We start from the raw sequence: 115343 nt of genomic DNA, 5'->3' as shown, positions 1-115343 counted from the left end.
CGAAGGACCTTGTGCAAACTGTTTTTATTAATTTATGGAATTGCCGGTATAGCTTACAGCCGGATAGGTACAATGCTTCATATCTTTTCAGGAGTTTAAAAAACAGCATCATTAATTTCCACAAAAAGGATTCGGTCAGGAAAAGAGGCATGGATAACCTCTTATATGCAGAAGATACCGATCAATATACCCAGGAAGATAGTTTAATGGCAAAAGAACTGTCGGTTGYAATTGAAGGAGAGATCCGGGAGCTGCCAAAAAAAATGCAGGAGGTTTTTATTTTATCAAGACAACAAAACTTATCTGTTAACGAAATTTCTGAAACCCTGAATATTACTCCCCGCACAGTTAAGAACCAGCTCTCAAACGCACTGAAAATATTACGAACAAAACTGGGGATCTTTTGAAGATAGGTTGGAAATAAAAAAGTGCCATCAGGATTTTGAGCCTGATGGCACTTTTTTATTTATATAGATATCACTTGATCTTTAAAATGATACACCTAACTGCAGCCCTGTACTGATGGAAGCGGGCAAGTCATTACCGAATCTTACAGGAATGGGAACCGAAACAAAAAAACTGGCATCCTTACCTTTTTTTATGACCTGATTAAACACTGGTGTTACACCAAAGCGGCCATTTGTTTCAAATGCCATACGCCCGATGAAAGTAAAACCATGCTTAAAGCGGAACATCGCACCGGGATGGAATAATACGGTATTAACCTTTGAAATATTTTTTTCTGTACGGATGGCAGGGGCAACCTCAAAGCTGATACCGAACTGATCACTTTTAAGAATATTCATCCCGAAGGGAAAGCCAACTGTATAGACGTCGCCAAAATTACTCTTAAAACCATCCTTGGTCCAACTTCCAATTGGATTAATGATACTGAAGTAGCCGGATACCCTTGGATAGGCCGGAGGCTGCTGGGCGAAGCCATTCTTGAAAATAAACAATAATAGAATTGTGATAAAGCGTTTAAACATATTAAAGAGTTTTGATTAGGACGCAACCATAGTAATATGATTCGTATTGTATTAACAATACAATATTACCCGCTTCAAACTCCTTAAACTTGTATGGAATTAACTATTTGTATCCTTTTTACTTTTCAGGATACTTTTTTTATAAACCGATGGGGTTTGCCCGGTTTGCTTTTTGAAAATCCGGTTAAAATGGCTTTGGTCTGAAAAACCGGTAAGGTAAGCGATCTCGGTTAATGAATAGGAGGTGTCTGTCATTAAACCAATGGCTTTCTCTATCCTGAGCTTACGGATGTAATCGCCAAATGAAAGGTTATCAAAGTACTTGGAGAACTCGCGGGATAAGTAAGCCGGATTGATCTCCAGCTCATTGGATACATGCTGCAAACTAAGGCTCATGTTGGTGTCAAGCTGATCCTGTATCATTTCCCTGAGCTCTTTTGCCCAATCAGGCGCTTTTTTTGAAGTACTTTGTTTAATGTATTTATGAAATATCTCCAGCAGCATCCGTTCAACCGGCCCGGCCTGGGTATGTTTTAACTGGTGCAGATGTTTTGCCCAGCTGTATAATCCATCGTAAATGGTCATCCCTAATTCCAGCAGTTCCTGGTCGTCTTTGATATTGTAGGCCAGCCCTGAAAAGATAGCCTCGAGCCCTGCAGACTGTGGTGCAAAATCATGCCGGTCGGTATCCGCTCCACGTACAATTGCGGCAATCCTGTTTAGTGCCTCATCTTTCAACTGATGTTTTTTGATAAAATAATCAAAGGTGCATTGATCATTATAATGCGTGTATTCTACATCAGGCAGGTCAAATGGAATTGCTTTCAACTCGTCGGCCTTTGCCAATACCTGTTGAAAGGGAACAAAGATGATCTCAGCTTCGGCATCAATAAATCGCCTGATGAGCCAGGGGCAAGCAATGCGGTCAATCTTCGGGCGTTCGCGGGTGATCCATTTCATCTGTTTGATTCAAGTTACAAATGTAATCAAGAACCCGGGAGTCTCATTAATGGAGAAAAATCACATTTAATAAAAAAATACAAAATTAATCTGGTACCAATGCAGGTTAGCCCTGTATATAGTATCAAAGCCAAAAAACTGCCTTAAGCGGTTGAGATAAACTTAAAATACTATTCATAATGATACAACTGCGCAAGCCCGGCCCTGGCCATAATCCCGGAGACGACCATCTCCAGGACGAAAAAGCTATGCAGGCCATAGAGAAGGAAATGCTTCATAACATCCATAAAGAAATTTATGGCAGATGGCATTTCATAAAAACATCAGCTGCTAAATATGCCATTGCCGCTTCATTGGTATTGATGTGCAGCGCGGTGCTTTTTTACTTCAAACTATCGGTTAAAGATAAAGCCGCTATGATTGCCGTAACTGCCAAAAAAGGTAATCTCAAAACGATAACACTTCCCGATGGATCAACTGTGTGGTTAAATTCTGGTTCAACCATTAAATTTCCTGAACGCTTCGGAAAAACAAGGGAGATCCAGCTGGTTAATGGCGAAGCCTACTTCGATGTAAAGCATGATAATACTTCTCCTTTTATAGTTCATTATGGCCATTTACACGCGCAGGTATTAGGTACCGCATTTAACGTAAAGTTTTACAAAAATATCAGTGACGTAAGGTTAACAGTTACCAGGGGCTGTGTTGCTGTCGGTAATAAAACTGAAAACTTTGGTTTGCTTACGCATGATAAAGAAATAGTTTACGATCAGGAAAAGGCTACCCATCACATAAGGACAATTGACGCAGAGAAGGTAGCTGCCTGGAAATCAAGCGAAATTAATTTATACAGTGTTTCATTTAGTGAGTTGGTGATGAGGCTGGAAAACACATATGGTGTTCATGTAAACTATAACCATAAAAAGAATGATCACTTAACAACAACTATTCATTTTTCAAATAATAACACGCTATCCTATGTGCTTGACATCATTAAAACCATCCATCATTTAGATTATGTTTTGAAAGGAAAGGAGGTTTACCTGGCGAAAAACGAAAACAGTTAAACCCAAAAAGCCAGTACCCCCGAAGCCGGGCTGCAGGGGTATAGGCAGAGAGTGCAGATATAAATTATTGGCAGGTTCCAAGCTAATCCAATAATTCATATAGTTTTTTAGGATAAAAACCTCGTAAAGATGAAAAAAAAATCGACTAAAATTTTTAATTTTTTCATGAAGGTATCGATGGTTGTTATGGTTAGTTCACTGGTTTTTTGCCAGGTATTGCTTGCCAAACATGCAGAGAGCCAGATTTCAGATTTCCCTGTAAAGATTGCGTTTGGTAACGAATCATTACAAAGCTCAATTGATAAACTTGAGAAACAAACCAACATTAAATTTTCTTATAACCCAGTTGAATTAAACGGCTATAAAGTAAACCCGCATAAATTCAAAGATGAGCCGCTGGGCAAAATCCTTAATTATTTATTTGCTAAAACCCGTTTGTCATTTAAAGAGATCAATACCGGAATTGTAATTTATGATAAATCAGCTTCTGCTAAACCCAATGTACTAACCAATAAAACCAATGAGCAAAATATTGAAGCTGCTGATATTACAGTTACGGGTAAAGTAACCGATGCAAATGGCGCCTTGCCGGGTGTTTCAGTAAGTATAGAAGGCGGAGGAAGAGGGGTGATCACTGATCCCAAAGGTGAATATACCCTTAAAGTACCTGCCAACGCTACGCTGATATTTTCTTCAGTTGGCTATAAAACGCAAAAAGTAGCGGTAAATAATCAAACAACCATCAACGTAACCATGACAGGCGACCTGAAATCATTAAGTGATGTGATCGTGGTTGGTTACGGTGTTCAGAAAAAGTCAGATGTAACAGGTTCAATAGTTTCAGTTAGCGAACAGTCGCTACGTGATGTTCCGGCCGCTAACCTTGGCCAGGCTTTGCAGGGGCAAGCCGCGGGTGTGGATATCCAGAAAAGCGCGGGTAACAGCCATCCTGGTGCATCTCCATCTATTTTAATCCGTGGAAACAGGTCTATCAATGCATCCAACTCACCCCTTATCGTAGTTGATGGAATCCCGTTTAATGGCAGTTTGAATGATATCAACCCTGATGATATAACTTCCTTAGAGGTATTAAAAGATGCGTCATCTACAGCTATTTATGGTTCAAGAGGCGCAAACGGTGTTTTGCTGGTTTCTACGCGCAGGGGTAAAAAGGGAGGAACGGCAGTAACCTATAGCGCTTATGCCGGTTTCAATAAACCGCTGGGCCAGTATAATATCATGAACGGCGCCCAGTTTGAAGACCTGAAAAAATGGGGTTTGTTCAACGGTAACCCCGGTAAATATACAGGAATTGATGACCCTGCTTTTTTAACCGATGGCTCTTTTGCTCCGCAAGAAGTGGCTTCCATAAAAAGTGGGCGCAGTACCGACTGGCAAAAACTGATTTATAAAAACGGATTTGTGACCGATCATCAGTTGGGGGTTGCCGGAGGTAATGAGCTTACACAGTATGCCATATCCGGCGGATACTACAACGAAACAGGGATCTATTTCGGTCAGTCATTCGTTCGTTACTCTGTTAAACTTAGTGTTGACCAGCAATTGGGCAAATTTGTAAGGGTTGGTTTAAGCAGCTTAAATACGCTGAGCTACACCAATGGCGAAAACGCGAACCCGCTTGGCCAGGCATTAAGGGCCAGCCCGCTTTCAACACCTTATGATGACGTTACCGGCAAACTGGTTGGTTTTACCGCCGGAAGCGCTAACCAGGTATGGAACCCGCTTGCAAATTTTGTTCCGGGCGCTGCGGTTGAAACCCGCAAAAGATTCGGAACTTTTACAACAGCTTACCTCGAAGCTACACTTGCTCCGGGATTAAAATACAGGTTTAACGGCGGCGCTGAAATTAGGCCCGATATTTACGGCAACTACTACGGCAGCGCTACTACTAACAACCTGGGCGGTGCATCAACAGCAAATAACCAAAGTACTTACAGCTACAATTATACGCTTGAAAACATATTGACTTACGATAAAGTGTTTGCGCAAAAGCACCATGTAAATTTTACTGGTCTTTACAGTTTGCAGGAAAGTCAGTCGCAGTCAAATTCATTTAGCTACAATAATATTCTGTCGGATGGTATCCAGTATTTCAACCCGCAGTACGGAGCAAACTTAAGTGGTTCGGGATCATACTCCAAATGGGACATTATCTCCTACATGGCCAGGGTGAATTATGGTTACGCCAATAAATACCTGCTTACCTTAACCATGCGTTCAGACGGCTCATCGCGCCTGGCACCGGGAAATAAATATCATGTATTCCCTTCGGCGGCAGTTGCATGGAATGTGACTAAGGAGCCGTTCTTAATGAACTCAAACATACTGTCAAACCTTAAATTAAGGGCAAGTTACGGTACCGTTGGTAACACGGCTATCAACCCTTACCAAACTTTGGGTGCTTTATCATCAGTTAACTATAATTTCGGGTCGACTAACCTAACAGGCGCTTATCCAACAAATGTTCCTAATCCAAATCTAACATGGGAGTATACTTCTACATTAAATGCAGGCGTTGATTTCGGTCTTTTCCAGGGACGGGTTACAGGTACAGTTGAAGCCTACCGCCAGTATACAAGGTCTTTACTATTACCATTATCATTACCGCCAACATCGGGTATTCCAAACAGCATTTTAACCAATGTTGGGCAAACCCAAAATAAAGGTATCGAGGTAAGCATAAGTACTATCAACCTACCCGGCAACGGCAGGAACTCTGTTAGCTGGACAACCAATTTCAACATCGCCTTTAACAGGGGCAAAGTGACCAAATTAGCAAGTGGGGTTACCCAGGATATAACAAACGGTTTGTTTGTGGGGCAGCCTATTAATGCCATATTTGATTATAAAAAGATCGGCATCTGGCAAAACACAGCAGCCGATACAGCCCAGGCTAAAAGTTTAGGACTTACAACTACTGGTACAGGTTCTGTAATTGGTACCATCAGGGTAGAGGATGTAAACAAGGATGGAAAGATCAGTGCTGCCGACAGGGTTGTACTTGGATCCGATCAGCCTACTTATACCGGCGGTTTTACCAACCGCATAGGATACAAGGGATTTGATTTTACGGTAGTGGCCGCCTACAGGGTTGGGGGATTAATCACTTCCAAAATGTTCCAGAGCGGAAGCTTTATTAATACCTACCAGGGTAATTATAATAATATCAACGAGGACTATTGGACACCAACCAATCATCAAAATTATTATCCTAAGCCAAATTCCGCTTCAACCAATACACCTTATTCATCTACACTGAGTTATTTTGACGGCACCTTTCTTAAGATCAGGAGCCTCACTTTAGGCTATAATATGCCCGAAGCAATAACCAAGCGTATCAGTGTACGGTCGTTAAGGATATATGCTACGGCGCAAAACCCATTTATTCTTTTTTCTCCGTATCGTAATATATATCACGGTTTGGATCCGGAAACAGCCGGCGCCTTAAACGTAGATACGCCTCCTACAAAGTCATTTACATTTGGTATTAACATGACACTTTAAATTTAAATAAGATGAAAAGGATATCTATATATTTATACACCTGTTTGTTTTTAGGTCTTGCTACCACAGCTTGTAAAAAAACACTGTTAGAAGACCCGAAATCAACACTTACCCCAGCTTTTTTTACCACAAGCCAGGGTTTTCAGGCCGGCCTCACCGCAGCCTATGCCGGTTTCAGAACTATTTGGGGGCCGGATACCTATTTTGAAATGACTGTTCCCGGTACCGATGAATTTATTGCCGGTAACGATGGCAACAACGGCCTGGTAAAATACAACAGTAACTTTAATACTGCTGACGGTACCGTTGCCACGATCTGGAAAAATTGTTACACCTATATCAACACCTGTAACGGTTTGATCGGTAGCGTTCCGGCCGGTATTGACGCTACGTCGGCAGCAAGCATGGTTGGTGAAGCCAAGTTTTTGCGGGCAAATTATTACTTCATATTAGTTCAGTTTTGGGGCGATGTAACTTTAAACAAAACATTCCAGTCGGTACCTACAACATCTGCCACCAGGGCCCCAATGGCAGACGTATATAATTTTATCGTTCAGGACCTGAAGGATGCTATAGCGGTTCTTCCTGCAAGCCCTTTAGCCAATGGTGTGCAGCCCGGCAGGGCAACAAAAGCGGCTGCAATGCACATGCTTGCAAAAGTATACTTAACAAGAGCGGGGTCATCGGCCAAACAGGCAGATGATTATAAAAACGCCTACACTACTGCAATTGACCTTATTACCAATGTTTCACCTGCCGGTGGCATAAAATTGCAGCAGGATTTTGGAAAGGTATTTGCCGAAGGTAATGAAGCAAACAGCGAAATACTGTGGACTGTACAGCACACATCTACATTGGCCTACAATGGTTCTGCCACACAGAATAACAGCGGCCCTGATAACCTGTTGTGCCACTTATTTGTGCCTAAGTATGAGGTACAACCCGGCATGCAGCGCAGTACCCTTTACGGGCGTCCCTATATCCGTGTGGTGCCTACGCATTGGCTTACTGATACCGTATTTAGCGAAAGGGTTAATGATCAGCGCTATAATAAAACGTTTCAAACAGCCTGGTTATGCAATAATGCAGCTTCAGTACCTACCTGGTCTAATCCGTTGCCGGCCGGTGCTCCTGCTGGCGCTCAGCCCGGGGCTCCTAAATTTACAGTTGGCGATACGGCTATTTGGATGCCCGGCTATGCTATGACCTCGGCTCAAATTGCAAAGTATCGTTACCAGGTAATTCCGCCGGCCAAGTATAGCATCGCTTTATCGCCAGCCATGATCAAGTATTTTGATACAAAACGCCCCGATCAAAATTCGCCCTCAAGCCGGCCTATCATTATTTACCGCTTAGGCGAAACCTATTTAATTGCTGCCGAAGCATTATTTATGGATGGCCGAGCCGGAGACGCTGTGCCTTATATCAATGCCATCCGCGAAAGGGCTGCTTATCCTTCAGGTAACGCAGCAGCAATGGATATCACTGTCGATAAGCTTTCGCTGGATTTTATTTTAGATGAACGCTCAAGAGAGTTGTGCGGCGAGCTTGTGCGCTGGCTTGACCTTGCACGAACAGGTAAGCTATTGGAGCGGGTAAAATTGCATAACACTGATGGTAAAAGTAATATTAAGCCATTCCATGTGCTGCGCCCGATCCCGCAAACACAAATAGATGCAACAATTACAGGCTCCCCGTATCCACAAAACCCTGGTTGGTAAGCAAGGGTTAAAATAAAGATGTAGATAAATGCAAGCGATAAAAAATACCATGAAAAAACACAACACTATACTTCGTATTCTTTTAGTTTTTCTTTTGCCCTTTTGCTTTATTGAAGCACAGGCAAATGGTAATGCATCGCCCGAAACGTCCCCATATAACGTAAAGTTATATGGGGCAAAGGGTGACGGAAAAGCCATTGATACCCAAAATATCAATAAAGCAATTGAGGCTGCGGCAGCGGCCGGTGGTGGAACAGTTTATTTTCCTGCCGGGAATTATTTAAGTGGATCCATTCATCTTAAAAGTGGTATAAGCCTGTATATCGATCAGGGGGCAACCTTAATAGCGGCGCCTATTGAAGCCGCCTCTGGTTATGATGAGCCTGAAGCCAAAACCGATAACAACTACCAGGATTTTGGGCACAGGCACTGGCATAACAGCCTGATCTGGGGCGAAAACCTGCACGATATTTCCATATTAGGCCCTGGTACTATTTGGGGTAAGGATTTGGTGCGGAGCAATAAAGGAGAAGATGATAAACGCCCTAACAAAACGATCAGTCTTTATTTATGCCGTAATGTAATTATCAGGGATATATCCATACTGCACGGCGGCTGGTTCGGGATCCTGGCTACAGGGATAGACAATTTCACTATTGATAATGTAAAAATGGATACCAACCGCGACGGTATGGATGTTGATTGCTGCCGCAACGTACGGATCTCAAACTGCAGTATAAACTCACCATATGATGACGGTATCTGCCTTAAAAGCACTTATGGACTTGGATTTGCCCGGGCTACCGAAAATGTAACCATTACCAACTGCCAGGTAAGCGGCTATGATGAAGGCTCATTTTTGGCCGGCACTTTTACCCGCAATGAAAAAAAATATTCGGACGGTAACCCTACCGGCCGCATAAAAATGGGTACCGAATCAAACGGAGGTTTTAAGAATGTCACTGTTTCAAACTGCGTGTTTGATTATTGCCGCGGCCTGGCCCTTGAAACTGTCGACGGTGCTCTTTTAGAGGATGTTACCATCACCAATATCACCATGAGGGATATTGTTAACGCGCCAATTTTTGTAAGGCTTGGTGCACGCATGCGCGGGCCTGAAAGTGCACCTGTTGGGGCGCTTAGGCGTGTGATCATCAGCAATGTTGTATGTTATAATGCTGATAGCAAACATGGAGCTATTATAAGTGGCATTCCGGGGCACGATATTGAAGATCTGCGGTTAAGTAATATCCGGATTTATTATAAAGGCGGAGGAACAAAAGAGCAATCTACACGTGAAGTGCCTGCGCTTGAAAAAGAATACCCGGAACCATATCGTTTCGGTACGATGCCTTCTTATGGCTTCTTTATTCGTAATGTTAAGGATTTGAAAGTGAGTGATGTGGAAGTTAGTTATATCTCGGATGATTTTCGTCCGCCGTTTATTCTTGATCATATAACCGGTGCCGATTTTCAACATATTAAAGCGCAGAAAGCGGCAGGCACACCAACGTTTGTTTTAAACGAAGTAAAAGATTTTAACATCTATAACAGTCGCCCGGTAGCAGATACTAAACTGGCCGATGTGAATAAAAAGGAATTATAATTAATAAACAGCATGAAAAGTATACTATTTAAATGGGTGATGATACTTACGATCCTGCCGGTGAGCATAGCGCTTTATGCCCTGAAACCGGGATCAGAAGTAGTGCCCGATACTGATAACGCGCGCTTAAAATTACCTGCCGGTTTCGGGGCACTGAAAGTTGCCGAAACCGGTGCAAAGGCCCGGCATTTAGTAGTTACGCCGCAGGGTGATATTTATGTAAAGCTGGCTAAACCCAACAAAGAAGGGAAGGGGATCTTAGTATTCCATGAAGCGACCAATGGCAAGGCAGAACTTAAATCAGGCTTCGGTACTTACGGTGGTACCGAGGTTTATTTAAAGAATGGGTACTTATACGCATCGTCAAATACCGAGGTGTTCAGGTATAAGGTGAATGATAAAAATGAAGTGATCAATCCCGATCAGCCCGAAAAAATCATCACCGGGTTAAAGGCTGGCCGCCAGCATGAAACCAAATCATTTGCATTGGATAATGATGGCAATATTTATGTAAACATAGGTGCCTGGTTCAACTCGTGCCAGGAAAAGGACCGCGGCCTGCATTCGCCGGGAGTCCCGGGATGCCCAATACTGGACTCCATGGGTGGCGTATGGCAGTTTAAAACAGATAAATTAAACCAAACCTATGGCGATGGTGTACGGTACGCAACCGGCTTAAGGAATATGGTTGGTATGGACTGGAACCAGCAGAATAACCAGCTATTCGTAATGCAGCACGGCAGGGATAACCTGAATAGTTCATGGCCCGAGCTGTATACTACCAAGCAATCTGCCGAGTTACCTGCCGAGTGTTTATATGCCCTTAAAAAAGGGGATAATGCTGGCTGGCCATATATGTATTATGACCAGATCCAGCATAAAAAGATCCAGGCCCCTGAATATGGCGGCGATGGCAAAAAAGAAGCTGAAGCAAAGTTTCTTGATCCGGCTGCCGCCTATCCAGGACACATGGCCCCCAATGGTTTGTTGTTTTATACTGGGAACCAATTCCCTGCAAAATATAAAAACGGGGCATTCATAGCCTTTCATGGCTCATGGAACAGGGCTCCTGAACCACAGGCAGGATATTTTGTGGTCTTTCAGCCATTTAAAAATGGGAAGCCTGATGGCGACTGGGAAGTATTTGCCGATGGATTTTCAGGCTCACCCGAAAAAACAGCTGCCGGGCGCGCCGATCATCGTCCCTGCGGACTTGCACAGGGTGCCGATGGTTCATTATATGTTACGGATGATTCAAAAGGTACAATTTACCGTATTATCTACCTTAAAAAGTAATAAACAAATGACTAAATACTCATTGATCCTCTTTTTTGCTTTTAGCTGTTTCCAGCTAACGGCTCAGGTTAAAACCAGGACGAAGACAAAAGCGAAGCCGGCTATGGGGCTGGCCGCGTCAATAGCAGGCGGCAAAATTATCTATGTAAATCATTGTTTAACCTGCCACCAGGCCGATGGCGGAGGTGTGCCGAATATGAATCCGCCATTAATCAAAACATCCTATGTAACAGGCGATCATGTGCAGTTAATTAAAGTGGTGCTCAACGGATTTGCAGAAAACGTTGATATTGATGGTGAATCCTACTCAAATGTAATGCCCGCACACGATTTTTTAAAAGACCGTGAAATTGCAGATGTATTAACCTACGTAAGGAAAAGCTTCGGTAACAAGGGCGGAGCGATTACTGCATCACAGGTAAAGGCGGTCCGCGCAAAGAACAAAAAGAAGACGGCTATTAAAAATATATAACTCTAACTAAAAACAGCTAAAATGAAATCACTTTTATACATATTACTTATTGCCTGCACATCGGCAGCGTTTGGGCAGGACGTTAATACCGGCGATGTTGTGCGCCGCGTTGCCGATAACGTCATTAAAGAAACTTCCTTCCAGTTTGTCAATGCCAAAACAAATGAAAAGTATAATTCGACAAAAGGTTTGGCTTCATCCACAGATCTTAAGGTCGACAGTAAATACAATAAGTGGGCATACGTAAATGGTGTTTTAACCATTGGCATGATGCAAACCGCGGATGTGCTTGGCGATAAAAAGTATTCAGACTATTCCCTGCATAACTTTTCATTTATTTTTGACAACCTCAGTTATTTCGAAACCCTTTATAAAGCTAAGACAGGCAAGGTTGAGTATGGCTCAGTGTTCAATATAACCAATTTGGATGCCTGTGGTGCCATGTCGGCCGGGTTGTTTGATGTAGATGCTCTCGCTCACCGGAAAGACTACCAGGCTTATCTGGAAAGGTCTGCCGCCTATATCTTAACTAAACAAATGCGCCTGCCAGATGGTACACTTGCCCGTCCGCAGCCCCGCTTTGGTACCCTTTGGGCCGATGATATGTTCATGAGTATTCCGTTTTTGGCACGTATGGGCAAATTAACCGGCGATAGCAAATATTTTGATGATGCTATTAAGCAGGTTGAGAATTTTAACAAATACCTTTATGACCCGGCAACAGGCCTATTCTTCCATAATTATTATGCAGATGATCAAACCAATGGTGTAGGTCACTGGGGCCGCAGCAATGGCTGGATAGCCATGGCACAGGTCGAACTGTTAAACAATTTACCTGCAAACCATCCAAAACGCCCCGAGCTGATTAAACTGCTGTTGAGGCAAATAGTGGGCTATGCCCGTTACCAGGATCAAACCGGTTTGTGGCACCAGTTATTGGACAAGCCCGATTCATACCTCGAAACATCAGTTACCGCCATGTACACTTATGCAGTAGCAAGGGCAGTAAACCAGGGTTGGATAAACGAAAAATATATAGCCATTGCCCGCGAAGGATGGAAGGGATTAGCCTCAAAAGTAACTGCCGACGGACAGCTTCAGGATGTGTGTATCGGCACCAATATGGATACCGATATCAAATTTTATTACACCCGCCCAACCGAACTGAACGATACCCATGGCTTAGGTGCTTTGTTATTGGCCGGAACAGAAATGCTTAAAGCCGAAAAGAAGAAATAACCATGCAGAGGCTAACGAAGTTTTTGTTATGTATTGTCGTAATAGTGCTGGCATCTAATTTTAGTTTGTTTGCCGCCGATGTGGATATTACAGCTTATGGTGCTACCGGCAATGGAACAACATTAAATACTGCGGCTATTCAAAATGCCATCGACGCTTGTTATAAAAGCGGTGGCGGCAAAGTGGTGGTTCCTTCAGGGGTGTTTTTAACCGGTACAATTGCATTGAATGATAATATTACCCTGCATCTGAATAAGGGCGCTGTATTATTGGGGAGCACCGATGTTAATGATTATAAGAACCTTGATCCTTTTGTTGAGGGCCTTGGCATTAGCGTGGGCTGGGCGCTGGTTGTAGCGGTTGATAAAAAGAACATCAGCATTGAAGGCGAAGGCATTATCGATGGCCAGGGATCAAAACTAAAAGCTCAGCAAATACTAACCGATACCCGTGCCGAATCACAGCGCTGGGGCCGGCGTCCTTTTTTATTGCGGGTTGTGCGTTGCCAAAACGTTTCTGTACGGGGTGTTACTTTAAATTATTCAGCCGCCTGGACCTCTCATTACTTTCAATGTAAGCAGGTAAACATTCAAAATGTGAAAATTGAAAGCAGGGGAGTTGCCCATAACGACGGCATGGATATAGACGGCTGCCAGGATGTAACTATCAAAAATTGCGACGTGATAAGCGGCGATGACGCTCTGTGTTTTAAAACAACATCAAGCAAAATGGCCTGTAGGAATATTGTGATCTCGGGCTTGCGATTAAAAAGCGGTCAGGGGGCCATAAAGATCGGCACCGAATCTATGGCGCCATTTGAAAATATCAGCATTTCAAATTGCTATATCTATGATACCGCCAATGGCGGTATTAAGCTGCTTTCTGTTGATGGTGCTAACATCAGGAATGTTGAAATTGATGATATTACTATGGTTGAAGTAAAAACGCCTATCCTGATCCGTTTAGGTGCAAGATTAAGTGTGTTTCGCAAAGACCAGGATGCGCAACAGCCGATAGGAACGCTTGAAAACGTAACCATTAAAAATGTAAAGGCAAAAGCGGCAGATAACGCACAACTGATGCCACCGTCAGGGATCCTGATAACCGGTATCCCCGGACATAATATTAAAGGGCTTACTTTAAAAAATATTGAGGTAAACCTGGCAGGCGGTGGAACCGAAGAAAATGCCCGGCAGGTTGTACCGGAGGCTATTGATAAGTACCCCGAAGTAAAAACATTTGGTCCGCTTGTACCTGCCTATGGCGTATGGGCAAGGCATGTAGAGGGATTAAAACTCGATAATGTAAAATTCACCTTAGGTCATAATGATCTCAGGCCGGCTTTCATCTGCGAGGATGGGAAAAACATTGAACTTAAATCCTGCGTAATTCCTGAAACTACAGGGGCCCGGGCAGTGATCAGGTTAGAGAACGTTGCCGGAGCTTACATCAATAATACCAGCGTTACCGGCTCTGCGGACGCATTTGTGCGTGTTGAAGGCAATGCAAGCAGCGATATCAAGATCCTGAAAAATAAAATCCAAGGCATACAAAAAAAGGTTGAACTGTCTGACGGCTTGAATGCCGGCACTGCCATTTTAAATTAATATTAATGAGCAATCGAATACAGCAAATGAAGATAAACTCACATAAGATATTTTTAGCCGCCCTGGCATTTCTGTTCCCCTTTATGGCTTATGCCCAACAGGTTACTTTGCCCGCGCAAACAGACCGCTGGGTTATCCAACCGGATGGAAGCATCAAGTGGACTATTAACGGCCGGCTACCCCATACCGATCATATTGAAATGTCGGGCGAAAAAGTATCTGTATGGGTGCAGTATGGATTGGATAGCGCAGGCAGTGCTTCAGTTTCACGTACCGTTGTTTTCCCAACCTTCAGAATGCTGCCCGATGGCACCCGCACGCATATCGATTATACCTTTCAGGATAACGAATTGCCTCGTTTCTTTGTTAATAATCGGAAACTCAAGACAGACCTGGCAAACGGAAAAAAATCAGGTGACCTTTCGTACAATATCACCAGTATCAGCCATAAAGGGATTATGAGGATAGCCACCACGGCAGGTAATCCCGCTTTGGTAAAAATAGACCGGAGTATTTTTCCATCTGTAGACAAGCCGCTGGTAATTGAAAAGTTTGTATTTACCAATGTAACTGATAAGCCTGTTACCATTACAATGGAATATTTGCGCCGTGAGGAGCGGACAGATAGTGCTAAAAGTAAGGTAAGACCCCATTCGGTGATCATGGGTTCTGTTGATCATGGCAGCAGGGTAATACAGCCCGGAGCAAATACAACCTTTTCGGTTTATTATATGGCTACAGATTTTCCTGCCCAAGCGGTTAAAATTGATGCCAATGCTGAAGAAAAGGCTCGTGAAAACCGTATAAATGCCATTTTATCACCACTGCAATTAAAAACTCCTGATACTTTATTGAATACAGCGTTTGCTTTTGCCAAGATCAGAGGGACAGAAAGTATTTACAAAACCAAAGTCGGTTACCTGCACGGCCCCGGCGGACTTGCTTATTATGCCGCCATCTGGGCAAATGATCAGGCTGAATACATAAGTCCGTTTTTCGCTTTTTCGGGAGATAGTATCGGCAACCTTTCGGCCATGAACTGTTACCGGCTATTTGCAAAATACATGAACCCCGAATATAAACCAATCCCCAGTTCAATAGTAGCAGAGGGCGATGCCGTATGGAAAGGGGCCGGTGATAGGGGCGACCAGGCCATGATTGCCTATGGTGCATCAAGGTATGCATTAACTTATGGTAAACCGGATTCTGCCAAAAAGCTCTGGCCGCTCATAACCTGGTGCCTTGAATTTAGTCACCGGAAGTTGAATGAGCAGGGAGTTGTCCTTTCAGACCATGATGAACTGGAAGGGCGTTTCCCGTCAGGCAAAGCCAACCTTTCAACCAATAGCCTTTATTATGATGCGTTAATATCTGCGGCATACCTTGGTAAGCAATTACATCTGCCAAAAGCACAAACAGATGAATATTTAAAACAGGCGGCGACGCTTAAAGGTAATATCGAAAAGTACTTCGGGGCAACGATAGATGGCTTTGAAACCTATAAATACTACGAAACTAATGATGTATTGCGTGCCTGGATCTGCCTGCCGCTTACCATGGGCATTTTAGAACGGAGCGAAGGAACCATCAATGCCTTGTTTTCGCCCCGCCTGTGGACGGCCGATGGCTTAGCCACCCAAGCCGGTAAAGAAACCTTTTGGGATCGCTCAACATTATATGCTCTTCGTGGCGTATTGCAGGCAGGCAAAACCGAAAAGGCTATAGATTATTTGCGTTATTATTCGCGCAGGCGCTTGTTAGGTGCGCATGTCCCTTACCCGGTAGAAGCTTATCCCGAAGGTAATCAAAGGCATTTATCGGCCGAGAGCGGGCTTTACTGCAGGATCTTTACCGAAGGCTTATTCGGTATCAGGCCAACAGGTTTCGGCAATTTTGATTGTACGCCCCGTTTACCAAAAGGATGGAGTGAGATGACTTTGAATAATATTCATGCATTCGGCCATGTTTTTAATCTGCAGGTTTCACGGCTAAATAAAGGGAAACTGCTTATCTCCATTACTAAGGGTAGTAAAGTAATTAAATACAGAATAACTGATGGTGGTACACAGGCTGTTGTGTTATAAACTGTATCTTGATATATAAAACAAACTGCTATGAAAAAGATATTAAAACGCACATTGCCTGCTTTAATGGCATTTATGGTACAGGGCGTTTTTGCGCAAACCCATCAACTGGAAAAACTTTGGGAAACTGATACCGTAGTACGGATCCCGGAATCGGTTTTACCTGATTTTAAAAAGAAGATCCTGTATGTATCGGAAATTGAAGGAAACCCCAGCGCTGTTGATGGTAGAGGCGGGGTTGCAAAGATCGGATTGGATGGAAAGATCATCGATCTTGATTTTACCACCGGCTTAAACTCGCCAAAAGGCCTGGGACGGGTTGGCGATCAATTGTATGCAGCCGATCTGTCGGAAGTTGTAGTTATTGATATTAAAACAGGTAAAGTAATTAATAAGATTCCTGTTGACAGCGCAAAAATGTTAAATGACATCACCGTAGATGAAAAAGGAATTGTTTATGTATCTGACAGTAAAACCAAAAAGATCCACCGGATTGAAAAGGGTAAGGTAACAACCTTTTTAACGAATGTGAATGGTGTAAACGGCCTTAAAGCTATTGGTAATGATCTTTATATCCTCGGCGGGCCGAAGTTCCTGAAAGCGGATAGTAAAGGTAATTTAACACAAATTACTACGCTGAGCTGCGGCGGTGACGGGCTTGAACCTGTTGGCAATGGCGACTTTTTGATCACCTGCTGGTCGGGTCATATATTTTACGTAACGGCCGATGGCAAAATAGAAACCCTGCTTGATTCGGAGGCACAAAAGATGAATACTGCCGATTTGGGTTACGATACGGTTAATCACATTCTGTATGTGCCAACGTTTTTCGGAAAAAAAGTAGTGGCTTATAAACTAATAACCCGTTAATATGCAGTTGAAAAATCTGAGACTGTATTTAATAATAATGATATGTGTTTTAAGTACTAAACCATTATTCGCGCAGCAAAGTACCCGTTTAAATACCGGCTGGGAGTTTTTACAGCGGGATTTAGGCGGCATCTGGGAAGCGATCCGCCCCGAAGATAAAGGGATCCCTCACGATGTCCCTCATTGGCAGCAGGTAACGCTTCCGCATTGTTTTAATACACGTGACGCGGTTGATCCTGATGTGAACTACTACCAGGGGCCGGGATGGTACCGTACACAGGTAAGCATCAATAATCCATATAAGGGAGGGCGTACACTATTGCATTTTGAAGGCGCAGGCCAAAAGACAGATGTTTATGTATATGATACGAAGGTAGGTTCGCACCTTGGCGGGTATGACGAATGGACGGTAGATATAACAAAGGCTGTTGATGATTTCAAGAAAATGGAGATCTGCCAAACTCAATTTAAAGGAAAGGTTCCCATCGAGATCAGATGTGATAACTCGCGCGATTTGGAAAGTATCCCTTCCCGTTTATCGGATTTTACTGTGTATGGGGGCCTTTACCGTTATTTAAATTTAGTATACACGCCGGCTGTATCTTTCGATAAAGTTTTTGCCAAAACAGCCGTTGACAAAGATGGTAAGCAGGGTAGCTTAAATGTAGGCGCCCGGATCTACGACCCTGAAAATATCAACGCTACCGAAGGGGATATCAAAATCATTGATCCGCAGGGTAAGGTTATTCAGCAATCAAAGTACAATTTATCATCTACCGCGGGGGATTTACCCATTGGTTCATTTATAGTAAAAAAGCCGCAGTTATGGTCGCCGGATCATCCTGTGTTGTATACTATTGAGGTTACCATCCGTGCAAATGGCGGCACTTTTATTCAAAGAGAAAAAGTAGGGTTCAGAAATTTTGACTTTGTGGATCATGGCCCCTTTATGCTGAATGGTAAACGCTTGTTGTTAAGAGGCACCCACCGGCATGAAGACCAGGCCGGTGTTGCAGCGGCAATGACCGAAAACATGATAAGGCAGGAAATGCAGCTGATGAAGGATATGGGCGTGAACTTTATTCGCCTGGCGCATTATCAGCAATCGCGTATTGTACTTGATCTGTGCGATAGTCTTGGGATTTTAGCCTGGGAAGAAGAACCCTGGTGCCGTGGCGGTTTGGGGGGCGAGGTTTATAAAAATCAGGCCAGGCAAATGCTCACCAATATGATTGAGCAGCATTACAATCATCCGTCTATAATTTTATGGGGACTGGGGAACGAGAACGATTGGGAGGGCGATTTTCCGGAGTTTGATAAGACAAAGATCAGGGTCTTCATGAGCGAACAAAATGACCGCGCCCATAAGCTTGATCCATCGCGTAAAACCACCATTCGTCGTTGTGATTTTTGTAAGGATATTGTTGATGTATACTCTCCCTCAATATGGGCTGGCTGGTACCGTGGCGTTTATAACGAGTACAAGCAAACCACCCTTGATGAATTTAACAAAGTAAACCACTTTTTTCATGCAGAGTGGGGCGGGGATAGCCATGCGCTACGGCATTCGGAAGATCCTGATAAGGCTTTTGTAAATATTAAAACAGGCGGCGGTGCCGATGAACGTGCGGGAGATGCATCACTTTCCGGCGGAGACTCACGGGTTTCAAAAGATGGTGACTGGAGCGAAAGTTATATCTGTAACCTGTTTGACTGGCATTTAAAAGAGCAGGAAACGATGCCCTGGCTCACAGGTTCAGCCTTTTGGGTATTCAAAGATTTTTCTACACCCTTACGGCCCGATAACCCAATACCGTATATGAACCAAAAGGGTGTTCTGGAACGGGATATGACCAAAAAGGAATCATATTACGTTTTCCAGTCATACTGGACTACCAAACCCATGGCACATATTTACGGGCATACCTGGCCTGTGCGGTGGGGAAATGATGGAGAGCAGAAGATAATTAAAGTTTATTCGAACTGTGAAACGGCCGAACTGTTTCTGAACGGCAAAAGTTACGGCGTGAAAAAGCGCAACAGCCAGGACTTTCCGGCAGCGGGCCTGCGCTGGATTGTGACCTTTAAAAAAGGCAGCAATAATATCCGCGTAGTGGCCAAAAAAGGAAATACTACAGTAACCGACGAGATCAACCAGGTTTATCAAACCGATAAATGGGACAAGCCTGCTAAGCTGATATTGGAAAAAATAGCCGACGAGAACGGCTTTGCTACAGTACAAGTAAAAGTTTTAGATAAAAATGGCATCCAGTGCCTTGATGCGGTAAACTGGATCAGCTTTTCCTTAAGCGGAGATGGCATTTTGCAGGATGATCTGGGTACATCCGGCGGATCGAGAAAAGTACAGGCTTATAACGGGCGTGCTACTATAAAAGTGCAAACCCAAAATGGCAAAAGCGTTGTTGGCGTACAATCGCCGGGATTACAAACCGTATTTATAAATCTTTAATATGCATCAGCTTAAAAGATATCTGGTTTTAGCAGTTTTGGTAAGTGCTAAACTTGCTGTTGCGCAAACGCAAAGCAACAGCACTGCATTAAAGCTTTGGTATAGTAAGCCTGCGGCCGCCTGGGAAGAAGCCCTGCCTCTGGGTAATGCTACTACCGGAGCAATGGTGTTCGGCGGTGTCAATCATGAACGTTTTCAACTGAATGATCATAATCTTTGGTCGGGCTACCCCGAACCGGGAAACAATCCCCATGGGCCTATTCATTTACCAGAGGTTCGCGCCGCAGTATTTAATGGCGATTTTGATCAGGCGGCAGCGATATGGAAAAAGTATTTGCAGGGGCCATACACTGCCCGGTATCTTCCCTTAGGCGATTTGTTGCTCAGTTTTAACCTCACCGATAGTACCTGTAGCAATTATTATCGCGACCTGGATTTGAATAATGCAGTATCTACAGTAAAATACAAGCTAAATGGGGTTAATTTTTCGCGTGAAACATTTATAAGCTACCCCGATAAGGTAATGATGGTTCGTATTACTGCCGATAAAAAGGGCGCTGTAAACTTTACGGCTAACCTACAAAGTAAATTACACTTTACCGTTACAGCTGAAGGCAGCAACAAGTTGGTTTTGACCGGGAAAGCGCCGACCTATGTGGCCAATCGTGATTATGAACCTCGTCAGGTGATTTATGATGAGCCTAAAGGCGAGGGCATGAGTTTTCGGATCGACCTCAAAATAAAGAACTATGGAGGTAAAGTAACTGCTGCTAATAATACATTAAAAGTTAGCGGGGCCAATCAAGTGATTTTATACCTGACTGAGGCTACCAGCTTTAACGGCTTTAACAAATCTCCGGGATTACAAGGTAAAGACCCCGCTGTTGAGGCTGATAGAAATCTGCTGACTGCCAAGCAAAAAACATATGAGCAGCTTAAGCAAAGGCATATTGCCGATTATCAGCATCTGTTCAAACGCGTGAGTTTTAATTTGGGTGCAGATGACGCCATAGTAAAGTTACCTACTGATGAGCGGCTTAAGAATTTTAACATAGCCAATCCAGATAAGCAGCTGCAATCTCTATATTATCAATTTGGGCGCTATCTGCTCATAGCAAGCTCAAGACCGGGAAGCGCCCCGGCCAATTTACAGGGGATCTGGAACGACCAGGTGATACCGCCATGGGGTAGTAATTATACCACCAATATCAATACCGAAATGAATTACTGGCTGGCTGAAAATACCAACCTTTCGGAATGCCATCAGCCTTTGTTTGATTTTCTGAAAGAACTTGCTGTAAACGGTAAAATCACTGCTAAAGTGAATTATAATATTGATGAAGGCTGGGTTGAGCACCATAATACTGATATCTGGGCTAAAACATCAACCGTCGGTAATTTCGATCAGGACCCTAAAAGTTCGGTAAGATGGTCGGCCTGGCCAATGGGCGGGGCCTGGATGAGCCTTCATTTGTATGATCATTATCTTTTTACCGGCGATAAGGATTTTTTGAGCAAAACCGCTTATCCTGTTATGAAAGGTGCTGCGCAATTTATGCTGCACTGGCTGGTTGCTGATCCAAACACGGGTTACCTGGTAACAAATCCTTCAACATCACCCGAAAATACGGTAAAGATCAACGGTAAAGAATACCTGGTAAGTATGGCCTCTACGATGGATATGTCAATCATCCGTGAGTTGTTCCAGGATTGCATCAGCAGTTCACAGATCCTGGGTACCGACAAGGCCTTTACCGCCCGGATAACTGAAGCATATAGTAAACTATATCCGTTTCACATAGGCCAGCATGGCCAATTGCAGGAATGGTTTAAAGACTGGGATGACCCAGCAGATACACACAGGCATATTTCACAACTGTTCAGCCTGTTTCCCGGCAGACAGATCTCCGTATTTAACACACCAGAGTTAGCTGCTGCAGCAAAGCAATCAATGATTTAYCGGAGGGATGTAAGCACGGGCTGGTCAATGGCCTGGAAGGTGAACTGGTGGGCGCGGATGCATGACGGTAACCATGCTTATAAAATATTGGCCGCCGCATTTAATTATATGGATCCGGTGCAAAAAAAGGAGCAAATGAGCGGTGGAGGTACCTATCCCAACTTGTTTGATGCACACCCGCCTTTCCAGATAGACGGAAATTTTGGGGGAACCGCCGGCATGACCGAAATGCTGCTGCAAAGCCAGGATGGCGAAATTGAGTTATTACCAGCCCTGCCCGATGCATGGCCAGAAGGTAGTATCAAAGGCATCAAAGCGCGAGGAAATTTTGAGATAGCTATCGACTGGAAAAAAGGAAAACTGAGCAAAGCGCTCATCAAATCAAAAATGGGAGGAAATTGCAGGTTGCGTACACCTGTCCCTGTAAGGATTGTAGAAGTAAGCAATAATACTGCTGCCGGTACCAATAGTAATGCATTAAACACAGCACCTGCAATACCCGTCTATCAAAAAGCGGACAATGCCAGGCCTCCTGATATCTCATTTAATAAAGGTTATTTAATTGATTTTGCCACCCAAAAAGGCAAAACCTACACTGTTATCCTCAGGTAATACCATGAAAAATTTAAAGTACTATTTGCTGTTTTGTTTGTTTTTAAGTTTAGCAGCTACATCCAATGCACAATCCATCACATGGACGAAGGTAGAACCCGGGATCTGGAAAGGTGTAATCGGTAAGCCAGAGGAGTTTGACCTGTTGAAAGCTTCAGGTGCACAGCCTTATCATACCGGTTTACAGCAAATGCCTGCTGCCGGTTTCCCGCTTGAACAGCAGGAAATTACCGGCAGGGTACAGGATGGTAAAACGTATCTCAGGTTTCCTCTCGAAAAAAAAGAGCAGTTGTTCGGCTTTGGCCTAAATTTTCAGACTGTATTTCAACGGGGCAAGGTGCTTACCCTTCATGTTGATAATTATGCAGGTAAGGATAATGGCCGTACCCATGCGCCAACACCGTTTTACGTATCATCAAAAGGCTATGGCGTATTTATAAATTCGGCAAGGTATATCAACGTATACGCCGGTACAGCAGTGAATCGCGATAGCAAAATCCCACCTGATGTGAAAGACCGCAACCTGGATAAAACATGGAGCTCGCACCCGTATTCGGATGGCGTGGAAATGCTTGTGCCGGCTGCCGGTACGGAGATCTATGTATTTGCCGGGCCTACCATGCTGGACGCTGTAAAGCGGTATAATTTATTAAATGGAGGCGGTTGTTTGCCGCCGCGCTGGGGATTGGGCTTTACGCAACGGATGCAGCGCTTAACCAATGCGCAGGGCGTTGAAGATGAAGCAAAGGCATTTGAAGAAAAAGGCTATCCGCTTGATTTTATCGGTCTTGAACCCGGTTGGCAAAGTAAATCGTACCCCTGCACTTTTGAATGGGATGCGAGCCGGTTTCCTGATCCCAAAACTTTTGTAAAGGACATGCTGAAAAAGAACATCAGGCTCAATTTATGGACTAATCCTTATGTATCACCACAAGCACCGGTTTATAAAAGTATTTTACCATACAGCGGCTCGCATACGGTTTGGAACGGCATCGTACCGGACATCAGCATGCCCGAAGCCCGGAAGGTGTTTTTCGGCGAGTTAGAAAAAGGAAAGATAGATATCGGCATCAGTGGCTATAAAATGGATGAGGTTGACGGAGGCGACAATTATTTATGGCCCGATGTAGCTATTTTTCCATCCGGTCATGCTGCTGAGCAGATGCGTCAAACCTATGGATTGATGATGCAGCGTTATACCAGCGAAATCTACCATCAGCGTAACCAGCGTACATTCGGCCTGGTACGTGCATCAAACGGAGGCGGATCATCATTTCCTTATGTGATTTATAACGATTACTACGATCACCACGACTTTATCACCGCATTGGTAAACAGTGGTTTCGCCGGGGTATTATGGACGCCCGAAGTACGGTCGTCTAAAACAGGAGAGGAGTGGCTGCGCAGATTCCAGTCAAATGTATTTTCTCCTATGGCCATGATCAATGCCTGGGCAAGCGGTACCAAGCCATGGTCGTTTCCCGAAGTTGCTGAACAGGTTAAAGCGATGGCTAACCTGCGGATGCAAATGATGCCGTACTGGTACAGTGAATTTGCAAAGTATCATTTTGAAGGCACCCCGCCTTTCAGGGCCATGTACATGGAAGAAGGTTTTGGAAATTCGGAAGCGAAAACCGAGAAGAAACAACTCAACCTGGAAGAAAACCCCTATGAGGAAGCCACAACCAAAGAAGTTAAAGACCAGTATATGGCCGGCGAATATTTACTGGTGGCTCCCGTATTTGCAGGTGAAACGAGCAGAAAGGTGATCTTACCCAAAGGTAAATGGTACGACTTTTACACCGGGAAGTATGCAGGTGATGGCGAGGTGATCAGCGTTACGCCAGGCCTGGATAAGATCCCTGTTTATGTAAAAGACGGGGGAATTATACCCATGATGCCTGTAATGTTGCACGCGCCGAAAGCAGGGAAGAAGGTTGACCTGGAGATCAGGTATTATGGCAATAAGCCCGGCGCTTATCCATTGTACGACGATGACGGTGAAACATATGATTATGAAAAAGGCAATTATTCATTCCGTAAAATTACCATACTTAAAAAGAATGGGAAATTAATTGGCGCTATCATACCGGCATTAAAAGGTAAACCTGATAATATTGGAAAAGTAACTTTCAAAGCTATGACGGATCAATAAGTTATTAAAATCGATTCCCTGCTGTTTTAACTCGAATGCTGAAGTTTTAAACTCAGCGGATTAGGGTAATTGTCGCTCTGGTCTTCGGCTACATTGTCAAGGCATTTAAAATCCTTTTCAATAAGCAGGTACATTTGGCTGTTATTGCTTTCATAACCAACGCGGTCGGTGCTTGTCCATTCAATGGCCATTGTAACCGGCATATACATAATTATGGTATTATTGCTAAAGCCCGCAGTTAAAAATTCAGTTGCAGAACTTTGTAGTGCATATTTAAATACTTGTGTACCAAAGTTGGTGGTTTCTTCCAGGTATCCGTCCCGGTCAAAATTTTCCACGTCGGTTTTAGTTAAGCGATAGCGTAATGAGTTTCCTTTTATCCTTATTTTCATTTCTTTTAGTTTTTAACATTAACAACATCGCCTATAATAATAATAGCAGGGTAGGTGAGCTGATTATCGGCAGCAATGGATACAAGATCACTCACTTTTCCCTTTGCCGATTTTTGATTGGGTAATGATGCATGCTGAATAATGGCCGTCGGTATATCTCCTTTCCCTGCGTTTATATAGGCCGAAGCAATTTCGGTCAGTTTTTTCATCCCCATATATATAACAACCGTTGCGTTGCTATGCATGGCGCAGGTCAAGTCAGCAGATAGGCTGCCATCTTTCTTAGTTCCGGTAACCATCCAAACACTTTCGCTCACCTGCCTGTGGGTTAAAGGAATGTCTTCCAGCCCGGATGCCTGCATGCTTGTTACGCCGGGAATGTAATGTGTGGTGATACCATGCTGACGGGCGTAAATGATTTCCTCAAACCCGCGACCAAATATAAATGGGTCGCCGCCTTTTAACCTTACCACGTTGCCTTTGGTAAATGCGTAGTGCTTTATTAATTCATGAATTGTTTCTTGCGGGGTATAATCGCCATAAGGTTGCTTGCCAACGTATACCTTTTCACAATCATCCCGGCTTATCGCCAATAATTCCTTGTTAGCCAGGTTGTCATATAATATCACATTTGCCTCCTGTAATACCCTATATCCCTTCATAGTCATCAATTCTGGGTCCCCTGGGCCTGCTCCTAGTACAAAAAGCTCAGGATTTTGTATTTGTTTTTGCATTTTATTAAATTTATGATCAAAAATTAGACTAACAAGCCTTTTTATTTAATTGATTTTGTAAAAATCACAAAATTAGTTGAAAAAATATGCTTAAATAATGATATAAATTATATCAACAGCACTAATTTATGAAAATAACCACTAATAATCATGATTTATTTAATAAAAAAATGAAATTAAATTTCTATTTGATGTTTTTTTGAGTTATAATTGTGATATAAATGAAATCAGGGTCGCAGTTGATTCATTTTTAGTTTGAAAATTGCTTTAACATTTAAAAAATTTCGATATGTCAAAACCAACCATCATTGTTGTTGGCAACGGTATGGTAGGTTATAAGTTTTGTGAGAAACTTTTAGCCAGATCAACACAGTTCCAGATAATTGTTTTTGGCGAAGAGCCGCGTCACGCTTACGACAGGGTACACTTAAGTGAGTACTTCAATGGCAAAACTGCCGATGACCTGTCACTTTCCACCCTGTCATGGTATACAGATAATGGAATTGCTCTACACCTGGATGATCCTATCCAGGAAATCAACCGCACTGAAAAAACGATCCATTCATTAAAAGGCGTTACCCTTAAATATGACTACCTGGTTTTAGCAACCGGTTCTTCGGCATTTGTGCCCGACATTCCGGGTATTGAAAAGGAGGGCGTATTTGTATATCGTACCATTGAAGATCTGGAGTTGATCAAAGCCTGTGCAGTTAATGCAAAATCAGGAGCCGTTATGGGTGGTGGGTTGCTGGGACTGGAGGCTGCTAAGGCTTTAATAGACCTTGGCATTACTGAGACTCACGTTATTGAATTTGCACCACGCCTGATGCCTCGTCAGATAGATTCGGCGGGCAGCAATATGCTGCAAATGAAATTAAGTCAGCTGGGCTTGCATATTCACTTAAATAAAAGCACTGCAGCCATTGCCGGCGATAAAAAAATCCATTCGTTAAAATTCAATGACGATAGTCAGCTTGCGGTAGATATGCTGGTTATATCTGCAGGTATCCGCCCGCGCGATGAACTGGCTAAGCTGGCCGGCTTACATGTTGGAACCCGCGGCGGCATTATCGTGAACGAAAAAATGCAAACCAGCGATGAATGCATTTACGCCATTGGCGAATGTGCTTTATACGAAGGAATGATATATGGCCTGGTTGCTCCGGGCTATGAAATGGCTGATATTGTGGCCGCCCATATAACCGAAGCCGACAAAAGCTTTTACGGCTATGACATGAGCACCAAGCTAAAGCTGATCGGTGTTGATGTAGCCAGCTTTGGGGATGCTTTTATTACAGAGCCTGATTGTCGCACTATTTTATTTGAGGATACTCATAAGGGGATTTACAAGCGCATTAATATTACAAACGATGGCAAGAATCTTTTAGGTGGTATTTTAATTGGCGATGCGGATGCTTATAATATGCTACTGCAAACCGTTAATAATAAAATAGTACTACCACCGGATCCTGAAGATCTGATATTAGGCTCCAGGGGAGGCGAGACAAATGCGGGCGCCGGTGTAATGAGCTTGCCCGATGACGCATTGATCTGTTCATGTGAGGCTGTCACCAAAGGAGCAATCTGTTCAGCCATAAATGAGGGCGGCGTTACCGGCATTGACGGTATGAAAAAATGCACCAAGGCCGGTACTGGCTGCGGTGGTTGCGTGCCATTGGTTAAGGATTTAATTGCCGGCACCATGAAGGCAAATGGTCAGTATATTAAAAATGTCATCTGCGAACATTTCGATTACTCGCGCCAGGAACTGTTTGACCTCGTTAAAATTAACGAACTAAAAAACTACGACCTCGTACTTGACCACTACGGCAAGGGCGATGGCTGCGAGGTTTGCAAACCAGTTGTGGCCAGTATCTTATCCAGCTTATGGAATGATGTCATTGTAAAACAGGAAGCAATACAGGATAGCAACGACCGGTTTTTAGCCAATATTCAAAAAGGCGGGACATATTCTGTCGTGCCCCGCATCCCGGGCGGTGAAATCACACCTGATAAACTGATCGTGATTGGTCAGGTTGCTAAAAAATACGGATTATACACCAAAATAACAGGCGGACAACGTATTGATATGTTTGGCGCACACCTGAGCGACTTGCCTTTAATTTGGGAAGAGCTTATTGACGCCGGATTCGAAAGCGGACACGCATATGGCAAAGCACTTCGTACCGTAAAAAGCTGCGTGGGCAGCACTTGGTGCAGGTTCGGCTTACATGATAGTGTAACTTTTGCCATCGAGGTAGAAGATAGATATAAAGGTATCCGCGCGCCGCACAAAATTAAAGGCGGCGTAAGCGGTTGTGTGCGGGAATGTGCCGAAGCACAATCGAAGGATTTTGGAATTATAGCTACAGAAAAAGGCTGGAATTTATATGTATGCGGCAATGGCGGCTCCAAACCACAGCACGCCCAACTATTAGCTACGGATATTGACAAAGAAACAGTAGTTAAATACCTGGACAGGTTCCTGATGTTCTATATAAAAACCGCAGACCAATTAACACGTACCGCAACCTGGCTTAATAAGCTGGATGGCGGCATGAGTTACCTTAAAAATGTAATAATAAATGACAGTCTCGGACTGGGCGAACAACTGGAAGAGGAAATGCAGGCATTAGTAAATACCTACCACTGCGAGTGGAAAGAAGCCGTTAATAGCCCCGCCTTACGCAAACGTTTTGCTCACTTTATTAATGCCCCCGACGAAAAAGACCCCAATGCTCAATTTGAGCCGATGCGCGAGCAGGTGCGCGCCAAAGAGTGGTAGATTTTAGGCTGAAAAATTCAAAACTCTTAGCCTAAGAAGAATTAACTATTGATCAAAAGAAAACACAATGGAAGCAGCAATAGCAACACAATGGATTATGGCTTGTCATGTTGATGATGTGCCGGAAAATGGCGGGTCATGTATTAAACATGGCGATGAGCAGATAGCGATATTTAACTTTTCCCGCCGCAATGAGTGGTATGCTACTCAAAATCTTTGTCCGCATAAACAACAAATGGCTATATCGCGCGGGATGATAGGTAGTGCAGGTGAAACCTGCGAACCCAAAGTAGCCTGCCCGTTTCATAAAAAAACATTTTCATTACTTACAGGCGAATGCCTGGGCGAAGAAGAACTGGCTATAAAAACTTATCCTGTAAAAATAGCAGATGGGAAAGTTTTCATAGGAGTATATTAAGTGGATTTGCTTGCACGAAAGATAAGGCCGGAAGGCACTTCTATAAAAAAGACCAAGCACCATTGCCAAAAAGAGCAGTGGTGCTTTTTTTATGCGTGAGATTTTGTCTTATAAAGAAAAAGAAAAAAGATTATCAGATTTTAAAATACATCTTTTGGAAACGAATATAACCGGGTTACTGTGTAGTTTCTACACCATCTATTAAGATAATTTCAACGCATGTGATTTTTCCGATATTTTAAATTGGAATTTTAGGATATTTTGCAATTTAAAACTGGTTTTATTTCGTCATGACCGAAATTATTTCCCATAAATAACTGCTTTTGTTATTTGAAAATAATTTTCAATGAATATATTGGTTTCAAATGCAATATTTTGATATTAAAAAATTGTTAAAAATGCATTTATGCTGTTTTTGACTGTTTACAATTTGAATTTTTATTAAAAAAATTAGTTTTTAATGATTTTAATCATAAAAATTCATTTTAAAATTCGATTATTTGCATACAATCATTAAATAAGTTATATTTATAGTAATTAAACAGGGAAATAAATCAAAAAAACTGAGCCTATGGTGAAAAACCAAAAATGAATAAAAAAACCCTGCCGGGAGGTCGCATTCCCAGACAGGGTCAAATAGTTTTTAATCGCTTTAACAAATAAAAAACCATTTCAAATGTACAAAAATGTATCTAATCAATACACTATTGGAAAAATTCTATTAATTATATCATGTTTTGTTTCTTATAATGCCTCTGCGCAGCTCACTTTAACTGGCCAGATCAAAACAAGGGGCGAATTACGTGATGGTTATGGAACTTTAGAACCGATAGGTAACAAAAATGCAGCCTTTGTGTCACAACGAACGCGGCTCACCTTCAATTACAAAAGCAGCAAGCTTATTTTTCAAACATCTGTACAAGATGTTAGGCTTTGGGGCCAGGATGCCTCAACCATTACTGTTAATGACGGAAGTCGCCTAAGCCTGCACGAAGCCTGGGCCGAACTAATCCTCTCCAACAAAAAAGACACTTCCTTTAAAAAATCCCCTTTTGATTATTTTGCAGTAAAAATTGGCCGGCAGGAGATCAGCTATGATGATGAGCGTTTGCTTGGTGCTACCGATTGGATCCAGCAAGCCCGCCGTCACGACGCTATCGTATTTAAACTGCTGCAAAGTGGCTGGCAGGTTGATCTCGGCGCAGCCTTTAATCAAAGTTCTGATGCTATTAACTATAATGGCACCTATTATACTCCTGCTAATGTGCCAGCTACAGTAAAGGATAGCAAAGGCAATTTGGCCAATACCCCCGCCGGACTTATTCCACTGGTGAATGCTTCAGGCATCAGTACTAAAACCGGTAACCCTTCATTTTTAAATCCGCCCGGCACTAACGGGCAAAACCAAAACTATAAAGCTCTTGAATATCTCTACTTTGCTAAAAAAATTAATAAAACTAAAATAACCGGTCTTTTCCTGGCCGATCAGTTTGCTAAATACAAGCTCGATTCGGTAAAAAACACATCGGGCGAAGACGTTGGTTACATATATGGCCGCCGGTATAACCAGCCGGGTGTTAATACCCGCTATACCACCGGGTTGCTCCTTAACCCTGTTTTCGGCAGTAAAGATGAATGGGCCGCTACTGGTGGTTTTTACTACCAGGGTGGGCATGACCGCGATGGCGCTGAGTTGAGTGCTTATACTTATACCGCATCTTTATCATACAAAAGCAGCAACCTGACTTATATAGCTGGCTGGGATTATCTGTCAGGAAACGATGCGTTATCTGCCTCAAAAACCAACCACCGGTTTGATCCATTGTATGGCACACCGCACAAGTTCTGGGGGTATATGGATTATTTCTACGCCGGTAGCGGATCTCCAACCGGAGGTTTGAGTAATCCTTATATTAAAATCAAATATCTATCAGATAATAAGCGACTTAGCACAGAATTATCCAACCATTACTTCTTACTGGCTAAAGACCAGAAAGGGACTGATGGACAAGCTATCGATAAATACCTGGGTACCGAGTTTGATTTAATCAATAACTATAAACTCAACAAATTCACCGCCGTTGAACTGGGGCTATCATATATGGCTGCAACCCACAGTATGGAATATGCTAAAGCTTTAACGCCGGATACCAACAAGCTACACCCGTTTTGGGCATACCTGCAGCTTAATATCAAACCCGAGTTTTTGAACAAGTAATACGTAAGCTGAAAGCTTAAGGCAAAAAGCCTAAAGCTAAAAACGCTAAGAGAATCATAATATAAACAAAAGCTTTCAGCCTTAGGCTTTGAGCTCTAAGCTTAAAAAAATGGAAAAACAACTTACCAAACTCAATATATTTTCACTTAAGGGCGTTCAAATGCGCACCTTCCATATTACCTGGCTCATGTTTTTTGTGTGCTTTTTCGGTTGGTTTGGTCTGGCGCCATTAATGCCAACCATCCGCGCCGAACTGCATTTAAGTAAAGGCCAGGTAGGAAATACCATCATTGCATCGGTAGCAGCAACAATTATAGCCCGCCTCATTATAGGTAAACTTTGTGATACCTGGGGCCCGCGCAAAACAGCGGTCAGATTATTAATTATTGGGTCGTTACCTGTATTTTTAGTAGGACTGGCTCATGATTATACCTCATTTTTATTGTTTCGCCTGGCTATTGGTGTAATAGGTTCATCGTTTGTAATTACCCAGTTTCATACATCAATGATGTTTGCGCCTAATATCAAGGGTACAGCCAACGCAGTAACCGGCGGCTGGGGCAACCTTGGTGGTGGTGTAACCAATATGGTAATGCCTTTAATATTTGCCGCTATAGTAGGTGCCGGATTTACCAAGGCCGAAGCATGGAGATACGCCATGATAGTTCCCGGTGTGCTGATGCTGGTAATTGCCTTTGTATACTGGAAATTTACCAAAGACACGCCTAATGGCAACTATGATGAAGTAGGCTACGCCAAAACCAATCCATCCAAAACAGATTGGTCAATATTAGCCGACTGGCGCGTTTGGGCCCTTACCATGGCTTACGCTATGTGCTTTGGTATGGAGATCACTTTTGATAACGTAGCTTCATTACATTTTGTAGATACTTTTCACCTGTCGCAAAGTTCGGCTGGTTTCTGGGCAGGCATATTCGGTTTCATGAACATCTTTGCCCGTGCCTTAGGCGGTATTGTGTCTGATAAGGTTGGCGGCAAATTCGGTATGCGTGGCAAAGGCTTGCTTTTGGCTGGCGTGCTGCTGCTGGAGGGTATTGGTCTTATCCTGTTCGCTCAATCGGGTAGCCTGGCAATAGCTATTATTTCCATGCTTTCATTCGCACTGTTCCTCAAAATGTCAAACGGCGCTACTTACGGTATAGTACCTTTCATCAACAGTAAAAATGTAGGAATGGTAAGCGGTATTGTAGGTGCCGGTGGCAACCTTGGCGGGATGCTGTTCGGGTTTCTTTTCAAATCGGAGCATATTACTTATGTACAAGCATTTACCTACATCGGTATAACCGTTATGGTAGTATCCGCAATTGTGCTGATCACCCGTTTTCAAAAACAGGCCGAACCGCAAACAGTAGACGAACCAGCTTTAGCCTTAGGAGCTTAAAGCCAAAGGCTGAAAGCAAAAAGCAATAGAAAATAACAACATAAATATAAAAAGAGCTTTCGGCTTTCAGCCTTAAGCTTTTAGCTTGAACAATGTCTAACAAACGCCCTCAAAATACATTTAAAAGCACCTGCTGCTACTGCGGGGTAGGTTGCGGCGTGGTAATAAATAAAGAAAAAAACGGTAGTATCACGCTTGAGGGCGATAAGGACTATCCCGTAAATAAGGGAATGCTGTGTAGTAAAGGTCTTAACCTGCACTATACGGCCAATGATAAAACAGACAGGCTGCTGTACCCTCAAATGCGTTATAACAAAAGCATGCCCATGCAAAGGGTAAGCTGGGATGATGCATTGGAGCGCACAGCAGCCATTTTTAAAACCTTCATCAATAAATACGGGCCGGATTCGGTGGCGTTTTATGCATCAGGCCAGTGCCTAACCGAGGAGTATTATGTTGTAAATAAGCTAATTAAGGGTTTTATCGGTAGTAATAATATCGATACTAATTCGCGGTTGTGCATGAGCAGTGCGGTTGCTGCCTATAAAATTGCTTTGGGTGAGGATACCGTACCTGTTTGCTATGATGATATTGAGCTGGCCGATTGTTTTTATGTTACCGGGGCTAACCCGGCCTGGTGCCATCCTATTTTATGGCGAAGGGTTGAGGCTCATAAAACGGCCAACCCTAATGTAAAGATCATTGTGGTTGATCCGCGGGTTACAGATACCTGCAGCACTGCCGATCTGCACCTGCAATTAAATCCGGGCACCGATATTACACTGAACCATGCTATTGGCAGGGTATTAATCGAGAACGGAGACATTGACGTTGATTTCGTAACCAAGCATGCCGATGGCTTTGAGCAGTATAGCAAACTGGTATTTGAACGCACCCTGGCCGAATCAGCTGCTATTTGTGGGGTAAGCGAAAGCAATATCCGTCTTGCTGCCAAGTATATCGGTGAGGCAAAAGGCTTTATTTCGATGTGGACAATGGGCTTAAACCAAAGTTCGGTTGGCGTAAATAAAAATTTAAGCCTCCTGAACCTTAGTTTAATAACCGGACATATTGGTAAACCGGGCTCAGGGCCGCTGTCATTAACCGGGCAGCCAAATGCTATGGGCGGGCGCGAAGTGGGAGGGCTTGCTAACCTTTTACCGGCCCATCGTGTATTAACTAACCCGGCAGACAGGGCAGAGGTGCAAAAGTTTTGGGGTGGGACTGAAATAGCCGCCCAACCCGGGCTTACTGCCACCGAAATGTTTGAAGCGCTGAATGATGGCCGCCTCAAAGCCATCTGGATCATGTGTACCAATCCGCTAACCAGTTTGCCAAATGTACGCCTGGCTGAAGAAGCCCTGAAAAAAGCAAAGTTTGTTGTAGTTCAGGAGATCAGCAATAAGCCTGAAACTTTAGCTTATGCCGATGTGATCCTCCCGGCGGCCGCATGGGCCGAAAAAGAGGGGACGATGACCAATTCTGAAAGGCGCATCAGTTATTTGAGTAAAGTACTTGATCCACCAGGCGAAGCTATGCCGGATAGTGAGATTATTTGCCGTTTTGCGCAAAAAATGGGGTATAAAGGCTTCGATTTTAAAAATGCAGCCGAAATTTATGCCGAGCATGCTAAACTAACCTGCAAAACCAATATTGATATCAGCGGGCTCACTCATGAAACCATTATACAACAGCGGTCGGTGCAATGGCCTTACAAAAAGCGCAATGCAGTAATAGGGACGCCCCGTTTATTTACCGACAAGCAGTTTTATACCACAACTGGCAACGCGCAGATCAGTGCGGTACCAGATAACCATACCAGCGAAGTTACTGACGGTGATTATCCTTTTATCCTCACCACCGGCCGGATCCGTGATCAATGGCACACCATGAGCAAAACCGGTAAGGTGAACAAGCTTAACCAGCATATCAAGGAATCATTTGTTGAGATCAATCCGATTGATGCTGCTGCTTTAGAGATCAGGGAGGGCGATGTTACCGTTATCACCTCACGCAGGGGAGAAGCAAGGGTAAAGGCCAAAATTACGGAGCAAATAAAACAGGGCGTTATTTTTGTGCCGATGCATTGGGGCAAAATCCTGAACAATGATCTGCACCGCATTAACAACGTTACCAATGATGCCGTAGACCCAATATCCAAAGAACCGGATTTTAAATATTGCGCGGTAAAGGTTGAGAAATATAAAAAACCTTTTCAAAAAATTGTGGTTGTTGGCGCCGGAGCCGGTGCGCATGGCTTCGTTCGGTCTTACAGGGAGCTGAACGAGGATGATGAGATCACCATTTTCAGTAAAGAGGATCATCCTTTTTATAACCGCGTTATGCTGCCCGACTATATCAGCGGAGAGCAGCGCTGGGAGCAACTGGTAAAAATGACCGATGAAGAAGAACCCGAACTTAAAATAAGATTATTACGTGGCGTAAGCATCGAAAAGATAGACCGCGCCAATAAATATGTGCTGGACAGCAGAGGCATAAAAACATATTACGATGTGTTGCTACTGGCCACCGGCAGCAGGGCAGCCATTCCTAAAAACGTACCATCGCTGCCAGGTATCTTCAGTATGCGCAGCCGTAATGATGCCGATAATTTTAAAAAGCATGTGCCCAAAAACGGCCACGTGGTTATTGTTGGTGGGGGCTTGTTAGGGTTGGAGATGGCAGCTTCATTACGCGAAATAGGGATTACCATCACTATTATCCAGCGCACGTCAAGGTTTTTAAACCGCCAATTGGATGAGTTAGGCAGCAGGCTATTACACGAAGAAATGGTTGACCAGGGCTGCGACATCTTTTATGATGACGAAGTTCAGCTATTTTACGGTCGCAGTAAGCTTACCGGTATCGGCTTAAAAAGCGGCCGGAAAATTGACTGTGACGCTATGATCCTGGCTATCGGCACCACGCCAAACCTCGAAATTGCGAAGGATTGCGGCCTTGAAATTAAGCGTGGTGTAATTGTAAACGAACGCATGCTTACCAGCGACCCAAACATTTACGCCATTGGCGAAATAGCTGAATTTAACGGCACGCTATATGGCATAACCGCTGCAGCAGAGCAGCAAGCCGCTGTTGTTGCCGGATATATGAATGGCGACATAGCCAGTTACTACAAGGGGAGTTTGTTCATGAACATCATAAAAATTCATGGCTTTGATCTGTGCAGTATTGGCTTTTCTGATTGCCCTAATGATAAAGACTACGAAGAAATTATATTTATAGACAAGGCCAAGCGCTATTATAAAAAATGCATTATTCACCAGGATAGGTTAGTAGGCACCATTTTAATTGGCGATAAAGGCGAGTTTCAGGAGTTTAGAGAGTTAATAGCCAACAGAACCGAACTAAGCGATAAGCGCCTTAAATTACTTCGCAGCGGCAAAACAGCTGAGCCTGTTTTGGGCAAACTGGTTTGCAGCTGCAATAACGTAGGGGCCGATAATATCCGCAATAAAGTGGCAAGCGGGTGTACGCAACTGGCTGATGTTTGCAGCCAGACCGGCGCCGGAACCGGCTGTGGATCATGCAGACCCGAAGTAAAACGACTGCTTGAAGAGGTACTTGAACAACAATTGTTAAAAGCTTGAACCAATGGACAATAAGCAACTGATCAAGATAAACCTGCCGGGTGGTGTAACCTCTGCCGGTGATTTTTATGAGATGCTCATCATTGCGCAAAACGCAGGCGCAAAACAGGTGCGCTTTGGAAACCGGCAACAGCTTTATTTTGAAGTTGAAGAAACTCAACTGGAGGACCTGGAATTTGACATGTTAGGTGCAGGCATCGACCATGAAATTAACCAGGATGCTTATCCTAACATCACCAGCTCGTACATTGCCGATGGTATTTTTAACCAGGAGAACTGGCTCAAAGAGGGGGTTTACAAAGACATTTTCGATCTGTTTGATTATCAGCCAGAAATTAAAATAAACCTGATTGACAGTAACCAAACTTTTGCCCCGTTTTTTACCGGCAACCTTAACTTCATTTCTTCGCCGGTAAGTAATTACTGGTACCTGTATATCCGGTTCCCTAAAACCAATATCCTGTATTGCTGGCCGGTGCTGGTTTACTCGGATGATATTCCCGCCATTGGCAAAGCGATACAGCAAGTAATATTTGCTAACAAAAAGTTATTTTACGACCAGGTTGAAATTAATCCTGAAGAACTTTACGCGTTGGTTACTGCCGGTCACCAGTTTGTGATCCAGGAAATTGATCAGCCGCTTGCCATTCCTGAATTTCAACTACCATACTATGAGGGCTTTAACAAACAGGGTAATAAATACTGGCTGGGTATTTACAGGCGCCATGAGCTTTTTGACATTGAATTTTTGAAAGATATTTGCAACCTGTGCATGCAAACAAGGGTAGGGCAGTTATACATCAGCCCATGGAAATCTCTGCTTATCAAAAATATTGAGACCAGGAACCGGCCGCTGTGGGGCAATCTGCTTAATAAGTACCGGGTAAATATCAGGCATGCTTCAAATGAGCTTAACTGGCAGGTTGAAGACCTTTGCAGCCCCTGCCTTGAGCTTAAACAACAACTGGTACGCGAGTTTGAAGAGGCCGACCTGCGTACTTATGGCCTTAGTTTTGCCATAAAGCGATCTCCTAAATCAGGTATTTACGGTTCTGTTATGATCCGCGCGCGGATGCCCGACGAATTTGAAATTGTACATACCCGTGATTTCAACCATAATACCCGCGAATTTGTAATATATAAACAAGGTGTTGCAAAAGCAGATCTAAGCAGGCATCTGACTGCACTTTGTGATATTTTTTACGAACAGCAAAGCAATAACCAATCGCCTTTGCAGGTAAATAAAAGCAATATTGAGGTTAAATCATCCAACCCAAAAACTGTTCATCAATGCAAAAGCTGCTTCACCATTTATGATGAGCTGTATGGAGATATTTTTAACCAAATAGCCCCGGGAGTACCTTTTGTAACCCTGGGTGATTATGAATGCCCAACCTGTGGCGCTGAAAAGGAAAATTTTGCCGAACTGATATATCAGACTGATTAATTAGCCTTACCCAAAGAGGCTGTATCATAAATTAAATTGACCGCCGTGGGTGTTGTGTTATCTATGAATTGAAATTTAGCTGATAATATACAAAAGAGGGGTTAACACATTTTGAGCCTAAATAACATTTAATTATATGATTATAAGTCATATATGTAATGTTAACCCTGAATTGTGTTAACCCTGTTAACCCCCTTGACCCGTCCTAAATAGCTATACAGATTTGTGAGTAAATCCTATTCCAACTATACAAGATTCTCTTTTGTTAGTAGAGCCAACCCAAAACTATATATCGCTTAAGTATCTGAATAAGTCAAAAAAGAGGCTGATCGTATTTACGATACAGCCTGCTTAAAAACGCTGCTTTCAAGTCTCCCGTTTCTGGGGAGACTTAGAGGGGGGCTAATTCCTTAGAATCCCCCTATGACGTAATTTTATTTAATTTACTTTGCCGGAGTTATAATGATATTCCTGTAATCAATAGGTCCATGATCACCCTGAATCAGCAGCGGGCCGGGTTCGCCTTCTTTGCTGTCGATCGCACCGCCGGTAATACCGGGGATCTCCTGCCGACATATTACCATAGTACCATTGGCTACAATGGTAACTAAGCGCCCAACCAGTGTAATATCATAGGATTGCCACTCGCCTGCGTTTTTTGCCATCATTTTGTTAGGAGGCAGGAAACCATAAATAGCACTGAACTGATTGTTGATCGGTTCCGGCTCGCCGGTTTTGGTATCAATTACCTGTACCTCGTAACGGCCTCTCAGGTAAACGCCACTATTGCTGCCTTTTTGATAACGAAATTCGATATGTAATTTAAAATCGCCGAATTTTTGATCGGTAATAAGATTTGCGCCGGAATGCTTGCTTCTCAAAATACCCGATTCAACCACCCATTGGTTTTTGCCGTCGGTATGCCAGCCTTTGGTATCTTTACCGTTGAACAGTTTAACAGGCTTGCCCCAAACTGGTGCCTTTGCCCTTACCATTAAAGGTGCCCTTACACCGGTGAAGTGGTAGGTAACCCCATCTGTATAAACCATTGTACCTGATAGCTCTTCACCTTTAAGCTCAAATTCAAAATCCATGTTCCGGTTTCCTTCTTCCCATTGTGGTGGGATAGAAAAGCTGTACTTTCCATCATGTGGTTTAACCTCCGATATAGGGCGTGCACTGCCAAAAGCATAGGTAAAACGGCCGATCAGGGTATGGGTGCCTGATTTTTGAACTTCCAGCCATGAAGGCAGGCTTTTACCGCCTTTGTCGATAATTATATCCCATCTTCCGATAACAGCAGGGTCTTTTACTTGCTGGGCCCTGGCTCCTGAAATTATTAAAAGCAGCAATCCGGCTATAAGCTGTATGCGGATAAGTCTGCGGGTTAGGCTTTGGTTGGTGATAGTTTGGTTTCTCATAATAATTTAAATCTACAAACTATCATCCAATATTTGATTAAACCGTTGTTTTTTGTAAAAGCCATGCAGGTCTGTTTGTCAATAGATTAGTGATCATTTGTTGCGCGTTGGCGAAGGATATACAAGGTTTATTTTTTGCCGATGTCAACGACGGCTCAAATCAGCTGAAGTTTTATTGAAAACAGCGGAGAGTTAAGGAACCATTGTGCTAAATAGTTTCTCGATTAATACCTGGCTTTACCTCAGCAAAAGATCACCAAAAACACCAGACCAACTATTCCGAAAGGCAATTGGTCTGGTGTCCCTAACCGGTAATTAGATTACTTTTTATCCATTTTTTCAAGCAACGCCAAAATTTTGTCAAGCTTATCAACTTCAATAGCGTTCAAGCGTAATTGTAACTCTTCAATTTCCCTTTTAGCCTCAACATTGGTTCGGAAATCCTCATTGGCCTGCGCCCGGTCGCGTTCATTCTGCCGGTTTTGGGCCATCATAATAATTGGGGCAGCATACGCAGCCTGGGTCGAAAACAATAAATTCAATAAAATGTAAGGGTAGGGGTCCCAATGGCCAACAAAGGCCACAACATTTAGCGCCATCCACAATACAACAATTAAAGTTTGAATGATGATGAACCGCCATGAGCCCATGCCGGCTGCTACAGAGTCGGCCAAGCGCTGACCAAAGTTCATCGATTCGATATGCCTTTGATACCAGTTTTTTTTATTGTTTGACATTTTTAAGAATTAAGATTTAATATAATAAATATATAAAATTAATTATGAGGGCCGCTTTTATCACACTGAGCACTCTTTGCTGAGGGTGAAAAGTTTCATTTCAGTTTAAATACTCAACTGGTAACCAAATATTACTATCCACATCTCCAAATCTCTGTAACTTTAAAATACATACTACTATGTTAGATAGCCAAGAACATACACCTCAGTACTGGCTCACACGCTTTGTGCTCCTGCGCCTGTTGGGCGCAGTTTATGCGGTGGCATTTCTGGTGGCTATCAACCAGGTACTGCCACTGATCGGTTCACATGGATTGTTACCGGTAGATAATTACCTGCATCAAGTAAGCACGGCACTGGGTTCAAAGGGAGCGGCTTTCTTTCGGTTGCCTTCGCTGTTTTGGTTCTGGCACTCAGATACAGCATTGCTGTTGGTTTCATGGGGCGGTTTAATCTTATCATTAATTGTTGTAGCCGGTTATGCCAATGCGCTTTCAATGGGTGTGTTGTGGGTATTATATCTCTCCCTTGTACACGTTGGGCAGGACTGGTACGGTTACGGCTGGGAGATCCAGCTTACTGAGACTGGTTTTCTTGCTATCTTTTTGTGCCCGCTGCTGGATATGAGGCCTTTTCCCAAACGTCCGCCGCCTTTGCTCATCATTATTCTATTTCGATGGCTCATCTTCCGGGTGATGTTCGGTGCGGGAATGATCAAGTACCGTGGTGATGCCGTGTGGCGCAATGGAAAGGCATTGTATTATTATTTTGAAACCCAGCCAATACCGGGGCCGCTTAGCCGCTTGTTCCACTTTTTGCCACATACCCTGTTACGGTTAGGTGTCTGGTTCAACTGGCTGGCAGAACTGTTAGCACCCTGGTTTGTGTTTGGTCCGCGCTGGGGCAGGCATATTGCCGGCACCCTCATCATTCTGTTCCAACTGGCAATCATCCTGAGTGGGAATCTTTCTTTTTTGAATTGGCTTACCATTGTACCTGCGCTGGCTTGTATGGATGATAGTTTCTGGGCCAAAATTTTACCGGGCGTGCTTGTACGCAAGGCTGCGAAGGCTGCACAGGAAGCAGAGTTTTCTACACCCATGCTATACACCGCGATAATAGTGACTTGCATTGTGGGGATGCTTAGTTTTCAGCCGGCGCTCAATCTCTTATCATCTAAACAAATTATGAATACCTCGTTCGATCCGTTAGATCTCGTCAATACTTACGGGGCATTTGGCAGCGTAGGGCAGGAACGTTATAACGTAGTTTTTGAAGGGACAAGAGACCTCAATCCTGATAGCGCCAACTGGAAAGCTTATCCTTATAAAGGCTTACCTGTGGCGCCGGGCCAGCCGCCGCACCAGGTAGCACCTTACCAATTGCGATTGGACTGGCAAATGTGGTTTGCGGCAATGTCTACAGCCGATCAGTATCCATGGACATATCACCTGGCCTGGAAGCTGCTGCATAATGATCCTGGTGTACTTGGTTTATTTGCAGGCAATCCATTTCCGGGAGAACCGCCGCGTTACATCCGTGCTGTTATTTACCGTTACCGCTTTGCCCGTCCCGGACACAATGGCGACCCTTATTGGGAACGGGAAAAATTAGGGTTATGGCTGCCCGTGCTTTCCACTCAAAACCCGCGATTTGTTGCATACCTCAAAGGTCAGGGTTGGTTGTAGACTACTGCATTTTGATAAGACAGCCTAAAAACAATGGATTGTCACTAACAAAGTACATTCTCGCAAACGATATTAAGATAGCTTTGTATAGTACACGTAGTATATTTAAAGAGCTATTTAGCAATGACAATCAATCGGTTGATAAAAAAGGTCTGGGTCTGCTTTAATGTTATTGCTTTATTTGCCGTAGCATATTTTATGTTTCCGCAATGTGTGCTGGCGCAAACCGGAACCGCATTTGTTTTTAAACTTGATGGCAGAGCAAAAACCAGTGCAGGTGTATATTCAAAAGACGGAACCCTGATACGTACACTTTGGAGCGGTGTAACCTATAATGCCGGTACTCATCAATTTACCTGGGATGGTATTGATGACGATGGCCGCCTTGCTGCAAACAACAACTACGAGGTTAAAGTATTGTCGAACAATGTGAAATATAAGTGGGAAGGAGTGATCGGCAATACATCTGATTCTCTTAGCGGGGCATCAGTTCACCATGCTATTGAGCGGATGTACGGCATGGCCATTAGTGGGAACAATGCCTATTTTGCGGTAGGGTATAATGAACAGAGCGGCAGCACTTATAAATTTAATATCCGCAATCCTCAAAAAAAGACAACAATATTGGGTAAAGGGTTAACCGTTAGATACGTGGCTACAGATGGCGTAAATGTTTACTGGGCAGGTAACGATGCTAGTGTGGTTAATAACTGGATGGTGTTTGGCACCAAAGTAGTCGATGATGCGGAGGTCAGTTTTTCCAGCGGCCAACCCGCAAACACCAAATATGGGCGTAAATATAAAAGCGCCATAGATATTGTAAATAACGGCAGGTCCGAGATCTCGGGACTTGCCGTCCAAAAGCATGGCAGGTATCTTTTTGTAGCCCATAAAAATTTGAATGAATTGCATGTACTTGATAAAACAACCGGAGCTCTGGTACAAAAACTATCATTTGATACACCGTTAAATATAGCAGCAGCCGACGAGGGACATATTTGGCTCATCTATGCTAAAAATGGTAAGCGAATTATAGAGAAATTCGCTGTCGATGCCGGCGGAAAATTAAATTCATCAAACGTTACACCAACCGGATTGCTCTATCCGCTTGCACTGGCAGTAAGCCCAAACGGTAAAACCCTCCTGGTTGCCGATGGAGATGATAGTCAGCAGCTAAAAGCATTCGATGCCAGTAATGGTAAATCATTGTGGACGTATGGTGTTGCCGGTGGTTATGCAACCGATCCCAATGTGCGTAACGATAAGTTCTATTTCAATGAAGCTAAAGGCCCCGGCACTTTTATTGCCTTTCAGCCCGATGGTAGTTTTTGGGTGGAAGATGCCGGTAACTCAAGGGCACAGCATTTTGCAGCCGACCAAAAATTTATTGATCGGATCATGTTCCTGCAAACATCGTATAGCTCTTTTGTTGATGGAAATGATCCGTCGCGCGTGTTTTCCGATTATCTTGAATTTAAGGTGGATTATAGTAAGCCACTTGCGGCTAATAATGGTTCATGGCAACTGGTGCGTAACTGGGGGTACAACATACCGGCGGAGTACGATGATAAATACAACAGGCTTAGAGGAGTTGCAACTTTAAGCAATGGTAAAACATATGCCTTGCTGATGCATAGGATCAAGTCGTTCTTGAGCTGGAAATTGGTCGAGCTGCCAAAAACAGGGCCTTTGCGAATAACCGGCGTTGATATCCCAACGGATAATACACAGCTATATCCGGATGGCTCGCTTTATAAGGTTTCAACGTTCAGGGTTGGTATGCCAACTGTTTTTACAAAAAAAACGCTTTGGAAATTCACGCCGGATAACGATCCTATCTGGAACCCAGAAACTACTATTGCCCAAACCCAACCGGCAGAATCAACAGATCCCGGCTATCATGGCAATAATACGTTGTTGAAATCGGGCGAAGTTACCTCTTCCGGGGTTATTTCATTATTTGATGGTACCATTGCCAACTGCTGGCATCTTGCTGGAATAAAAATCGGCGGCAAAAAGTTGCTGTGGCGAACAGCTATGAGCACAACAACACAATATTGGGGGCCATTCCCATCGGATGGAACTTTTGATATCGGTAACCATACCAATTATCCCGGCTGTATCGCTATGGTAAGCGGGCGCAGTATTTTTTGGGGATATCATGGTGAGTTTTGGAAAAACAGTGAGGTAAACAAATGGACACAGGTTTATGACGATGGTTTATTTATTGGCCAGTTTGGCGTAGCCGGCCCCGAAGCGGGAAACGTTGAAGCAACCCCCGAGATGGCAGGTAACTGTTTTGCTGCGTCTGTGGTGAAGTTACCTAATGGTGATACCTATCTGTACCATAATGATGAGAGTTTGCATGGCGGGGTGCATAGATGGAAGATCAGCGGGTTAACAACCATAAAAGAGCAGGTTATCCCTATCAATTTAGCTGTTAATACCCATGGCTTTTCTACTAAAAATATAACGACCGCCACTGGTTCATCGCTTAGTTATAACGGTTTTATAAGCCCCTTATACTCTGAGCAATACGAGTTCTTTTTAAAAGGCGACCTTATTGCCGATTGCAGATTATGGGTGGACGGGAAATTATTAGCTCCCCAAAATGGCAATCCCCGGATTGTTTTAGAAAAGGGGATACGTTACGCAGTACGTCTGGAATGCCCGGCAGGAGTGGTTTTAAACAAGTCTGCCCAGCTTTATTGGAAAAGTGCCGGCCAGCTTGAACAGGTAATTCCTCAGGAACAGCTTTATAATTTGAAACCATCAATTGTATCATCAACCATCCAACTTATGGACGACCTGCCATATAACAGCACACTCGAAAATAACCGCTACGGATGGAAGCGGCAACCGGCGCTGGACGATAGCACAAATAAGTACACCCAATGGTGGAATGTGCATACCAATATTAAAACGTACCGCAAAACCATCCCCGACATCTACGTCGACTACAGGCAGCAAAATAAACAGGCCGTTTTAAGCCGGGAACTCGGTAACCAGGCTAACCTTGCTTCCTGGACATTATCGGGAATTGTTAATTATACCCAAAACTGTGTCAACGTTGGTGCAGGCAACAGCTTTGATGAAAAGAATGGGGTTTACATGGAGGTATTGGATAAGTCGCAAAAAGTAATAGCGCGAATGCTTTTACATGCTGCCTATTACCGCGGCGATGTAAGTTTGTTAGTAAATGAAACCCCTGTTTATAAGCTAAAATACGATAGTATAATAAAGTTGGGGGATAGCTGGCCACGCTTTATCATAAAAATGACTAACAACCGCTTGCAGGCTGCTTACGGCAATAACAAACTGCTGGAAATTCCAATCCTGGATAAAAAAGCTGATCTTAAAAGCCCGGCATCTGTACGTTTAGTTTGCTCATCATTAAATAAAAAGGGAGGATATACTTTAGGATTGGATGCATGGAAATTTGAGAAGAAATAGGGATAGCACTGTTCAACCTCAATTTTTGATTCAATTTAAAATTTGAGCTTATAATAAAAAGGCGGCACCCGCATCGGATACCGCCTTGATCTGGCTCACTTTAATTTAAAATCAATAGCCTGGGTTTTGCTTAAATTGAGGATTAACATTCATGATATCCCGCCCTATAGGAAATATCTCTGTGTGTTTATCTCCGTCAGGTTTTTTATCCCACCAGGTTCCGGTATTAAATACGCCCCAGCGAATCAGGTCTGTACGCCTGCGGTTTTCTCCGATAAATTCCCTGCACCATTCATCCAGCATTTCCTGGTCCGTGAGCTGACTACCATCCAGTGTATACAAACTCGTTGATCCTGAAGGATAATTACGTTGCCTTACCTTATTTAGATAATTGGCCGCGCCGGCTTTATCACCGGCCCTGTAACGGCACTCGGCCAGGTTATAATAGATCTCCGAAAGACGGATCTCGGCATAGGCAGAAGTGATCCGGTTTGGATCTGGCGTAGGGTAAAACGGATATTTTACCAGGAACACGCCCGAATTGTGATCAGCATGGTTCATATCCGATTCCTTATCGGATATCTTTGTTCCGGGTTTTGCGCCAAGGAACATGCCAACCTGATCGCGGATGAACAGCGGATAAGGGCCTTTGTTTCCTTTTACTGTGTCGGTGCGCGTTACGCCATTTACAATATGGGAGTAGGGCAGGTAACCATACAAAAACATACCTTCGCGTTTACTGTTGCCCAGGTTGCGATATTTTTTCAACCGCAGATCGTCAGGGTATTTCTGGAACTTTACAAAGGGTTTGCCTAATTGGGATGTATATTCCACGCTATCTACATCGCGCCCTGGTTGTAACGCGTAACGTGGGTTTGACTGACCTAAATCAGTAAAGCCACAATATAACGGTGCTGCATCATACGTCATCCCCCAAAAAAACATACCGCCGTCATACTGCCAGTGTGTTCGGGCGAGGGTTCCGGGAAATCCGTAGATAACCTCTGAATTGAGTGTAGTATTGGTATAATCAAAAGGAGCATCCCAGCGGGTATCAAGTTGATAAGCACCATATTTGCCGCTGATAATGTCCCGGCAAACGGCCTCGCATTCGATATATTTCTCTGTACCGATATAAACTTTGGCGTTGAGGTACAACCGAGCCAGCAAAGCGGCGGCACTCGCTTTTGTCCAACGTCCAATGCCGCTGGCGCCAAGCTGTTCACGCGTAGGCAGCCCATCGATAGCCCCCTTCAGTTCCGATTCTATAAAATTAAAGGTTTCCTGCGGAGTAGATTGTGCCTTGCCTTGAGTAGAATTTTTCACATCGGTAACAATCTCAATATTGCGATAAAAGTCAAACGCCCGCAGGTAAAACCATGCCCTTAATGTATGCAGCTCTGATTTAAAATCGGTCAATTCGGCGTCGGTTACGCTTAGCTTTGATGGGTCTTTGATGCTTTCCATATCCTGCAGCGAGTTGGTAGCCAATACAATCCCCTGGTAAAAGTTATTCCACGCACCACTTGTAAAATTATCTGTGATTGTCCATGTGTGGTAATGCATACGTTGATAGTAACCACCATCCTGCCAATCGCCTTGCCGGTTGTATGTACCAATTTCGTCGGTGCAGTCTTCACCGGCAGCATACACATCGTTACCCTGTATACTCCAGTATCCGTGTTCAAAAGGGCGCAGAAAATCCCTGATCACATCGTCTCGCCGGGTCAGAAAACCGGATGCGTCTACCTTGTCATACACCTTTTCATCCAGTTTAGTACAGCTACCGGTAAGTAAAGCCGACAGTAAAATACCGCTGATATATAGTTTATAATTTTTCATATTTTCTCAAAATTTAAAAGGTTGCCTGCAAACCAAGGATCAGTTGCAGTGTTGCCGGATAATAATTAAGTGAAGTATTAACACCCGGCGTAAGGCCGTTTAAATCTACAAGATCCGGATCTCCCCCGGTAAAGCTTGTAAACGTGTGCAGGTTTCTGCCTGTAGCGTAAACACGTATTGATTTGAGGTATTTGGTTTTAAATGGCTGCGTGTAACCTAAGGCCACATTATCAATTTTCACAAACGATCCGTTCTCCAGAAAATAATCAGAAGCGATAGCGGTTGTCGCTGGATTGGTTAAAAGCGAGTATTTGCTCTTACTATCATAGGCCGACTTAAGCACGTTGGCGTCGCTCTGGCTTGATGGAGTGCCAATATAGAATGCCGATGTATTAAATATTTTATAGCCAAATGTGCCACGCAGGAAGATCCCAAGATCAAATCGTTTGTATCTGAAGGTGTTTCCTATTGAGCCAATAAACTTTGGCAGGCCGTTGCCTACAAATTGTTTATCATCCGAAGATGCCAGGTTTGCCTGAACTATGGTACCGTCTTTTTTATAAACCTCTAAAGCGCCGTCTTTGTTAACCCCTGCCGATCGCAGCGTATAAAACTCGCCAATGCTGCGGCCTTCCTGGATCCGTTGTATGTTGCCCGGAGAGCCTGGAGCAGGCAAGCCCGCCAATTCAACAAAAGGAGCGCCTTTATAAATATCGTTAGAAAAAGAGATGAACTTATTGCGGTTGTAAGCCAGCGCTAGGCTAACATTATAACTAAAATCCGGATTTTTCACGACTGCATCGTTAAGTGCCAGCTCTAATCCGTAATTTTTCATAGTACCTACGTTGGCAAAGGTTTGCGTTTGAGAGTTTGGCGGTAACGGAACATTGTAATAACCCAATAGGTCCTTATTTTTGCGGTTGTAATAATCAAGTGATCCGGAAAGGCGGTCATCGAGGATGGAAAAATCAAGGCCGACGTTGAAATTGATTGACCTTTCCCATTTCAGATTAGGATTAACATTGGAAGTTGGCCCATAAACCTGGTAAACCTGGCCATTGTACGGGAAATAGCCTGCTCCGCCGTATAGAAGAAGGGAGAGATAGTTGTCGAAATCCTGGTTGCCGGTAACACCGTAGTCTGCACGTAATTTAAGGTCATTTACCCAGGGAAGCGCGCCTTTCATGAAATCTTCTTCAGAAACGCGCCACGCTGCGGATGCCGCCGGGAAATTCCCCCATTTATTGTTAGCTCCAAATTTTGACGAACCCTCACGGCGTATACTTGCTGTTAAGATATAACGATTATTAAAATCATAATTCGCACGGCCGAAGAATGAAATAAGCGTGGATCCATTTTGAGTTGAGCTTACAGCCGATTGCCCCTGGCCGGCAGCACCACCATTGTACAAGCCGGAACCGAGGTTATTCCATAGGTAAGAATCGAAAGGAAAATCATAATTCTGGGCAGAAAACCTATTGTAATTGTACAATGTGTAAGAATAACCACCTAAAACTTTGATATGATTACGGCCCAGATCAAGTGAATAATTGCCCGTCCACTCCACGTTTTTCTGATCATTTTCTTCCTGTTGCTGCGAAGCGAAATTGGTTTGTGTTATTTTATTTGCGTGCACAATTGACGACAGGGTTGAAGGCGTAAAATTCAAACTCCTTGCCGACCGGCTAATCTCCGACAATGTAACAGTTGTGCTCAGATTTTTGAGGATATTCACCCTTAGTGATCCATTGATATCCAACTCTTTAATTTGAGCTTCTGATTTGATAACGTTGGCATTCTCAACCGGATTATTAGCAAAAAAACCGGTATTGATGTAATTGTACTTATGCGCCGTATCGTAAATAGGATAAGTAGGGTTGAGTGTGAGCGCATTATTGAAATTGCCCTGGTCGGAATTTTGGGTGTTCATATATCTTGGGGCAATACTCAGCGTAGCTACAAAAACACCGTTGTCGGTAGCATGGTTTACGTTTATTCGCGCGCCGTACTCCTTTTTATGGGCACGCAGGTCGATACCATCGGCGTTACGATAATCGGCCGATGCGAAGTAATTCGTTTTACCAGAACCACCCGACAGTTGAACCGTATGTTTTTGAGCAAAAGCAGGCGAGTTGGTAACCGCGTCCATCCAGTTTGTTTTAGCACCATAGTCCTGCCCCTGGTTATTTTTTACTCTATCGGAAATAAACTCATCAGGGGTGAGGTTTTGCAGCCTGTTGGTCAGGTAATCGAAACTGGCATAGCCCTCATAGAACGTGCGTGACTGTGATGAACCTTTTTTGGTTGTAATGATAATAACGCCATTGCTGCCGCGTGTTCCATAAATGGCAGATGCGGCACCGCCTTTAAGCACATCAATGCTTTCTATGTCATTTTGGTTAATGTTATCAATATTGCCGCCCGGTACGCCGTTTATCACATACAATGGGCCTAAACCCGCATTACGCGATGAAACACCCCGCAGTTGCACCTTCGGAGATGAGTTTGGATCGGCACCTGCCGTATTGGTAATACTGAGCCCGGCAACCTTTCCCTGTAGCGACATTAAAGGACTATTTGACGCCACTGGGAGCAAATCTTTGGATGAAACGTGTGTAATAGCACTTGAAACCTCGCGCTTATCGAGTGTGCCGTAGCCAACACTCACAACAACTACTTCCTGAAGTGAATTACTGGAGGCAGCAAGGGCGACATTTAGTGTGGCTTCATTGGTTACCGGTACTTGCCGGGTTGTATAACCGATATAAGAAAAAGAAATGGTTTTTACAGATGCTGGTACGCTGAGGGTGTATGCACCTTTGGCGTTGGAGGTAGTACCTACCGACATCCCTGTTACAACAATACTAACGCCTGGCAAGGGCGAACCGTCGACGGCATCCGTCACCGTGCCCGAAATTGTTCTGTTTTGAGCCAGGGTGGTACCGGTAAATAAAAAACAGAGCGCGCAGACGCTCAACCGGAGTAAAAGTTTTTTGTACATAAAAGGAAATTATAAATTGGTTTTACAAGTTAAAAGGGAGCCGGGAGTAACGCCGCCGGCCAAGGCGAAATGCAAAACCGTTAAGGCGGTACATAAGTCCTGGTGATGTTTTTCATTACGTTAGATTTTAAGCGAAAACCGGGTGGGGTTCGCTGATTGGTTTCGTGTGTGCAAGTAAGCCGGATAGGTGCTAAGACACAAGCTTTGGCAGGGACGCCAAAGAAAAATCTAACTTTAATAAAATTTAAACACCTGTTTTTTAGATACTTAAATATTGTTTACACGGCGAAAATCCAGGTTATTTGCGCTGTAATCACGCTTTTGAAGATGACAATTGAATGCCGTTAATCGCTGTAGTTGCAAAAATATAGTGCAAATTGTATGCGCTTCTACTATCAGAAGCCATACTGAATCTAAGATTATGAAGAATTGTAATCCGAATCTTAAGGGGTATAAGGGCCGCGAACTAACAGCTTATCACCGGAGTCATCCACTTCAAATAAATGCGGGATCCTGCGGTAGTGGCCGTTAATATCCTGATGGCTGTGTACCGCCATTAATAATTTACCCTGTAGTGTTTTAAAAATCATACCGTGCCCGAAGTTGGGCGGTGTGATTGGCTCCAGTTCCTGTATCCATGGGCCATCCAATGTACCACTTGACGAATAGGCTACGCCCTGCGTATAAACAGCATATATCCAGCTGGTCCAGATCATACCCAGGCGCCCGGTTTGCGTACGGAACAGATATGGCCCGTCTGTTACCTTATTGGGACGATCATTCCCGTTTTCATCCTTTTCCCTGCTCCACGGCGAATCACTTGCACGGAATAGTACTTTCCCCACGCCAATCGATCCGCTGAGATCTGGTTTCAGCTCTATTTTTTCAATCGTTCCGTTCCAGTTTTGCAGCCATTCATAACAATATACCATGTAGGGCTTTCTGTTTTTGTCAATCCAAAAAGTCCCGTCCAGTGTTGGTTTATTTGCAGGCAGATAGGTAGGGTCTTTCATCGGCACGTAAGGCCCGTCTGGTTTATCGCTCACAAGTATATGAGATGCCCTCCGCTCAATAACATTACCCTTAACCGTGTCAATCTTTACGTCGCGGTTGGTAAACGTAGCAAAATAATAGTATTTACCCTTGTATTCATGCAGTTCGGCCGCCCAGATCATTGGGTGTGGTCCCATCCATGATTGAGGATCGGTTTTGGCAACCTGGAAGGGACCGTCCCACAATTTAAGGTCCTTACTTTTCCAAAGCATGCCACCAGTACCAGTCATATAATACATCGCAGTTCTATGGTCAGCCAGAATAAAGGGATCGCTTAACCGGATGGAATCAAGCGGAACATTTCTTTTGATGCCAATAGGCTTTTCCTGGGCAGCTGAAATAAAATGGATGGTAAATAAAAAATATAAAAGGGTGAAAGTGTTTTTCATTTAAGCGGATGTTTACGCGGATCTGGTAGATTTATTGTTTTATTAAAGGCTAAACGAATTACGAAACTTTTTGATTCACATACAGGGGGCAAACTAATATTTTGAAGGGGCCATAATCACTATCCTCAAATTATCGGTTATCATATTATTAAATTGATTTGCTTGCGGGGATAACCGTTTTAAAATTTATTTTCGCAAAAAAATATCTTGATGAAAGAACAATTATCTGCCTTACTCACTACCTTAAAAGAAGGCACTGTAACATTTAATGAAGTTATTGAATTTATAACGGCAAATTACGAGCATCAGCCAACTGCTTTTAAAAATGGCAATATCTACAACGAGGTTACGCAGAACCAGGGGAGCGCCAGGGTTTTCGCATTTGCTCAAATTAACAGCCTGAGTGAGGCAGATACGCTTTATTTATTTGCGGAACACTACAAGGCGGTCCTGGCAACTCCTGAGGGTTCCGACCATCAGAATATCCGGCAATTTATGGCTCACGGCTGGCCGGAGATTGTGTTTGAAGGGGAAGCCCTGGTGCCGAAGTCAGTATAAACCTGAACGGATCTTTATAAACCGCCCCTGTTGTAAATGGGGGCGGTTTTTGATTTAGAATTTCATCGGCCCTCTTCCGTTTAACACACTTTTTATATAAAAAGGCAAAACGACCAAAAACAAGCCTAATGTTGTAATTTTACGTTGATGGATCCCATGAAAACCTTTTCGCTTTCAAGACACAGCCGGCTGTTCTCTGTGCCTGATAGTAACAAGGAATATCTTTTTGTTAGTTCGGGCAATAGTCCATATCACGAAGAGCCGTACCGGGCAGAAAGCTACGCTATTGTTTACATAAAGGAAGGTGGGGTAAAACTAAACACGGGCCTTACCGTTTGGGATGTTAAAGCACCGTCAATTATAACCTTAGCTCCTTCAGTTATCCGGTACTTCACCAAGAACAGCGATCTGCTGAAAATGGATGTTATCTTTTTTAAAGATTCATTTTTACTGGAACGCCACGCTGATCTTTTTCTTCTTACCAGGTACGATTTTTTTGAAAACAGCGACCTTCATGTTTTACCATTGGACGAACGTAGTGCTGACAAGTTCAAGAGGATCTATGAGCTTATTCAACTAACACAATCTGGATCGGGCTATAACCAGGCCGATATTATTCGAAGCTTTATTTTTGCCCTTATTTATGAAGTTGATGCTTATCATTGGCAGCAACTCTCTAAAACCTCATCTTCTGTTAAATCTCACCCTTTACTTGCAAAATTCAGGTACCTCCTAAGCAAAAATTATAAGGAGGAACGTAAGCTTGATTTTTATGCAGATCACCTTCATTTAACGCCTAAATCCCTTTCGGCAGCCATTAAAAAGCAATCCGGCAGATCTGCCGGAAAATGGATTGATGACGCAATCATTCTGGAGGCTAAAGTTTTGCTGCAGAATAAAACATTCACCGTATCGCAGATCAGCGGAATGCTCAATTTTTCAGATCAGTCTGTTTTTGGAAAATTCTTCCGGGCAGGAACCGGAATGTCGCCAGTTGAATACCGGAAAAAATTCGATTGAAATTCATCTCCCTTTTGAGCCTGATATAAGCTATTTCGACGAACAATGAGGTTGTTTTGTCTATTTTTTCTTGTTGTTTAGCGGGAAATTTGTCTTATCAAAACTTTAAGAGGGGTTTGAAACATGACAAATTTAAGAAATCATATCCTATTGGGTTTCATTTTGACGATGACTATTTTCATCTTAAATCCAATAACGGCCCGTGCCCAGGAGCACCAGGGCAATAGCTATAAGCTTACGCTTACAGAAGCAGTACAATTTGCTAAAAATCAAAATAAATGGGTACAGGCCGCAAACATTGAAGAAAGCGCCGCCGTCGAAGATCGTAAGGACGCTTTCAAAGCGGCATTACCAACCGTTAATGTTGGAGGCTCATACCAGCGGTTCTCAAACCTGACGCTCTTTTCACAGGGGCTAAGCCATGCCACCACAATATCCACACCGCCAACGGCTAATGCTGCCAATTTAGGGGTTGATGCATCTTTTAATATTTACAGCGGCGGAAGGCTTAGGGCATTGCAAAAGGAACAGTCTTCGCACTTAAATGCGGCAAAGCTGAATGCACGTGACCAGTCGGGAAATATTGCTTTACAAACAGCCGATCAATATCTTGACCTGGTTAAACTCAACGATCTGCAAAAATTTATTCTTGATCAGCTTAAAAGGGCACAGACCCGGTTGAATAACATTAATACGCTTTACAAAAATCAAAAAGTTACCAAAAGTGATGTTCTGCGGGCCGAAGTGACATTGTCAAACGTTCAGCTTGCCTTGGAGCAAAATGAAAACGATATCACCATCGCAAACCAGAAATTGGATGTTTTAATTAATGTTCCTGATTCTGTTCGGATCTCGCCGGTTGATTCGGCCGGAATGCCTAAGCCGGAAGCGCTTTCGCTGCTGCCGTTTATCGAAGCTGCCGGGGTTTCGTCATACAGCGTGCAAAAAGCAGCAGAAAGTGTGGAAACGCAACGGGCAAGACTTAAAGTTGTGCAAAGCGCTAATATGCCAAGTTTAAGTTTTTACAGTGCCTATGGCATTAACTACCCTAATTTCCTGGTCTTTCCGCCGGTTAACCAGGCTTATGCCATCGGTTTTGTTGGGCTGAAAGCACAGTATAGCATCTCATCGCTTTACCATAACAAAAGTAAGGTGGCAGCGGGCAAACTCCGTGTAAAAGAACTGGAGGTACGGCAGGAGGCTTATACCGATGAGGTAAAAACGGCGATCAAGTCGTACTATGTAAAGTATGCAGAAGCGCTTACCCGCATTTCGGTTAATGAGCACTCTGTAGCGCAGGCGCAGGTCAATTACCGAATAGTGAATACCAAGTATTTAAATCAGCTTTCCCTGTTAACGGATCTGCTGGATGCAGATAACCTGTATCAGGAATCGAGGTTTAACCTGGTTAAAGCGCAAACTGATGCACTTGCTATTTACTATCACATCCTTTATACCAGCGGGAATTTATAATCAACAATTAAAAAAATGAAACGAGAAAATCATAAAACGCATCCGGGTAATATCATTATCACGGTTATTGCGGCAGTTTTGTTAGTGGCAGGGGCTGTGTATTTTTTTCAGTATTTGAAATACAGCGAACACTACGAAGAAACTAACGATGCCCAGGTAGAATCATATATTAACCCGGTTTCGGCAAGGGCCGGCGGCTATATCCAGCATGTTTATTTTAACGAACATCAACTGGTTAAACAAGGCGATACACTGGTTACGCTTGACGACAGGGAGTACCGCGCCCAACTGGAGGCGGCAGAGGCCGCTATGGATGATGCCCATGCCCAGCTAACCGTGCTTGAAGCCGGGGTCCGCTCGGCCGAAACAGGTACACATATCAACCAGGACCAGATCAAAGGTGCACAGGCTAAATACGTACAGCAGCAACAGGATATCAGGCGATACACCAACCTGGTGAAAGAAGACGCTGCTACGGGTGCCGACCTGGAACTGGTTAAAGCACATTATGACGTGGCCGAAAGCGATTACAGCGCTGCAATAAATGGCTTAAAGACTAATGAGGCGCGAATAGCAGAGCTAAAAACGCATTTCGTTGTATTGCAGGCCGATGTAAAACGTAAACAAGCTGCACTGGAGCTGGCAAGGCTTAATTTATCTTATACCATTATCCGCGCGCCATACACCGGCAGGCTGGGGCGTAAAAATATTTTAGAGGGGCAACAGATCCAGCCGGGGCAACCATTAGTGAGCATCATTAACGAAAAAGAAAAATGGATCACCGCAAACTATAAGGAAACACAGGTGGCCGGTATGTATGTAGGGCAGCCTGTAGAGATCAGGGTTGATGCAATTAATGATAAAGTATTTAAAGGAAAGATCCTGGCTATAGCAGGATCTACCGGTTCTCGTTTCTCGCTTTTGCCTCCGGATAACTCTACCGGAAACTTTGTTAAGATCATTCAGCGGGTACCTGTAAAAATTGAGTTTGCAGATGAACAGTCGGCTAACGTAGTACCCGGTATGAATGTGACCGTAGCTGTTAAAAAGAAATCATAATCATGAAATCGGTATATTTTAAAGATTGGATAACAGGCTGGCATTGGGGGGTACGCATTGCGTTGTTCATGATTTTACTGTCGGGCCTGGTACAGCTGGGGATGTTTGTGCTTACCCAGAATTATATGGTTGCTTATCTCGGTGCGCAGCCGGAGGATATTCAATTTGGAGTGATGTCAACTTACGCCGGTATTATTACTGTTTTACCGGTACAGTTTCGTTTTTTCAAATACTTTCAAACAAGGAGTTATTTATTGGCAAGCATGATGCTGGCCATAGTGCTAAACTTTGTGTGTTTGCACTGCCAGGATATTACTTTGTTTCTTGTGATAAGGTTCTTTCAGGGAATTGTGACAGGAAATGTGATTGTGTTCGGGCTATTGCTCATCTTTTCGCGTTTGCCATCAGAACGTGTACAAACAATAGCACCTGCCGTATTTTATGGAACCTTGCTGAGTAATACCGTTTTAATTGGTTTCCTTGGTGGTGTGGTTGTGGAATCGGCAGATTGGAAGGTTACATACTATTACCTCATAGGGTTTCAGATGGTAACGCTGCTCATCACCTTGCTGATGCTGAAGCGGTCATCGGTACATAAGCCCTATCCACTGTATCAAATAGATTGGGGCGGAATGGTCATATTCGCATTTAGCGCACTTGCACTGGCTTATACAATTATTTATGGTTCAAAATATTATTGGTTTGATGACCCACGGATCTGTTACAGTGCTTTTGCTACGGTGGTTGGATCGTCGTTGTTTTTGTACAGGCAACATATCGTAAAAAGGCCGGTGGTTCATCCAGGGGTGATCAAATCAAGGAATTTTGTAATCGCAGTTTGTTTACTTGCCATTTACTATGGTTGTAAAGACAGTATCAACCTTATTTATGGTTACGCTGGTGGTGTGCTTAAATGGAGTGCGCTACAGGTGATGGTACTTGCATTATGCAATATAGCAGGGATGGTTGGCATGCTGGTGTTTGCAATCCGCCTGCTGCTTGCAAAAAAGATAACAATCAAGGTGCTGCTGATAGTGGGATTTGTGTTGATGGGGGCATTCAATATATGGATGAGCTTTTTATTAACGCCCGACTTATCATTTACCGATCTGCTATTTCCAGTATTTATGCAGGGCGTTGCTTCAGGGCTTTTGTTTGTTCCCATTATGATATTTGTACTTACATCGGCACCGGCCTACACAGGTACAACCGGTTTGGTAATAGCGGCATGTACACGTTTTACCTCCACTTTAAATTCATTCGCGGGGTTTTATAACCTGCAATTGTACTTTAATCAATATTTTAAGGGAGGATTTCTTGGATACCTTACCTCTGATAATCAAAATACAATTGTACGTTTAAATACCTACCGGGCGCTATATGCTTCAAAGGGGTTTTCAGCCGATCAAGCTTCGGGTTTAGCCAATGCAGCTATATGGCAAAATCTGACACAGCAAAGCCAATTGCTAACAAACCGGGCAATGTTTATGGTCTTCGCGATCATAACACTCGTGCTTGCTGTAGTGATCCTGGTGATCCCCGCTATTGGTAAAACATATGTACACTGGAATAAACGCCTCATCGTGCCTTTTAGAAATCTGTAAAGTGGCTACCGCATTGGCTGGAATGATAAAAACTTTGGCTATGTCTGAAAAAAGATACTGGAACGGGCGGTCTAAATTTGCAATTGAGGTTATATGAATCTTGCTTGAAATCATACAGCGCACAGATTCGGGAATTAAACGACAGCACATATTCAAAAAACGAAAACTAAACGAAATGAAAACTGCACAACAGGAAGCAACAGCAATATCAACGAGTGAAACGAAACAGGCCTCTGGATCGGTAGCTTTGTTGGAAGCATTGGTTGCCGAAGGCGTTGATACTTTTTTTGGCGTACCGGGAGGTGCCAACATTGCAATATATGATTCGCTGTACTACTACGGCGAAAAGCTCGAACATATTTTGGTCCGGCATGAGCAGGCCGCTATTCATGCAGCACAGGGATATGCCCGCACATCGGGAAAGGTAGGAGTTGCCCTTGCAACAAGTGGGCCCGGTGCAACAAATATGATAACAGGTATCGCCGATGCCATGATAGATAGTACTCCGGTGGTTTGTATTACAGGCCAGGTTTATGCACATCTTTTAGGGACTGATGCCTTTCAGGAAACGGATATCATCAATATCACCAGTGCGATAACCAAATGGAACTATCAAATAACGGATGCTGAAGAAATTCCGGGTGTTTTAGCCAAGGCCTTTTATATCGCCCGTAGCGGTCGCCCGGGCCCGGTGCTGATTGATATAACCAAGAATGCACAATTGCAGTTGTTTGATTATAAGGGTTATACTAAATGCGATCATATCCGGAGCTACAGGCCAAAGCCAATTGTACGCCCTGAATACATCGAAAAGGCGGCCGAATTGATTAATCAGGCTAAAAAGCCATTGGTATTATGGGGGCAGGGAGTGATTTTGGGCAGTGCCGAGGCCGAGTTTAAAGCGTTCATTGAAAAATCAGGTATCCCAAGCGCATGGACAATTTTGGGTGTTGGTGCAATTCCGGGTGATCATCCGCTTAATGTTGGGATGCTGGGCATGCATGGCAATTATGCGCCCAATGTATTAACCAATGAGTGCGATGTGCTGATTGCGATAGGAATGCGCTTTGATGACAGGGTTACAGGCCGGCTGGATAAATATGCCAGGCAGGCAAAAGTTGTTCATTTGGATATTGATCCCGCCGAAATTGATAAAAATATAAAGTCGGCAGTGCCTGTTTGGGGCGATTGTAAAGAGACCTTGCCAATGCTCACTGCTTTAATTGAACAAAAGGAGCATACTGATTGGCTGACAGAGTTTAAAACACGCTACAAGGAAGAATATGATATCGTTATTGAGCCCGAATTAAACCCAACATCGGGCGAAATAACTATGGGAGAAGTGGTACGTCATCTCAATGTGCTCACCAAGGGTGAGGCCGTTATTGTATCGGATGTTGGCCAGAACCAAATGGTGACATGCCGCTATGCAAAAATGGATAAACCCCGGAGTAACGTAACCAGCGGCGGTTTAGGTACAATGGGTTTTGCCCTGCCTGCAGCAATCGGCGCGAAATATGGCGCTCCCCACAGACCTGTAATTACCATTGCCGGTGACGGGGGCTTTCAGATGACTTTACAGGAGTTAGGCACCATCATGCAAAACAAGGTGGATATTAAGATCATCGTATTGAATAACCGCTATTTAGGAATGATCCGCCAGTGGCAGGAGTTGTTTAGCGATAGCAGGTATTCATTTTCGGACCTTGAAAGCCCTGATTTTGTTACGCTGGCTGCCTCTTACCGGATTAAAGGAAAATGTGTATCTGACCGGGAAGAATTACCGGAGGCCTTGAATGAAATGATGAACAGTAAGGGGCCTTTTTTACTTGAGGTAATGGTAACGAGAGAAAATAATGTTTTCCCGATGGTGGCCCAGGGATGCAGTTTAAGTGAAATCAGGCTTAAGTAATAAAAAAGCTAAATGGTAATATAAGAGTGCCAAAATTATTAAAAGAGATACCCCGGAAGATAATTGTTGTTTTAATTGTTGTTTTGATTTGAATGTATCTACCCCTGTCATGTGGGGTAGATCATTCTTTTTTAGAAATACCCCGGAAGATAATTGTTGTTTTAAATTGTTGTTTTGATTTGAACGTATCTACCCCTGTCATATGGGGTAGATCGTTCTTTTTTTATTGATCGAAAACCCGGGGCTAAATAGCCATCTGAATTAATTTTTGAGATTCAGAATTAGATGAAATAAATAAAATGAGTTTGATAGCTTCTCTTGAAGAAATCGAATTATTTGAAGATTCGATATTTGTGATGCATGAAAAGTGCGAAAAGTTTATCCCGTTCCATAAACATTCAAAAAGCCAGTTAACATACGTTGAAGGAGGTTTGGGATATATCAGGTTTCGGGAAAAGCTTCACGTGATACCAGCACGGCATTATTTTTGGATTCCGGCAGGGGTGGAGCATACTTTCACTATAGGCAATCCGGCAACTAAATGCCGCACATTGTTTTTTCATACCCACGGCGATTCGCAAAATGAATTTTATAACAAAGTTGGCTTCTATCCTATAAACGACCTGCTTTTTCAAATGATCAGGTTTACGGAGCAATGGAACGCACACGCATTACCCGGAGATGAACGTTTTGTGTTTTTGCAAAGTATTAAAAACATACTGCCCCAGGTAAGTAAAAAAACGCTTTCGGCTGCTTTACCATTTACAGAAAACGAAAGGATGCTTAAAATACTGGCCTATCTGGAAGATAATCTTCCTGAAAGCCATACTTTGCAAAGCATTAGCTCGCGATTTGGCGTTAGCGAAAGAACCTTGTCGAGATTTTTTCAATCAACCTTAAATGTTTCTTTTCTGCAATACCTGAAACTATTAAGAATGGCGAAAGCTTTCCGGCTAATTGCTGGAAATGAACATTCCTTAGCTGATATAGCCTTTTTATGCGGTTATCAGAGCTTATCCTCCTTCAGCAATACATTTTACCAGGTTACCAAAACGCGGCCTTCAGAGCATTTGATGACATTAAGTGGTTTGGCTTAGTTTAAAGGTTTTTTGATGCCCGGACAACCAATTATTGATGGGTGATATTAATTGAGTCGACTGTAATAGCATGGTATAATTCCCGATAATGAGTTACAAGGTCATTAAGCATAAATCCCCGGTTTAAACCGCTTGGGTTAGGCAGCACCCAAACTTTTGCCCCGCAGAAATCTTCTGGTTGGGGACCCCATAAAACCTGCTTTTTTCCGGAAAAGGCCACGTAGGCCGGTTTGCCCAGGAACGCAATGTATTTAGGCTGAAAATGAGTCATTTTAGCTTTAAAGGCTTCTATTGAACTGCTGAACTCATCTTTCGAAAGCTCGTCGGCGCGCACAGTAGCCCTTGATACAGCGGTGGTCAGCCCATAGCCAAAATCAAGAATAGTCGCATCATTTACCGGCTCAATTTCATGGGGTGTAAAACCAGCCTGATGCAAAACTTTCCAAAAGCGATTGCTTCGCCCGGAGAAGTGATGGCCGTCCCAAGCAGATTTTAAGCCAGGATTTATACCACAAAAAACAACAGTCAGGTTGTTGGCAATAAGATCAGTTAACGTTGGCTGCATTGTTGTAAATATTTCGATTCGCAATCAAATGTAAAAATACTGTAGTCTTTACATAAACTGATTATGAATCCGGCCAAGTTTTAGTTAAAAGCAGACAAATCAGGCAGGTATAAATGAATGGATTTGTGCAAATTTATAAATCTACTTGATACGATACCCAGTCTTGTTGTTATTTCATAATGTGATTTCGGACTTCGCAAGCATCGCCTGATAACTAATATTCGTATGTTTACTTCCCCGCTTTGGGCAAAAAATTACACATTTAGAATTTCGGTTTACCCAATTTTCATAACTACGGGCTTTATTCCCTGATCATACTAATTACTCGTTTATTATACATTTTCGTGAACATTCATACATTCTCATGAACACACAATATTTGAAATGTATCTGTAAAAACAACATTTAATAAACTGCACGATAAATTAAGTACCCTTTACGCCTGATTAAATTATTAAGAAATTTCTATTTCTCGCTTTTTCCTTTAATGAAATTTTACACCACACACACAATAAATAACAACCTGGCCATTAGCACCATCTTTGCGAATCTTAGGAAAAAACCCTAAGCTTGAAACAATCTTTATTTAAATATTTATTCGTTTTTGCTGTATTAATTAACAGTGTTGTTAAAACACAAGCGGCTATAATAGCCACAGCAAACACCAACGGCTTAACTTCTCCAACTAATATATACGGCGGGCAACGTATCGCGGTATTGGGTGTCACGCTGACCGACCCTACGGGTTCATCATTGACCTCATTGACATTCAATTGTAATCAGAATATTTTAAACTATTTTACTAAAACCAGTAGCAGTATGTCCCTGGTCCGGATAAATGGCATAAATGCAACTTATGCTGCCGGTTCAGGTACTGTTATTACGGGCTCCTCAACCAGCTTTGTTGTTAGTGGTTCAGGTTCAAATATATTGACAATAAGTAATTTTAGTCAGCCTGTAAATGCCACCCCGGCAAGTTTCTTCCTGGTAGTCACTTTTGATGTGGGGGGAAACGTGCCAACGCCATCACCAATCAGCTTTAATTTTAATTTATCACAAATTAACAGCACGCCGATAACAGCCATCACCGGGCCTACTTACACCTGGACGAACCCCGCTATTGTAACCGTTACCGGAAATAACGTTCCCAAAGACAACGGTATTGAGGTAAATGATATTTACTATACGCAGCAAGGCATTTGTGTTTTTGGTTTTTCTATAACGGTTGCCAATAACAAGGCTTTGGTAACCCAGGTGGCGTTGTCCGCAGCGCTATCCGGAACTTCTGCTCCTTTTTTTAGTACTTCGGATGTTTATGTTGTTGAGAACACTGGGACAGATTTTAATTCGGGTACAAACACCCCGGTGCCTACTACAAATGCTGTTGGTAGCAGTCCTTCAACTATAAACCTCAATTTTAATACGCCGCTTGATTTTACACCGCCATCGGCAACAGGCAGCATTACGAGGAATTTTTTTGTTTACATTAACTTTAACAGCAATTTTAAAAACTATCCTAATGCAGTTAGCTTCTCCCTTAACCCACATTCGGTAGCTTATACCGAGGTTTCGGGAGGCTCGGCAATTACTTCCCAAACAGTAAATCCGCCCCAGTCTGTTATTAATGGTTACCCTATCGCATTTGCCACACCTGCAATTATGTTCACGGGGCAAAATATAGTAGGCTCCAGTGGTAATGGTATTTCACGTACCACTTTAACTTTAAACCAAACAAATATAGTTTTATACGGCTTTTCATTGACCAATACGGGTAGTCAGACAGCGATCAGCAATATTCAACTGAATATGACAGCTATCAGCCCGGCTGCTTTTAGTAATTTCCGGGTTTACAGATCAACGTCCAGTACTTTTACAAGCGCTACAGCCGTCCCGGCAAACCTGGTTGGCGGCACGACAACTTTAACCACCAATGTGTTTAAGTTAGATCTGACCACGCCATCTACCACTCCGGCCGAAACGCTTCCATTTAACCAAACCACCTATTATTTCATCATGGCTGATTGGCTTACTCCTGTCAGTAGCCCAACAACGTTTCAATTTACTTACAAATCGCTCGCTCTTAATTCCGGAGCTACAATAGGCACATCAAATACCGACGGTCAGCAGTTCTCGCTCGGTGTTCCGATATATGATTGGACGGGGGCCACTAACAGTAACTGGACCGTTGTTACAAATTGGTTAAAAAATGGTGTATCGACCACGACCGCACCCGGCATTACCAGTAGTAAAGACAATGTACGAATAGGTTATATAAGTTACACCAACAATAACATTCCCATAAATAACAATTCAGTGCCCAATCTCACAATTGGTAACCTCGAGATAGGTAGGTTAGGTTCAACTGGTTCAGCCGCAAGTGCCGTATTGTTAAATCTCAACGGTAAAACTATTACAGTGAACAACGGGTTAAATGTTGACTCCGCAGCGGTATTCACCTTGAACAATAGCGTTCCTGCAGTTGGCATCCTTAAAGTAAACGGGGGCCTATCAACCCTGGCCAGTACAGCATCAATCCAATTCGGGTCGTCAAACCCTGTTACTGTTAACAACGCAGCCGGAACATTTACCTTACTTTCTGACGCTAACGGAACTGGCTCAATTGGAGCTATCCCAGGCAATACTAATTTAACAGGTACTTTTGTAGTGCAACGCTATTTTACAGGCGGTAGCATTGCAAACCGTGGCTGGCGCCTGATGAGTTCGCCGGTCAATAATAGTAGTACCCTTCCGGTATCCACGGCCGCGACATATAATTTTTCGAGCTTAAAAACCAATTTATTTATTACAGGAGCAGGTGGCAATGCTAATGGCTTTGATCAGCCTGCAAGCTATGGGGCAAATGGGCCAACCATATTATTTTACACTACCTCCACAGCTTTGTTTGTTCCGTTAACAACATTGACACCGCCTCCATCTATGAATGTTGGCTCAGGCTTTTACTTTTATTTCAGGGGTGATAACATCCATAACATTACCCAAAAACTGATCAGGTCACCGGCTACTAACACTTTTGCTATCCCCGAAAAAAATGTGGTTGGTTTGCAATCAGGCACGCTTAACCAGCAGGCTTTAACTTATACATTGAGTAATGCAGGTACTGGTTATAATTTAGTTGGCAATCCTTATCCGTCTAACATTACAATACCTGCTTCAGCCTTAACGGGCACTACTCCCTTTGTTTACACTTTTGCGCCGGGTGGTAACAGTATATCAGCGCAAGATTTATCTGCCGGGGTAACGATACAAACCGGTCAAGGGTTTTACCTTAAATCGAATAGTGCCAACAGTTCCATTGCATTTACAGAGGGCATAAAAACAACTACTCCGGGAACTATCGCATTCAAAGCGGAAGTGCCGAAGCCTGAAATAACGTTAAAAATGGTACAGGATTCCGCCAATTATGACATGGCAAAGCTCCGGTTTTCTGACACATATAACAAGAGCTATAAAGAGACCGAGGATGCCGATGACCTGAATGGGAACGGGCAAGCTGTATTATTTGGCGCTATGACCGCTGACGGCCACGAAGTATCTATTGCGTCGCAGCCGCTTAACAAACAAAGAACATCGGTTTTTTTAAGCGTTAATGACATTAAAAGCGGTGATTATAAGATAAAGGCAATGGATATATCGGCTATACCCGATTATTATGACGTATGGCTTCTTGACCATTTTCAAAACGATTCATTGAACATTCGCAATAACGACAGCTACGAGTTTAAACTCGACAAAAAAGCCCCGGCCACTTATGGCAACAGTCGTTTTGAAATTGTTATTAATAAAAAACCCTTGCCACCGTATGCATTGACCGGCTTTACAGGCCAGCGCAATATCAATTCAAATATTATAAAATGGAACACGGTAAATGAATTTACATATATCACTTTTGAAGTACAATATAGTGTGGATAATAAAGATTTTAAGACGATAGATGCCGTGCAGTCGGTAGGTTCCGGTTCTTACAGTTTTGCTGACGCTACCGCTAAAACCGGCTATTACCGCCTGAAACAAACAGATCTGGACGGGATTGTAAAATATTCAAATGTTGTGGTCATTTCGACGGATAGTAATGGGTTGGATGTTTTTACGGTTTATCCTAATCCTACATCAAACTATTTACACTTCACCACAAACGAACCGGTAAAAACAACCTTTGGCGTTGATATTTACAATAGCATGGGGGCCCTTTTAAAAAGGGCAGCCTTTAATTCCAACACAGGCCAGCTGGACGTTTCATCACTACAGACCGGTTTTTACAGTATTCTGCTTATCGATAATAGCAATAAAAAAACCATCGCTTCGGCCAAATTCATCAAGCAATAAAAAGTATGAGATACAAAGCGTATAAGGCTATTACGGTAACAGTTATTTTTCTTTTTAGTATTGCTACCGCTTTTGCGCAACAAGTACCCTGCTCTGGTGATCCTGATGATGATGATTATGACCCGAACGGGTGCCCGCTTGATACCTGGGTAATATTATTGGTAGCAATCGCCCTTATACTAACCGTTATACATTTAAACCGACGGCGAAAAACCCGTTTAGGATTATAGATGCTATAAGGCTTACTTCTACGAGACTTTTGAATTTAAAATCACAGCCAGGCGGCTTGTCCACGATTTAGATTTCAAATAGTCGAATAAAATCTTTAGATAATTAGTGAACTAAAAAACAGCCTCTCTTATATATTCAAGGCTGTTTTTTAGTTTTTGAGTGCCCCCAATTGTACAAATCTCGAACTATTTTCTGCCGGATTTGCGCTTATTTGCGGATTTGGACTCGTGACATTGTGGACAAAGAGAAGCTATATATGGACTGATAATATCCAGGGGCCTTCGTCTGTTAGTAAGCATGACTTTTGCAACTTGTTAACAGAAAGCGACAATATAAAAGTTATTCATTTCGCAAGCTATTCACTGGGTTCGCCATACCAGCCTTAATAGTTCTAAAACTCAATGTAAATAATCCCGTCACCAGCATCCCTGCACCGCTGATAACAAATACCCACCAACTGATAGCTACGTGATCGGCAAAGCTTTCCATCCATTTATTTACGGCGTACCATGCAATCGGCGTTACGATGACAAATGCCAGTAAGATAAGCGATATTAGTTCGGTTGATAGCAGGACAACTATTTGTGCGACACTGGCACCAAATACTTTGCGTATGCCAATTTCCTTTGTCCGTTGGTTGGTAGTGTAAATGGCCAGTCCTAACAACCCGAGGCAACTGATCAATATCGATAAACCTGTTGCCCAGGTGAGCAGGGTTGATGCGTGTTGTTCTTCGTCGTAAAATCTTGCTATCGTCTCGTCATAAAAATGGCAATCAAAATCATCGTCGGGATAAGCCTTCTTCCAGGCCTTTCCCATATTTGTAATTGCGGTTTTCCACTCATTACCACCTGCGGTTTCTGGTTTCAAACTAACATGTAACGTCATCATTGGCCGGTGGATTGGACTGCCCGATGTTATGATTGATGGATAAATGGTGGAATGCAACGAGCGCTGATTAAAATCGGCAACTACGCCAATAATACTAATATTTCGGCCACCAAACCAATTCAACTGCTTCCCGATAGCTTCATGGGGGTTAGTAAACCCTAATAATTTAGCGTAAGTATTGTTAATGATGATGGCTTTCCCGGTGTCGGCTTCGGTTATGTTTCTGCCGGCAAGCAATTTTAGCTGGTATATTTTGATGTAGTTTTCATCACCAGACTTAACTATTATTTCTTCTGTTGTAATTTGTTTTTTCCCATCGTTATAAGTCATGCGCGTCCTGTTAAATGCATCAGCCGAAGGTGGGTCATTACCTAAACCCACAAGGGCAACCTGCGGCATCAACCTAAAATCGTTCAGCAGTACCTGGTTGGTGCTGGCCTTACTGGTTTGCCAGGGTGTATTAATAAGCAGGATGGCATCCTTTTTAAACCCGAGGTTTTTGTGCAAGGCGTAATAAATCTGCTGGCTTACCAAAATGGTAGCCATTATAAAAAACTGGGCAATAACAAACTGCGAAACCGTAAGCGACTTACGAAGCCATGCGTTCCGCGTTTTACTACTATTGCCCTGCACCTGGTTTTTTAGCACCGATGCCGGCTTGTAGCCCGATAACACAATTGCGGGATAAAAACCCGAGAAAATACTTATCACAATAGTTAACATCAGCAGGAAAAGTATGACATCCGGCTGTAGCATATTGGCATGAATATCGGGAGATATAACGTCGGCAAACATTTTTAAAATAATTGGCGCAAGCAACACCGATATGCAAACCGCAAAGAATGTTATAAAAAATGTTTCACCTAAAAACTGAACTACTAATTGCATCCGGCTGCTACCCAAAGTTTTGCGGATCCCAATTTCTTTTGCCCTTTGGGCCGCCTGGGCGGTAGTTAAATTCACATAATTGATACATGCCAGCAACAACAAAAATATAGCGCTGGCCAATAATCCATAAAGTGTTGTTTTGCTGGCTGGCCATGAGAAATTAAAAATATTGTAGTCGGGATTGAAGTGAATATCATCCAATGGCTGCAAGGCCAGATCCACGATGGGTGCGGGCATTTTTTGTTCGGCACGCGGTGGATTACTTTTCCTGAAAATGGTATTAATCTGTTTTACAATCCCGGCTGACTGGGCGCCAGGCGCCAACTTTACAAAAACTTCTGATGCCGAAGAGATTCTGTCCCAATTGTTTATATTCAGCTCAGCAGCTAAATGTTTATTAGTTGTGGCGGTACTAAAGGAAATAATGTCGTGAAAGGTAAAGTCGCTATTTTTGGTAAACGTTTCAACTATGCCGCTAACGGTTGTCTTAAGGGTATCATAGGTAACTACTTTACCAATCATTTCATGATATGATAATGAGGGGAAGTAAAGCCTGGCTTGCTGGGATGTTAATACCACCTGGCCGGGCGCATCAAGCGCGTGTTGCGATGAGCCGGCAAGCCAAACATAATTAAAAATTTTAAAATATTGCTGATCGGCAAGTGTTATCCTGTCCGGGTCTTTGAACCGTTTTTGTGCGTTTTTATCTTTGTCGATATAGACAAAATGAGGCGACAGTGAATATACCGGCGTAATTTCCTCTATTCCTGTGGCCTGGCTTTTAATCGCCTCAGCCAGTGGGCCGGGTCCGCTACTCAAATAGTTTTTATGTCCCTGAAATGACATGTTCATAACAACGCGATAAATCCTATCGCTGTCCTTGTGAAATTTATCAAACGTAAAATCGTAGTGTACAATAAAGTAAATGGACAGGAAAGCGCTTATGCCGATGGACAAACCAATAATATTTATCAGTGTAAATAGCTTATGCCTCCAAAATCCGCGGAATGCCATTTTAAAATAAGTTTTAAACATATGGTTGCCGGTTAATTTTTCATGTGTCCACCCCGCAGGGTTTACATGGTTCAATATTAGCGGCATAGGTTGGGTAAAACCTCTCAACTTATAAGATGGGAGAACTTTTTGCAGGTGATTTTTATATTCCAGAGGGGTTTTACCAGTAAACTGCTTAAAAATGCGATGAAAGCTACTTTCTGAATTAAAGCCCGATTCATACGCCAGACCAAGGAGCGTGATATGATCATAAGAGGAATCCTGCATTTTGAGCGCAACCTCACGCACACGGTATTCATTAATAAAATCGTTGAAGCTTTTTTTGAAAACTGAATTAATAATCCGGGATACTTCATGAGTATGCAATCCGAGTTTTTCGGCAAGCGAATTCAGGCTTAATTCTGCATCCCGGTAATATCCTTTCTCCTTGACTTCCATTTTTAATAAGGAACCTTTTTGCTTCAGATCTGCCGGTAATAATGGCTTTATGGTAAAGCCAGTCTTCTCAAGGTTTTCTGCTTTTAAATGGCTCTTTGCAGCGATCCAAATGATTACGGATATGAAAAGAAGGTACAAAGGGAAATAATACTGTGCTCCTGATTTGTCATGGTAATAAAAATAATCAACAGCTTTAAATGGTATCCATAGTAACCATAGCATACCGAATGCGGTAAGCAAGCGATCCAACCATAGCAACTCGTTCCGGTGGCGGTCGCCTCCCTGGAATTGTTTTTCCCGGTAAAAACAGTCAATTTGTGCATGGCACAGATACAAATAGAAGGCAACCGACAGAAATGCGGATAACTGCAATACAGAGTTGAATTTGTCATAAATAGTATTGCCTGTATTTATGTTTTGTATTGCGGTAAATGTCTGAATGCTTAATTCGGGTAGTAAGGGGATGATGTGCAGCAGATCCTTACGACGGAAGAAATGCTTTGGCTGACTTATCTGACGCACGTAAAAGTAGACCAAAGGGCCAAAAGCCATTGAGAAACGCAGTGGCAAATGGTTCCAGATTGGGCTATACTTTGCAAAACCAATATCAATAGCCAACACCCTGATTGCCCACAAAGCAATAACAGTCATCAAAATAGCCAACCAACGGTTGGCAGTTTGGTTCGGCTTAGGAGCGATCCATAAAAATAGCGATAGCGTTAAGCTGATAAATACAGAGCCCAAAAACGCAATGTCATAAAAGGTAATATGGAGTGTAATGGGAATCAAATTAGTTTAGGTATTTTGTCGCATTCCCAAACCTAAGAAAATGCTGCTATAAATTCAAGATAACCTTCTTATTGCGCCCGGACGTGGTTAAATTAGAAACCTTCTTTGATTCTAAACACCACCATTTATCGGAAAAAAAGCACAAAAAAAGTTGTCAACAAAATTGACAACTTACCTAAAAAAGTGACCTTCCGACCGTAATTCTCGAACTCTTTTATTGAGGATTTGAAGAAAATCGCCTCCATAAATATTCAACTATTATTTAGATTAATACAGAACAGAAAAACACCGCCGAAATATTTCGACGGTGTTTATGCATAAAACTGTTTAAATTGTAATTATTTACTTTTCGCGACGATTATCGCAGCCAGTTTATCAGGCGTTGAAATGAAAGATGAAAGACTGCTTTGCGGGGTGAATTATTGCATTCATTAATTTGTTCAAAGCGCTTATTGAATAAGCGTTGCGTTTACTGTAGTGTCGAGCTTTATAATTTTGGAAATTGTACAGCCAAGTCTGGCTTTTTCTGCAAAATCATTTAATTGCTCTTGATTAATACCGGGGATATTTGATTCGACAACAAAGTGCAGGCTTTTTATTTCGGGGTTTCCGTTGCTTTCATCAAAACCCAATTCAATAGTTGCCGTAGTATGGATACTTTGTGTTACCCGCTTGTTTTTACCTGCGATATTTGCCAGCGCCTGGTTAAAACAGGCTGCATGAGCAGCTGCAAGCAATTCTTCGGGGCTTGCTCCCAGTGCTCCTTCAAAACGGCTTTCATAGCTTACGGGGGCATCTTTAAGTATTCCGCTTTGGATTGAAATAGTGTCGGTCCCATGTTTCCAGTTACCCTTCCATGTGGATATTCCTTGAGATTTCATGATTTACTTATTATTGATGATTGTTGAATAGATGTTTTAGTTTGACTCTGATTTGGCAAGGGTACCCAGATAATGGCCTAATCTTAATTCCGTATCACTTGCCTCCTGGAACCCCATAGTCATGAGCCTTGCCAATAATGACTGTGCTTCGGGTCTTTGGTATAATTCAAAGAATTGATCGGTTGACTCCTGTATTTCGTAAGGGTTGGGACCACCACCGGCACGTTTAAGCATAGTTGCCTTGGTTACCCGTAAAGCAGGCAGCTCAAAGCCACTGATGCGGTCAGCCAGGTTATTTACAAAATGATCTAATTCTGTATCGGCAAAAGCCCGGTTGATCCAACCATAAAGCTCCGCGGTATCGGCCGAATAATCATCGGCACTAACAGCAATTTCCAATGCCCGGGCATAACCTGACAATAAGGGCAGGTATTCTGCGGCGCCACCACCGGGCAGTAGGCCCATGCCAACTTCCAGGTGGCCAAAGATTGCTTTTTCCCGGCTTGCAAAGCGCATATCGCAGGCCAGGATAAACTCAGACCCGATGCCACGAACGCGCCCCCGGATAGATGCAATACTGATTACCCCGATATTGTGCAGCCGATTGGAAACATCCACCCACTGCTGGACGCCTAACTTTCCTGAAACCACCGGTACTTCCGCGCCACGCAGAACGTCAAAATGCGATACGAAAAAGTCTTTGTCGGCACTGTCGAATACGATAACCTTAAGATACTGATCAGTCTCTATGATATCCATTAAGCGCTGCAGTCCGGATATCATATCCGGGCCCATTAAATTGATCGGGGGATTATCCAGGGTAACCCTCCAGAATGTTTTACTGTGTTTGGTAATGATCAGCGGCGCGCCGGCCATTCCTTCTACAGATAAAGGCTTGTTTGTAGCATTCATGTTTTTGTCTTTTGTTCTTGATTAAGGGAACAAAACTCTGGAATCAAACATGCCCAAACATTCACCTATGTTAAAATCGGTGATAGATAGGAATTTAATAAAAGTTTATGAGGAACAAGCTTATAGTTTGCCTTTGATGCGGCTTAGCGATTGCGGGGCAATATTCAGATAGGATGCGAGGTAAAAGTTAGAGAACATTTGCATTAAATGGGGCTCATCACGCAGCATTTTGGCGTAACGGTCAGGTGCTGACATGGTCAGTAAGGTAAAGACACGATCGTATATAACAATAAAAAACTTTTCATTCATCTTACGCATCCACTCCTCAAATACAGGAAGATGTTTATATAAATAATCAAAGGTGTAGCGGTTCCACAGGATAGCCTTTACTTCTGTTAATGTTTCGATGGTCAGGGTACCGGGTGTATTGGTCAGGAAACTTCTATAATCATTGATGAAAAGGTTTTTAGCATTACTGAAGGGTTCATTGAAGTGAAATAGCCAGGTGGTTGTTTTACCGGAAGAATCAATATAATATGATCTGGCCTGACCTGATACAATGAAATAACAATATTTTGAAACATTCCCCCCCTGTAAAAGTAAATGCCCTTTTGGAAGAAGCACTTCTTTTGACTGACTGATTATAGCATTTGTAGCCTGCAGGTCAAGTTCAACATTTCCTCTCATATAAGTTAACAGCGGTTCACAAAAACTATCATTATTCATCTTACTAAGGTAGGGTATAAGAATTGTATTTATTGGGATATGAATACCGGATTTTGGTGCGGCAACTGCTCGTTAGCTTTCTTTACAACGGCTACGCTTTCCGGGATAGGGGTTTGCTAAATATGCTCGAATTCGTTCAAAATTGGATATTCCGAAGCCGTTAACCACCGCATTCCGAAAAGGAGTTCAGAGCATTCCGTTACACTTTGATCAAGCTATCTTCCTGAATCACTTTTTTGAACTCAAATGTTCATCGACACAACTCGTTGGTCTAACGGGCACGGAAAAGCATAGTCAAGCATGCCAAAATATCCAATAAGCACAGAAAACCAAAAAATCATATGGGAATTTCGCAATAATATCAACTATTATTGCGGGATTTTAAAACTGATAAATATACCGGCGCCAGTCTTTAATTAGTATAACATTATCCCCGGTTCTCTAATGAAAAAAATAGCAATCATAGTTTTAACCCTTATTCCGATTTTAATTTCAGGTCATATCAGAATCAAATTTGGCTGGACGGCAAGCTTTATTATCGACGTAGCTGTATATTTTTTATTAGGCTTATTTTACGCCAGGAGCAAGGCTTACAATTCATATTACCTGATATTTTTGATTGCAGCATCGCTTGCATTGCCCGTGCACACTTTTATAACCGGCAGGGAATATTGGTATCCATACGTAATGCCTTTATACCTTTTGACAGGACTGGTTAGCTTTTTCTCCGGGTATCTTTTTACATTGGGAAAAAAGCCACTGGCTCTGATTTTACTTATCTCCGTTTTTATTGGCGCTTGCACATCCGGAAAGTACATTTTGAACATCATTTCACTAAATACCTTTAACGCTCCTGAATACCATGATCTCATCAAAACTAAACCGGACTTGAAATTTTTTGACATGAACGGTAAAATTATTGACGATAATACCTTTAAGGGAAAAGTCGTCGTAATAGATTTCTGGTTTATTCAATGTTCAGCTTGCATAGACAAAATGGGGTCATTTGAATATTTATCCGGTTTATACAATAAAAACCCCAATATCGTCTTTATATCCGTGTTTAATAACAAGATTAATTCGCTTAAAAGTGTCAAAGATTTTCTGAAAGCCAAAAATCTCAATTTGCATTATTTAGCTTACGATAAAGACGCTGAATTCGAAAGGAAGTACAACATCGGAAGGTCCGGCTTCCCGGTTGAATTAAGGATTGATAAACAAGGCGTCCTGACCCAGGTGGTTACGGCCTTCGTGGGCCATGACCTTTATATCAAAATATCCAAAGAAAATATCGACAACTTATTAAGGAAATGAAAAATTAGATAAAACTGTTCTTTGGTAACTGCATTTTATTTTCGACAGAATGTAACAAAAGGCAACCTTAAATTTAATTAAGGACCAACGAAATTAACTTCATAATTAAGATCATAATTGACATATTCCTTTAAAATGCAGGTACTGACCGCTTAAAAATCATCAATACAGTATCTCCGGATTAACCGTTGTCCATCGGAAAGCCTGAAAATCAGCATATACAAAGATCATCGGATTTAATAACTCAAAATTATTTATGCCGGATTATGGCTGATGCTTTGCCCGCTGTCCGGTCTGTCTGACTTACAACAGAGTATTTCGTTATATTGCTCCAGCAGGCTAATGTATTTTTCCATCCAGTAATACATAGCTTGGTTCTTGTTGTCAGTAGATAAAGGTTTAAGTTCCTGGGTTTTTATAGTTGAAAGCCCCTTCTCAAATATTAAAGCAGGGAATTCGTTCGAAAAATCGTAATCTATAATAACGCCGATTTTAATGATGTCGCTTATACTGAGATTTTCGTTTTTAAACCAATTGTAGATGGTTCGCCGGCTAATACCAATTTTTCGTGAAATTTCGCTTAATCCTACATGGTTCCGGCGTACAATGGATTCCACAATTTCCCCACGGTGCAAATGCATTTCCTGCCCTGCATTTACTCGTTTTACTAATTTGCAGGTTGTATTCCCGCTTAAAATGAAGACATTATCCATATCGATTTGATCTTTTTGATAAAAAAATGGCTTGAAATACCGGCTTATAATTTTTACAATTAAAAATATCTGAATAACAATCTGTTGTAAATCGAATGGAGCTTCCTTAAATATTGGGCTAATAGAGATTATGTTCGAATTTAGACATTCTTAACAACGAGCATTACTATAAGTTAAGAATGTATAATGAAATGTAAATAAGTTGAGAAATAAGTGATTTAGTGAACAAATTGAATTAAGCAACAATCCGGGCCGCGACCGAAATAGCCTTTACAAACCAACGATCTTAATTCGTGAAATTGCCGTTTGCTTTGCACCGGAAACCGGGGCGAAGCAGTTGTAAAGCGGTTCTCCCTTAATGTTCGCTGTTTTTTAAAAAAAAGTTAACTTTGCGCCTTGAAACGAAGACATGATTTACTTTTTCTTTAATAAAGCAAATACGGTTTTTGCCGTACAAAATAGTCAAACGCTCCAACCGACAGATATTTCAAAACTAAGCTGGCTTTTTGCAGGCGCAGAATTAAACCGGGAGACAATTGTGACCGGTTTTTTTGTTGGCCCCCGTGCGGCGATGGTTACCCCCTGGAGCACCAACGCGGTTGAAATTACACAGAACATGGGCATTGAAGGCATTGTCCGCATCGAAGAATTTAAAGTGGTTGATCCTGACTTTTCGGCTTTTGACCCGATGCTGTTTCAAAAATACGCAGCGCTCAACCAGGAGATCTTCACTGTTAACATTAAACCGGAAGCGATCCTGGAAATTGCAGATATCGCCCAATATAATAGGCAGGAGGGACTCTCTTTAAGTGACGAAGAGGTTCAATACTTAAACGGCCTTTCTGAAAAATTAGGTCGTAAGCTGACCGACTCAGAAGTGTTTGGCTTTTCTCAGGTAAATTCGGAGCACTGCCGCCACAAAATTTTTAACGGCACTTTTGTGATTGATGGACAGGAGCAACCTGTTTCGCTGTTCAAGCTTATCCGCAAAACATCCGAGGCTCACCCGAATGGGATTGTTTCGGCTTATAAAGATAACGTGGCCTTTGTAAAAGGTCCCATCGTCCAGCAATTCGCGCCAAAACGCCCCGATGTACCTGAATTCTACGAGATCAAAGATTTTGAATCGGTAATTTCCCTGAAAGCCGAAACCCATAACTTCCCGACTACGGTTGAGCCTTTTAACGGTGCAGCTACTGGTTCAGGTGGTGAGATCAGGGACAGGATGGCTGGTGGCCAGGGCTCTATTCCATTGGCCGGTACAGCGGTATACATGACAGCGTTTTCGCGTTTAGCAGCAGACCGCCCCTGGGAAAATGGCGTTACCGAGCGTAAATGGCTTTATCAATCACCAGTTGATATTTTGATTAAGGCATCAAACGGCGCATCTGATTTTGGTAACAAGTTCGGTCAGCCGCTGATCACTGGTTCGCTGCTCACTTTCGAGCATGAGGAAGAGTCCCGCACGCTGGGTTATGACAAGGTAATTATGCAGGCAGGTGGTATAGGTTACGGCAAGCTGTCGCAAGCCAAAAAACACAGCCCGCAGGTAAGTGACAAGGTGGTGATTTTGGGTGGCGATAACTACCGGATCGGGATGGGCGGTGCAGCCGTTTCGTCTGCAGACACCGGCGCTTTAGGTTCGGGTATAGAGCTGAATGCAATCCAGCGCTCAAACCCGGAAATGCAGAAGCGCGTATCAAATGCGGTCCGTGGGATGGTGGAAAGTGATATCAACCCGATTGTTTCTATCCACGATCATGGTGCAGGTGGTCATTTAAACTGCCTTTCGGAACTGGTAGAAGAAACCGGAGGTAAGATCGACCTGGATAAACTGCCTGTTGGCGACCCAACTCTTTCAGCTAAAGAAATTATCGGTAACGAATCCCAGGAACGTATGGGGCTGGTGATCGGGCATGAAAATATTGAGATCCTACAAAAAATTGCCGACCGCGAACGCTCTCCGATGTATACGGTAGGCGAAGTAACCGGCGACCATCGTTTCACTTTTGAATCAGCCACCACGGGTGCCAGGCCAATGGACCTTGACATGGGCGATATGTTTGGTAGTTCGCCAAAAGTGGTGATGCAGGATAAAACAATCCAACGGAATTATAGCCCGGTAACTTATGACGCATCTCAATTGCAGGTTTACCTCACGCAGGTACTGCAACTGGAAGCAGTAGCGTCTAAAGACTGGTTGGTGAACAAAGTGGACCGTTGCGTAGGTGGCCGCGTGGCGAAGCAGCAATGTGCAGGCCCACTGCAATTGCCGCTGAACAATTGCGGCGTTATGGCGCTGGATTATCAGGGCAAGGATGGTATTGCTACTTCAATCGGTCATGCGCCGCTTTCGGCGTTGATTGACCCGGCAGCGGGAAGTCGTAATGCCATTGCGGAATCGCTTTCTAATATTGTTTGGGCGCCGTTGAAGGATGGCTTGCAGAGCGTATCGCTTTCGGCCAACTGGATGTGGGCCTGTAAAAATGCGGGCGAGGATGCCCGTTTATATGCCGCTGTAAAGGCCTGCTCTGAATTTGCAATTGAACTTGGTATCAATATCCCGACAGGGAAGGACTCGCTTTCCATGAAGCAAAAGTATAAGGATGGCGAGGTTATTGCACCTGGTACCGTCATTATTTCGGCAGCCGGGCATTGCGATGATATTACCGGGGTGATAGAGCCCGTGCTGCAAAAAGATGGGGGTGCGATCTATTATATCAATCTATCAGGCGATACTTATAAACTGGGCGGTTCATCGTTTGCTCAAATCCTGAATAAAATAGGCTCTGAAACACCGGACGTGTTAGATGCCGAGGCTTTCAAAAATACGTTTAACACCCTGCAGCAACTGATCAAAGCAGGCCAAATCCAGGCCGGGCATGATATAGGCAGCGGTGGCTTGATCACTACTCTGTTAGAACTCTGCTTCGCTGACCGCGATTTAGGTGCAACAATCGACCTTTCCGTATTAGGGGGCCAGGGTATCATCGAAACGCTGTTTGCTGAAAACATCGGAATTGTTTTCCAGGCTGACGCAGCAGCAGAAGCGGTGCTGGAAAGCAATGGTATTGCTTTCTGCAAGATTGGTACTGTTGAGAGAGCAGCTACGCTGACCGTAAAAAACACTGACGGCAGCTGGTCCTTTGATATTGATCACCTGAGGGATGTGTGGACCAAAACCTCCTACTTGCTGGATCAGAAACAAAGTGGTCCGGTGAAAGCCAGGGAGCGTTTTGATAATTACAAGAACCACGTTTTAAAATATAACTTCCCGGCTGGCTTTGCCGGCAAGAAACCAGTTTTAAATGCAGCCATGCCGCGACCGAAAGCAGCCGTAATTCGCGAGAAAGGCAGTAACTCCGAGCGCGAATTAGCTAATGCTATGTACCTCGCCGGTTTCGACGTGAAGGATGTTCACATGACTGACCTGATCTCGGGCCGGGAAACGCTGGAAGATATTCGGTTTATCGGAGCTGTAGGCGGCTTCTCTAACTCGGACGTATTGGGATCAGCCAAAGGCTGGGCTGGTGCCTTCCTATATAACGAAAAGGCCCGCGTAGCCCTCCAAAACTTCTTTGAACGCGAGGATACGCTCTCAGTAGGTATCTGTAACGGTTGCCAGCTGTTTATTGAGTTAGGCATGATCAACCCTGACCATGCCGAAAAGCCGAAGATGCTGCACAACCAAAGTAACAAACACGAAAGCGGTTTTACTTCGCTGACCATACAACCAAACAACTCGGTGATGCTGTCCTCGCTGGCCGGCTCAACGCTTGGTGTGTGGATCTCGCACGGCGAAGGACAATTCCAGTTACCATATGCCGAGGACCAATACGGTATCGTAGCGAAATACGGCTATGAAAGCTACCCAGCTAACCCCAATGGCTCAGACTACAACACCGCCATGATGTGCGACAAGACTGGCCGTCACCTGGTGATGATGCCCCACATTGAGCGCTCTCTCTTCCAATGGCACTGGGCCAACTATCCAGCCGGCCGTAAAGACGAAGTATCGCCATGGATGGAAGCGTTTGTGAATGCAAGGGTTTGGTTAGAGAAATAGGAAAAACAACTTATTTTTAGAGAGCCTCAACTTTGGTTGGGGCTTTTTTTGTGGGAGGGAAGTGAGGGCTTATATGATATGCTCCCAATGGTCATTTAAAGCAAAAAATCCCCTTAGAGTTAACTAAGAGGTCTTCTATTTCTGTGGTACCAACAGGGATCGAACCAGTGACACAAGGATTTTCAGTCGTATGTTCTACCTCTCTCTAAATGCTTTAAACAGTGTTTTTGACTATTTTGACAAATAATTGTGGATATTCCGGCATGCTTGGCCCGTTAGACCAACGAGTTGCGTCGATGAACATTTGAGTTAAAAAAAGTGATTCAGGAATATAGCATGGCAATGCGTAACGGAATGCTTTGACCTAGAACGCTATCATGACCTTGTGATGTTTGTATTTTAATTTAATAATTAAACTAAAAAGTAAAACAAGTTAAGGGTTTTAAAGCTTTTCATATGTAGATCGTTCATATAAAATACCCAATACTAATACTAATCCTTATCCACGTCCATAAACCTGAATAAATTGAAAAACAAAAAACACATTGCTATACTGGGCGGGGGCCCGAGCGGCTTGTTCATGTTCAAACGGTTGGTAAATACCGGGAATACGGATATCAGTATCACCATCTTCGAGCGGAAAAACAAATTAGGAGCCGGTATGCCATATAGTTCTGAAGGGGCCAATGATGAGCATATTACCAATGTATCGGGTAACGAGATCCCTGTTTTAGTTACTTCTTTGGATGACTGGGTTAAAACCGTCTCCAAAGACACGCTCAATAAATACCATATGGACGCCTCGCGTTTTAACGAGTACAAGGTGTTGCCGCGCTTATTGTTCGGCCAATACCTTACTGCACAATTTGACCTGCTGCAAAAACAAGCCCGGGAAATGGGTATTGCTTATACAGTTTGTTATAACACAACCGTAACCGACATTATTGATCAGCCTGAAAAGGGCCTGGTGATTGTGGAAACCGGCGACGGTGAACAAACCGAATTTGATCACGTGATCATTTGTACCGGACATAACTGGCCAAGAAAGCACGAGGGCAAGGTAGCTAACTATTTTGATTCTCCTTATCCTCCTGTCAAGTTGGCTCTTGAGCTAAACCACCCGATTGCTATTAAAGGCTCATCCCTCACCGCGGTTGACGCTATCCGGACGCTGGCCCGCCATAACGGAACCTTTGATAAGGATGAGGCCGGTAGGTTGTTTTATACACCTTACTCCGAGAGTTTTCACTTTAAAATGGTGATGCATACCCGGAACGGGATGTTGCCTGCGGTCCGTTTCCACCTGGAAGATTCTCATTTGTCTAATGATAGCCTGTTGAATAAAGAGGAGATCGAAGCCCACATCAAAGCCAATAATGGCTTTCTGTCGCTGGATTATATTTTTGAACGGGACTTTAAATTACCGATACAGGCGAAAGAACCGGAATTTTACGACAAGATAAAAGATATGCAACTGGAGGAATTTGTGGATGCGATGATGGCTTTGCGCGAAGAGCTTGATCCTTTTAAATTGTTAAAGGCAGAATATGCCGAAGCCGAGCAATCGATCAAACGGAAAAAATCTGTTTACTGGAAGGAAATGCTGGGGGTACTGAGTTTTGCGTTAAACTACCCTGCCAAACATTTATCTGCTGAAGACATGCAGCGCTTGCAGCAATCTCTTACACCGCTGATCTCTATCGTGATCGCTTACATTCCGCAGAGTTCCAGCGAAGAATTATTGGCCTTGCACCAGGCGGGTGTACTGGAACTGATCCCTGTTGGCGACGAAAGCATGGTGGAACCACATGAACATGGCGGCGCTACCTACTATTATACAGATGAAACCGAAAACGAGCAAAGCGTACATTATCAAACTTTTGTTGATTGCGTGGGACAACCTCATTTAGCCTTTGAAGAGTTTCCTTTCAAAAGCCTGATCGATGGACAGATTGTTACACCTGCTAAACTCAAATTCAGGTCGGTGGAGGAGGGGCTTAAGGCTTTGAATGCCGGTAAACCGGTTTCAAAAGACGATCGGGGTGATTACTACCTGAAAGTTTCCGGCATCACCATTAATGACCATTTCCAGGTGGTAGACGCCTATGGTGCTTATAATGAACGTATCTATGTGATGGCGGTTCCGTATATCGGCGGTTATAACCCCGATTATTCAGGCCTCGATTTTAGTGAGGAGGCATCTGGTATCATTATTGAAAGATTAATGGCATGAAGTTATACCTGTTATTATTAGGTGCCGAAGCCCCCGGCAGGGTGGTTGAACAACATGATATTTTTTTGGTATTGCCGAAAACCTGCCCGATTTGGTGCCTGATGTTCGGGCATTCTGGCCGGAGGCAGGCGGTAGCCCGCACATTGATGGCTGGCGGGAAGTGACTAAGGTAGACGATTTTGCAGTACGGGTTGTTCCCCTGCATGATGATAGCCGCCCTGCTTCCGTTAACAAACTGTTCTTTTTAAATCTGGGCGGTTACACCGGCGGGAAACTGGAAGAACAGCATTACATAGTGCTCACTGTACAAAACAGTCGTTTGGATGCTATCCAGTCCGCAAAGAAAAGCCTGTTTTTTAAAACCAACTCGTTAAAGGGTATTGCAACTGCGCACATCGATGAGAAATACGGCGTTGACATAGATAGTTTGCATCACATTGAAGACCTGCTTTCCCCGGCCCTGAAAGCGCAATACCGTATCGTGTTCAGCAGCGGAGCCGGGATGCCGGAAGACGAGATCCATTTAGGTTATTTTAAACTGGATAAGCTTAAATGAACCGCGCTAATAAACTACTTAACTGGATAAAGCAACAGCACAAAGGTCAGCTGATTAGGCGTACGGCCGAGCCTTATATCAACCACCTTGTTGCGGTTGCCGAATTAGCGTCGGTCAGTCCTTTGGGCTACGAGGCCGGCCTTTGCCATGATCTTTTTGAGGAAACCGAAACAACGAAAAACGAACTAAGTTTGGCACTGACAGGTTTGGGTTATGCAGAGCAGGAAGCGGATCTGATCGTTAATTGCAGTATAGAGCTGACCGATGTATTTACTAAGAAAAACTATCCCGATCTAAAGAAAAAAATCCGAAAAAAGATGGAGGCTGAGCGATTGGCAACGATCAGCCCCGTTTCGCAAACTGTGAAATACGGCGATCTGATCTATAATGTCGGATGGGTAATGAAATACGACCCAAAGCACGCTGAAAAATACCTGCGAAAAAAACAATTTCTTTTGGCTTCCATGACGAAGGGTGACCGAAATCTGCATCAGCAGGCTTTAAATATTGTTGACGGTGCCATCAGATCTTTAACCTAATTTAAAAGGCTAAATATTGTGCCTTTACACGCAACTATTTTCTTAAATCATTGTTAAGCGAATCATGCAATCAGAAAATACTAAAACGAAATACAACGACCAGGAATTAAACGAATTCAAAATATTGATTAAAGACAAGATCAATATAGCACGCGAAGAGTTGCAGGACCTGGTTGGTACGCTCAGTTCCTCCAATTCCAATGGTGATGATGCCGCAATTGCCGGCAAAACGCTGGAAGATGGTTCTGCTACTTTTGAGAAAGAACAAACCAACCAATTGGCAGGACGTCAGAAAAAGTTTATCGAGCAGCTTGAGGCGGCCCTGATGCGTATTGAAAACAAGACCTATGGGATCTGCCGTTCTACCGGTAAATTAATCCCCAAAGAGCGTTTAATGGCTGTTCCTCATACTACCCAAAGTATGGAAGCAAAACTTAAACAGCTATGAGCTCAGCATTTGTAAAAGAAGGGGAAGCGCAGCATCTCAAAGATGTCGCGCCGAATTTGGCGCATTGCTATTATTTTATATTAACAAGTTAAGGTCCATCCTAAGCATACAGGAGTACTGACACCTTTGGAAAACCATGCTTAAAACTTATTTACTGTAAAAGTTTGGTATTAGCAATGATGTGCGCCTTAGGTTACCTGGTAGGATAAAGGTAGTCCTGGTTTAGCAAACCAAATGTCACCTTCATTGTACACAAATATATATCCGTTCAAAACAAATCTAACTTGTTAGGGTTTCTGCTTAACATTGCTGCTTATACATATTCCATGGCAGGACCACAGCCCGATTTTATTCCTGATTATCCTTTTTTAAATGGCGGCGGCCAGATGGGCGCGTTGATCCGGGCTTTCAACTGGGCGAACAATCCTTTAGGGGCACCGGCTGGCTGGCCAATAGCGTTAAAACAAACTGTCAGCATGATGCTGAAAAATAGTTTTCCAGTACTGATTTGCTGGGGCCCGGATTACACTCAGCTCTATAATGATGCATTTCGTCCCATCAACGGAGAGACGAAACACCCGCAGGCACTCGGCGGTAGCGCCGAAACAACCTATTCGGAAATCTGGCAAACGATAGGGCCTATGTTTTTAGATGTAATGTCGGGGAAAACGCATAGCTTTCCCGATTTCAATGTGCCGCTTGAACGTAACGGGCAAACAGAGGACTGTTATTTTGATTTTTCCTACAGTCCGATAGCTGACCTTGACGGAGAAGTTCTTGGTGTGCTGGTTGTATGCGTGGAAACAACCGCAAAAATACGGGCATTGGAGGAATACCGGATCAACGAGGAACAACGAAAAAACAAAGATCAGGAACTCCAGTTATTGATCGATATGCTTCCTGCGTCAGTAGTCGTGATCAGGGGGCCGGAACTGATCGTAGAATTGATCAACCAGTCAAACCTGAACTACTGGCAGAAAAGCGCGGGAGAGGTGACCGGCAGGCCCTTCCTGGAGATCTTGCCTGATCTCGCTGACCAGCCTTTTGCAGGGCAGTTGCGGCATGTGATGGCCACAGGCGCAGTAATTGACGTAAAGGAGAGCCCTGTGATTTTTAAAAATGCGAACGGAACTGTCCGGGAGACCTTTGTGGATTATACTTATCAACCCCTTGCAGACAGCAAGGGGGATTATACCGGTGTGCTTGTGATGTCTACAGACATCACGGAGCGGGTTACAGCCCGCAAATTGCTCGAAAAATATGCGGATGAGCTTGAAGAAACTAACACGCAACTTTCCGTTGTCAATAGTGATCTCGCGCGGAGCGAAGCCCGCTTCAAATACCTGATACAGGAGGCACCTGTCGCCATTGGTGTATTGCATGGCAGGGACTTGGTCATCAGCTCGGCAAACGAGATGATACTAAAGATCTGGGGTAAAAAGAGGGACATTGTTGGCCAGCCTTTGGCATCAGGGGTACCGGAGCTCGAAGGGCAGCCCTTTTTGCAAATACTCGACGATGTTTTTACATCCGGAAAAGCCTTTTTTGGAAATGAGGTACCTGCCATGCTATACCACGAAGGGGGAATGCGTCAGCTCTTTTTCAATTTTGTTTACCAGCCGATCACCGATGGTGGTACGGAAATGACCGATATTCTTGTAGTTGCCGTCGACGTTACGGTGCAGGTTCAGGCCCGTACAGCGCTGTTGCAGGTCAATGAGGAAATGGCTGCTGCCAACGAAGAGCTCGCCGCCACCAACTTAGAGCTTACTGAGGTTCAGCGGCGTTATGAAGAAACCAACCGTGAACTGGAAAGCAGTGCCTCCAGGCTTCGGATGGCCATTGAATCAACCAGCCTGGGAACCTGGGAATACAACCCACAAACCGCTGAACTGTATTGGTCGAAAGAATGCCGTGATATCTATGGCATTCCGGACGGCGAGACCGCTACGTTTAAACTGTTCGCCACACATATTCACAGGGATGACCGGCATTTAGTCGACGATGCCATTCAAAAAGCGCTCAATCCTGCTGGAAACGGGGATTATGATCTGACCTACCGAATCATCCGATTTGATAACGGCGAAAGCCGCTGGATCAGGGCACAGGGAATTGTTTATTTTGAAAATAAACAACCTCTCCGCTTTATTGGTACAGTTGTCGATATCCATGAATTGAAGGAGGCGGAAGAAAAAAGCGCTAAACTGGCAGCCATCATTGCTACCTCCGATGATGCGATCATCAGTAAGACCTTCGAAAGTGTGATCACGAGCTGGAACGCTTCGGCTGAGCGTGTTTTTGGCTATACAGCCGAAGAGATGATCGGGGAAACGATATACAAGATCATCCCCGAGGACAGACATAGCGAAGAACCTCAGATCCTTGCAATTTTAAAGAATGGTGAACGAATTGAACATTTTGAAACCAAGAGGTTGACGAAAGACGGGCGACTGATAGACGTATCGGTGTCGGTATCAACAGTGAAAGACAAAGAGGGAAATATTATTGGCTTATCCAAGATCGCACGCGATATAACCGAGAAGAAATTGGACGAGACCCGTAAGAGCGATTTCATTGGTATGGTAAGCCATGAACTTAAAACACCACTTACTTCGCTGGGGGCTATCATACAGGTTTCCCAAATGAAGCTCCGGAATAGTGAGGATCAATTTTTGACTGGGGCAATGAGCAAAGCGAACGTGCAGATAAAGCGTATGACGTCCCTGATCAATGGCTTCCTGAATATTTCCCGGCTTGAATCCGGCAAAATTCATATTCAGAAACAAGATTTTAATCTAAATGAATTGATTGGTGAAGTAGTTGAAGAAGCAAACCTGACTGCTAACACGCATCGTGTTCATTTCGAGCAGTGCCCGGCAGTTCATATAAATGCTGACCGGGATAAAATAAACTCAGTTGTTTCCAACCTCGTCAGCAATGCCATTAAATACTCTTCAGTAGAAAAACATATACTTGTTTCCTGCAAGGTAGCAAAGGAGTCAATTATTGTCAGTGTTAAAGATGAAGGCTTAGGCCTGAACAAAGAAGATCTTTCGAAGGTTTTTGACCGCTATTACCGGGTAGAAAATAATAATACGCAGCATATTTCTGGTTTTGGGATCGGCCTTTACCTCAGTTCAGAAATTATTGGGAGGCATGGGGGGAAAATCTGGGCTGAAAGCGAAATAGGGGTAGGCTCTACTTTTTATTTCAGTTTACCGATTGTTCAGTAAGCCAGCGGGAGATGATCGATGCAACGGAGAACTTTGCTGATCATCAGCCCGGTCATTTGTATATTTAGCATAAAAACACCACGGTCCATTATCTGATCCGTGGTGAGACCAAACGATTTCAGACAGGGCATCCTGATGATAGTTCATCATAAGTTTGAGATTAAGAGCGTTCTGCAGCTGCAGATTTTCGATTAGTTATAAAGAGGAAAGTAATGTGCTGATTACGTGTAATGCAGGCGAAGAATATTTAGCCTGATGCAGATACCCTCTGCATCAGGCCTTTCTTTGGCGATCATTAATCAGGAACTTTGGGTAACGCGTTCTTTTTCATCCTCCGCGCCGATACGATGCTGCTGTTTTCGTTTCCCATTGCCGAACTTATAGCTGAATCCCAGGCGGAAAATCCGCGAATCGTAACGGTATTCAAAGGTAAAATCGTTGTTCAGCAAATGACTGTCATCCCGGATATTATGCGTCCGGAAAACATCGCTTACCGCCAGACTGACGGTTGCACGCTTTTCAAGAAAGGCCCGGCGCACGGCAATGTCTGCGTAATATTGGGATTTGAAATTTATAATGCCCTTGGTGTTTGCAGAGTTATAGTTTACCTGCAGTTCGCTGCTGAAAGAGCCGAGATGAAACACCTGTGTTGTTTTGATGCTGTAAGCCGGGCTTCCGGTATTGATCGAACTGCCAGCGAGGGTATCTGAGCGGAACCTGTTATAATATCCGTTCAGGTTAATGTCCGCATTCCACCATTTGGTTAGCTGGTATGGCAAATCGGCGCTGATGTTCCAGGAATTTACCTGATCCAGATTCCGGTCTGTCTGCATCGATATATTTCCTTCAGTGAAAACGATCGGCATGATCGCATGCGATATGTGACTGTATCCGAGGGTCAGGCTGAAAGCTTGATCATGCGAATATGCCAATTCCAGCGCATTGGAATATTGGGGGTTAAGAAAGGCGTTACCCAGATCAGCCGTGTACGGATCGAGCGGGAATCTGAAGGGGTTTAGTTTGCTGTAAGCGGGTCTGTCGATCCGGCGGCTGTAGGAGAGCGTTATGCTGTTCTTTGCGTCAATAGATTGCGTCAATGAAAAACTGGGGAAGAAATCCAGGTAATTTCTTTTGGTTAACATACCTCCGACCAGGTCGCCGGTGGAGTGGGTATATTCCGTTCTCAGCCCTGCCTGAAATTCCAGGGTATGCAGCGTGCCCTTTAAATTTAAATACCCAGCAGAAATGCGCTCCTGATACAGAAAGTGATTCGTTCGTGTGGTATCGTTTATATAAGTTCGACCTTTCAGTACCTGGGCGAGTAAATTGTTGTCACTGATTACTTTGCTGAGCTTGACCCCTGCCTCAATTGTTAGGTTCTGTGTTATAGGATTAGCATAATCGGCTTTGGCTACATAAATATTAATTAAAGAAGGTGTGCGGTTGGTCAGCATCTGGGCATCATGCATTAAAGTGCCGTCTGGGAGGTAGAAACGGTTGGTGGCCCGATAATCCGAATTGTTATTCACCCTGGAATAATCGAGGTCAAGGGTCAGTACCTGGCCTTTCTTATCTAATTTATAGCGATTGTTCAGGTTGAATGAATAGTTATGAAAGGTATTGGCGCTTTGCGATGCCGAATGCAGTAAGGAATCGATGGGCGCTGAGATTTTGCCTATGATGGTTACATCGGACAGATCATCCCTACTACTGTTCAGGTAACCGCTGAACCCGATTCCGATAGTGTTCCCTTGCGAAAGATCATATTCAGCTCCCAGCAGCACATTATTGTGATGCGCAGGAACCTGCGTCGTCGTAATCTGGTTATAGGCGGTGGGGATGACACCCTGATGGATAAGCCGGTCGATGGAGATCGTGATAAGGCCCTTTTGGTCGCTGTGCGTAAGCGATCCGTATAAATTCATTTTGCCGTTTCCGTAATCGAAGTTAAAACCGGTGTTATCCCGGCCGAAACGGCCATATCCGGCGCCGGCGATCAGGCTTCCGTTCAGTCCCTCTTCCCGGTCTCTTTTCAGTTTAATATTAATCAAACCAGCGCTGCCTGCGGCACCATAATTGGCGGGCGGTGTCGTCATTACTTCGATGGATTCTATCCTGGTCCCGTCAGTCGAGGACAAGAGGCCGGCCAGCTGGTCTGCTGTCAGGAATGTTGGTTTCCCATTGATCATGACCACAACATCCTGTTTGCCGCGCAGGAAAATGTGCTTGTTCTGATCGAGACTGATGCCCGGAACACGATCAAGGATATCGAGGGCATTGTTTCCTATCGCCAGAATACTGTTGCCGACATGCACAACAGTTTTTCCGGCCTGATGCTCGATGAGGGGCTTGGCAGCAGTAATACTGACGCCTGCCAATTTAGTTGCGGAAGTCCGGATCGTCAATACGGGAACGGATACAACGCCTTCTGCTCCTGTTAAATGGATGGCGGCACTCCTGGTGTTTTCGAAGCCGACGAAACTGACGGAAATCAGGAAATCTCCCGGCGCCAAACGGTTGAAGGTGTAACAGCCATTTTCATCTGTCAGCGTGCCCCTGATAACGGATGTGTCTTTAGCATTCAGAATACTTACCGTGGCGGATGGCACCGCTGCGCCTGTCTCATCTAAAACTTTTCCGGTCAGATTTAGCACTCCGGAGGTATTCTGCGCTTTCAAATGGCCAACAAGCGAGGAGATAAAAAGAATAAGCAACAAAAAATGTTTTTTGTAGTGATGCATTTGTAGTTTAAATAGAATTGAATAAAAAAATAGTTTCTTTAACAGGCGGCCTGGTTATCAGGGGGTAAATGCTTGATTGGATACCGCGAATGCCACTGGTCGAAAAGAGTAAAGCAGTTCGGAAGAGTCGGGATGTCTTTCATCAGAGTTTATCTACAGATGAAGGATTTTAAAAAAAGTTCGCTTCGGTGAGAAATAGTTCCTCGGGATGAAAAACTCTTGCGGCGCTGGGTATTGAATTATCAAATCAGCCCTGCGTAATGATTTAACCAGTTTAATGGTTTGGCGTTATCACTATCGACATCTTCAACTGAAAGTGCAAAAGCTACTTCGATTTGTCCATTTCGTTTCGGCGACCAAGGATTTAATTTCGCTTTGAAATGAATAGGTCAGACAAATGTTGTTTAAGAAAAGCGGTGGAATCACAGAGCCATGTTCGGGGCAGAAAAGATTCCGCTTCCGCTGTTTTTATTAATTATCCCATTAAAATATTTTACAGCTTCATTAACAGCACTTTATGTCGTTGCTATTTAACTACACCGCAACTAATACCGTCTTCGGCGTCAAAAAAATCACATAATGGATATTGATCGTTTATGCGTATTTTCATGTATAATTTTATGGTGTTGAGGATCGTTTGTCACGAATTATCTTTATGAAAAAGTCCCTGCTGCTTATTCTTCTTCTATATATTGCAAATTCATCTCTTGCACAAACGAGCGACTTTGATGAATTGCCGCTCCCTGTATTAAGACAAAAACTTTCCGTATGTCCGAACGATACGAATAAGGTCAAATTACAGCTTGCCCTGGGACATTTAATGCTATTGAAAGCAACGAGAGGTGAAAAAGACATTGATTCGGCAATTAATTTTTCGGATCAGGCAGGGATTCTGAGCCGCCAGCTCAGCTATCAATTCGGGATAATCAATTCAGCGCTTCTTAAGACAGAAACATTTTATCACCGGAAACAAAGGGATGCGGGATTAAAAACCGCCCGGCAGGCCCTTGCATATTCTAATTTGCATAACAACAGGGATGGTGAAGCAAGGTCATATCATCTGATAGCACAGTACTATCCGACCGATGATTCAGTCTCTCTCCGGAACAGGATATATTACACTAACAAGGCTATTGCCATGTTCAGGAAAAACAGGAATAATCTTTGGCTCTCCTATCTCCTGACACAAAACGCAGATATGCTATTTCAAGCGGAACGGGCAACGGAAGGGCTCAAGTTACTGTTCGAAGCCTTGAATTTGAGAAAAGGTATAAGCCGAAGGACCGTCGAAGGCATATATTGGAACATCGGCAGGATATCCTTGGGTATAGGCGATTACAAAAATGCGCTAAAATACAATTTGTTAGCACTCAAAACCGCCAAAGAGGTTAAAGACACGTCCCTGCAGGCATGTTTTATAAATAATCTGATCGCAACTACCTACATAAAGATGCAGGATTACGAACGAGCAATTCCATACTCAATTGAGGTGGTGCGGATGGCGAGGCGTTACAATGCACCATCCTTCATCAATGCAGGGTCTTCGGCGCTGGCTTTTGAATATACGCACACAAACCAGCTGTCAAAAGCTTTGTCCATACTTAATGACATGAACGGCAATGCCAGCGGGGATCCGGAAAAACTGTCTGTAGGAACGGACTTTCTTAATAGCCTTATCTATGCAAAACAATATGTAAAAGCCGGTCAATATGCAAAAGAGATAACGGCGCTGCTTCCAAAAATTCCGGCCCGGCACGTGGAAGAAATTATGAATGCCTATAATTCGCTTGCATCATATTATCTGGAGACTGATCAGTTGAAAAAAGCTTATCGCTATTCAGAATTGTTTGCGGCCACGGCACATAAGCTAAGTTATATCGATGGTGTTACGATGGCCGCAAACCGTTATTACAAGGTGGTGGCTTTAAGTAAAAGTCCGGATTCCGCTATCGGACATTTCCTTAAGGACCAGGAGATCAGAGACTCGGCTGATAATAAAGTAAAAGCTTATCAGACATTCCTGCTGGAAATGGAAAATCAAACATTAGAAAAAAACAGGCATATCGACTTGCTAACGCTGGATGCGCAGCTGAAGGATGTTCAACTAAAGCGAAACCAGCTTATTCAGAAAGTGACGATCGGCGGGTCGGTGATGCTTTTGATCATTACCGGTTTGATCTACAGCCGGTATCGACTGAAGCAGCGGAGCAACGCTTTGCTTACCATGCAAAAAGAAGAGATTGACCATAAGAACCATGCGCTTCAGGAACTGATAATGGATAAAAACGAGCTTTTGAAAGATAAAGACGAACTATTGTCAGAAAAGGAGCTATTGTTGAAAGAAGTTAACCATCGCGTGAAAAATAACCTGCATTCGGTGCTTGCTTTGCTGGAAAACCAGGCAGCGTTGCTTCAGGGGGAAGCTTTCGAGGTCATCAATAAAAGCAGGCACCGGATTTATGCGATGTCGCTGATCCACGAGAAGCTCCTGGAAACTTCGGAATTGAAGTCTGTCGATATGAGCGCCTATCTCCCGCAGTTGATCGTTCATATCAAGGAAAGTTTTCAGGAGGCGGGCCGGATCAAATTTAACATTCAGATCGAGGCATTGATATTAGATGTTCCACTGGCATTACCGCTTGCGCTCATTGTCAACGAAGCGGTTACCAATGCGTTAAAATATGCCTTTACAGATCGGGAAACCGGGGAGATCACGATTTCGCTTACTATGTTCAAGGGGCATATACGGCTTGAGATCGCAGACAACGGCATCGGGATGGTGAAGGCTGGTAAATCAATAAAGTGTGACGGGATAGGTATCCGGCTGATGCGCGGCCTTTGCGAGGATATTGATGCGAAAATCAGGTTTGAAAATATAAATGGTACAAGGATTACCGTCACCAGTTACGGGGTAAGTCCCGAGGATAACATTAATTTGGATAAAGCATTGAGTCATTTGCCCGATTTATCACTATGATTGACCTTCGGCCCTGTACCTGCTGAATACATAGTTTGATTTTTTGCACCATTACCGTATCGACATTCAATCGGATCAGGAAATTCTCTGCAGGCATCGCGCTTGTTCACAACGGGTCATCCACGTTATCATGGAACCAGGCGGCATCAAGGAGCGCTTTATAGTTGTTTTCATCAAACTAACAATGCTTTGCTATGGCATTGGTATATTGAATAACAAGCTTTATGGAAAAGGATGCTGATCCGCAAAAAAAAGCAAATTTCCCCGTGTATTAATTTCCCGCTCCAAAAATCCTTTAGGTGAAGACCGGCGACGGATGATGAGATTTCAACAATATCACCGCCAATTGGTGAAATTCCGATGTTGTTTTTGTTATTAGCCGAACGATCCTACTGAACATCAGGTTATTAAAATTTGGCACATAATTAGGCCGAAAAAGGGGGAAATAACCAACACATGAATATAGGAATTAGCGAGGAGCATACCCAGAAGGTCGTAAATGAATTATCAAAGCTTTTGGCGGACGAATTCATACTTTTTACCAAGACGAAAAATGCGCATTGGAATTTGGAAGGAAGCGGATTTCATGCTCTGCATGTGTTTTTTGAAGAACAGTTTATACAGATCGACAAAATTGTAGACAGTGTAGCCGAACGGATCAGGTCGCTCGGGCATTATTCCCTGGGTTCCTTAAAAGAATTCCTTGACCACACCCGCCTTACAGAAGATTTCATTGGAGACAATTCAGGTACGTCTTACATCAACAACCTGCTGGAGGACCATAAAAACCTGATATTTGTTTTAAGGGAAATTATTGACCGGCTCGCCGGCGAGTACAAGGATTACGGCAGCAGTGATTTTCTCACCGGCCTGCTTTCCACCCATGAGAAGATGGCCTGGATGCTTGGATCCCATTTAAAAAATAATAAATATTAAATTAAACAGCGTATGCTGAATTACAAACAGCAGGCGGCGGATTAAGCGGCCACACCGGTACGCAAAGGGCAAACAGTCGGATTGGGAATGGAGAGACCATTCGGGAGCGATCAATGCGCTCAGGAATGGTTCAGGAATTCATACTGACGAAAAAATCCTCGCCCACATGGCGCTGAATTTATTTTGATTGGCGATGAATCAAAGTACTCGCAAGAACTCACAGCCGAACACCCATTGATCGTGGAGATCATGCCATCAGTATTTCTTCGATTTCTTTTCAAATGGTGGCGCACTTTGCTGATTTCGGCTGTGAGATACTTCCCCGGGGAATGGAAAGACCCCTGGTACTTTCAGTTCATGGGAATTATTTGCTGAGCCTGAATTTTAAAATGCTGCCCGGGGTTGTGATCATTCGTCGTTTTTCCAAATGGCAAACCGGGCGACCATTTCGGGGCCGGCAGATATCCGAATACTCAACCGGGCTGCCGTTGATCCCGAAACGTAGATACTTCCGTTTAAAATTCCCGATAAAATAAGATCAAGTCCAAATGAATCCGCCAATCGTCCATTTTACGTAAGCGCCTGGCGGGATAATTTTGCAGGCAGTTTAAATCATGCTGATTACAGTTCCCCATAATTTACCTGCGGCGAACGCTGTTTTCAGGCAATGAAGGACTTTGAACAAGGCAATCAGGACACGTGGATGTGTGATTCCTGCTAATAAAATTTCAATGAAACAACCGGATAATGTGCGGCGAGAGATACCCCAATTAAATATCAATTTCTTATTCAAAAAATTCAATCCCTTTGTTCAGGCGCTGGCCTTGCAGATCTGCGGTAATACGGCGGAAGCAGAAGATGCGGTCCAGGACGCTTGGATCACCGTATTTACGCATGGACATCAGCTAAGACAGGCAGATTTGTTTCTTCCCTGGCTGAAAAGGATCGTTATCAATTCATGTCATCAGTTAACGCGCAAGGGCAGGCGGACAGTTCTTGTCGAGGAACTGCCTGAGAGCGACAAAATGATCGAAGACAGTATTGAATTAAAGTTCGAACAAAACGGACGACGGGACACCCTTCATACTGTGCTGGCTGAACTGCCCGTTCATTTACGCGAAACCGTCATGCTGAGGTATCTTACAGGTTATAATTCTTATGACCACATCGCTGTCATTACCGGTGTTCCCGTAGGAACTGTGCGAAGCCGGCTCAGCGATAGTAAAAAGAAGCTGTCAAAACTATGGAAACTATCTGAGGACGCCGATCCCACAGCCTTTGCGAAAGACCAATACTGGAACAAATATTATGAGGAAATTTGTCCAGGAGCCTATAAGGACAAAAATTTGCTTTCTGACCTGTATGACCACATCGCCGGCGATCTTAAAATCGTGTTTACCAGCGGAAAAACAGTTATCGGACGACGCATGTTCGAATTGGGCATTGAGGACGATATGGATCATGGCAGCTTCATCAGGTCTGTAGATCAATGCAGTTCCAGCGGAAATCTGACCGTACTTAAAGTTACTTTCGCGAACAACCCGGACTTTCCATCACACTGCCCCCCGGGAGCATACCTGACTTTTATACGTAAAAATGATCAGCTTTCAGAAATGAAAATGTATCACGCCGCCCGGCGGGTGGACAGTGATTTCTGTTAAAATTTCCCGGCCATCCGAACTTTTGTAATGGTACCTGCATCTTAAAATAAACTTATGATTGATCTGTTAGCAAATTTGCAGCCGGTAGTACTTGTCGCAATGCTCATACTGATGTATTGCATTGAAAATGTGCTGCCCTATTTGAATCCCCCGGCAAACAAAAAAAAGCATTATGGGAGGAATTTTATTATCTCTCTCGTTTCATTTTTATTAAATGCCGTTCTCGGGGCGGTTGTGGTAATGTTTGTGGAACTTACCGCCCAAAATCACTGGGGCTTATTAAATCAGTTTGACCTGCCTCCCGTTTTTGCCTGCGTGGCCGGCATTTTATTGTTCGACTTCGGCAGTTACCTGACCCATAATCTCCAGCATAAAGCACCATTTCTGTGGCGCTTTCACCGGATTCATCATTCCGATTATCACCTGAACGTATCTTCATCGCTGCGGTTTCACCCTGTAGATGTCATCGTTTCCCAGTGTCTTTATCAGTGCATCGGAGTCGTTCTGATCGGGTTACCGATTACAGCGTTCGTCATTTACGGATCCATTGCAATCCCACTACTGATCATGCAGCACAGTAATGTCCGGTTTTCCGAAAAATTCGAGCGAATCGCAAGACTCGTATTTGCAACGCCGGGCTGGCATAAAATCCATCATGCGGCTGAACAAAAAGATACCGACTCGCACTACGGCGATGTATTTACTTTTTGGGACAGAATATTCGGTACCTGGGGCAGAAAGCAGCCGCATGAAATAGGTTATGGTCTTGCTGAATTCAGCGAAGATAAACATCACCGGGTAGGATACCTGATGGCATCACCGTTTAAAAAAAATAATTCTCCGCGTTCCTGATCAAGATAGCCGGCATCTTCCGGCGTTAAAATAGCTCCGCTGCGGTTTCAGTCGTGAGTTTGTAACAATAATTCCGTAAAGACGCCGGTCTTAGTACTCCTTGCTGACCGGCGTTTACTACTATTTGCTCGCGCTTTGATATAAGCTATCGAAACTGATTTCTTATTAAAATCACTAACATTATAGTGAAGCAATTATTTTTGCCGCAATTTGTCGGTCTGCCAAATACCGGCAATACCCGGACCGACTGACGACGTAAATTGTTCTTCCTGCAATTTCATCATCATACGGCTGCATTAGCTGTTCATCCTCTGGGTCCCGTATAATCTTCGTGCCGGCGTTTTTTCTTTCGAGGTTCCTCTGCTGTACAAAAATGCAGTGGTTTATCAGCAAGCAGAACAGCATATCTCTGAATCGGCTTTCAGAAAATAAGCTTCGGAATCTCCAAATCCTGCAATTGATAAACCCTTTCATATTGTTCAAATATCAACAATCCCGATACCCCTTGACGACATGCGAATTGATTTTTGAAAGCGAACAAAACGCAAATTACTGATTTGGTGCATGTTGCGACATTGGCACCATAGATGCCTATAAAAGTTAAACCCGACAGAGCGGGTATTTAAACCACATCTTAATTTTTAAAACAATGAAAACGACTACCAAAACTTTTACACGAAGAATCCTGGCGGCATTAGCGTTACCGGCACTGCTGACGGCAGCATTCTTAACAACATCAAAAAATGCTGCGGCGCAGAAGCCGCACATCAAAAACGTGGTACTCGTACATGGCGCGTTTGCAGATGGATCCGGTTGGAGAGCACTTTTTGATATTCTTACCAAAAAAGGTTATAACGTAACGATCGTTCAGAACCCGCTGACTTCACTGGAAGCTGATGTTGAAGCCACAAAGATCGCCCTTGATAAACAGAACGGGCCGGCTATCCTTGTAGGACATTCATGGGGCGGCTCGGTGATCACTGAAGCCGGTAACCATCTGAAGGTAGCCGCCCTGGTTTACGTATCGGCTGTTCAGCCGGATAAAGGCGAATCGGCCCTGACCCAGCTTCAGTCTGCACCTACAGCAAAAGAAAGCGGCATCCTGCCTCCAGACGTCAATGGCATTGTTTATTATGAAAAATCAAAGTTCCACGGAGGGTTTTGCGCAGATGTCCCGGCTGATCAGGCCGCCTTTATGTATGCATCACAGGGCCGTTTCTATGCCAAAGCATTCGCTACGCTGATCACTGATCCGGCCTGGAGGCACAAACCTACTTATGCCTGTGTAGCCACTGAAGACAAAACCATCAACCCAAGCATACAGCGCAGAATATATGCGCGATCAAAATCAAAGGTAACCGAAATCAAAGGCAGTCACGTGATTTTCATGTCACAGCCCGGCCTGGTTGCCAAGGTGATCGAACAGGCGGCGGCAGAAAACAAATAATTCACTGAATTCAGCTGTAAAAGACAACTCCATTAAATCAACGCTTTTTAAAACTTAAAAAAATGAAAACATCGATTAAAAACGTGGTTCTTGTTCATGGCGCATTCGCCGATGGTTCAGGTTATGAAGCCCTTTACCATGTGCTAACTGACAAAGGGTATAATGTACTGGTGGTACAAAATCCGCTAAGCTCACTTGAAGAAGATGTCAACCAGACAAACATCGTGCTGGACAGGATTGGCGGCCCGGTAGTCCTGGTTGGCCATTCATGGGGCGGCGCAGTAATCACCGAGGCCGGTAACCACCCGAATGTTGCAGCCCTGGTTTACGTTGCTGCTTTGCAGCCGGACAATGGCCAATCAGCGCTCGACTGCATTACCTCACTTCCTCCTTCGGAAGACAACGCCATTCTGCCGCCTGATGACAAAGGCATCGTTTACAACTCCAAAGAAAAATTCCATGGAGGCTTTTGCGCCGATCTTGATGCCAGGAAAGCAGCATTCATGTGGGCATCACAGGGTGCATTTTACGCCAAAGCATTTTCAACCCCGATTACCAATGCCGCATGGAAAACAAAACCATGCTGGGGCTGCGTAGCGACCGAAGATAAGACAATCAATCCGGACATTCAGCGCAACATGTACAGCAGATCAAAAACAAAAATCACAGAGATTAAAGGAAGCCATGTAATCTTCATGTCGCAGCCTGAATCGGTAGCCGAAGTAATTATTGAAGCGGCCGAAAGCTTTGTTAATTAATCAATATTCAAAAATCATTTCACAAAGAGTTAACATTCTTCATTGCACCGGTAATCACTTATTAAAATTTAAAATCAAACGTTATGAACACACAAAAAAAACCTTCAATTGTATTATGCCATGGCATTTGGGCAGATGCTTCATGCTTTAACAAGTTACTTCCTAAACTAATAGCCGACGGGCATGAAGTAATCTCAGTGCAATATGGCCTGACTTATTTTGAACACGATGTTGCAGCAATTAAACGTACGATCAGCCGCGTAAGCAGTCCTGTTATACTTGTAGGTCACTCATATGGCGGTGCTACAATTACTGCCGCGGCAAATGATGAGCGCGTTGTTGGACTGGTATACATTGCTGCGGTGGCACCTGCCCCTGGTGAAACAGTGAATGATCAGCTTAAGAAATTTCCTTCGGATATTTTTACGCGTATTGAAGTTGCCGATGGTCGTGTTTGGATGCTCCCGTCAGGTACTGAGTTCTTTGCCGGTGACCTTCCGGAAGATGAGCAAAAAGTGGTTTGGGCAACACATTATGCCCCTGCTGCCGAACTGTTTGACCAGCAAAAAATAGACGTTAACACCTGGGATACTAAACCGAGCTGGTACATCTTATGTACCGAAGACCACACGGTTCACCCGGACCTGCAGCGCTGGGTTTCTAAACGCATGGGCGCAAAAGTGATAGAGATTGTAAGCAGCCACGTGCCAATGCTGTCACACCCTGAAGTAGTTGCAGACGTTATTAATCAGGCCGCTGCAGCAGTTTAAGAAACTTCTTAGTGTTCGTTACAAAGAGACCGCCTTGGCGGTCTCTTTACTATTTGTTATCAACCTTGGATGTCACCGTCTTAAGTGCTAAGGTCAACGCAGAAGCGGCTGAAGCAAAAGAATTGTAACTCCAAATGAAGATGTCCGGATATCATTAAAATTGTGGATTAATTTAAACCCAAAAGGAAATTATCAGACCTGTGGGAATTTGCCGGAACGATTTGGACGCGTTTTTTCAATATTGAGTTTCTTCAACCGGGAATTGAGCGTGGGTACTTTAATTCCCAGGACTTCCGCAGCGCCACCCGGCCCGTAAACTTTCCAGTTGCACCGTTCCAAAACCGCGATGATGTGCTCTCTTTCCACTTCTTCAATCGTCCTCATATAATTATTCACTGAATTTGATTTCGGCGAATGATCAAAGAGGTCACAGATCGAAGTAATAACCGGGGCGGTGGTCAGCAAAATGCTGCGATGAATTATATTTTCTAACTCGCGCACGTTTCCAGGCCAATCATAGTTCAACAGTTCCTGAATGGCCTGATCACTCATCCCGGTAACGGTGCTGCCTTCAAGTTTGCTCAACTTCCCGATGAAGTAATTGATCAACAAGGGAAGGTCCTGCTTCCGATCCCGAAGGGGAGGGGAAACCAAAGGAAAAACGTTGAGGCGATAATAAAGGTCGGCACGAAACCTTCCCGATACGATGTCTTCCTGAAGGTTTCGGTTCGTTGCAGCTATTACACGGACATTTACTTTTTTCGTTTTTCCGCCGATAACCTCGACTTCTTTTTCCTGCAATACCCTTAAAAATTTGGACTGCACCTCGAGCGGCAGTTCTCCGATCTCGTCCAGGAAGATCGTGCCCCCCTCGGCCTGTTCAAAACGACCGATCCGCTTGTCAAGGGCACTGGTAAATGCCCCTTTTTCATGACCGAAAAGCTCAGATTCGATCAGGGTTGGTGGCAATGCAGCGCAGTTGACCGATATGAGCGGCTGCCTGGCTCTCGCGGACAAAAGATGAATGTTCCGGGCGATCAGCTCCTTGCCGGTGCCGCTTTCACCAATGATCAATACAGAGACATCGGAGGAGGCGATCCGCAAAATCTGCTGCTGTAGCTTCTTCATTTGCTGCGACTCGCCGATCATGCCAGGGAACAGGCTGGAATCCTCAGCCTGCCCGGACGCCGAATTCAGGCGCTGCGATGTCAGTGCGAGATTTTCACGATGGGCATACAGCGCTATTTCCAGCATGTTAAGAATATCCTTCTCCCGAAAAGGCTTGGTCAGAAAGCCGTACGGCCGCGTTGTCTTGGCTGCATCAAGAAATTGTTGTTTTGAGTTGCCCGACAGGTATATAAAAGCGATATTTTTTCGTGAAAGCAGTTTCGCGAGATCTATTCCGCTTAACTTGCCTTTAAGGTGGATATCCAGCAATACCAGATCGGGCGATTCTTGTTCAATGACCTTGACTGCTGATGAAACAGAACGCGCTACCGTACAAACGCGGTAATCTGCCCTTTTCAGCATCACCTCAAGATTGTTCGCCTCAATATATTGATCTTCAACGATCAGGATCTTAGCTTTATATTTCATCCTGACAAATCTTTATTTCCTGAATAACTTCTCTCTTAAATTCGACCCTTAACTATTCGATTATTTAATCGCAAGTTGATTAAATTTCAAGTAATAATAAGAAATTTTAACCAATTACCACAGTTCAGGAGCTGTATGCCTGGGCTGGGTTGAAAAGGAATTTTTGCAGGCGTGGCCATTTGTTCATATTTCACTAAATGAAAAGGCCACTTTGTTGGTATATCACCAATTAAACATCCTTATTCCGTTGAAAGATACTGTAAAACAGTATGTTATAAAGGGGCATTCCATTTGCAGATTTTTTTCCGGAATCTTGATATTTTTTTTGCTGATACTCAAAAAATGTTTGTCGAGGCCGGGAATCATTTCATGATAATGCAAGTGATCGGCCGCTTCCATTTTAAACTATTGATTATGGAAAATTTTAACAATGAAATAGCGAGCGGGCATCTTTTTATACCGGAATTACGGAAAGCGATTGCCAATGTCCGTGACCGGAACGAACTTTGGAAATTATTGTCTCCAGCTTTGAAGGAGCTGGCAGATTTTAAAAATTTTCACATTCATTCGGTCGATCATCATACAAACACGTATTTCCCCTTTTTAATTGACAAGGGCTCCGGCGCACGCAATTTAATTGAATTCCGGGCGCTCTCCAATACAAGGGCCCCATTGGACGACGTGATCGTTCGCGATGCGATCAGCTCTGATAAAAGTTTCGTGATATCACTGGCAGAAGTTGTTAAGGCTAAATCGGTTCCTTTTTGGATACGGGTTAACTACGACTATGGCATCCGTGAAGCGCAGGTGACACCGCTCAGGATTAAAAACGTCATCGTTGGTATCTGCTATTTCTGGTCAGAAAAAAACGGCGCTTTCAGCAAGCGCTTCATGGAAGTTATGGATGGCGTGTCCACTGAGCTTGCCTATGCGGTATCAAATACGATCATTCATGAGATCGTGGATCCAAGCGGATGGATTAATGAATTGCTGCTGTCGTTCAGCCACCACCTTTCAGAGGTAAGGACACGCGCCGATCTGGGACTTATAGTAGAGCAGGAACTTAAACAGCTTGTTCATTTCGATGAATACCTGATAACTGCGATCGATGCAAAAAATACAGACGACTGCATACTTGTGACCAGCTTTACGGCTTATCCCGAAATCCTTGACTGGGTCCGGACAAGAATGAGCGGAGAATTTATCTGGCAGCATGCGGCCAATTCTGCTGCTCCATTCATTATAAACATTGAAGATCTGGTCTTCAATTGCACCCCTCCTTGTCTTACCGATACTAAAGCCGAAGATGCCGGAGAGGTGATGCTGACCATTTTGCCGGATGCAGGCAAAGGGGAATTTGGTCTGATACTGATATCTTATAATAAAAATAGCTTTGAGCCTGCTGACAGGCATTTTGTTCAATGTATATCACGCCATCTGGGAACAGCTGTGGTCAACATTCTCATCGATGAAGAGCTTGAGCGTAAAGAAAAGCAAAGGTCTCTGTTATTATCTTTCAGCCATGATATTGCGGCAGTACGTAACAAGCAGGATCTTACTCTGGCGATCGAAAAAGCCGTTGCCCAACTCTCGAACATCTCCAGGTTCGTGATCCGCGGCATTAACGAAGATGAAAAAACTATGAGTCTTTTTCTTTATGACAGCCATGTCAGGCGGGCTATCGAGGAATTGGGGCATCATTTTGTTCTCGACGCCGTTTATCCAATAGATGATGGCATATCGGATGTGGTGCTGGATGGCAACGATACCATAGTCTATGTTCTTCAAGATTGGATCGACGCGGGTAAAGCACCATCTTATTTTCATTTCTGGAGGAGCATGGGTGTAGACAAATGTGTCGCAACACCTCTAAAAACTGGCACACGGAAACTGGGTATCTTTTGGGTAGATTCGGACGAACCAGATGTAGATATGATCGACAGTATGTGCGCGCAGATCTCAATAGCCATGTCAAATATTCTTGCAAACGAACAATTGCTCAGATATAAGCAGCAACTGGAGATCGAAAACGAGCATTTACAGGAGCAGATCCGGTCCATCTATAATTTCTCCGATATCATCGGAACAAGTGCGCCTATGCAGCGCGTGTATCAGCTTATGTCACTGGTAGCGCATTCAAGTGCTACAGTGCTTATTCTCGGTGAAACCGGTACCGGGAAGGAATTAATCGCCAGGGGTATCCATGAATCTTCTCCGCGGAAGAATAAATTAATGGTTAAGGTAAATTGTGCTGCGCTGCCGGTCACGCTTATCGAATCGGAACTTTTCGGGTATGAGCGGGGTGCATTTACAGGTGCATTTGAAAGAAGGATTGGCAAGTTTGAACTGGCCCATAACGGAACGCTCTTCCTGGATGAAGTGGGCGAATTGCCGCTGGAAGTTCAGGTCAAGCTTCTGCGGGTAATCCAGGAGCGTGAATTTGAGCGGCTTGGCGGAAAAGTGACGATCAAGGTTGATGTTAGGATTATAGCGGCCACAAACCGGAACCTTCTGACGGAGGTTGCAGAGGGTCGTTTTCGATCTGACCTGTATTATCGCTTAAACGTCTTCCCGATACTCATTCCGCCGTTACGTGAGCGGCGGGAGGACATACCTTACCTTGCACACTTTTTCCTGGGTAGGTATAATAAAAATCAGTTGTGTAAGGTGACCGGTATTTCCGCCGGCGCGATGAACGATCTCAAATCTTACAATTGGCCTGGAAATGTCCGGGAACTGGAACATATGATCGAGCGCAGCGTGCTGCTTTCAAACGGCAAGATACTGAACCGTATATATCTTCCTGATGTGGACAATCAGATCGATGTCGGAATACCTAAAAGAATAACCAATCTGGCAGGGGTCGAAAAGCAGCACATCGTTGATGTTCTGCGCCGCTGCGGCGGTAAAATTTCCGGAAAAGGCGGAGCTGCGGAGCTATTGAAACTGCCGCCGTCGACGCTAAATTCCAAAATGAGAAAACTTGGAATCACCAAAAATTCAAACATCGAATAAACACAGTTCATGCTTGAAAATACAACAGACTGAACCGAAACTTCAAATGAGGTAAACGTCCAAAAGGAACTACTTTTTGTCCATTGCTACACCTTTAAATGGGCTGTATTTTTGCCTTTGAAAATTCATTCATCAAATCGTAATCACCTATGAAACCCGTCAATCCAATCCTGATTGCCTCCATAATTTGCTTAAGTTTTATAACACAGGTATGTGCTCAAACTGATCAGGGCAGCATACCTAAAGAAACATCCGCGTTAATTGCTGCTTTGAACCGGATATATAGCCAGGCGTTTGAGAAACATAAGGCCGAGCTGATCTTACGGTGCTATGCGGAAGATGCTTCGATCCTGGCACCAAACGCACCGACAATCAATACGCCGCAGGGAATTCTTGCTTTTTTCAACGGCGGTTACGCGCACGGTATCCGAAAAATCACATTTCATACAACAAAGCTTTTTGGCTACAGCGGCACTTTTGTAAATGAAGAAGGGCGTTACGAACTAAAAAACGGACAGGGAAAAACCATTGATGAGGGTAAATATATTGTTGTTTGGAAAAAAACAGATTCCGGCTGGAAAATGTACAGGGATATCTTTAATACAAACCTTGCTGTTAATAAGTAATCGTTTGATCATTAAGTTAAAAAGGCTTTTGGTATTTCCCGCAAACGTGGAAATAGCCAGGCTTCCAATCCGACTTCTTTGCTATGATGTAAATAATTTGTCTATGAAGATCTTTTCAATTTCCGGCACCTGCCTGCTGATGCTTTTTTGCACGAGTTCAGTATCAGCGCAAATTATTTTAAAAACCCGAAGTACCCTAATGACGAAAATTGATAATGCCACAGGTAAGCCAACGTCTTTATCCGCCGGGCCGCTTTTTCAGTATGGTATTGCCAATGCATTTATCAACGGGGTATATGAAGGAAAACTGACAACCGCAGACCTGAAACGGGAAGGAGATTTTGGACTCGGTGCACCGAATCTGATTGATGGCGAACTAACTGTGATCGACGGTAGAGCTTACCAGACAACTGCAGACGGGACAACCCGGGAGGCACCTGACACGCTTAAGACGCCTTTTGCATTCGTAAGCACCTTCCGGGCCGACACAGTGGCATCATTATTAAACATAAAGAGTTTAGATGAGCTTTTTCTGAAGCTGCAAGCCCTTTTGGCTAACAAAAGCACCATATATGCGGTACGTATCACAGGGATGTTTTCACAAATAGAAACGCGCGCTTTTTCACCTGTAAGTTCCAAGCCGTTTAAGCCGCTTACGCAATTGCTGGCAAAGCAGCACCTTTTCCAATATGATCAGATGTATGGTACTATGGTTGGATTTTACATGCCGCCTTATCTTTCCGGCCTTAATATCGTGGGCCTGCATTTTCACTATTTATCGGCTGATCGAAAAAAAGGAGGCCATGTAGTGAACCTCCGGGCTGATCATCTCAAAGTAGAGCTGTCAGAAATTAATGGTTTCCATTTACACATTCCCGACACCGAAGATTTTCGATCATTTGGCTTTTCCTCCGGCAACAGTCACGACCTGAATGTAATTGAAAAGGGAAAGAATTAGGCGTTTTACGAAGGCTGATCGTGTCTTCACGAATAATTGTAAATCTGCAGAATACCCTATCCATTCTGATCTTTCGGGAGATCGAAATGTTCCTGTTTACGTAACTTCGATTGATACTGTAGTCTGTATTGCTGGGGGGAGAGCTGCTGTGTTTTTGAAAACAATCTTGAAAAATAGGCTTGGTCACGGTATCCTAATTCATGTGCGATATCTTTTATCGGTTTCATGGTGGATGACAGCAATACCCTGGCCTCATTCATGACCATTTTTTGGATCCAATAGCTGACTGTGAAGCCGGTTGAAGCTTTGATCGCCTGATTGAGATAGGGTGTAGACAATCGCAACAGATCGGCGTAATCGGCAGGCTTTTTCATTTCCCTAAATTTACTCAAAAGCAGTGCTTTGAATTCTCTTGTGATCGCCGAAAACCGACCATTCTCGTCATGAAATGCGGAAGTCGCCACCGCGTATTCTTCGGTTATCATTCCAGAAATAATATCGATCAACCCTTTTCTCACGGTCAGTCGGCTGAAACCATACAACGATTCCTGAAGCTCTTCGTTCAGGAACCGCATGGCTTGTTTAAATCGCTTGGCCTTCACAGAAGAAATGGGAACAGCCATTTTTCCGTAATAATGTTCGCTAAGCTTGAGTCGTAAGGTTTCCTTGATCAAAGATGAATTCAGCGCAAGGATCCAGCACTCCGTTTGAGATCTGACATGGCGGCGTAGCTGACCCGGCAAAATGAAGTATACAGACCGGCCTTTTATCTCAACCTGTTCTTCATCGACCATGAGATATAGATATCCTTTTTCCTGAAATAGAAGCATATAATCAGCATCACGATGAGGAAGATTTACCGGATCAGCTACGTCAATATTAGTAAAGCGGTTGATATAGACTTCAGATGAGGCGGTTTCCGGGGTAATCACCCCGGCAGGTTTTTTTCCTTTATTCATGGCTTATAATTTATCAGCAATTATTGCTGTGATGAGAATAAGAAGCCATTAAAATTCCCTTGATGCCGTTATCGCAATTCACCAGACGAATAGATTTGGTTTCCATACCTCCGATGTGGCGCTGAAGAGAAAGCCCGCCGTTTATCCTCGAAATTCTGATGATGATAAGCTTAACCGCAGTTGTCCATTCCCGGCGATAATTTTCACCGAATATTTTTCGATGTATTCCGCTTAGACGATAATATTTAGGATGGATCACGATAGAAAAGCTATCGGCGAAATTTTTATTCGAAATCTGTGCAATTACTGCAACGGACAATGCCAGCCCGCGCAGCGATGTTGTTATCTTTTTCATATCGAATATCTTAAATTTGTTGAACTGCTTGCCTGCTTGGGTGGCGTTTTTTCCCGCCTTAGGCGTACTCAAAATATTCAAATGCGATGCCATTTTATAAAATATTGATTTACAGTATTTTAATCACTATAAAGCTTTAAGATATTGCGAAATTACGTTGATGCGATTTCAAAACTATTGATATATGAACAATCAGGATTCATCCTTACGCGTATCGATATAATCGCCTATGACACGGATTGACGCATTTGATAGTTTTGGATGAGGGCAACTTTCAGTCCTTTGCGCTACCACTCTCTGAATGCTTTAAAGAGTATTTTTGACTATTTTGACGAACAGGTGTGGATATTCCGGCATGCTTGACCATGCTTTTTCGTGCCCGTTAGACCAACGAGTTGTGTCGATGAATATTTGAGTTCAAAAAAGTGATTCAGGGATATAGCATGGTCAATGCGTAACTGAATGCTCTGAACTCACTTCCGGAATGCAGTGGTCAACGGCTTCGGAATATCCATAATAGGTAAAATGTACTACTTAAAATACAAGACGACATGGAAATTAGAGAGGCGAAAAATACCTCTGAGGTATAAAAAAAGCTCTTTTTGTTAGAAAAAGAGCTTTTGAATGTTTGTGACCCCGGAGAGATTCGAACTCTCGACCCAATGATTAAGAGTCATTTGCTCTACCAGCTGAGCTACGGAGTCATAATAGTGGATTTTGTTGGGCTGCAAATATGCACATTATTTTCTTTTTGCCTATGAAAAAGGCTTGTTGTTAGTAATTATTTCAATCTGTTAAATGTAAAAATATTTAATATCGATTGATCTGCCTTTACGAAAGGCATCTTCTGTTTTTCATCTTTAGCGCCAGCTAAATAGTTTTAGTAATAACTTCATAACAAAATATTGATTTCCTTGTTGTATTTTCAACAAAAACTACTTATATTGTAAAAATTAACACCTACTCCTATGAAAAAAAGAAAATTACTCAAAATTAATAAGCTACAGTATGAAAGTGTTGTTAAAGACTTCATCACTCAAAATGGCTTAAATGTTCAATATTCGTATACTAAAGATCATTTTTACCTGTTTAGCGACGAATCTACAATCAATCAGCTTGAAACCCAGGCTATCAGAGCCAACTTATAAAATATAAAGGCCCGGAATTATATACTCCGGGCCTTATTTAATTCGTTGTTATTTTATTATACAGCAGCATATAAATCTTCCTGTTGTTTTTGTACTACAGGGCTGTTGATGTATTCATCATAGCTCATAAGCTTATCAATATAACCGCCCGGTGTTAATTCAATAATACGGTTGGCCACGGTTTCTACCAGTTCATGATCTCGTGAGGTGAACAGGATAGTGCCGCGGAAGTCTTTCATGCCATTATTAAGAGCTGTGATCGATTCCAGGTCAAGGTGGTTGGTTGGCTCATCAAACATCAAAAGATTGGCTTGTTGCAGCATCATACGGCTAAACATGCAGCGCATTTTTTCGCCACCTGATAATACGTTGCTTTTTTTCAATACCTCTTCACCTGAGAATAACATGCGGCCTAAAAAACCACGAATAAACTGATCATCTTTTTCGCCCGGAGAATATTCACGTAGCCAGTCTATAAGATTATCATCTTTGCCTTTAAAATACTCGGCATTATCAATAGGAATATCCGCCGGGTTAATAGTAACACCCCATTTGAAGGTCCCTTTAAAGTCGGTATCCCTGCCGGTTAAAATATTGTATAAGGCAGTTGTGGCTAAGCTGTTTTGAGATATAATTGAAATTTTATCACCTTTATTAACGGTAAAACTGATGTTGTCAAACAACACTTCACCGTTAAGCGATTTTTTTAGATTTTCAACCTGCAGGATCTGGTCACCAGCTTCGCGGCCTAAATTGTTGAATATAATTCCTGGGTATTTGCGGTTGGATGGTTGGATCTCGTCAATATTGATCTTATCCAATGCTTTTTTACGGCTGGTTGCCTGTTTTGATTTTGATGCATTGGCACTAAACCTGCGAATAAATTCCTGCAATTCTTTAACCCGCTCTTCTGTCTTTTTATTCTGGTCTGAGCGTTGTTTTAAAGCTAACTGGCTCGATTCATACCAAAACGTATAGTTACCAGTGTAAATGGTCATTTTGGCAAAATCAATATCCACCACGTGAGTACACACGGTGTCAAGGAAGTGCCTGTCGTGCGATACTACCAGTACAATAGCTTCATACGATGCCAGGAAATCTTCAAGCCAGCTTACAGTGTGGATGTCCAAATCGTTGGTAGGCTCATCCAACAGCAGGATATCAGGTTTACCAAACAATGCCTGGGCTAATAATACACGTACTTTTTGAGTATTATCAAGGTCTTTAACCAACTGATAGTGAAATTCTTCTTTAATGCCAAGATTGCTCAGCAGGGTAGCGGCGTTGCTTTCGGCATTCCAGCCGTCCATTTCAGCAAAAAGGTTTTCCAGTTCGCCGGCACGTTCGCCATCTGCATCGCTAAAATCTTCTTTAAGGTAAATGGCGTCCTTTTCCTTCATGATGGCATACATTTCCTTATGGCCCATCATTACAGTTTCAAGAACTGTAAATTCATCAAAAGCATAATGGTTTTGACTTAAAACAGCCATTCGTTCGCCGGGAGTAAAGCTCACCGAGCCGCTGGTAGGATCAATATCGCCCGAAAGAATTTTCAGGAATGTTGATTTGCCCGCTCCATTGGCGCCAATAATGCCATAGCAATTGCCTTGTGAAAATTTCAGGTTAACGTCTTCAAATAAAGTACGCTTACCATAACGTAAAGAAAGATTGGATACCGTGATCATGCTGCACCTCTAATTTGGCGCAAAAATACGGTAAAATCTTTATTTTAACGATATACCGCGCCGATATTATGGTTGAGGATTTTTTTGAGCGGTAATTTTCCCCATAAATTTAATTCGTGGGTATACAATTACACAGAAATGATAATTGAATGTAGACTAAAAGTGCATTTAATGCGTTGTAAAGGAACATTTTACCAATTATAGCACAATGGTACAGCCTTTGACTAACATTCAATACAATAATTAATTAAAATATTTAACAATGGTCATGGGAGCTTTAATCATAGGTTTAATTATCATCAATGTGGTAATAGCCATCAACAATACACAAAAGCGCAAAGTATATTAATAAACTTTGCAAAAATGCTGCGGGTTTAGTTTAAGATATCAAACAAACTCTGAGTTTCATGGTCGGCGAGTTTCTGAAGCGGACCTGATGCCAGCATTTTCATCATCATGCTAAGCTCAGCATTAATGGTGAATAAAATATCAGTGTGGTCGTTATTGAAAGATAACGACCATTTTAGTTCAAGATCAAACGGAGGCTTCTCAGCCGGGATGATCCTTATCAACTCATCGGGAATACGTTCCTCAATTTTCAAAGCAAGCTTGGCCATATTCTGGATACTGAAGCGGGCCTCATTTTTTGTAGATACCCATTCCTGGATATTATCAGGCATTAGCTGCTTGTGATTGTTAAAATCGGCCAGAAAATTGTAAACCTCAGATAAGGGCTTATTAATGCTTATTGTGCTTGTAAAGGTATTCATAGATAGATTTGAGATATTGGACATGAGATTTGAGACCAATTACACCGACTATTAACCATCAGCGCCATCGAAATCAAAAAAATCAGAGGTCTTAATTTGCAGTTATTTCGCCCCAGGTTGATGGGTTTTCGCGCCATTGTTTAAGCAGGTTTACATCTTTTTCGTTGATGAATTGATGCTCTTCGGCGTATTTAATAAGTGCGTTATAGTTTGACAAGGTTACGTAAGGGCAGTTAGCCTGTTTGAAATTTTCATCGGCAATGTCAAACCCATAGGTAAATATTGCAGCAAGGCCGGCAACATCATAACCTGCGACACGCAAGGCTTCAACAGCTTGTAAGCTACTTTTGCCGGTTGAAAGTAAATCCTCAATAACTACAACACGTTTGCCTGATGTAGTGGGCGCATCACCTTCAATCAAACTCCCTGTACCATGCTCTTTAGGTTTTGAGCGTACATAGATAAAAGGAAGGCCTAATTCTTGTGCCACCAATGCACCTTGCGGAATGCCTGCTGTAGCAACACCCGCAATGCAGCCAACCGAACCGAATTTTTCCTGTATAGCTGCAACTAATTGCTGCCTGATGTAGGTGCGGATGGTTGGATGAGAAAGGGTAACGCGGTTATCGCAGTAAATTGGAGATTTCCAACCCGATGCCCATGTAAAAGGATTATTGGGTTGTAATTTAATTGCTTTAATTTGCAGTAGGAATTCGGCTACTTGTTGTTCGATCTCATTATTAGTAAACATGGCTCAAAAATACAGAATTTATATTAACGAAAAGGTTATCCTGCTCACAGAATCTGAACCAAAGCATGCGGATAATTTTGAAAGGCTTGATGCAGAGACTTTTGACTTAAAAATTATATACACCTGGATCCTCGCTAACCCCAATAAACTGTTTTATATAAAAACAGCTAACGCCAAAGTATACCTTAAGGCTGTTAAGAAAAACATTACACTTATTGAAGCGGCAGGCGGCCTGGTTATGAACACTAAGGGGCAATATTTATTTATTTATCGTAACGATAAATGGGACCTACCTAAAGGCAAAATAGAAAAAGACGAAAAAATAAAAGAAGCAGCAGTACGTGAAGTAGAGGAGGAGTGCGGTATAAAAGTGAGCGAACTGGGAGAAAAAATTTGTAAAACCTACCATGTGTATGTGAACCGCGGCGAAGTAGTACTTAAGAAAACTCATTGGTTTGCCATGAAAAGCAAGGGCAAGGAGAAACTAAAACCTCAAAAAGAAGAGGGTATTACCGATGTGCGCTGGTTTGAGCACGAGCATATCGAGCCCATAATTGAAAATACTTTTCCATCCATTATGGATGTGCTGCATAAAGAAAAGTTGGTTACAAATAAGGTAATGCCTCTTTCGGAATAAACTGACTTACATCGCCATTATAACGGATAATCTCGCGCACAATGGTTGAGCTTATAGACGAGTAACCTGGCTTGCTCACTATGAATATGCTTTCGATATCAGGTGCCAGCGAGTGGTTCATTTGGGCTATGGCCTTTTCATATTCAAAATCAGACACCGTACGGATCCCCCTGATCATGTAAGCTGCGCCTATACTCTTACAAAAATCTACAGTAAGGCCCTCATAGGCTATTACGTGGATTCGTTCGTCGTGCGCGAATACAGCCCTGATCATTTGTTCGCGTTGTTCAATCGTTAACAGCCCTTTCTTGCTGCTGTTTACACCTATGCCAATGTACAATTTATCAAAAAGTTCAACAGATCGCTTTACAATATCAACGTGTGCCTTCGTAATGGGATCAAATGAACCTGGGAATAGGGCTATTTTCATGCAGTAAAATTAGTGAATAGTTGATAAGATCGACCGCCCGAAGCATATTTTTTCCTTATTGGGCTACAGCGTTTTAAAGTAAATTGTTGATCTGCGCGTACTGCAAAAGCATAATAGTTTTGGCATCCTTTATTTCTCCTGTTCTTACCATTTGCAGGGCTTTGCCGAATGGCATTTCTAAAACTTCAATATTTTCATTTTCGTGAGCAAGACCACCTCCTTCACTAACTTTCATTTCTTTGGCATATTCGGCTACAAAAAAGTAAAGGATTTCGGTAACCGATCCAGGCGACATGTAGGCTTCGAAAACTTTTTTTACGTCCGTTATTTTTCTTCTTCGGTTTCCTTACGAATACAATCTTCCGGATTATCCTTGTCAAGCAAACCGGCGCAACACTCAATCAACATCCCATCCGGATTTCCGTTAATATAAGTTGGAAGCCTGAATTGCCGGGTTAAAATGACCGAGGCATGTGCTTTATTATAAAGCAAAATGGTTGCGCCATTGCCCCGGTCATAAGCCTCTCGATTTTGTATAGTGATACTTCCATCGTTTTCTGTTACCTCGTAAGTCACCTTTTTAAGTACGTACCAGTTATCTGATAAAATAGCAGTGTTAAGGATGTTAATCTGATTCATCTTATTTGATCATTTGTGATTAATATTGATTATTTTTGAACGAAAATAGGATTAATAAAATGAACTTTCCTAAAAGAAAACAAAAAATAATTGAGCAACTTAATCATACAGGAGAAGTTGATATTAAGCAATTGGCTGTTGAACTGAACATCTCAGAGATCACAGTGCGGCGCGATCTGAACCAATTAGCAGCAGATGGATTACTTTACCGCACCCATGGGGGGGCAACAAAAGTCGATCCCCTTGAAAAACCGCATAGTTTTGTAAATAAAAGCGCTCAAAATGCTGCTGTAAAAGATGCCATTTGCCGCTTGGCAGCAATGCAGATCAATGACGGGGATATTATTTTTATGGATTGCGGCAGCACTGTGTTCAGGCTTTGCCAGTTCATTAAAAACAAGAAGATAAAGGTTATAACAAATTCATTACCTGTAATATATGAATTACAAGACTGCGCCGTAAGTGTCAATATAATAGGAGGGGAGCTCGATAAAGAGCGAAAAGCCGTTCATGGCACAACTGCTATTGAGCACATCCAAAAGTACAGGGCAACCAAAGCTTTTTTGGGCGTTGATGGTATTTCTAAAACAGGTTTGTTTGCCAATAGTGAGCATGAAGCATCAATAACAACTGCTTTTGCTGCCAACAGCGCTTACACTTATATCTTATGCGATGCCGGTAAAATAGGAAGAGAAACCTACCTTAATTTTGCAGGCTTAGATATAATTGACGCCATCATTACAAATGCGGATACCAATCAGCTAGAAGGCTTTAAAGATACGGGCATAACTGTTTTAAAATCAGATATTTAAACCGGCCTGAAAAACGAAAACGACGAATGCCCGTATTTTCTTTGTTCCACAAAAGAAGGGTGATTGCTCAAATTTTGAAGTGATTGATGTTCAACTATCAACAACCCGTCAGGTTTAAGCAAATTCTTTTCAAAAATAACTTTTGGCAGATCGGGAATCCTGTTAAGATCATACGGCGGATCAGCAAATATTAGATCATATTGTTCAGTTTCAATATTCAGGTATTTGAATACCTCTTCCCGGTAAGTTTTTATTTGTGTAAGCTTATGCTGACGGGAGGTATCTTTAAGATAATTTATGCAGTGGATGCTTCTATCCACAGAAATAACCTCCGATGCCCCGCGTGAGGCAAACTCAAGCGAAATATTGCCGGTACCTGCAAACAGATCAAGCACTTTAATACCTTCAAACTCAATTTGGTTAAGCAGGATATTAAATAAAGCCTCCTTTGCCAAGTCGGTTGTAGGGCGAACGGGAAGATTCTTTGGTGGGTTAAGCCTTAAGCCTTTTAAACTGCCTCCTATAATGCGCATAATGAAAGAGCCGCTATCGATAACACCCTGTGAGCTACAACCTCTGCCGGTAGCTGTAATACCTCTAAATTATTAACTTCAGCCTTAGCAAAAAATTCTGCCAGGCGACTTAAAATTTTATCATCAGCGTCAAGGTCGCCGCTTAAGTACAAACTGGTGCTTTTAGGTTCCAGGTTAAGCTCTTTAGCAACCAGCACAGTAAAATAAGCAAGCTCATCAGCTTCCTTAAACTCAAATGAATTATAAAAACGAAGCTTATTGGAAGCAAAATAGCTTATTTCTACCTTGTCCTTTTCAATGTTGAGATAAAGATCATTATTACCAGCATTGTTTCGGGCAATAGCAGCTAACCAGCCTTTTGAAGTAAAAACGGTGTTCCGGATCCCAAATTCCTCGGCAGCGTTCACAATCGCCTCATTGGTTTTGTAAACGATGATATTTTCCTGATCTAACGTTTGTGCCAAAACTTTGCTATCGGACTTCACATCAAGAAAGCGGGCAAAGTTAGGCAGGCGATCAGCGGTAAATAGTTCAGCAGGCACCAGTGTAAAGCTATAGGCCGGTAGCCCGATAACTATTTGTTTGTACTTAGCTGATAAAAGATCAAGCAATTCCTGCGGGTCACTGAGTTCATCAAATGGGTAATTTTCGGCCCATGCAATTAGGGAACCGTTATTGCTTATGGCGTACGAAAACGATTTGTCTTCAACCTGTATTAATAAAGTATAATCTTCAGTTTTATCCAAACTAAAGTTATCATCGTGGTAAGTGTAATTATGTTCGTTCATACCGGTTTTAACAAAAGTAATATTTTTTGGCAGATACAGTAATTACCCTGGCCAAAATTGGTATGTCATTATAAAATACGAGTCAATATTGCCAGCAGGATAAATATCAAAATTGGTAAGCCTACCGGTTTAGGGTAATAGTCGTTATCAGGAAAATACCTCCTGAAAAAGAACTGACTGAGAACAAGTGCACCAACAAGGCCCAAGCCTACATTAAGACCTGCTACTGAAAGCATTGCCGTAATTTGCGCAGGTGAGGGTTGGCCGCCTTTAGCGGTTATGTTCATAGCATCAATAACTAATTGCAAGTCGATGCCCGAATGCTGTATAATAAAGTAGGAGAGATAAAAAAAGAACAAAACAAAAGCCAGTACTGCCGGCACTGCCTTTTTATACCCGGCATTGTATAAATTGATAACCAGCAACACGCCGCCAAATATTAAATTAAAAAACGAAAACCAAAATATCGCCCTTTTGGAGTAAATATCAACATAGTCGTCTTCTGTATATTTTTCTTCCTCTTTGTTTTCGTCAAATTCCATGGCCCAAATGTAAAACTAATCTTACTGAATTAAATTACTTATCATCATTTTTGCAGGGTGTCAAGTCCCGATCATATCCGTCAGTCATTTCCGCACGAGCCAACAAGCCAGCAAACGGAACTTTTTAGCAAGCTTCATACTTTTTTAAAAAGTACCGAAGGCGACGAATGCTTTATTCTGAAGGGGTATGCAGGCACCGGAAAAACAACTATAGTAGGGGCACTGGTAAAAGCGTTGAGGTATTATAATTACAAAGCCGTGCTGCTGGCGCCAACAGGTCGCGCCGCCAAGGTCATTACCAATTACTCCGGGCGCAAGGCTTTTACCATCCACAAACGTATCTACCGTAAAAAATCGGCTTTGACTATGGATGATGGCTTTGCCCTTGCAGATAACCTGGCCAGCGATACCCTTTTTATTGTTGATGAGGCTTCCATGATCTCGGACGAAGCGATGGGCAGCAACCATGTTTCACTACTATTCGATTTACTGCGATATGTTTATAACGATAAAAACTGCAAGCTGATACTGGTAGGCGATACTGCCCAGTTGCCGCCCGTGGGTGCCGATAACAGCCCCGCGCTTGACGAACAGGTAATGAACGGAAAGTTTGGCATCACCATATTTAAATATGAGCTTACCGAAGTATTGCGCCAACAAAAAGATTCGGGCATATTGTTTAACGCTACCAATATTCGCGACCTGATCCGCACCGAAACCATCGAAGCCCCTAAAATAGTAACCAAGGGATTTAAAGATGTTTTCAGAATGACGGGGGAGCGGTTGCCCGAAGGGTTGGAATATGCCTATCGTAAATATGGCTATGACCGTACGCTCATCATTTGCCGCTCAAACAAAAATGCTAACTTATATAACGGGCAAATCCGCAACCGGATTTTATACCGGGAAGAGGAGCTTACCGGCGGCGACCAGATCATGATTGTGAAGAACAATTATTTCTGGCTGCAGGATAAGGACGAGAACAGCACTGCATTTATTGCCAACGGCGATATTGCCCGTATAGTAAAAGTGCGCCGCACTGAGGATATGTATGGTTTTCGTTTTGCCGACGTGCAACTGGAATTTATTGATTATTCCGACGACCCCACCCTGGATTGTAAGGTTTTACTCGACACCCTTTATGCCGATTCGCCGGCATTGAGCCAGGAAGACCAGAAACGGTTTTACCAGGAGGTAATGAAGGATTACGAACATTTACCCAATAAAAGGGCCATGCACAATGAGCTGAAGCTTAATCCTTATTATAATGCCTTGCAAATAAAATTTGCCTATGCCATTACGTGCCATAAAGCACAGGGTGGGCAATGGGATGCTGTTTTTGTTGATCAGGGCTATGTTACCGACGAAATGATCAATATGGATTTTCTGCGATGGTTTTATACCGCACTCACACGTGCTACTACCGAATTGTTTTTAGTAAATTTTGATAACAGGTTTTATAAAGTAAAAGAGGAATAATTAATAAAGCTATTGCATTTTATTTTTTCTTAAACTATTGACAGTTAAGTTTTTAATTACTAATATTTGTAACTAAAAACCAACATCATGAGCCTGAACTTAAAACTTAAACGCACAGATAAAACCCCGCAATCAACCATCGGCGAATTATCAGTAAACGATGTATTTGAATGTTTTATATTGGAGGATGTAGACCGGGGACTAAATAGCAATATGACGCTTGCTGAAATTGCTTCAATCAAGATCAAAACTCAAACAGCCATTCCTACGGGAACCTATAACGTGGTGAAATTTTTCAGCCCAAAGCACAACGAAAACCTGCCGTTATTAGAGAATGTGCCTGGTTTCGCCGGGATTGAAATCCATGTTGGCAATTTTGCGAAAGATACCGATGGATGCCTGCTCCCTGGTGAAGAAAAAGGCGTTGATTCTGTATTACACAGTACAGCAGCTACAGCTAAACTCAATAAAAAGATTTTTGAAGCCCTTAATGCTGGTGATACGGTAACTATTGAAGTGGTTTAACTTTAACCCGTGAAAATTAAAGATGCTTGTCATACTGAGTGTTTAAATCCGTTGGGCTCTGAAGAAGAAATGATATTAAGTAAAGAGGGCCGGTCGCCCTGAGCCGGTCGAAAGGTCGCGCGCAGAGGCCCACCTGCCATACTTCGACGAACTACCCATGACATAATAAATGAAGGATGTTCCCGTCAGCAGGTAAGCTTCGGGTGAAAGCGGGCAGAACAATGGTGG

82 protein-coding genes and 1 tRNA gene (1 of these 83 running past the window's edge) are annotated in these 115343 nt (G+C 43.3%); 54 read left to right on the top strand and 29 right to left on the bottom strand.

Annotated elements, in window-relative coordinates; genetic code table 11:
- Positions 1–407, top strand: partial view of an RNA polymerase sigma factor gene (locus AC1DUD_RS26625; RefSeq protein WP_477380166.1) — the 3' portion only. 130 nt of this gene lie to the left of the window's left edge; the window shows 407 of its 537 coding nt (coding positions 131–537); its start codon lies beyond the left edge, outside the window; the stop codon is at positions 405–407.
- A gap of 81 nt (positions 408–488) precedes the next feature.
- Here AC1DUD_RS26625 and AC1DUD_RS26620 read toward each other — a convergent pair whose 3' ends face one another.
- Both AC1DUD_RS26620 and AC1DUD_RS26615 read right to left on the bottom strand, forming a co-directional pair.
- A complete protein-coding gene (locus AC1DUD_RS26620; RefSeq protein WP_477380164.1) occupies positions 489–989 on the bottom strand; it encodes a hypothetical protein in 501 nt (166 codons plus the stop codon).
- 99 nt (positions 990–1088) lie between these two features.
- Positions 1089–1949: a chromate resistance protein ChrB domain-containing protein gene (locus tag AC1DUD_RS26615; RefSeq protein WP_477380162.1), complete on the bottom strand. Its 861-nt coding sequence runs from the start codon at positions 1947–1949 to the stop codon at positions 1089–1091.
- 179 nt (positions 1950–2128) lie between these two features.
- On the opposite strand from AC1DUD_RS26615, the gene AC1DUD_RS26610 reads away from it, so the two are divergent.
- The 13 genes from AC1DUD_RS26610 (at position 2129) to AC1DUD_RS26550 (ending at position 24633) form a co-directional block, all read left to right on the top strand.
- Positions 2129–3016, top strand: coding sequence for a FecR family protein (locus AC1DUD_RS26610; RefSeq protein WP_477380160.1), 888 nt, complete (start codon positions 2129–2131; stop codon positions 3014–3016).
- A 129-nt stretch (positions 3017–3145) separates the two neighbouring features.
- Positions 3146–6541, top strand: coding sequence for a SusC/RagA family TonB-linked outer membrane protein (locus AC1DUD_RS26605; RefSeq protein WP_477380157.1), 3396 nt, complete (start codon positions 3146–3148; stop codon positions 6539–6541).
- An 11-nt stretch (positions 6542–6552) separates the two neighbouring features.
- A complete protein-coding gene (locus AC1DUD_RS26600; protein WP_477380155.1) occupies positions 6553–8262 on the top strand; it encodes a RagB/SusD family nutrient uptake outer membrane protein in 1710 nt (569 codons plus the stop codon).
- 49 nt (positions 8263–8311) lie between these two features.
- Positions 8312–9868, top strand: a complete 1557-nt coding sequence (locus AC1DUD_RS26595) for a rhamnogalacturonidase (protein ID WP_477380153.1) — start codon at positions 8312–8314, stop codon at positions 9866–9868.
- Positions 9869–9880: 12 nt separating this feature from the next.
- The gene (locus tag AC1DUD_RS26590; protein WP_477380151.1) at positions 9881–11164 is read left to right on the top strand and encodes a PQQ-dependent sugar dehydrogenase; all 1284 of its coding nucleotides are present in this window, start codon (positions 9881–9883) and stop codon (positions 11162–11164) included.
- A 7-nt stretch (positions 11165–11171) separates the two neighbouring features.
- Positions 11172–11636, top strand: coding sequence for a c-type cytochrome (locus tag AC1DUD_RS26585; protein WP_477380149.1), 465 nt, complete (start codon positions 11172–11174; stop codon positions 11634–11636).
- A gap of 21 nt (positions 11637–11657) precedes the next feature.
- Positions 11658–12875, top strand: coding sequence for a glycoside hydrolase family 88/105 protein (locus tag AC1DUD_RS26580; protein ID WP_477380147.1), 1218 nt, complete (start codon positions 11658–11660; stop codon positions 12873–12875).
- A gap of 2 nt (positions 12876–12877) precedes the next feature.
- Positions 12878–14482: a glycoside hydrolase family 28 protein gene (locus AC1DUD_RS26575; protein ID WP_477380145.1), complete on the top strand. Its 1605-nt coding sequence runs from the start codon at positions 12878–12880 to the stop codon at positions 14480–14482.
- Between the two features lie 5 nt (positions 14483–14487).
- Positions 14488–16566, top strand: a complete 2079-nt coding sequence (locus AC1DUD_RS26570) for a glucosidase family protein (RefSeq protein WP_477380143.1) — start codon at positions 14488–14490, stop codon at positions 16564–16566.
- A 30-nt stretch (positions 16567–16596) separates the two neighbouring features.
- On the top strand, positions 16597–17436 hold the full coding sequence (locus AC1DUD_RS26565; RefSeq protein ID WP_477380141.1) for an SMP-30/gluconolactonase/LRE family protein: 840 nt from the start codon (positions 16597–16599) through the stop codon (positions 17434–17436).
- Positions 17437–17473: 37 nt separating this feature from the next.
- Positions 17474–19906: a glycoside hydrolase family 2 TIM barrel-domain containing protein gene (locus tag AC1DUD_RS26560; RefSeq protein ID WP_477380139.1), complete on the top strand. Its 2433-nt coding sequence runs from the start codon at positions 17474–17476 to the stop codon at positions 19904–19906.
- Position 19907: 1 nt separating this feature from the next.
- Positions 19908–22478, top strand: a complete 2571-nt coding sequence (locus AC1DUD_RS26555) for a glycoside hydrolase family 95 protein (protein WP_477380137.1) — start codon at positions 19908–19910, stop codon at positions 22476–22478.
- A gap of 4 nt (positions 22479–22482) precedes the next feature.
- On the top strand, positions 22483–24633 hold the full coding sequence (locus AC1DUD_RS26550; RefSeq protein WP_477380135.1) for a glycoside hydrolase family 31 protein: 2151 nt from the start codon (positions 22483–22485) through the stop codon (positions 24631–24633).
- Positions 24634–24659: 26 nt separating this feature from the next.
- Here AC1DUD_RS26550 and AC1DUD_RS26545 read toward each other — a convergent pair whose 3' ends face one another.
- Together AC1DUD_RS26545 and cobA are read right to left on the bottom strand one after the other, a co-directional pair.
- Positions 24660–25025 (bottom strand): DUF7009 family protein, encoded by a 366-nt coding sequence (locus AC1DUD_RS26545; protein WP_477380133.1) that lies wholly within the window; start codon positions 25023–25025, stop codon positions 24660–24662.
- 5 nt (positions 25026–25030) lie between these two features.
- Positions 25031–25759, bottom strand: a complete 729-nt coding sequence (gene cobA / locus AC1DUD_RS26540) for a uroporphyrinogen-III C-methyltransferase (RefSeq protein ID WP_477380131.1) — start codon at positions 25757–25759, stop codon at positions 25031–25033.
- Positions 25760–26048: 289 nt separating this feature from the next.
- Here cobA and nirB point away from each other — a divergent pair, with 289 nt between their 5' ends.
- The 6 genes from nirB (at position 26049) to AC1DUD_RS26510 (ending at position 37637) form a co-directional block, all read left to right on the top strand.
- Positions 26049–28544: a nitrite reductase large subunit NirB gene (gene nirB / locus AC1DUD_RS26535; RefSeq protein ID WP_477380129.1), complete on the top strand. Its 2496-nt coding sequence runs from the start codon at positions 26049–26051 to the stop codon at positions 28542–28544.
- 67 nt (positions 28545–28611) lie between these two features.
- Positions 28612–28962 carry a nitrite reductase small subunit NirD gene (gene nirD, locus AC1DUD_RS26530; RefSeq protein ID WP_330862791.1) on the top strand — a complete coding sequence of 117 codons (351 nt, stop codon included), beginning with the start codon at positions 28612–28614 and terminating at the stop codon, positions 28960–28962.
- Between the two features lie 676 nt (positions 28963–29638).
- Positions 29639–31180, top strand: coding sequence for an alginate export family protein (locus tag AC1DUD_RS26525; RefSeq protein ID WP_477380126.1), 1542 nt, complete (start codon positions 29639–29641; stop codon positions 31178–31180).
- A 109-nt stretch (positions 31181–31289) separates the two neighbouring features.
- Positions 31290–32582 (top strand): MFS transporter, encoded by a 1293-nt coding sequence (locus AC1DUD_RS26520; RefSeq protein WP_477380124.1) that lies wholly within the window; start codon positions 31290–31292, stop codon positions 32580–32582.
- A 92-nt stretch (positions 32583–32674) separates the two neighbouring features.
- Positions 32675–36190, top strand: a complete 3516-nt coding sequence (locus tag AC1DUD_RS26515; RefSeq protein WP_477380122.1) for a molybdopterin-dependent oxidoreductase — start codon at positions 32675–32677, stop codon at positions 36188–36190.
- A 4-nt stretch (positions 36191–36194) separates the two neighbouring features.
- Entirely contained in the window at positions 36195–37637 is a 1443-nt protein-coding gene (locus AC1DUD_RS26510) for a rubredoxin (protein WP_477380120.1), read from the top strand.
- A gap of 443 nt (positions 37638–38080) precedes the next feature.
- On the opposite strand, the gene AC1DUD_RS26505 is transcribed toward AC1DUD_RS26510, so the two are convergent.
- The gene (locus AC1DUD_RS26505; protein ID WP_477380118.1) at positions 38081–39058 is read right to left on the bottom strand and encodes a 3-keto-disaccharide hydrolase; all 978 of its coding nucleotides are present in this window, start codon (positions 39056–39058) and stop codon (positions 38081–38083) included.
- A 320-nt stretch (positions 39059–39378) separates the two neighbouring features.
- Positions 39379–39795 (bottom strand): DUF1003 domain-containing protein, encoded by a 417-nt coding sequence (locus tag AC1DUD_RS26500; RefSeq protein ID WP_477380116.1) that lies wholly within the window; start codon positions 39793–39795, stop codon positions 39379–39381.
- Between the two features lie 179 nt (positions 39796–39974).
- Here AC1DUD_RS26500 and AC1DUD_RS26495 point away from each other — a divergent pair, with 179 nt between their 5' ends.
- Together AC1DUD_RS26495 and AC1DUD_RS26490 are read left to right on the top strand one after the other, a co-directional pair.
- Positions 39975–41483 carry a lipase maturation factor family protein gene (locus tag AC1DUD_RS26495; protein ID WP_477380114.1) on the top strand — a complete coding sequence of 503 codons (1509 nt, stop codon included), beginning with the start codon at positions 39975–39977 and terminating at the stop codon, positions 41481–41483.
- A gap of 198 nt (positions 41484–41681) precedes the next feature.
- On the top strand, positions 41682–44936 hold the full coding sequence (locus tag AC1DUD_RS26490; RefSeq protein WP_477380112.1) for a FlgD immunoglobulin-like domain containing protein: 3255 nt from the start codon (positions 41682–41684) through the stop codon (positions 44934–44936).
- Between the two features lie 111 nt (positions 44937–45047).
- Here AC1DUD_RS26490 and AC1DUD_RS26485 read toward each other — a convergent pair whose 3' ends face one another.
- The 3 genes from AC1DUD_RS26485 to AC1DUD_RS26475 all read right to left on the bottom strand — a co-directional run bounded on the left by AC1DUD_RS26485 (position 45048) and on the right by AC1DUD_RS26475 (position 51221).
- Positions 45048–46778, bottom strand: a complete 1731-nt coding sequence (locus AC1DUD_RS26485) for a RagB/SusD family nutrient uptake outer membrane protein (protein ID WP_477380110.1) — start codon at positions 46776–46778, stop codon at positions 45048–45050.
- 13 nt (positions 46779–46791) lie between these two features.
- Entirely contained in the window at positions 46792–49779 is a 2988-nt protein-coding gene (locus AC1DUD_RS26480) for a SusC/RagA family TonB-linked outer membrane protein (protein WP_477380108.1), read from the bottom strand.
- Between the two features lie 443 nt (positions 49780–50222).
- A complete protein-coding gene (locus AC1DUD_RS26475; protein ID WP_477380106.1) occupies positions 50223–51221 on the bottom strand; it encodes a glycoside hydrolase family 43 protein in 999 nt (332 codons plus the stop codon).
- Between the two features lie 210 nt (positions 51222–51431).
- On the opposite strand from AC1DUD_RS26475, the gene AC1DUD_RS26470 reads away from it, so the two are divergent.
- The 7 genes from AC1DUD_RS26470 (at position 51432) to AC1DUD_RS26440 (ending at position 59944) form a co-directional block, all read left to right on the top strand.
- Positions 51432–51779: a HopJ type III effector protein gene (locus AC1DUD_RS26470; RefSeq protein ID WP_477380104.1), complete on the top strand. Its 348-nt coding sequence runs from the start codon at positions 51432–51434 to the stop codon at positions 51777–51779.
- 156 nt (positions 51780–51935) lie between these two features.
- Positions 51936–52799 carry a helix-turn-helix domain-containing protein gene (locus AC1DUD_RS26465; RefSeq protein ID WP_477380102.1) on the top strand — a complete coding sequence of 288 codons (864 nt, stop codon included), beginning with the start codon at positions 51936–51938 and terminating at the stop codon, positions 52797–52799.
- Positions 52800–52967: 168 nt separating this feature from the next.
- The gene (locus AC1DUD_RS26460) at positions 52968–54272 is read left to right on the top strand and encodes a TolC family protein (RefSeq protein ID WP_477380100.1); all 1305 of its coding nucleotides are present in this window, start codon (positions 52968–52970) and stop codon (positions 54270–54272) included.
- A 15-nt stretch (positions 54273–54287) separates the two neighbouring features.
- Positions 54288–55331, top strand: a complete 1044-nt coding sequence (locus AC1DUD_RS26455) for an HlyD family secretion protein (protein ID WP_477380098.1) — start codon at positions 54288–54290, stop codon at positions 55329–55331.
- Positions 55332–55333: 2 nt separating this feature from the next.
- Positions 55334–56935: an MFS transporter gene (locus AC1DUD_RS26450; protein ID WP_477380096.1), complete on the top strand. Its 1602-nt coding sequence runs from the start codon at positions 55334–55336 to the stop codon at positions 56933–56935.
- Positions 56936–57110: 175 nt separating this feature from the next.
- Positions 57111–58847 carry a biosynthetic-type acetolactate synthase large subunit gene (ilvB, locus tag AC1DUD_RS26445; RefSeq protein ID WP_477380094.1) on the top strand — a complete coding sequence of 579 codons (1737 nt, stop codon included), beginning with the start codon at positions 57111–57113 and terminating at the stop codon, positions 58845–58847.
- A 299-nt stretch (positions 58848–59146) separates the two neighbouring features.
- The gene (locus tag AC1DUD_RS26440) at positions 59147–59944 is read left to right on the top strand and encodes a helix-turn-helix domain-containing protein (RefSeq protein ID WP_477380092.1); all 798 of its coding nucleotides are present in this window, start codon (positions 59147–59149) and stop codon (positions 59942–59944) included.
- 31 nt (positions 59945–59975) lie between these two features.
- Here AC1DUD_RS26440 and mug read toward each other — a convergent pair whose 3' ends face one another.
- The gene (gene mug / locus AC1DUD_RS26435; protein ID WP_477380090.1) at positions 59976–60509 is read right to left on the bottom strand and encodes a G/U mismatch-specific DNA glycosylase; all 534 of its coding nucleotides are present in this window, start codon (positions 60507–60509) and stop codon (positions 59976–59978) included.
- A 570-nt stretch (positions 60510–61079) separates the two neighbouring features.
- On the opposite strand from mug, the gene AC1DUD_RS26430 reads away from it, so the two are divergent.
- Both AC1DUD_RS26430 and AC1DUD_RS26425 read left to right on the top strand, forming a co-directional pair.
- A complete protein-coding gene (locus AC1DUD_RS26430; RefSeq protein ID WP_477380088.1) occupies positions 61080–64853 on the top strand; it encodes a T9SS type A sorting domain-containing protein in 3774 nt (1257 codons plus the stop codon).
- Positions 64854–64858: 5 nt separating this feature from the next.
- Complete coding sequence (locus AC1DUD_RS26425; protein WP_477380086.1) at positions 64859–65083, top strand: hypothetical protein; 225 nt, start codon at positions 64859–64861, stop codon at positions 65081–65083.
- A 340-nt stretch (positions 65084–65423) separates the two neighbouring features.
- On the opposite strand, the gene AC1DUD_RS26420 is transcribed toward AC1DUD_RS26425, so the two are convergent.
- The 4 genes from AC1DUD_RS26420 to AC1DUD_RS26405 form a co-directional block, all read right to left on the bottom strand.
- Entirely contained in the window at positions 65424–69104 is a 3681-nt protein-coding gene (locus AC1DUD_RS26420) for an ABC transporter permease (protein ID WP_477380084.1), read from the bottom strand.
- Positions 69105–69553: 449 nt separating this feature from the next.
- On the bottom strand, positions 69554–69985 hold the full coding sequence (locus tag AC1DUD_RS26415) for an OsmC family peroxiredoxin (protein ID WP_477380082.1): 432 nt from the start codon (positions 69983–69985) through the stop codon (positions 69554–69556).
- Positions 69986–70021: 36 nt separating this feature from the next.
- On the bottom strand, positions 70022–70897 hold the full coding sequence (locus tag AC1DUD_RS26410; RefSeq protein ID WP_477380080.1) for an enoyl-CoA hydratase/isomerase family protein: 876 nt from the start codon (positions 70895–70897) through the stop codon (positions 70022–70024).
- A gap of 120 nt (positions 70898–71017) precedes the next feature.
- Positions 71018–71623 carry a Crp/Fnr family transcriptional regulator gene (locus AC1DUD_RS26405; RefSeq protein WP_477380078.1) on the bottom strand — a complete coding sequence of 202 codons (606 nt, stop codon included), beginning with the start codon at positions 71621–71623 and terminating at the stop codon, positions 71018–71020.
- A gap of 444 nt (positions 71624–72067) precedes the next feature.
- Here AC1DUD_RS26405 and AC1DUD_RS26400 point away from each other — a divergent pair, with 444 nt between their 5' ends.
- Positions 72068–72937: a TlpA family protein disulfide reductase gene (locus tag AC1DUD_RS26400; RefSeq protein WP_477380076.1), complete on the top strand. Its 870-nt coding sequence runs from the start codon at positions 72068–72070 to the stop codon at positions 72935–72937.
- A 254-nt stretch (positions 72938–73191) separates the two neighbouring features.
- On the opposite strand, the gene AC1DUD_RS26395 is transcribed toward AC1DUD_RS26400, so the two are convergent.
- Positions 73192–73650, bottom strand: coding sequence for a helix-turn-helix domain-containing protein (locus tag AC1DUD_RS26395; RefSeq protein ID WP_477380074.1), 459 nt, complete (start codon positions 73648–73650; stop codon positions 73192–73194).
- Between the two features lie 409 nt (positions 73651–74059).
- Here AC1DUD_RS26395 and purL point away from each other — a divergent pair, with 409 nt between their 5' ends.
- From purL to AC1DUD_RS26360, 7 genes are all read left to right on the top strand, one after another.
- Positions 74060–77716 (top strand): phosphoribosylformylglycinamidine synthase, encoded by a 3657-nt coding sequence (gene purL, locus AC1DUD_RS26390; RefSeq protein ID WP_477380072.1) that lies wholly within the window; start codon positions 74060–74062, stop codon positions 77714–77716.
- A gap of 526 nt (positions 77717–78242) precedes the next feature.
- The gene (locus AC1DUD_RS26385; RefSeq protein ID WP_477380070.1) at positions 78243–79949 is read left to right on the top strand and encodes an FAD/NAD(P)-binding protein; all 1707 of its coding nucleotides are present in this window, start codon (positions 78243–78245) and stop codon (positions 79947–79949) included.
- Positions 79946–80113, top strand: coding sequence for a hypothetical protein (locus tag AC1DUD_RS26380; protein ID WP_477380205.1), 168 nt, complete (start codon positions 79946–79948; stop codon positions 80111–80113). Before AC1DUD_RS26385 ends, AC1DUD_RS26380 begins: the two co-directional genes overlap by 4 nt.
- Positions 80044–80505, top strand: a complete 462-nt coding sequence (locus AC1DUD_RS26375; protein WP_477380068.1) for a DUF1543 domain-containing protein — start codon at positions 80044–80046, stop codon at positions 80503–80505. The genes AC1DUD_RS26380 and AC1DUD_RS26375 overlap by 70 nt, the downstream gene beginning before the upstream one ends.
- A complete protein-coding gene (locus tag AC1DUD_RS26370; RefSeq protein ID WP_477380066.1) occupies positions 80502–81044 on the top strand; it encodes a hypothetical protein in 543 nt (180 codons plus the stop codon). Before AC1DUD_RS26375 ends, AC1DUD_RS26370 begins: the two co-directional genes overlap by 4 nt.
- Positions 81045–81108: 64 nt before the next feature.
- Entirely contained in the window at positions 81109–81492 is a 384-nt protein-coding gene (locus tag AC1DUD_RS26365; protein WP_477380064.1) for a TraR/DksA family transcriptional regulator, read from the top strand.
- Positions 81493–81818: 326 nt separating this feature from the next.
- The gene (locus AC1DUD_RS26360; protein WP_477380062.1) at positions 81819–84725 is read left to right on the top strand and encodes a PAS domain S-box protein; all 2907 of its coding nucleotides are present in this window, start codon (positions 81819–81821) and stop codon (positions 84723–84725) included.
- 299 nt (positions 84726–85024) lie between these two features.
- On the opposite strand, the gene AC1DUD_RS26355 is transcribed toward AC1DUD_RS26360, so the two are convergent.
- Positions 85025–87466, bottom strand: coding sequence for an outer membrane beta-barrel protein (locus AC1DUD_RS26355; protein ID WP_477380060.1), 2442 nt, complete (start codon positions 87464–87466; stop codon positions 85025–85027).
- 655 nt (positions 87467–88121) lie between these two features.
- Here AC1DUD_RS26355 and AC1DUD_RS26350 point away from each other — a divergent pair.
- The 7 genes from AC1DUD_RS26350 (at position 88122) to AC1DUD_RS26320 (ending at position 96867) form a co-directional block, all read left to right on the top strand.
- Positions 88122–90443 carry a sensor histidine kinase gene (locus AC1DUD_RS26350; protein ID WP_477380058.1) on the top strand — a complete coding sequence of 774 codons (2322 nt, stop codon included), beginning with the start codon at positions 88122–88124 and terminating at the stop codon, positions 90441–90443.
- 456 nt (positions 90444–90899) lie between these two features.
- On the top strand, positions 90900–91379 hold the full coding sequence (locus tag AC1DUD_RS26345) for a Dps family protein (RefSeq protein WP_477380056.1): 480 nt from the start codon (positions 90900–90902) through the stop codon (positions 91377–91379).
- A 731-nt stretch (positions 91380–92110) separates the two neighbouring features.
- The gene (locus AC1DUD_RS26340) at positions 92111–93040 is read left to right on the top strand and encodes an RNA polymerase sigma factor (protein WP_477380054.1); all 930 of its coding nucleotides are present in this window, start codon (positions 92111–92113) and stop codon (positions 93038–93040) included.
- 54 nt (positions 93041–93094) lie between these two features.
- Positions 93095–93892 carry a sterol desaturase family protein gene (locus AC1DUD_RS26335; RefSeq protein WP_477380052.1) on the top strand — a complete coding sequence of 266 codons (798 nt, stop codon included), beginning with the start codon at positions 93095–93097 and terminating at the stop codon, positions 93890–93892.
- A 649-nt stretch (positions 93893–94541) separates the two neighbouring features.
- Entirely contained in the window at positions 94542–95339 is a 798-nt protein-coding gene (locus AC1DUD_RS26330) for an alpha/beta fold hydrolase (RefSeq protein WP_477380050.1), read from the top strand.
- Positions 95340–95401: 62 nt separating this feature from the next.
- Positions 95402–96097: an alpha/beta hydrolase gene (locus tag AC1DUD_RS26325; protein ID WP_477380048.1), complete on the top strand. Its 696-nt coding sequence runs from the start codon at positions 95402–95404 to the stop codon at positions 96095–96097.
- A gap of 83 nt (positions 96098–96180) precedes the next feature.
- Entirely contained in the window at positions 96181–96867 is a 687-nt protein-coding gene (locus AC1DUD_RS26320; RefSeq protein WP_477380046.1) for an alpha/beta hydrolase, read from the top strand.
- A 192-nt stretch (positions 96868–97059) separates the two neighbouring features.
- Here the strand turns inward: AC1DUD_RS26320 and AC1DUD_RS26315 are convergent, their stop codons facing one another.
- Positions 97060–98463: a sigma-54-dependent transcriptional regulator gene (locus AC1DUD_RS26315; protein ID WP_477380044.1), complete on the bottom strand. Its 1404-nt coding sequence runs from the start codon at positions 98461–98463 to the stop codon at positions 97060–97062.
- A 414-nt stretch (positions 98464–98877) separates the two neighbouring features.
- Here AC1DUD_RS26315 and AC1DUD_RS26310 point away from each other — a divergent pair, with 414 nt between their 5' ends.
- The 3 genes from AC1DUD_RS26310 to budA all read left to right on the top strand — a co-directional run bounded on the left by AC1DUD_RS26310 (position 98878) and on the right by budA (position 103062).
- Positions 98878–101478 carry a sigma-54-dependent Fis family transcriptional regulator gene (locus tag AC1DUD_RS26310; protein WP_477380042.1) on the top strand — a complete coding sequence of 867 codons (2601 nt, stop codon included), beginning with the start codon at positions 98878–98880 and terminating at the stop codon, positions 101476–101478.
- Positions 101479–101627: 149 nt separating this feature from the next.
- A complete protein-coding gene (locus tag AC1DUD_RS26305; protein ID WP_477380040.1) occupies positions 101628–102104 on the top strand; it encodes a YybH family protein in 477 nt (158 codons plus the stop codon).
- Between the two features lie 199 nt (positions 102105–102303).
- A complete protein-coding gene (gene budA, locus AC1DUD_RS26300; RefSeq protein WP_477380038.1) occupies positions 102304–103062 on the top strand; it encodes an acetolactate decarboxylase in 759 nt (252 codons plus the stop codon).
- Between the two features lie 56 nt (positions 103063–103118).
- Here budA and AC1DUD_RS26295 read toward each other — a convergent pair whose 3' ends face one another.
- From AC1DUD_RS26295 to AC1DUD_RS26285, 3 genes are all read right to left on the bottom strand, one after another.
- Positions 103119–104021 (bottom strand): AraC family transcriptional regulator, encoded by a 903-nt coding sequence (locus AC1DUD_RS26295; protein WP_477380036.1) that lies wholly within the window; start codon positions 104019–104021, stop codon positions 103119–103121.
- A 13-nt stretch (positions 104022–104034) separates the two neighbouring features.
- Positions 104035–104469, bottom strand: coding sequence for a hypothetical protein (locus AC1DUD_RS26290; RefSeq protein ID WP_477380034.1), 435 nt, complete (start codon positions 104467–104469; stop codon positions 104035–104037).
- A 538-nt stretch (positions 104470–105007) separates the two neighbouring features.
- Positions 105008–105080 (bottom strand) — tRNA-Lys (locus tag AC1DUD_RS26285).
- A 264-nt stretch (positions 105081–105344) separates the two neighbouring features.
- Here AC1DUD_RS26285 and AC1DUD_RS26280 point away from each other — a divergent pair.
- Positions 105345–105524 carry a hypothetical protein gene (locus AC1DUD_RS26280; RefSeq protein WP_121225147.1) on the top strand — a complete coding sequence of 60 codons (180 nt, stop codon included), beginning with the start codon at positions 105345–105347 and terminating at the stop codon, positions 105522–105524.
- Positions 105525–105580: 56 nt separating this feature from the next.
- Here the strand turns inward: AC1DUD_RS26280 and AC1DUD_RS26275 are convergent, their stop codons facing one another.
- The 3 genes from AC1DUD_RS26275 to pyrE form a co-directional block, all read right to left on the bottom strand.
- Complete coding sequence (locus tag AC1DUD_RS26275; RefSeq protein WP_477380031.1) at positions 105581–107209, bottom strand: ABC-F family ATP-binding cassette domain-containing protein; 1629 nt, start codon at positions 107207–107209, stop codon at positions 105581–105583.
- A gap of 374 nt (positions 107210–107583) precedes the next feature.
- Positions 107584–107979 carry an SRPBCC family protein gene (locus AC1DUD_RS26270; RefSeq protein WP_477380029.1) on the bottom strand — a complete coding sequence of 132 codons (396 nt, stop codon included), beginning with the start codon at positions 107977–107979 and terminating at the stop codon, positions 107584–107586.
- Between the two features lie 91 nt (positions 107980–108070).
- Complete coding sequence (pyrE, locus tag AC1DUD_RS26265; RefSeq protein WP_477380027.1) at positions 108071–108730, bottom strand: orotate phosphoribosyltransferase; 660 nt, start codon at positions 108728–108730, stop codon at positions 108071–108073.
- On the opposite strand from pyrE, the gene AC1DUD_RS26260 reads away from it, so the two are divergent.
- Positions 108729–109367, top strand: coding sequence for an NUDIX hydrolase (locus tag AC1DUD_RS26260; RefSeq protein WP_477380025.1), 639 nt, complete (start codon positions 108729–108731; stop codon positions 109365–109367). The genes pyrE and AC1DUD_RS26260 overlap by 2 nt on opposite strands.
- On the opposite strand, the gene coaD is transcribed toward AC1DUD_RS26260, so the two are convergent.
- The 3 genes from coaD to AC1DUD_RS26245 form a co-directional block, all read right to left on the bottom strand.
- Positions 109336–109797, bottom strand: coding sequence for a pantetheine-phosphate adenylyltransferase (gene coaD / locus AC1DUD_RS26255; protein ID WP_377025532.1), 462 nt, complete (start codon positions 109795–109797; stop codon positions 109336–109338). The two genes, AC1DUD_RS26260 and coaD, sit on opposite strands and share 32 nt — an antisense overlap.
- Before the next feature lie 73 nt (positions 109798–109870).
- Complete coding sequence (locus tag AC1DUD_RS26250) at positions 109871–110092, bottom strand: NUDIX hydrolase (RefSeq protein ID WP_477380022.1); 222 nt, start codon at positions 110090–110092, stop codon at positions 109871–109873.
- A gap of 29 nt (positions 110093–110121) precedes the next feature.
- Positions 110122–110436: an NUDIX hydrolase gene (locus AC1DUD_RS26245; RefSeq protein WP_477380020.1), complete on the bottom strand. Its 315-nt coding sequence runs from the start codon at positions 110434–110436 to the stop codon at positions 110122–110124.
- Between the two features lie 59 nt (positions 110437–110495).
- Between AC1DUD_RS26245 and AC1DUD_RS26240 the strand changes: the two genes are divergently transcribed.
- Positions 110496–111248, top strand: coding sequence for a DeoR/GlpR family DNA-binding transcription regulator (locus AC1DUD_RS26240; RefSeq protein ID WP_477380018.1), 753 nt, complete (start codon positions 110496–110498; stop codon positions 111246–111248).
- Here AC1DUD_RS26240 and rsmD read toward each other — a convergent pair.
- The 3 genes from rsmD to AC1DUD_RS26225 form a co-directional block, all read right to left on the bottom strand.
- Positions 111245–111781: a 16S rRNA (guanine(966)-N(2))-methyltransferase RsmD gene (gene rsmD / locus AC1DUD_RS26235; protein ID WP_477380016.1), complete on the bottom strand. Its 537-nt coding sequence runs from the start codon at positions 111779–111781 to the stop codon at positions 111245–111247. The genes AC1DUD_RS26240 and rsmD overlap by 4 nt on opposite strands.
- A complete protein-coding gene (locus AC1DUD_RS26230) occupies positions 111769–112569 on the bottom strand; it encodes a DUF3822 family protein (protein WP_477380014.1) in 801 nt (266 codons plus the stop codon). The genes rsmD and AC1DUD_RS26230 overlap by 13 nt, the downstream gene beginning before the upstream one ends.
- 68 nt (positions 112570–112637) lie before the next feature.
- Entirely contained in the window at positions 112638–113111 is a 474-nt protein-coding gene (locus AC1DUD_RS26225; RefSeq protein ID WP_477380012.1) for a hypothetical protein, read from the bottom strand.
- A gap of 57 nt (positions 113112–113168) precedes the next feature.
- Between AC1DUD_RS26225 and AC1DUD_RS26220 the strand changes: the two genes are divergently transcribed.
- Positions 113169–114590 carry an ATP-dependent DNA helicase gene (locus AC1DUD_RS26220; protein ID WP_477380010.1) on the top strand — a complete coding sequence of 474 codons (1422 nt, stop codon included), beginning with the start codon at positions 113169–113171 and terminating at the stop codon, positions 114588–114590.
- 87 nt (positions 114591–114677) lie between these two features.
- The gene (locus tag AC1DUD_RS26215; protein WP_477380008.1) at positions 114678–115115 is read left to right on the top strand and encodes a DUF5675 family protein; all 438 of its coding nucleotides are present in this window, start codon (positions 114678–114680) and stop codon (positions 115113–115115) included.
- The last annotated feature ends 228 nt before the right edge of the window (positions 115116–115343 follow it).

It is taken from the genome of Mucilaginibacter sp. P4_A11, from assembly GCF_056402535.1.
This window is presented reverse-complemented; position numbering and strand designations above follow the sequence as displayed.

Coding starts and splice junctions, on each gene's coding strand:
- AC1DUD_RS26340 (WP_477380054.1), top strand. CDS start 92,111: ATGAAACAACCGGATAATGTGCGGCGAGAGATACCCCAATTAAATATC.
- nirD (WP_330862791.1), top strand. CDS start 28,612: ATGGAAGCAGCAATAGCAACACAATGGATTATGGCTTGTCATGTTGAT.
- AC1DUD_RS26280 (WP_121225147.1), top strand. CDS start 105,345: ATGAAAAAAAGAAAATTACTCAAAATTAATAAGCTACAGTATGAAAGT.
- AC1DUD_RS26370 (WP_477380066.1), top strand. CDS start 80,502: ATGAACCGCGCTAATAAACTACTTAACTGGATAAAGCAACAGCACAAA.
- AC1DUD_RS26325 (WP_477380048.1), top strand. CDS start 95,402: ATGAAAACATCGATTAAAAACGTGGTTCTTGTTCATGGCGCATTCGCC.
- AC1DUD_RS26470 (WP_477380104.1), top strand. CDS start 51,432: ATGAAAGAACAATTATCTGCCTTACTCACTACCTTAAAAGAAGGCACT.
- AC1DUD_RS26350 (WP_477380058.1), top strand. CDS start 88,122: ATGAAAAAGTCCCTGCTGCTTATTCTTCTTCTATATATTGCAAATTCA.
- AC1DUD_RS26240 (WP_477380018.1), top strand. CDS start 110,496: ATGAACTTTCCTAAAAGAAAACAAAAAATAATTGAGCAACTTAATCAT.
- ilvB (WP_477380094.1), top strand. CDS start 57,111: ATGAAAACTGCACAACAGGAAGCAACAGCAATATCAACGAGTGAAACG.
- AC1DUD_RS26455 (WP_477380098.1), top strand. CDS start 54,288: ATGAAACGAGAAAATCATAAAACGCATCCGGGTAATATCATTATCACG.
- AC1DUD_RS26405 (WP_477380078.1), bottom strand. CDS start 71,623: ATGAATAATGATAGTTTTTGTGAACCGCTGTTAACTTATATGAGAGGA.
- AC1DUD_RS26585 (WP_477380149.1), top strand. CDS start 11,172: ATGACTAAATACTCATTGATCCTCTTTTTTGCTTTTAGCTGTTTCCAG.
- AC1DUD_RS26490 (WP_477380112.1), top strand. CDS start 41,682: ATGTTTCCGCAATGTGTGCTGGCGCAAACCGGAACCGCATTTGTTTTT.
- AC1DUD_RS26505 (WP_477380118.1), bottom strand. CDS start 39,058: ATGAGAAACCAAACTATCACCAACCAAAGCCTAACCCGCAGACTTATC.
- AC1DUD_RS26545 (WP_477380133.1), bottom strand. CDS start 25,025: ATGAAAATAAGGATAAAAGGAAACTCATTACGCTATCGCTTAACTAAA.
- AC1DUD_RS26465 (WP_477380102.1), top strand. CDS start 51,936: ATGAAAACCTTTTCGCTTTCAAGACACAGCCGGCTGTTCTCTGTGCCT.
- AC1DUD_RS26260 (WP_477380025.1), top strand. CDS start 108,729: ATGGCTCAAAAATACAGAATTTATATTAACGAAAAGGTTATCCTGCTC.
- AC1DUD_RS26580 (WP_477380147.1), top strand. CDS start 11,658: ATGAAATCACTTTTATACATATTACTTATTGCCTGCACATCGGCAGCG.
- AC1DUD_RS26365 (WP_477380064.1), top strand. CDS start 81,109: ATGCAATCAGAAAATACTAAAACGAAATACAACGACCAGGAATTAAAC.
- AC1DUD_RS26305 (WP_477380040.1), top strand. CDS start 101,628: ATGAAACCCGTCAATCCAATCCTGATTGCCTCCATAATTTGCTTAAGT.
- AC1DUD_RS26560 (WP_477380139.1), top strand. CDS start 17,474: ATGATATGTGTTTTAAGTACTAAACCATTATTCGCGCAGCAAAGTACC.
- AC1DUD_RS26600 (WP_477380155.1), top strand. CDS start 6,553: ATGAAAAGGATATCTATATATTTATACACCTGTTTGTTTTTAGGTCTT.
- AC1DUD_RS26450 (WP_477380096.1), top strand. CDS start 55,334: ATGAAATCGGTATATTTTAAAGATTGGATAACAGGCTGGCATTGGGGG.
- AC1DUD_RS26215 (WP_477380008.1), top strand. CDS start 114,678: ATGAGCCTGAACTTAAAACTTAAACGCACAGATAAAACCCCGCAATCA.
- cobA (WP_477380131.1), bottom strand. CDS start 25,759: ATGCAAAAACAAATACAAAATCCTGAGCTTTTTGTACTAGGAGCAGGC.
- AC1DUD_RS26495 (WP_477380114.1), top strand. CDS start 39,975: ATGTTAGATAGCCAAGAACATACACCTCAGTACTGGCTCACACGCTTT.
- AC1DUD_RS26415 (WP_477380082.1), bottom strand. CDS start 69,985: ATGAAATCTCAAGGAATATCCACATGGAAGGGTAACTGGAAACATGGG.
- AC1DUD_RS26290 (WP_477380034.1), bottom strand. CDS start 104,469: ATGGCATCGCATTTGAATATTTTGAGTACGCCTAAGGCGGGAAAAAAC.
- AC1DUD_RS26335 (WP_477380052.1), top strand. CDS start 93,095: ATGATTGATCTGTTAGCAAATTTGCAGCCGGTAGTACTTGTCGCAATG.
- AC1DUD_RS26510 (WP_477380120.1), top strand. CDS start 36,195: ATGGACAATAAGCAACTGATCAAGATAAACCTGCCGGGTGGTGTAACC.
- AC1DUD_RS26605 (WP_477380157.1), top strand. CDS start 3,146: ATGAAAAAAAAATCGACTAAAATTTTTAATTTTTTCATGAAGGTATCG.
- AC1DUD_RS26525 (WP_477380126.1), top strand. CDS start 29,639: ATGTACAAAAATGTATCTAATCAATACACTATTGGAAAAATTCTATTA.
- AC1DUD_RS26590 (WP_477380151.1), top strand. CDS start 9,881: ATGAAAAGTATACTATTTAAATGGGTGATGATACTTACGATCCTGCCG.
- AC1DUD_RS26380 (WP_477380205.1), top strand. CDS start 79,946: ATGAAGTTATACCTGTTATTATTAGGTGCCGAAGCCCCCGGCAGGGTG.
- mug (WP_477380090.1), bottom strand. CDS start 60,509: ATGCAGCCAACGTTAACTGATCTTATTGCCAACAACCTGACTGTTGTT.
- coaD (WP_377025532.1), bottom strand. CDS start 109,797: ATGAAAATAGCCCTATTCCCAGGTTCATTTGATCCCATTACGAAGGCA.
- AC1DUD_RS26245 (WP_477380020.1), bottom strand. CDS start 110,436: ATGAATCAGATTAACATCCTTAACACTGCTATTTTATCAGATAACTGG.
- AC1DUD_RS26270 (WP_477380029.1), bottom strand. CDS start 107,979: ATGAATACCTTTACAAGCACAATAAGCATTAATAAGCCCTTATCTGAG.
- AC1DUD_RS26425 (WP_477380086.1), top strand. CDS start 64,859: ATGAGATACAAAGCGTATAAGGCTATTACGGTAACAGTTATTTTTCTT.
- AC1DUD_RS26395 (WP_477380074.1), bottom strand. CDS start 73,650: ATGGATAATGTCTTCATTTTAAGCGGGAATACAACCTGCAAATTAGTA.
- AC1DUD_RS26500 (WP_477380116.1), bottom strand. CDS start 39,795: ATGTCAAACAATAAAAAAAACTGGTATCAAAGGCATATCGAATCGATG.
- AC1DUD_RS26295 (WP_477380036.1), bottom strand. CDS start 104,021: ATGAATAAAGGAAAAAAACCTGCCGGGGTGATTACCCCGGAAACCGCC.
- AC1DUD_RS26440 (WP_477380092.1), top strand. CDS start 59,147: ATGAGTTTGATAGCTTCTCTTGAAGAAATCGAATTATTTGAAGATTCG.
- AC1DUD_RS26460 (WP_477380100.1), top strand. CDS start 52,968: ATGACTATTTTCATCTTAAATCCAATAACGGCCCGTGCCCAGGAGCAC.
- AC1DUD_RS26520 (WP_477380124.1), top strand. CDS start 31,290: ATGGAAAAACAACTTACCAAACTCAATATATTTTCACTTAAGGGCGTT.
- AC1DUD_RS26615 (WP_477380162.1), bottom strand. CDS start 1,949: ATGAAATGGATCACCCGCGAACGCCCGAAGATTGACCGCATTGCTTGC.
- budA (WP_477380038.1), top strand. CDS start 102,304: ATGACGAAAATTGATAATGCCACAGGTAAGCCAACGTCTTTATCCGCC.
- AC1DUD_RS26315 (WP_477380044.1), bottom strand. CDS start 98,463: ATGAAATATAAAGCTAAGATCCTGATCGTTGAAGATCAATATATTGAG.
- pyrE (WP_477380027.1), bottom strand. CDS start 108,730: ATGTTTACTAATAATGAGATCGAACAACAAGTAGCCGAATTCCTACTG.
- purL (WP_477380072.1), top strand. CDS start 74,060: ATGATTTACTTTTTCTTTAATAAAGCAAATACGGTTTTTGCCGTACAA.
- rsmD (WP_477380016.1), bottom strand. CDS start 111,781: ATGCGCATTATAGGAGGCAGTTTAAAAGGCTTAAGGCTTAACCCACCA.
- AC1DUD_RS26475 (WP_477380106.1), bottom strand. CDS start 51,221: ATGAAAAACACTTTCACCCTTTTATATTTTTTATTTACCATCCATTTT.
- AC1DUD_RS26230 (WP_477380014.1), bottom strand. CDS start 112,569: ATGAACGAACATAATTACACTTACCACGATGATAACTTTAGTTTGGAT.
- AC1DUD_RS26400 (WP_477380076.1), top strand. CDS start 72,068: ATGAAAAAAATAGCAATCATAGTTTTAACCCTTATTCCGATTTTAATT.
- AC1DUD_RS26515 (WP_477380122.1), top strand. CDS start 32,675: ATGTCTAACAAACGCCCTCAAAATACATTTAAAAGCACCTGCTGCTAC.
- AC1DUD_RS26225 (WP_477380012.1), bottom strand. CDS start 113,111: ATGGAATTTGACGAAAACAAAGAGGAAGAAAAATATACAGAAGACGAC.
- AC1DUD_RS26410 (WP_477380080.1), bottom strand. CDS start 70,897: ATGAATGCTACAAACAAGCCTTTATCTGTAGAAGGAATGGCCGGCGCG.
- AC1DUD_RS26360 (WP_477380062.1), top strand. CDS start 81,819: ATGGCAGGACCACAGCCCGATTTTATTCCTGATTATCCTTTTTTAAAT.
- AC1DUD_RS26550 (WP_477380135.1), top strand. CDS start 22,483: ATGAAAAATTTAAAGTACTATTTGCTGTTTTGTTTGTTTTTAAGTTTA.
- AC1DUD_RS26345 (WP_477380056.1), top strand. CDS start 90,900: ATGAATATAGGAATTAGCGAGGAGCATACCCAGAAGGTCGTAAATGAA.
- AC1DUD_RS26485 (WP_477380110.1), bottom strand. CDS start 46,778: ATGAAAAATTATAAACTATATATCAGCGGTATTTTACTGTCGGCTTTA.
- AC1DUD_RS26565 (WP_477380141.1), top strand. CDS start 16,597: ATGAAAAAGATATTAAAACGCACATTGCCTGCTTTAATGGCATTTATG.
- AC1DUD_RS26570 (WP_477380143.1), top strand. CDS start 14,488: ATGAGCAATCGAATACAGCAAATGAAGATAAACTCACATAAGATATTT.
- nirB (WP_477380129.1), top strand. CDS start 26,049: ATGTCAAAACCAACCATCATTGTTGTTGGCAACGGTATGGTAGGTTAT.
- AC1DUD_RS26310 (WP_477380042.1), top strand. CDS start 98,878: ATGGAAAATTTTAACAATGAAATAGCGAGCGGGCATCTTTTTATACCG.
- AC1DUD_RS26330 (WP_477380050.1), top strand. CDS start 94,542: ATGAAAACGACTACCAAAACTTTTACACGAAGAATCCTGGCGGCATTA.
- AC1DUD_RS26355 (WP_477380060.1), bottom strand. CDS start 87,466: ATGCATCACTACAAAAAACATTTTTTGTTGCTTATTCTTTTTATCTCC.
- AC1DUD_RS26595 (WP_477380153.1), top strand. CDS start 8,312: ATGAAAAAACACAACACTATACTTCGTATTCTTTTAGTTTTTCTTTTG.
- AC1DUD_RS26575 (WP_477380145.1), top strand. CDS start 12,878: ATGCAGAGGCTAACGAAGTTTTTGTTATGTATTGTCGTAATAGTGCTG.
- AC1DUD_RS26480 (WP_477380108.1), bottom strand. CDS start 49,779: ATGTACAAAAAACTTTTACTCCGGTTGAGCGTCTGCGCGCTCTGTTTT.
- AC1DUD_RS26250 (WP_477380022.1), bottom strand. CDS start 110,092: ATGTCGCCTGGATCGGTTACCGAAATCCTTTACTTTTTTGTAGCCGAA.
- AC1DUD_RS26320 (WP_477380046.1), top strand. CDS start 96,181: ATGAACACACAAAAAAAACCTTCAATTGTATTATGCCATGGCATTTGG.
- AC1DUD_RS26275 (WP_477380031.1), bottom strand. CDS start 107,209: ATGATCACGGTATCCAATCTTTCTTTACGTTATGGTAAGCGTACTTTA.
- AC1DUD_RS26620 (WP_477380164.1), bottom strand. CDS start 989: ATGTTTAAACGCTTTATCACAATTCTATTATTGTTTATTTTCAAGAAT.
- AC1DUD_RS26610 (WP_477380160.1), top strand. CDS start 2,129: ATGATACAACTGCGCAAGCCCGGCCCTGGCCATAATCCCGGAGACGAC.